The sequence below is a fragment of the Massilia sp. Root418 genome, from assembly GCF_001425265.1.
GTDB lineage: Bacteria > Pseudomonadota > Gammaproteobacteria > Burkholderiales > Burkholderiaceae_D > Rugamonas.
Genome location: NZ_LMEC01000026.1, coordinates 505,007 through 620,063 on the forward strand (window position 1 = coordinate 505,007; position 115,057 = coordinate 620,063).

Here is a 115,057-nt window from a genome sequence, read left to right on the forward strand (position 1 = left end):
GCGGCGGGTGCCATCCTGGACGAATTCAAAGTCCGGCGCGCAGAGGAATAGGTGGTTGTACTGGCGCTCCGCCAGCCGCTCCAGCGCCGGCTCTGCGCGGCCGAACATGGCGTGCGAATAAAACAAAGTGGTGAGCGCCGACGTGTCGCAGAACAGGTAGCGGCGCGCCAGCTGGCGCTGGCGGTCCTCGCGCCGGTGCTGCACTTCGGCGATGCGCACCATGTCGCGGTAGGCAAGCCCGCCGCCCTGCTCCACCCACAGTTCGCGTCCGTACTCGGCCGCCCACGCAGTTTCCAGCCGCGCGGCCATGGTTTCGGCCATGGTGGTCTTGCCGCTCGATTCGCCGCCCAGGAAGCATACTGTCTGCACGAAGCTGGCGTACACCTCGGGCGACAGCAAGGCACGGTGGGCGTGCGGGTCGCTACGAACCAGCGTGCCGGACACCGGAACGGCCTTGCGTGCCTGATCCACGCTCACATGCCGTACCTCGGTGTGTTTGCCAGTGCTGCGCGTGAAATAGCGCGCCAGCTCGGCGGCAAAGCCGTCGCCGTATTCTTCGCTGGTGAACACGGCGTCGACGGTGGTTTCCAGCACGTCCTGGCAAAGCTGGCCGACGAATTCGCGGTGCACAAGCGCGTCCGCATCGTTGTGCGGCAGTGCATGGCGGGCGGCGTCCAGCACCAGCACGCGGGCCTGCGGAAAGCGCGCGCGCAGCCACTGTTCGCGCTTCCATGGTTCGCATCCCGGCAGGTCGGGCAGCGCGTAGCTGATGACAATGACTTCCGCGCAGTCGGCCATTGCCCGGCGTATCAGCAGTTCGTGGCCCAAGTGCAGGGGACTGAATTTGCCGACCACGAGACCGGTCTCGAAGGCGTTCATGCGTGCGCGCCTTCCAGGCCGGACGAGTACTGCACGGTCTTGTCGTCGGCCGCCAATAGCTCCACAGTCACCGTGCCGGGGCCGAAAAGCGCCTCCAGCGCGGCCCGCGCTTCATCGCCCAACGGCGTGAAGGCCTGCCTCATGCGCAGCACCACGGCGCCATCGGCGTGCTGGTGAAAGCTGAAGTGGGGGATCGGCAGGTTCTGCAAAGCGTGCGTGACGTCGATGTTGTTGATCCATTTGCCGGACGCGAAATAGCGTACCGGCGAGCGGCCGGAAAGGCCCACCAGGACCGGCGCATCCTTCCCGAACGATAGCGAAGCGAAGTCGCCCGTGCGGTAGCGCAGCAGCGGCAGGCAGAAGTTGAAGCCGCCCGTAACGGTAATCTCGCCGCGCTCGCCGGGGGGCACGGGCCGGCCCTCGCGGTCCAGGATCTCGACGTAGAGATGCGGCTGCAGCAGCACGTGGCCGCCCGCACAGGCGTCGTACACGGCCACCGGACCGACTTCGTTGAGCGAGTAGATGTCCAGCACCGGGCAGCCGAAGCGCTGCTCCAGCCGCGCGCGCAGGGCGGGCAGCAATAGCATGGACACCGACAGCAGCGCACGCGGCTTGGTGCTGAGCGGGAGCTTCAGCAGCTCCGTGAACGAGATCGGGTCGCCGGCGATGACTTCGGGCGCCAGCGCGTCCAGGTACACGGCCCGGTCGTCCGGCGTGCGCCATTCGTCCGGGTACAGGTTGATCTTGGCCAGGCCGGATTCACCCATCGTCGGCGTCACCGACACATAGGTGAAGCAGCGCTTCTGGTGGCCCAGCAGTACCACGCCCACTTGCCCGCCGCCGTGCGCCAGCTCCACGCCGAAGCGCCGCAGCGCGCGCTTGTGGAAGGCCAGGTAGCGCGCCGCCACTACCGGATGCGACGCGATCACCAGCGGATGGCCGGTGGTGCCGGTGGTGCGGAAATTGATCATGCGCGCCACGTCCGCCGTGTCGGGCACGAAGGCGGCGATATCGGCGGCGAAGTCGGCGCGGCAGGTTGTGGGCAGCGCGCTGAATTCCCTGGGCGGGGAGCCGAGCTGGCGGTAGTGCGGCACGGTCTCGAACGCGGCGCGCAGGAATCCGTCCACCCAGTCGGGGGCGCTGCCTGGCGGCCAGCCTACGCTAGCGCTTGCCACCTCCTGCTCGAAGGCGCGCACCTGCTCCACTTCGTGCGCCAGCAGCTTGTTACCGCTCTCGTTGCGGAATACCGGCGCGGACGGGTGCTCGCGCAAAAAGGCCAGCATGGCGCGGCCGGCCGGCGTCAGCGTGGGGAAGCGTTCAATGTCCTCGTTCATCGGCATGCTGGTCATCCGCATATTGCTCATCGGGCCCTCGTGCGTCTGCCAGTTATTCGCGCGACCATTTGTCGGCCGATTCCTCGGCGGCCTTGCGCGCCAGGGCCGCGCGGATGTCGGCGGCGCGCTGCTCGGCGGCGCGGCTGGCTTCCAGCAGCCGGCGGCGCTCCACGCCGCTGATGCCGGACAGGCGGTCGGTGGCCTGCGCCACGGTCTCGCCGGCAGGCCGATGGTCCAGGCGGGCCAGCACAACGCGCGCCAGTTCCTCGCGGCGGTCCGGGTCGCTCACGAACTTGTGGGCGGGGGTCGCTTCGGCCAGCTCCTGCATGGCTGTCTGCAGCAAGGCCAGCACCTTGGCTTGCGGCAGGCCGGCAGCCACGAACCAGTGATCGGCCAGCAGCCAGGCGGCGATCATCACCAGCGCCAGGCGGTTGCGGTCGCGCCGCGCGTCTGTGCTGGTGAAGCGCTCCAGCGCGGCAAAGGATGCACGCTCGCCATGCAGCGCCAGCACGTCGTTCACCAGCGCGGCGACGTGCACGCTGCCGGAGCTGCCGATGCGCGGTTCGGCCAGGAACTCGGCGGGCGTTTCGGCCAGCCGGTGCGTGAGGGTTTCGATAGGTGGTCCGGGGTGTTGCATCATGCTTTCCTGCGCGGCGCGTTTTTGGCAGCATTCTTCGGCGCGTAATGGCGGCGGCTGAAGGCGCGCGCGAATTCCACCAAGTCTTCGAAGCGCTCGATGGCGTGGATTTCCCAGCCCTGGCTGTCACGCGCGCGCCGCAAGTCGTCGTAGGCTTTCTGGTTCCAGCGCGAAGGCTGGCCCTGGTCCCAGCCGGCCGGGATGTTCAGCGCCATGGTACCGCCGGCATCCCCCACCGCCAGCGCGCGGGCGGAAACATCCCAGCCGCTGTTGCCCTTCTCGTCCTTGTCGAACATGGTGGTGATGCCATCGTCCGAAATCATCAGGATGTGGGTGCGGCGCTGGCGCGGCTGCCTGAAGGTCTCGCGCAACTGGTGGATGGGGAAGCAGGTGGCGCCGCCGTAAAAACCGGTGAGGATGCCGAGCACCGCGCGGTCGTCGCGCACGAAGCCGTCCGTGGCCATGGCTTCGCCCTTGCCGCTCCACAGCGTCGCCTGCACGCTGGAACCTGCCCGCAGCGCGGACAGGGCAATGATGGCGCCAGCCAGCGTGAGGTAGGAGGTCTGGTTGCGCGGGTTGGGCATGGAACCGGAGCTGTCCACGTACAGGTCCAGGTCGATCAGCGCTGGCTTCTCGGGACGCGCGGCTTCCACGCCGTAGCTGCGCTGCACGGTGGTCAGGCCGGGGATAATGCGCGGACTCTGGATCACGCTTTGCAGCCAATCCACGCTGTCCAGCGGGTCGCCGGTCTGCCAGAGCTCGAGGCCTTCCAGCTGCGGTTCAGTGGATGCGGGGGCGGGCAACTTGGGGAAGGAGATCAGGTGCGGCAAGGCGCGCTCGCGGTAGTAGCGTACGGCGATGTCCTCGTCGCTCAGCTTTACGCCTGCGGCTTTCAGGATTTCGCCGTATTCGTAGGGTTCGCGGGTCTGCCCTGCTTCGCTGGCGATGGGGGCGGCGGCGGGCGGCTGGTCCGGTGCGTCGTCGAGGCCGGAGATGCGGGCGTCGTGTACGGGGTGAACGGCGTCCTCCAGCTCTCCGGGCTCGATCTGCTGGCCGCCGGCCGGCTCGCAGCCTTCGGCGGCGTCGCGCGTGTCGAACATGCGGCGGAATTCCTGCTCGTCCTCGATGCTCTCGACCAGGTAGGGCAGCAGCAAGGTAGCGAACTTGCCGGCGCCGTCCATCCAGTCCTTGGCGTAGACCCGGATCAGGCGCGCGCCGAGCCAAGCGTCCGTGTCCATGCCGGTGGTGCATTCTGCGCCGCCCAGGTCGCCCTTCGGCAGCTGCCACAGGTTTTCGTAGATGCGCACATACAGCGACCAGACCTTGCCGCGCGCGGCGTCTCCCCTGCCCGCGTCCAGGCGGCGGTAGATGTGGTCGATGCGCAGGAGGGCCTGCCGTTGCAGGCGGTCGTTGATGTACAGGTCCGTGTAGAGATTGGCCACCATGGCGGCGTGCCGCTCCAGCGTGGGCAGCGCACGGCGGATGCGGGCCAGCAGGCGGAACTGGTCGGTGGCGCTGCCGGGTGCGAGCACGTGGTGGCCGATTTCGTGGGCGAGGATTTCGACGGCATAGTCCTGCAGGCCGAGCTGCTGCACGCTTTGCATGTCCACCACCACGCTCTGGTCAAGCAGGCGGATCATGGCGAAACTGCCGCCCAGGCCCTCCTTTGCGGCTTCCACGGTGGTGGCGCACAGGCGTGCGTCGCGCAGGCGGGTGAACTTGCTCCACGCTTCCAGCGCCGGCGGCCAGGCAGCGCGCCATTGCGCGAGCAGGTCTGCAGGCACCGGTGCAGCAGCGTTTTCAGGACCGTTTCCAGGCATGTTCGCGGCACCCGTGCTCATGGCAGCGGCAGCACGCGCACGGCGTGGCTGTATGGGGAGGTGATGGCCACCGTGTGCTCGTTGCAGGCGATGCGCAGCGCGTCGGCCGGCAGGTCCACCGTGAATTCGCGGCCGTTGACGGTGAGGCGCTGGCCGGACTGGCTGACCTTGGCGCGCGTGACGGGCAGCTGGGGATGTTCGTATTCGTCCTGCGTGGCGGCGTGCAGGGCGGCGCCGCAGGCGTCCGCCACCAGCAGCGCATAGCGGTCGCCGCTGCGGACCCAGAAGCCATCGCTTGCGGGGCGCACGTCGGGCGGCTCGGGGAAGGCGCCGCCTAGGCCGGTGAAGCTGCCGACTTCCGTGCCGTGCGCGGCGCGCCGGCGCGCAGCGTCGTCCGGCATCCACCAGGGGTCGCGCAGCAAGCGCTCGCGGAGTTCGGGCCACCCGCCGCCAACCGTGTCGCCAGCCGTGCCGCGCGCCGTGCCGCCAGCCGTACCGGCTGGCGCGCCGAAGGCGGCGAGGGCCAGCGGTGCGGGCAACCTGTCTGCGGCCGCGATGGCGCCCTGGCGGAAGTGCGCCATGCCGGCGCGCCAGGCGCAGACCTGGCCGATGGCGCGTAGCTGCTGCAGGTCCGCGACTTGCGGGGCAAGTTCGGCCATCAGTGCCAGCCACTGCGCAGGGCGTGCGTGGCCGGACTTCTCCAGATGCAGCGTGGCGTTGGTGAGCATGCCGAGCACCTGCGCGGGCTGGGCGCACAGCAGCGCGGCGTAGCGCGGGACCAGCTCGCACCAGACCTGCACCGCGATGCCGCTGCCCTGCCCGTGCGCGACCAGCTCCAGCGCCACGTCGAACGCCGCCATGGCGACGGCAGGCAGGCGCTCAGCGGCGCTGGCCGCCGGGGCGGCGCTGACGGCTGGGGAGGCGCTGGCTGCGGGCGCGGCGCTGACGGCTGGGGCGGCGCTGACGGCTGGGGCGGCGCTGACGGCTGGGGTCGCGCAGGCTGCAGGGGCCCCGCAGACCGCGCGGATAACCTGGTCGGCGGGGCCTTGCAGGAAGCTGCTGAAAGCCTCCGTGTCGAACGACGGATAGCGGCGGCGTGCGTCGGCCACGCGCCGGTTGAACTCGGCGCGCCCGGACGCGAGCAGGCTGGCGAACTGCGGCGACATCATGCTGGTTCCGTCTCCTCTATTGCGACCGCAGCCAGACCAGGTAGTTGGTGTAGCGCTGGTGCAGGTACTTCAGCTTGAGCAGGTCGTCATACAGGTGCCCGTACAGCTTGCGCCCCTTGGTCTGCTCAGCCACTTGACGCTCGATCTTGCTCAGCCGCGCCAGCACGTCGCGCTCGCTCAACCCATCCAGTCCCTGCGCGAACTGCGCGGCGAAGTCGCCCACCGGATCGTTGCGGTCCAGGTCCAGCCGGTCGTAATCCGCGTTGGACGCATCGAACAGGCGGCGCAGCCAGCTCAGGCGGTCGGTCCGGTAGGCCGCGTTCTCGGGCAGGCCGAAGAACGGCGCGTCCAGGTCCGGCTGCAGCTTGTCATGCAGGACGAAAGGCAGCACCTGGCGCACGTCGTCCAGCTCCACTTCGGCGTTGCCCCGGAAGTAGGCCAGCGCCTTGGCGTAGATAAGCAGCGTCATCAGGTTGCGCACCGAGATGCCGTTCCGGGTCTGGCAGCCCAGGTCCTTCAGGCGGTCGCGCCCATTGTCCGCTGCGGTGACCTGGCTCCAGTCGAAGCCGGACAGGCGCGCCGTGTCCTTGGTCATGTACTCGAACTGGCCGCCCGCCGTCTCCAGCAGTTCGAACTGGCTGGTGAAGAACTCCAGCCGCCGCCGCACCGGTTCCGGCACCAGCACGGCGCGGATCTCCCCGCCGATGCGGTCCACCTGCTCCGGTGTGAAGATGATCTCGGCCGGCACCAGCTCTTCCGGCTTCAGGTTCTCTTCGATACGCACCAGCAGCTCGCCGAGGAAGCGCGGATTAAAGGACAGTGCCTGCACGATCACGTCGATGCGGTCGCGCAGCGCCTCGACCACCTCGTAAGTGCCGCCGCCCTGGTCGTCGTTCGCGGTCAGATACCAGGCCGATTCGGGGCACTCGTAAATGTGGTTCAGCACTTCCGCATAATTGTCGCCCATGAGCGTGAGCAGCGCGCTCTGCGTGCGGGTGGGAATGCGGTTGTATTCGTCGATGATCTTCACGCGCATGCCCAGCCAGCTGCGCCACGCGATGCGGATCTCGTCCATGCTCTGCGCGTTCACCAGGTCCGCCGGCAGCGGATTGCCCAGCAGGTCGGCGATGGTCATTTGCGGGTGGCCATGCTGCATGGCGCGCCTGACCTCCTTCACCGAGGCGCCCGACAGCACCCCCATCAGGATGGCGCTGGCGGTCTTGCCGCGCCCCGGCCCGCCCACGAACAGGCATTTGCGGCGCGTGGCGAAGGTGAGCAGCGGCAGCAGCACGAAGCTGGAATAGCTCTGCGCCGAGGGCAGGCTCAGGGTGCGCTTGCTGTCGCCCACCGAGTAGGATTGCGCGGGGCCGCTGTTGTACTCGATGTCGTAGTGCGGACTGATGATGGCGTTGTTGACGATCCAGAAGTAGGCCTGGCGCAGCTTCTCGTCCAGCGGCTGGGCGGCGCCGCCCTCCTCCGTGCCCAGCTTCACCGGGCCCTGGTACAAGTCGGCCACGTCGAACTGGCGCGGCTTGGGCGCTGCCTTCGGGTTGGTGGGGGCCTTGGAGACGCGCTGGAACAGATTGAACGGGGACATGGACGCAAGCCGTTAAGGAATTGGCAATGCGCAAAGTATAGCCGAGGCGGCCGATCGCCGGCGGCGGGCTGAGGGGTTCAGTCCGGGAAAAACGCCTGCGACTGCACTTGCCCGATGGTCCACGGCCAGGTTTCGGGTATGGCGTCATAGTCCAAGCCGGCTTCGTGCACCGCTTTTCCAGCGCATCACCCCATATGTCGGCCAGCCATTCGGCATCGTCCATCACGTGCTTGAGGCTGGGAGTGCGGCTCAGCAAGCGGGCAATGCGCGTTCGCTGGTCACGCAAGGTTTTGCGCCAGCTTGAACAGCGGCGATCCGGCTGGAACCGCCACTTCAGCAGATGGCTCAGCAAAAGGGTGTAGCGGTGCGCCAGCTCGTGGCGCTCGCGCAGGTTCAGCTCGGCGATCTCTTCGGCGATATGCTCCAGGTCGAGCTGCTCCCACTGCCTGTCGCGGAGCAGCGCGGCCTGTTCGCGCGCCCACGCGGCGATATCTTCATCGTACAGAGTTCCCATGGCGGCCTCCCGCGAATTAGACCATCGTGTACGTCTAAAGTTCCCTGGAAAATGTAAGATGGTCCCGTTGAACAACGGGGACATGACAATGAGACACTTGTGGATCGGTAGCCTGCTGATGCTGGTGGCAGCGCAGGCGATGGCGGACTGCCCCGGCAAGGACGACGTATGGGCAGACCAGTGCTTCGAGGCCGCAGGCACCAGCGAACGGCTCAGGAAAGCGCACCTGAAGAAGGTGAAGTTCGACAAATCCGGCCACGCAGTCATCACGCGCGAACCGCTGGAACTGCTGGCGATCGACCGGCAAGGCATCATCAAGGTGCCGGGCATCTACTTCGCCGGCGATTTCGATTACAAAGACGCGGAAGACGGCATCGGCCGCTTCGGCGAGCAGCGCTGCGGCTACTTCAACGTGAAGACCTTCCAGATCGTCATCCCCGCGACCTACGACCAGTGCCAGCCATTTCACGCGGGCCAGGCCGTGGTCTGCAACGATTGCACCCGCTACTGCACCGAGCCGGAGTGCCAGGACAGCGTGCTGGCCGGCGAACGCATCCTGGCGCTGGACGCGAACAACCGCGAATTAAGGCCAGCATGGCGCCGCACCGTGGAGGACATCTGCAAGCAGCAAGGCGTACTCGAAGAAACCCGCATCAACCGCAACAGCCTCTATGTGCGCTGCAAGCCCGACCCCGCCGACCCGTTCCGCAAGCTGCAATAAGGGAACTGCAGGCCGGCCGATGAGCACTCAGCCCCTGAGAAGACCGAGGCGCTGCTCTATCCGGGTGTGTTCCAGCAAGGCCTGCTCGCTTGCCTGGGTGTTGCCTTTTTCACGCTCGATTTCAGCCAACTGCTTCAGCGCGACACTCAAGTCGCGTAGTGTCGCAGGCGTATCGCCCACCCGCGCGGCAAGGCTGCGGCGGATCTCCAGGCTTTCCAGGCAGGCTGCACTGGCTGCGTCCACCCGCCCCTGCTGCCGTGCCACGTTCGCCAGCCGCCCCAGCATCACCGCCAGATCGCGCAGCGACTCCGGCAACGGGCCCAGCTCGTCGACCATCCGCCGCCGGATAGCCAGGCTTTCATCATAGGCAGCCTGCGCGGCGTCCCACTGCTGGTGCTCGCAAGCCAGGTCGCCGATCTTCCCCAGCGCGATGCCCAGGTCACGCATGGGCATGGGCTGCTCGCCCAGCGTGGCGGCCAGGCGGCGCCGGATGTCCAGGCTTTCCTGATACGCCTCGCGCGCGGCATCCAGTTTTCCTTGCCTGCGCGCCGCATCGCCAACCTTGTTCAACGACACGCTCAAGTCCCGCAAGCTCTGCGGCGCTTCCGCTTCGTGCGCGGCAATACGGCGGTCGAGCTGCAGGCTTTCGCCGTAGGCGGCGCCGGCCGCATCCCATTGCCCCAGCTTGCCGTGAATGTCGCCAACTTTACTGAGCGACCCGCTCAACCCGCGCAAGCCAGGCAAGGATTCGTCTGCCTGCCGGACCAGCGTACGCCAAATATCCGTGCTTTCAGAATAGGCGCCGCGCGCCGCTTCCAGCTGTCCAAGCTCGGCGGCGATATTCCCCACCTTGACCAGCGACGTGCTGAGGCTGGCCATGCTGGACCAGGACGAGTCCATCAGCACAAGCAGGCGGCGGCGGAGCTCCAGGCTCTCCAGGTAAGCGGTGCGCGCCACCTCCAGTTGCTGCAAGTCATACGCGATATCGCCGAAGTCATTGAGACCGATACCAAGGTTCTGCAAATTGTGGGGCGACGCATCCATGGCGGCTATGCGGCGGTCTATCTCCAGGCATTCCCGGAACACCACTGCCGCTTCATCCAACTGTTTCAAGGTGCGCAGCACCCGCCCCATGCCACTGAGCGACACGCTCAGATCGTGCAAGCTTTGCAGCGATTCATTCGACTCCTTCACCAGGCGGCGGCTGATATCCAAACTTTCCTGAAAAGCCTTGCGCGCAGCGTCCAGGCGCTGCAAATCCCGCGCCGCGCGCCCCAGGGTGACCAGCGCCAGGCTTAGCGCACGCAGGCTTTGCGGCGTGCCCCCGTCCAGCGCCGCCTCCCGCCGGCATATTTCCAGCACCTGTTCAGCGATCGGCAGCGCCTGCGCAGGCAGGCGCACTTCCAATAATTGCTCGGCCAGCTGCCCCCCAAGCGCCGGCGACAGGCGCCGGCTGGGGGCCGACCGCCACCCCTGCCATTGACGTTCCCAGCGTGTCAGCAATCCCTCGCTGGGCGCGGCACCGAGGCCGCGTGGGCTGGCAGCGGCCGGAACGCTGGCGTGTGCGGGCAGCTCATCGCCGGCGTCCCACGCCGGCACCACGTGCACGGCACTGCGGACCGACCACAGGTCGGGGGCGACCTCCGCTGTCCGCGCGGCGTAACGCGCCGGCAGCAACAGAAAAACGAAGGCCTGCTCGCGCTCCAGCACGGCGCGGTTTTCGTTCAGGCGGGCCAGGAGACGGTCCCGGTACGCATCCCACAGCGGAGCGGGATCGCTCAGTTTGAGCCAGCAAGGCATGACTGGCAAGCCGGATGCCGGGGCGAGCAGCGGCCCAAGCAGATCGGCCGGCGGCGCATCGGGCGCGATGGGCTGCAACTGCAGCAGGCGGCGCGCGTGCGCCCGTAAGTGCGCGTCCAGTTCCGCCGCCAGCCATTGGTTGGCGAGCGCATAGTCGCTGAACAGGTACACCACGCCGGCCCCTCCGTGGTAGCGAAGCTGCTGGCGGAGGCGCCGCAACAGTGAACGGTGCTCTTTCCCGGGGCTCACGATCGGGGCGCGGCGGGGCGCGGCTGAATCAATGCGCCGCCGGCTGCGCCGGCTGGGCCTCTGGCCGCGCCATCACCCAATCGCGCAGCAAAGGATGGATCGCGTACCATGCATCCCCGTTCAGGTAGGCCAGAACGTGCTTGGTGGCCAGGTAGCGCTGGAAGGCCAGGCTGTTTACCTTGTCGTCCAGTTCCGGATCATGGCTGCGCTCCAGACGGGCCATCCACGCGATGTCCGCTGTCGGCACCAGCTTCGGCGGGCTGATCTGGCTGTGCACAACGCTCAGCAGTTCGTCCTCGCCCGCATCCGGCTCCGCTTCCATCTCCAGCAGCACCACCTTGATGGCGCGCAGGTAGTCGCGCAAATCCCCGCCGCTGTCATGGATCAGGCGCTCGAGAAATGCGGGCGTGAAGAACTTCGCCCATGCGGCATAACGCAGCGCCAGCAAGTTGGTCATTTGCTGCACGCCCTCCGGGTCGAGCGCCGCGCTGCGCTTCTTGAACACGTGCACCGACGGCATGTTCACCACCACCCCTTGCCCCAGGATACCGGGCAAATGGGGGTTTTGCGCCAGCAGAAACGGCGACACCGAATACACCACGTGCACACTCGGCAAACGCAAGGCCGCGCCCTCGCTCAAGAACAGGCGCTCCACGCTCTCATAGACTTTCTCCGATTCCGCGCCGTAGCCGCGTATCTTCTCCAGCGAGTCGGCGATTAACACGCATTTCTCGCCATGCGGGCAAATATCGGCAACCAATTCGGCCACGAAGCGGTGGGCCTGGCTGACAAAACCCGCCACATTGTTTTTCAGGGTCTGTTCAAGCCCGGCACGGAACGCCTCGTCGGTTTTCAGGGCCAGCTGGATCTGCGTCTTGGCCACGCCGATATCCGCGCCAAGGTTGATTTTATCCAGGTTGATATTGGTGCGGGTCAGGAAGTCGGTCAGCCGCTCGATAGGCGTGCGCCTGGTGCGCCCCACCACGCCCACCGCCTCAATCCACGAGGAAACCAGGCCCAGCAACATGCTGACCAGATCGATAGGCGCGCTCAGGTTCAGCCAGTCGCCCAGATCGCAGTAATACACTTTGCATTGTGGCCCCTCCAGCTCCTTCTTCAGGCGCAGCAGCTCGGTACTCTTGCCGCTGCCGATCTGGCCCGTGAACAGATATACGCCATCGCCGTCCTGGTGCGTAATCTCACTTTTCAGCCGCCCCAGCGCATTACGGGGCCCCTGCAGATGCGCAACGTAACGGGCCGCGTCTGCCGGATCAGCGATATTCAGCGGCTTGGTGTCCTGAACCGCTTTGATGAATTCGGACAGCGCTTCAGATGTGTAGTTGGGCATGGGGAGTGGCATGTGGCAGCTGGAATGCGTTTGATTGTACAGATTATCATGCAGTATGGTAGCCGGTGCAAACCGCCGCCGATTCTGACGCGGCAATAAAAAAACCGCCAGGCTTGCGCGCTGGCGGTTTCAGATGAAGCTAGGCCCCGATTACTGCGCGGCTGGCGCTGCGCCTTCTTCGGCGGCTGCTTTCATGGACAGCTTCAGGCGGCCGCGGTCGTCGGTTTCCAGGACCTTGACGCGCACTTGCTGGCCTTCTTTCAGGTAGTCGGCAACGGCGTTCACGCGCTCGTTGGCGATCTGCGAGATGTGCAGCAGGCCGTCTTTGCCCGGCATGACCTGGACGATGGCGCCGAAGTCCAGCAGCTTCAGCACGGTGCCGTCGTAGGTCTTGCCCACTTCGACCGATGCGGTCAGCTCTTCGATGCGGCGCTTGGCTTCCTGGCCGGCGGCAGCGTCAACGGAAGCGATGGTGACCACGCCTTCGTCGCTGATGTCGATCTGGGTGCCGGTTTCTTCGGTCAGCGCGCGGATCACGGCGCCGCCCTTGCCGATCACGTCACGGATCTTCTCAGGATTGATCTTGATGGTGATCAGGCGCGGTGCGAAGTCCGACAGTTCGGTCTTCACGTGCGGCATGGCCTTCTGCATTTCGCCCAGGATGTGCTCGCGGCCTTCCTTGGCTTGCGCCAGCGCCACTTGCATGATTTCCTTGGTGATGCCCTGGATCTTGATGTCCATCTGCAGCGCGGTGATGCCATTGGCGGTACCGGCTACCTTGAAGTCCATGTCGCCCAGGTGGTCTTCGTCGCCCAGGATGTCGGACAGCACGGCGAAACGGCCGCCTTCCTTGATCAGGCCCATGGCGATACCGGCCACGTGCGCCTTCATCGGCACGCCGGCGTCCATCAGTGCCAGGCAGCCACCGCAGACGGAGGCCATCGACGAGGAACCGTTCGATTCGGTGATCTCGGACACCAGGCGCACCGAGTAGCTGAACTCGTCAGCTGCCGGCAGCGCGGCGATCAGCGCGCGCTTGGCCAGGCGGCCGTGGCCCACTTCGCGGCGCTTCGGCGTACCGACGCGGCCGGTTTCGCCGGTGGCGAACGGAGGCATGTTGTAGTGCAGCATGAAGTCGTCGGTGTACTCGCCCATCAGCGCGTCGATCTTCTGCGAATCGCGGGCGGTGCCCAGGGTCGCTACCACCAGTGCCTGGGTTTCGCCGCGGGTGAACAGGGCCGAACCGTGGGTGCGCGGCAGCACGGAGGTGCGGATCGCGATCGGACGCACGGTGCGGGTGTCGCGGCCGTCGATGCGTGGCTCGCCTTCCAGGATCTGCGAACGCACGACCTTGGCTTCCATGTCGAACAGGATGTTGCCTACTTCCACGCCGTCCGGCGCGTCGGTGCCGTTGGCCGCTGCGTCGGCAGCCAGGTCGGCCACCACTTCGGCGGACATGGCGCGCAGCTTGTCGGTGCGGGCTTGCTTGTCTTTGGTCTGGTAGGCTTCGCGGATTTTCGACTCGGCGAACTGCGCCACTTTGGCGATCAGCGCTTCGTTCTTCGGCGCCGGCGCCCACTGCACTTCAGGCTTGCCGCCGTCGCGCACCAGTTCGTGGATCGCGTCGATGACTGCTTTCATTTCGGTGTGGCCATAGACCACGGCGCCCAGCATGATTTCTTCGGACAGCTGCTGCGCTTCCGATTCCACCATCAGCACGGCGGTTTCGGTACCGGCCACAACCAGGTCCATCTGCGAGGTCTTCAGCTGGGTGGTGGTCGGGTTCAGGATGTACTGGCCATTGGCGTAACCCACGCGGGCGGCGCCGATCGGGCCGTTGAACGGTACGCCGGCTACGCACAGGGCAGCGGAGGCGCCGATCATCGAGGCGATGTCTGGATCGATTTCAGGGTTGACCGACAGCACGTGAATGATCACTTGCACTTCGTTCATGTAGCCTTCCGGGAACAGAGGGCGGATAGGACGGTCGATCAGGCGGGAAGTCAGCGTTTCTTTTTCGGAAGGACGGCCTTCGCGCTTGAAGAAACCGCCCGGGATTTTACCGGCAGCGTAGGTCTTTTCCAGGTAGTCGACGGTCAGCGGGAAGAAGTCCTGGCCAGGCTTGGCTTCTTTGCGCGCCACGACGGTTGCCAGCACAACGGTGTCTTCAATCGACACCATCACCGCGCCGGATGCCTGGCGAGCGATCTCGCCGGTTTCCAGGGTCACGGTGTGTTGGCCGTACTGGAAGGTTTTCGTAACTTTGTTAAACATGGGTAATCCCTTTCTATTTGCCGACAGATTTTCAGGAGCTGTCGTTCACCTCACCACAGACGACGGCCGGGGCCGCCGCCTTTACTGCTGATTTTCTGCTGATTTACTGCTGATTTACTGCTTATTACTGATTTGCTACAGGTATTGCCGGATTGCCCTATTTTCCCGGCTCAGAATGACAAAATGCCCGCGGCAGAGAACTGACGCAGGCATTTCGGCTCAAGCCGGGACGTACAAAGATTACTTACGCAGACCCAGTTTAGCGATCAGGTCGCGGTAACGGGTTGCATCTTTGTTCTTCAGGTAGGACAGCAGCGATTTACGACGGTTAACCATCATGATCAGGCCACGACGGCTGTGGTGATCTTTGCTGTGGGCTTTGAAGTGACCGTTCAGTTCGTTGATGCGTGCGGTCAGCAGCGCAACTTGAACTTCTGGGGAGCCGGTGTCGTTCTGGCCACGTGCGTTGTCCGCGATGATCGCGGCTTTGTTGATGTTTTCTACGGTCATGATATTACCTTTCACATGCGGTATGCGGAGTCTGAACCCTGCGCACCGTGAGTACGATTAAAATAGACTGGCCCAAAGACCAGACCCGCGAGTATAACGGAATCCGCCACGTAAGGCTAGAATTACCCGTCGACGGGTATTGCGAAGGTTGCGATCATGAGAAAACTAGTCATAACAGCAATATTGCCGCTGCTGCTGGCGGCTTGCGCCGGCCTGGGCGGCCCGCCGCCCGCCATCGGCGAGCGCATGGACGCCGTGCAAGCCAGGCTGGGCAAGCCCACCGCCGTCTATGCAATGGAAAGCGGCACGGTGCTGGAATACACCACCCAGCCCTTCGGCCAATACGCCTGGATGGCGCGCTTCGGGCCAGACGGCGGGCTGGTGTCTTACGAACAGGTGCTGACGGACGAAAAATTCGCCACCCTCAAGGTCGGCCTCGCCACCCGCGACGAGGTGCTGCGCACCATCGGCCACCCGGCCGAGACCAGCTATCTATCGCTGCGCGACCTCACGGTCTGGTCCTACCGCTACAAACAGTCCGGCGTGTGGAACTCCATGATGCACGTGCATTTCGACCAGGCCGGCATCGTGCGCGAAATGATGGCCGGCCCCGACCCGGCCTATGACGAAAAGCCGCGCTTCTTCCGCTAGCCCTGGGCCGCCTGCGGGTTGACGCGCTCGGTCTTCGAGTGCAGCTTGTTCAGGCCGGACAGGTAGGCCTTGGCGGAGGCGACCACGATGTCCGGATCGGCGCCGACACCGTTGACGATGCGCCCGGCGTGCGAGAGCCGCATCGTCACCTCGCCCTGCGACTGGGTGCCGGTGCTGATGGCGTTGATCGAGAACAGCACCAGCTCGGCGCCTGATTTGGCCTGGCTTTCAATCGCATTGACCATGGCGTCCACCGGCCCGTCGCCCTGCCCGTCGCAGCTGTATTCCTTGCCGTCCATGGAAAACACCACCTTGGCGGTGGGCGTTTCGCCGGTCTCCGAGCGCTGCGCCAGCGACACGAAACGGTAGTACTCGTTGTCCTGCGCCACTTGCTCATCCGCCACCAGCGCCATGATGTCCTCGTCGAAGATTTCGGACTTGCGGTCGGCCAGCTCCTTGAACCGGCCGAAGGCGGCGTTCACTTCCGCTTCCGAATCCATCTCGATGCCCAGCTCCTGCAAGCGCTGCTTGAAGGCGTTGCGGCCGGACAGCTTGCCCAGCACGATCTTGTTGGCGGTCCAGCCCACGTCTTCGGCGCGCATGATCTCGTAGGTCTCGCGCGCTTTCAAAATGCCGTCCTGGTGGATGCCGGAGGCGTGCGCGAAGGCGTTGGCGCCCACCACGGCCTTGTTCGGCTGCACCGCGAAGCCGGTGATCTGCGACACCATCTTGGAGGCGGCCACGATCTGCGAAGTGTCGATGCCCACGGTCAGGTTGTAATAGGCCTGCCGCGTGCGCAGCGCCATCACCACCTCTTCCAGCGCGGTGTTGCCGGCCCGCTCGCCCAGGCCGTTGATGGTGCATTCGATCTGGCGCGCGCCGCCTATCATCACGCCGGCCAGCGAGTTGGCCACGGCCAGCCCGAGGTCGTTGTGGCAGTGCACCGACCACACGGCCTTGTCCGAATTGGGGATGCGCTCGCGCAGGCGCTTGATGGTCGCGCCGAACATCTCCGGCACGGCGTAGCCCACCGTGTCCGGGAAGTTGATGGTGGTGGCGCCCTCGGCGATCACCCCTTCCAGCACGCGGCACAGGAAATCCTCTTCCGAGCGGCTGCCGTCTTCCGGGCTGAATTCAATGTCGTCGGTGTGGTTGCGGGCGTAGCGCACGGCCAGCCTGGCCTGCTCCAGCACCTGCTCGGGCTCCATGCGCAGCTTCATCTGCATGTGCAGCGGCGAGGTGGCGATGAAGGTGTGGATGCGCTTGCGTTCGGCGGGCGCCAGCGCTTCGGCAGCGCGCGCGATGTCGCGGTCGTTGGCGCGCGAGAGCGAGCAGATGGTCGATTCGCGCACGTGCGAGGCAATCGCCTTGATGGACTCGAAGTCGCCCTGCGAAGCCGCCGCAAAGCCTGCTTCGATCACGTCCACTTTCAGCCGTTCGAGCTGCTTGGCAATGCGCAGCTTTTCTTCGCGCGTCATGGAGGCGCCCGGCGATTGTTCGCCGTCGCGCAGGGTGGTGTCGAAAATGATGAGGCGGTTGCTAAGGCTCATAACGAAATCTCCTTATGGCTGGGGTGGAACCGCCTGCGTCACGTCTGCGCTAGCTAGCGGCGTTCGCTCTCGTCGACGGGTTCTTCGTCGGTCTGGATGATGCTCACCGGCTTGCCCTTGGCCAGGCGCCAGAAGGACACCAGGTAGCCCGACAGGCCGTACGCGATAAACAGCGGGAACAGCACTTTCGGCGGATCGATCGACACCAGCGCGAAGAACAGCGCAATCAGGAATACGGCGATGAAGGGCACGGACTTGCGGAAGTTCACGTCCTTGAAGCTGTAGAACGGCACGTTGGTGACCATGGTCAGGCCGGCGAACAGGGCAATGGCGAAGGAGATCCATGCCAGCTGCAGGCCCGGCATCTCCAGGTCCACCATCAGCAGCACGAAGCCGCCCACGATGGCCGCGGCGGCCGGGCTGGGCAGGCCCTGGAAGAAGCGCTTGTCCACCACTTCGATATTGGTATTGAAGCGCGCCAGGCGCAGCGCGGCGCCGGCGCAGTAGACGAAGGCGGCGATCCAGCCCAGCTTGCCCATGCCGCGCAGCGACCATTCATAGATCACCAGCGCCGGAGCGGCGCCGAAGGACACCATGTCCGACAGCGAGTCGTACTGGGCGCCGAATTCGCTCTGGGTATTGGTCAGCCGCGCGATGCGGCCGTCCAGGCCGTCAAGCACCATGGCAATGAAGATGGCCCAGGCGGCATGCTCGAAACGCTGGTTCATGGCCATGACGATGGCGTAGAAACCGCAGAACAGCGCTCCCGTCGTGAAGGCATTGGGCAGCAGGTAGATGCCGCGCGAACGCGGCCGGTCGCTGCCCTCGCCCCGGGCCTTGCGCGCGAACCGGGCAAAACGCGAGTTCTTGGGCTTGGCCGGTGCTATGCCGTTTTTAGGTCTGCGACGGGGGAAATTTGCCATTGGGTTCCATTTCTAGTGCTGCGGTGAGTACATTATTCCACCCTATTATATAAGGGACACCGCAGCAAAAGAAATGAAGTGACAACGAGGTGCGAAACGAGGTACGGCTTACTTGAATTTCACTTTGCCAACCACGCGCATCTCCAGCGTGGTTTCGCCGGGTTCGAAACTCGGCTCTGACACTTCCGCGCTGTCCATATTCTTGGCGCGCATCATCATCATGGGGGCGGCTGCGGACACGCCTTCGCGGGCGTAGGCGCCGGAGCCCTCGAAGTCCACCGTATCGAGCGTGGCGTCGCTCACCTTGCGGCCCATGGCGTTGGCGATGGCGGCGATGCGCTCGTTCAGGTTCTGGTAGGTGGCGGCGATGCGCTGCTCGTCGAGCTTCTTGGTGGCGGCGGGCGACAGGCCGAAGTTCAGGTTATTCAAGGTCAGCACTTTTTGCGCGGCGGCCACGGTTTTCGGCAGCTTTTCCAGGTTGGTGGTGGTCACTTGCAGATACTGGCCGACGCGCCAGGCGGTCGGCACGCGCGGCTTGGGCGCGGCACCCGGCGCGACCGGACGGTCTTCCGGATACACGGGATAGGTGTAGTAGCCCTGGGTTTTCAGGCTGGCCTGGGGGTCTTCCTTCTTCACGATGTCCAGGCCCTGCTTCATCTTCTGGTTCACGCGCGAGGCGGCGGCGGCCTTGTCCTTGTCCTGCTCTTCGATGGCCAGCGTGGCCACGGCCTGGTCGTTATTGGCGCGCACTTCGCCCTGGGCCGGCACGATGACCAGGGTGCCGCTGGTTGGGGTCTGCTGGGCTTGGGCGGCGGCGCCCAGGATCAGCATGGCGGCGGCGAGGATGGTCTTCTTGGCGGTCATTTTGTTGCTCCTTGGTTAAATCGTGGAGCAACTTTACCCGAAATCAGCGATGCCGCCAGCACAACAAAGTGAGCGTTTGTAACAGCGCGGACGCAGTGGACACGACATCGCGCGTGATAATATGAACAACTCCCGATCGGGAGCCAACCGCAGCATCTACCGGGAGAATGATATGGGATTGCTCGACCAACTCGCAGGACAAGTGCTCGGTTCGCTGGGCTCGCAACAGCAGGACCCGGCGGCGCAAGGCGGCCTGATGGGCGTCGTCATCGGCCTCATCAACCAGGCCGGCGGATTGCAGGGCCTGCTGCAAAAGTTGCAGGCCAGCGGGCTGGGCGACCAGGTGGCGTCCTGGATCAGCACCGGTGAAAACCAGCCCGTGTCCGGCAACCAGATCGCCGACGCGCTGGGCGGCGACCAGCTGGCGCAGGCCGCCCAGCAGGCCGGCGTGCCGCCGGAACAGGCCAGCGCCGGCCTGGCCCAGTTCCTGCCGCAAATTATCGACCAGCTGACGCCGGGCGGCGTGGTGCCGCAGGACGACCTGGTGGCGCAGGGCCTCGGCCTGCTCAAGGGCAAGCTGTTCGGCTAAATCCGCCTCTCAGGCCAGCGCGCGCAGCAGGCGCCGGCCGGCTTGCGCTTCGGCGCTGCCGCCGCCGCACCAGGACAGGAAGCTGGCCGCTTCCAGCGGGCGCGCGAACAGATAGCCCTGCGCCTCGTCGCAGCCGGCCACCTGCAGGAAGGCGTGCACGGCGCTGCACTCCACGCCCTCGGCCACCACCCGGTGGCCCAGGTCCCGCGTCAGCGTAATCATGGTGCTCACCAGGGACTGCTTGCGCACGTCGTCCTCCAGGCCAATGATGAAGGACTGGTCGATCTTCACCACGTCGGCCGGCATGCTCTGCAAATACGACAGGCTGCTGTAGCCGGTGCCGAAATCGTCGATCGCCAGGTGCACGCCGATGTCGCCGATGGCCGCCAGCGTGGCCTGGGCCCGCTCCGGGTGTTCCATGATGGCGCTTTCGGTGATCTCCAGCTCCAGGCAGGAAGGCGGCAGGTCGTACATGTTCAGGCAGTGCTCGACCTGGGCCACGAAATCGGGCTCGATCAGGTTGGCGGCCGACACGTTGACCGCCATCTGCACCTGCAGGCCGGCGTTGCGCCAGGCCCGCTGCTGGCGCAGCGCCGCGTTCAGCACCCAGGCCGTGGTGGGCTGGGCCAGGCCCGAACACTCGATGACGGGAATAAACTCGCCCGGCGAGATGTTACCCAGTTCCGGATGGGTCCAGCGCAGCAGGGCTTCGGCGCCCACGCAGGCGCCGGTCTTCATGTCCACGCGCGGCTGGAACACCAGGCGCAGCTGGCCGCCGCCCTCCAGCGCGCTGCCGAATTCATTGAGCAGGCGGAAGCGGCGCTGGCAGGCGGCGTCCTCGGCGCGGCTATAGATGGCGATCCGGCAAGGCTGGCTGGCCGCGCCATGGGCCGCGCTTTGCGCCGTGCGCAGCACGTCCAGGCAGTTGGCCCCGCCCAGCACGAAGGGCGCCACGCCGATCGAGGGGGTGGCGATATGGCGCGAATGGGCCAGGCCGATGGCACGGCGCAGCTTTTCCTTCAGGCGCGGAACGTAGTCCTCCAGGGTGGCGCACGGCGGCGCGAACATGGCGAACTGGGCGTCGCCCACGTGGTAAATCTGGCGGCCCGGCTCGATCTGGGCGCGCATCCACTGGGTCGCTTCGGACACCAGCTGGTCGAGGTAGGACGAGCTCTTGACCCGCGCCGCGCTACCCAGCTGTTCCAGCGTGGCCAGGTTGACCACCACTGCCAGGCGCTGCTCGTCCGGCGGACCGTCGCGCTGCATGTCCTGGAAGTCCTCGATGAACTGGTTGCGGTTGGGCAGGCCGCTGAGCGGATCGACGCGGCCCATGGCATGCTGCAGCTCGATCTGCGCCATCACCATGGCGGCCAGGTCGGACAGGTGGCCGAGCTCTTCGGGCGTGGTGTGGCGCGGTTCCGGGCCCAGCACGCACATGGCGCCCAGGCAGTGGCCGTCCGCCGTGGTGAGCGGCGCGCCAGCGTAGTAGCGCACGCCGCTGGCGGCCAGGATGCTGTCGCAGAAGTAATCGTCGGCCAGCAGATCGGGAATCACCAGCACGCCGCCGGTGTCGGCCACGGTGCCGCACGGCGCTTTCACGCGCGGGATGGAGGTATGCTCCACGCCCACGCGGGACTTGAACCACTGGCGGTCGGCGTCAGTGAGCGACACGGCGGCAATCGGCAGGCCGAACACGCGCGCGGCCATCCGGGTGATGCGGTCGAAGGCTTCGCTGGGCGGCGTGTCGAGCAGCCTCAGGCGATGAAGGGCTTCGAGGCGGCTGGTTTCGGTTTGCTGGCAAGTAAAAGTCATGGCTGGTCCGTTCAAGTGTCGATGTGGCGCGCGCGGCAGCGGCAGCTAAGCGGAAGCAGCAGCGGGCGGGTAATCAATGCGGGACGGGGCACTGGCACGTGCCGGAGGCGGCACGAGAATTCGATTGCTTGAGCGGGAATGGGGCTCGGGAGAACTAATTGTTGCTGAGTAGCAGGATAGCATGCTGCTACGGAAAGTGCACGCGCGGCTTGTACGTACACGGCGTTAACGCACGCCGGTGTGCGCACGATACACCAAATGTCACAATCTTAATAAATAAAAAATGTGAGCAACAAGGCAATTGTGCGCGCGATGCGGGGTCTACCATATGGCTCCATCCCCCACTCAGGAATCAACATGGCAAATCGCAAGCTTCTGTCGGCATTGTTGCTGGCTACCCCGCTCATGGCTGCCCCGCTGTTGGCGCACAGCGCACCTTACAACATCAAGCAACTGGGCGTTTCCGCCGGCACCGACAGCCGCGCCACCAGCATCAACAATGCCGGCACCGTGGTCGGCGTGCACCATCCCGGCGAGGACGGCCAGCCGGCAGCCTTCCTGGCCGGCGGCGGCAAGGTCAGCTACCCCGGCTTCTTCAGTATCGGCGGCATCAACGACCAGGGCGTCGTGTCCGGCAATAGCAGCGATCCCTGGGTCGAGACCTGGCAACACGGCCAGGCAACCCGCTACAACGACTTCGGCATCGGCGGCGAAGGTGGCCGCATCAACAACGCAGGCGCGGTAGCGGGCGTGGCCTGGACCAGCACCGGCTACCGCGCGGCCGTCTTCGCCAACGGCACGACGCAGAACCTGGGCACGCTGTACGGTGGCGACAGCTACGCCTACGACATCAACGACAGCGGCGTGGTGGTCGGCTCGTCCAGTACTGCGCCAGGAGCCCTGGCCAGCCACGCCTTCGTCTACGCGAACGGCGTGATGACCGATATCGGCACCCTGGCCGGCGACAGCAGCAGTAACGCCTGGGCCATCAATGCCGGCGGCGCTGTGGCCGGGTACTCGGCGAACGCCAACGGCTACCGCGCGTTCGTCTACCAGGGCGGCACGATGCTCGACCTGGGCGCGCTGACCGGCCATACCTACTCCATAGCCAGCGGCATCAATGATGCCGGCCAGGTTGTGGGCTGGGGCATGACAGGCAACAGCTGGGGCGCCTTCCTGTACTCGGACGGCGCCATGACCGACCTGAACACGCTGGTGGACCCGGCGCTGGGCTGGACGGTGCAGAAAGCGTTCGACATCAACGAGAACGGCGACATCGCGGCCAAGGCATGCAAGGCCGGCTTGGGCTGCGAAATCGTGGTGCTGACCATGGCGCCGGTGCCGGAACCTGAAACCTACGCCATGCTGCTGGCCGGCTTCGGCCTGCTCGGCTTCGTGGCGCGGCGCCAGCGCCAAGCCATAAATAACGCGCAAAAGAAAAAGCCCGCCGGCTTGCGCGGGCGGGCTGGAAGCGCGCGGGCTTGCGCCCGCGTTGGCTTTAGTTTTTCGACTGGTCGACCAGCTTGTTTTTCGCGATCCAAGGCATCATGGCGCGCAGCTTGGCGCCCACTTCTTCGATTGGGTGCTCGGCGGTCAGGCGGCGGCGGGAAATCAGGGTCGGCGCGCCGGCCTTGTTTTCCAGGATGAAGCTCTTTGCGTATTCGCCGGTCTGGATGTCCTTCAGGCACTGGCGCATCGCTTCCTTGGTGGCCGAGGTCACCACTTTCGGGCCGGTCACGTACTCGCCGTATTCGGCGTTGTTCGAGATCGAGTAGTTCATGTTGGCGATACCGCCTTCGTAGATCAGGTCGACGATCAGCTTCAGTTCGTGCAGGCACTCGAAGTAAGCCATTTCCGGCGCGTAGCCCGCTTCGGTCAGGGTTTCGAAGCCGGCCTTGATCAGCTCGACCGCGCCGCCGCACAGAACAGCCTGCTCACCGAACAGGTCGGTTTCGGTTTCTTCGCGGAAGTTGGTTTCAATGATGCCGGCCTTGCCGCCGCCGTTCGCCGACGCGTAGGACAGGGCGATGTCGCGGGCGTTGCCGGACTTGTCCTGGTACACGGCGATCAGGTGCGGCACGCCGCCACCCTGGCGGTAGGTGCCGCGCACGGTGTGGCCTGGCGCTTTCGGCGCAACCATGATCACGTCCAGGTCGGCGCGCGGCACGACTTGGCCGTAGTGCACGTTGAAGCCGTGCGCGAAGGCCAGCACGGCGCCCTGCTTGGCGTGCGGTGCCACGTTTTCGTTGTAGACCTGGGCGATGTTCTCGTCCGGCAGCAGGATCATGATGACGTCGGCCGCTTTGACGGCGTCGTTGACTTCAGCAACCTTGATGCCGGCCGCTTCCACTTTCTGCCACGACGCGCCGCCCTTGCGCAGGCCAACGGTCACGTTCACGCCGGAGTCGGTCAGGTTTTGCGCGTGTGCGTGGCCCTGCGAGCCGTAGCCGATGATGGCTACGTTTTTGCCCTTGATCAGGGAGATGTCGGCGTCTTTGTCGTAGAAAACTTTCATGGTCATTCCTTGGTGAGATATTCGGTAAATTCTAAAAATTAAACTTTGAGGATGCGCTCGCCGCGTCCGATGCCCGAGCCGCCGGTACGGACGGTTTCCAGGATCGAGGTGCGGTCGATGGCATCGATGAAGGCGTCCAGCTTGCTCTTGGCGCCCGTCAGCTCAATGGTGTAGGTCTTTTCGGTGACATCGATGATGCGGCCACGGAAAATATCGGCGGTGCGCTTCATTTCCTCGCGCTCCTTGCCCACCGCCCTCACCTTGATCAGCATCAGCTCGCGCTCGATGTGCTGGCCTTCGGTCAGGTCGACCACCTTGACCACTTCGATCAGGCGATTGAGGTGCTTGGTGATCTGCTCGATGATGTCGTCCGAGCCGGTGGTGACGATGGTCATGCGCGACAGGGTCGCGTCCTCGGTCGGCGCCACGGTCAGGGTTTCGATGTTGTAGCCGCGGGCCGAGAACAGGCCCACCACGCGCGACAGCGCGCCGGCTTCGTTTTCCAGCAATACAGAAATAATATGTCGCATTACAGATCCTCCGAACCCAGCAGCATTTCGGAGAGGCCTTTGCCTGCCTTCACCATCGGCCACACATTCTCGCTCTGGTCGGTAATGAAATTCATGAAGACCAGCTTGTCCTTCATCCGGAAGGCATCCTTGAGCGCGTTCTCGACGTCGCCCGGCTTTTCAATGCGCATGCCGACGTGGCCATAGGCCTCAGCCAGCTTCTCGAAGTCCGGCAGCGAATCCATGTAGGACTCGGAGTAGCGCGAACCGTAGTCGATCTGCTGCCACTGGCGCACCATGCCCAGGAAGCGGTTGTTCAACAGGATGATTTTCGGCGTCAGGTGGTACTGCTTGCAGGTCGCCAGTTCCTGGATGTTCATCTGGATCGAGCCTTCGCCGGTGATGCAGGCGACAGTCGCGTCCGGATTGGCCATCTGCACGCCCATGGCGTACGGCAGGCCCACACCCATGGTGCCCAGGCCGCCGGAATTGATCCAGCGGCGCGGCTTGTCGAACTTGTAGTACTGCGCAGCCCACATCTGGTGCTGGCCGACGTCGGAGGTGACATAGGCGTCGCCGCCGGTGACCTGCCACAGCTTCTCGACCACGTCCTGCGGCTTGATGACCAGGTCCGAACTGCTGTACTTCAGGCAGTCCTTGCCGCGCCATTCATTGATCTGCTTCCACCAGTTGCTCACGGCAGGCAGGTTCGGCTTCTGGTCGGTGGCGTCCAGCTGGGCCAGGAACTCAACCAGCACGTCCTTGACGTTGCCGACGATGGGAATATCGACCTTGACGCGCTTGGAGATCGACGAGGGATCGATGTCCACGTGGATGATCTTGCGCGGGTTGGTGGCGAAGTGTTTCGGGTTGCCGATCACGCGGTCGTCGAAGCGGGCGCCGATGGCAATCAGGACGTCGCAGTTCTGCATCGCCATGTTCGCTTCGTAGGTGCCGTGCATGCCGGGCATGCCGACGAATTTCTCGTCGGAGGCGCGGTAGGCGCCCAGGCCCATCAGCGTGTTGGTGACCGGGAAGCCCAGCTTGTCGACCAGGCGGTTCAGCTCCGGTGCGGCATTGGCCAGGATCACGCCGCCGCCGGTGTAGATCATCGGGCGTTCGGCTTGCAGCAGCAGTTGCACGGCCTTGCGGATCTGGCCGGAGTGGCCCTTGTCCACCGGCTTGTACGAGCGCATTTCGATCTCCTTGGGATAGGAGTACGGCGCCTTGTGCATGCTGATGTCTTTCGGGATATCGACCAGCACGGGGCCGGGACGGCCGGTGCGGGCGATAAAGAATGCTTTCTTGACGGTTTCCGCCAGGTCTTTCACATCCTTGACCAGGAAGTTGTGCTTGACCACGGGGCGGGTGATGCCCACGGTGTCGCATTCCTGGAAGGCGTCCTGGCCGATGGCGTGGCTGGGCACCTGGCCCGAGATCACGACCATGGGAATGGAATCCATGTAGGCGGTGGACAAGCCGGTGACGGCATTGGTCACACCTGGGCCGGAAGTTACCAGTGCCACGCCGACTTTTTGGGAGCAACGCGAATACGCGTCGGCGGCATGGATAGCGGCCTGCTCGTGACGGACGAGGATGTGCTGGAATTTGTCCTGCTTGAAGATGGCGTCGTAGATGTAGAGCACTGCGCCGCCCGGGTAGCCAAAGACGTGTTCCACACCTTCTTCAGCTAAACAGCGTACGAGTATCTCTGCGCCCGTGATGGGTGCATTTGCTTCGGTGTTCATGAAACATTCCTTTCAAGGTCCATAGGAGATTGATCGGATGCTCTTTCCTGGCGAAGCTATGCAATGCGGGGCAGTTCTCCTGGCGTCCCTTCTTTCTGCGGTCACGGCACTTCTTCCCGTACCCATAGATACGGTGCAAAGTGGCGCTAAACGCAACTCGTTTGGCCGGAGTGTCTGCCGCGGTTGTGCATACCTCTCGCGCTTGTGGCGCGGGTTAGAGCAAACTGCTGACAAATGAAAGCGGGCGATGTCGGTGACAGCGTTGTGTGCTGCCGGACAAAACCAAGGGCTTCGTGGTGTTCGAAGCGATCTATACGTTACTGCGCCGCACCAAATTGGTCAAGTAAAATTGTGAGCAACATTCAATTTGATTGCCATTCTGGTGCATTTTCATGTTGGCAAGCGGTAAAAACATGCGGAAAGGCCCGTTTTTTGCTAGGATGCAGCCTGTTCATCTCCCCCGCAGCACGCTCCCCGACGCATGGCAACAGACAAAGAATTATCGGATTTTCTCGAAAACGTCGAGCGGCGCGCCTTCAAACAAGCCGTCTACGCGGTCCGCAAGGATGAAAGCGCCCTGGACATCGTGCAGGACGCGATGATCAAGCTGGCAGAGAAATATGGCGACAAGCCGGCCGCCGAACTGCCGATGCTATTCCAGCGCATCCTGCAAACGACCATCCTCGACTACTTCCGCCGTGAGAAGGTGCGCAACACCTGGGTCAGCCTGTTTTCCGGCATGAGCTCCTCGGCCGACGAGCATGAGGACTTTGATATACTGGAATCCTACGAAGCCGAGCAAGGTTCCCAGGCAGCCGAGTCCAGCGCGGACAAGGTGGAACGCATGCAGACCCTCAGCGCCATCGATGACGAAGTACAAAAGCTTCCAGCGCGTCAACGGGAAGCCTTCCTTATGCGTTACTTACATGATCTGGACGTGGCCGAGACGGCCGAAGCGATGGGATGTTCCGAAGGGAGCGTGAAGACACATTGCTCTAGGGCAACTCACACTCTCGCCGAAGCGCTCAAAGCCAAGGGAATTAAATTATGAATACCGACGATCTGAACTTTGCCTATCGGGTGCGCCACGCACTCAACGAGAAGCTGGACGACCTGCCGGCTTCGACCACCGACCGCCTGGCTGCCGCCCGCAAGGCCGCCATGGCGCGCAAGAAACCGCACGTGCCGGTGCGCGTGACGCAATCCGAGCTGGCCACGGCCGGTGCCGGCGGCTTCTTCAGCAACCCGTTCGGCTGGCTGGGCCGCATGCGCGTGGCCGTGCCCATGCTGATCCTGGTGGCCGGCATGGTTGGCGTGTACCAGTACGAAGAGCAGCAGCGCATCGCCGAACTGGCCGAGCTGGACGCGGCCGTGCTGTCGGACGAGTTGCCGCTGTCGGCCTACCTGGACCACGGCTTCAACGCCTATCTTGAAAATCGCGAGCAATAAGGATGGCGCGTAAGATCGTTTCCGCCCTCCTGCTAGGCTGGACCGCGCTGGCCGCCGCGCAAGGCGGCGCGCCCGCTGCCGCGCCCGGCGCTGCGACCGCCGCCGCGCCCGGCAAACATGCCGTTGCCCCCATCGCCCTCGAAAAACCGCTGTGGAAAGACCTCTCGCCGGCGCAGCAGCGCGCGCTGGAGCCGCTGTCGGCAGAGTGGAACAAGCTGGAAGGGCTGCGCAAGCAGAAATGGCTGGAAATCGCCAACCGGTTCGCTTCCATGAAACCGGACGAGCAGCAGCGCGTCCACGAGCGCATGCGCGACTGGCTGCGCCTGACACCGGACCAGCGCCGCCAGGTGCGCGAGAATTTCGCCCGCTCGCAGAAGATCACTCCCGGCCAGAAATCGGCCCAGTGGGAGCAATACCAGCAGCTGCCGGAAGAGAAAAAGAAACAGCTGGCCGACAAGGCGCCGAAAAAGCAGGTCGCCAACCCGCCCACGCCGACGCAGAGCAAAGTGCCGACCGTGGCGCCGATCAAATCCAAGCCGCCGGGTGCCGCACTGGTGCCGGGCGCAGCCCCTGCCGCCGGCACGCCGGGTGCTGTCCCCGCTGCGCCAGCTGGCACGGCCGCAGTGGCGGGCGTTCCCGCTGGCGCGACCAATGTGGCGCCGGGCACTGTGCCTGCAGCCGCCTCGTCGGCCGCCCCCGCCTCCGGTACTCCTGCCGGGCAGCCCTCCCCCGCCAATGTCAAATAACGCAATGAGCAAGAATGCGGCACGCGCGAACGCGGCGAACCAGCCGGCCGCCGCCATCCTGCCTGCCCAGCCGACGCCGACCGTCAAGCGCCGCCTGATCTCCATGGTGTACGAACTGCTGCTGGCGTTCGCCGTGCTGTTCCTGCCCTTCCTGATCTTTGAAATCGTCTCCGGCGCATCGCACACGCCAGTGGCCGAGCACATGCGCCAGATGCTGGCCTTCCTGGTGCTGGGTGTCTACTTCATCCACCAATGGGTGCGCGAAGGCCAGACCCTGGCCATGCGCACCTGGCGCATCAAAGTGGTCCTGCCGGGCCACGCCCACGTGCCGCCCAAGATCGCCGCGCTGCGCTACTTGCTGAGCTGGGGCTGGGTGCTGCCTGCCCTGGTGGTGGACTACGCCTTCGGCCTGAGCCGCTGGCAAGCGCTGAACGCCATCGGCGCCGGCATCCTGGTCTGGTCGCTGACGGCTTTCCTCGGCAAGGACCGCCAGTTCCTGCACGACCGCCTGGCCGGCACCCGCCTGGTGCAGCTGCCCAAGCCTGAGAAAAAAGCCAAGGCCGCCAAGGCGGCTTAAAAGCGCTCGAAGCCCTGCAGGTAGCGCCATTCGCCCACCGGAAGGCTGGACATGGCGATGCGGCCGATGCGGATGCGCTTCATGGCCACCACCTTCAAGCCCACCAGCTTGCACATGTGCTGGATCTGGCCCGGCTTGGGCGACTTCAGCGCGAAGCGCAGGCGCTTCTCGTTTTGCCAGCTGACCTTGATCGGCGGCAGCGGCTTGCCGTTGTAGGGCAGGCCGTGGTTCAGCAGCGCCAAACCATTGTCGGCAATGCTGCCCTCCACTTCCACGATGATTTCCTGCTCCAGCCCTTCGCCCAGCTTGCGCGTGATGCGGAAGTCCTGCGTCAGCACCACCAGGCCGCTGGCCATGGTTTCCAGCGGCGATTCCAGCGACAGGTTAGCCAGGTGGCGCTTGAGGAAGCGCTCGCCGCGCGCGGACTCGGCGCGCGTCGCTTCGCTCAGCAGGCTGAATACGGGCTGGCCTTCCTTGTCGATGCCGGCGCTGATGCCCGCCGGCTTGTTCAGCAGGATGGTGACCGGCGCGATCTCAAGCAAGGTGGCGTCCTTGGCCAGCTCCACGGTCTGCTCCGGGGCGACACGCGCGCCCGGCTCTTCCACCAGTTCGCCGTCCACGCGCACGAAGGCGCCTTCGATGTACAGCTCGGCCTCGCGGCGCGAGCATGGGAGCATGTCCGCGACGCGCTTGGCGAGGCGGACGGTGTTGTCTTGTTCTGTCATAGTTTGCTGAAATAGGCCGCAAAGACGGCGGCCGTGCGTTCGAGGCCGGCGCGCGGCGCGTCGAGATGGGTGACGAGGCGCAGGCGCGGCGCCATGGAAACGCGGATGTGCGCAGCCTGCAGGGCTGCCTGCAGGCCGGCCGTGTGCTGCGGCGGCACGTCCACGTAGAAGATGTTGGTTTGCGGCGTGCTGACCTTCAGGCCGGGGATTTTCGCCAGTTCGGCGGCCAGGAAGGCGGCGTTGGCGTGGTCCTCGGCCAGCCGGGCCACGTTGTGCTGCAGCGCGTACAGGCCGGCCGCGGCGATGACGCCGGCCTGGCGCATGCCGCCGCCCAGCATCTTGCGCCAGCGCTTGCCCTCTTCCACCAGCGCGCGCGAACCGCACAGCACCGAGCCGACCGGGGCACCCAGCCCTTTGGACAGGCAGACGGAGACGCTGTCGAAACCCTGCACCGCGTCGCGCAGGCTTACCCCCTGCTGCACGGCGGCGTTGCAGATGCGGGCGCCGTCCAGGTGGGTGGCCAGGCCGCGCTGGTGCGCGTAGGCGGTGGCTTGCGCCACGTAGGCCGCTGGCAGCACGCGGCCGCCGATGGTGTTTTCCAGCGCCAGCAGGCGCGAACGGGCGAAGTGCACGTCGTCCGGCTTGATGTTGGCTTCGATGTCGGCAAGGGCGATGCTGCCGTCGGCCTGGTTGGGCAGCGGCTGCGGCTGGATGCTGCCGAGGACCGCCGCGCCGCCGCCTTCGTAGCGGTAGGTGTGCGCTTCCTGGCCGACCAGGTATTCGTCGCCGCGGCCGCAGTGGGCCAGCAGCGCGATCAGGTTGGACTGGGTGCCGGAAGGCGCGTACAGGGCCGCTTCGAAGCCGAACAGTTCGGCGGCGGTGTCCTGCAGCAGGTTGACCGTGGGGTCATCGCCGTAGACGTCGTCGCCGGTGTCGGCGGCGCGCATCGCGTCCAGCATGGCTGGGCTGGGGCGGGTTACGGTGTCACTGCGAAGGTCTGTCCAGGGCTGGTTCATGTTTGCTCCGGTGGGCATTGCGGCGGATACGGCGGGTTACGCGCTACGCGCTAACCCGCCCTACGGATTGTAGCGGTGCAGGTGCGGCATCTCGTAGGGCGGGTTAGCAGCGCAGCTGCGTAACCCGCCGCGCGTGCATCACACGGCGGCGTCGGCGCGCGCCACCTGCTCGGCAAAGAAGCGGTTGCCCATTTCTTCCAGTCCCAGCGTCTCCAGCACTTCCTGCAAGCGCTCCGTCGGGCGGCGGCGCGGCAGGTTTTTGTAGCTGGCGATGATGAGTTCATTTTTCATCGAGTGCTCCCAGCCCACCAGCTCCGTCACGTTCACATGGTAGCCGTGCGCTTCCAGTTGCAGACAGCGCAGCACGTTGGTGACCTGGCTGCCAAATTCGCGCGTGTGGATGGGGTGGCGCCAGATTTCGGTCAGCGGGCTTTTCAGCTGCTTGGCCTTGTTCTTCTTCAGCACCGTGGCCACCTCGGCCTGGCAGCACGGCACCAGCACCATGAACCTGGCCTTCTTCTTCAGCGCGAAGGCGATGGCGTCGTCAGTGGCGGTGTTGCAAGCGTGCAGCGCGGTGACGATGTCGATTTGTTCCGGCAGGTCTTTCGACTCGGTCGATTCGGCCACGGACAGCGGCAGGAAGGACATGCCCTTGAAACCGAATCTGGCCGCCAGCTCCTGCGAGCGCGCCACCAGCTCGGCACGCGTTTCGATGCCGTAGATGTGCGAACCGTCTTCCAGGTGCTTGAAGAACAGATCGTAGATGATGAAGCCGAGGTAGGACTTGCCTGCGCCATGGTCGACCAGCGATACCCCGGGGTGCTCTGCCTGGACTTCCTTCAGCAGCGGCTCGATGAACTGGTACAGGTGATAGACCTGCTTGAGCTTGCGGCGGCTGTCCTGATTGAGCTTGCCGTCGCGCGTGAGGATGTGCAGTTCCTGCAGCAAGGCCACGGACTGGCCTTCGCGGACTTCGGGCATGTTGGCCGCAGCCGTGACGGTGTCGCCCAGCGCTGAGGTCTTCGCTGGTTTTGCGGTCTTAGGCTGCTTCATCGATCCACGCCTGCTGGATCGCTTCCAGGACCTTCTCGCCGCCACGGGTGTGGTCGTCGTCGAAACCGTCCAGGTCCACCACCTTGTTATGCAGGTCGGTGAAACGGATCATGGCCGGATCGGTGTCCGGGAATTTGTCGTACAGCGCTTCGGCGATGGCCGTGATGTCACTCCATTTCATGCTGCGCTCCTCAGTGCCCGCCTTCGCTGGCGTGATTGATGGTGTACTTCGGAATTTCGACCACCAGGTCTTCGTCCGCCACCACCGCCTGGCACGACAGGCGCGATACCGCTTCCAGGCCCCAGGCTTTGTCCAGCAGGTCTTCTTCGGTTTCGCTGGCTTCGCTCAGCGAATTGAAGCCTTCGCGCACCAGTACGTGGCACGTGGTGCAGGCGCAGCTCTTCTCGCAGGCGTGTTCGATGTGGATGTCATTTTCCAGCATGACGTCGCACAGGGTTTTGCCGGCGGGAGCTTCGACAACGGCGCCTTCAGGGCACAGCTTGGCGTGGGGGAGGAATACGATTTGGGGCATTGCGATCCTTAACTTTAAACTACCTGGTCCAGCGACTTGCCGGCCAGTGCGCTGCGCACGCTGCGGTCCATGCGGCGCGATGCGAATTCTTCGGTGCCGCGCGCCAGGGCTTCCACGGCCAGCTTGACAGCCTGGTGGTCTACCTCGCCGGCAGAGGACTGCGCCAGCACGGCGCGCGTCTGCGCCATCAGCGCGTCCACGTCGGCGCGCTCGGCGGCGTCCAGCAGCGTGGCGTCCTCGTCCAGCGCGGACTGGGTGGCCAGCAGGATGCGTTCGGCTTCCACCTGCTCTTCGCGCAGGGCGCGCGCCTTCATGTCCACGTCGGCGGACTTGTAGGAGTCCTGCAGCATGCGCGCCACGTCGTCGTCGCCCAGGCCGTAGGACGGCTTGACCGAGATCGACGCTTCCACGCCGGAGCGCAGTTCACGCGCCGACACGGACAGCAGGCCGTCCGCATCGACCTGGTAGGTGATGCGGATGCGCGCAGCTCCGGCCGCCATCGGCGGAATGCCGCGCAGCTCGAAGCGCGCCAGCGAACGGCAGTCGGTCACCAGTTCGCGCTCGCCCTGCAGCACGTGCACGGCCAGGGCGGTCTGGCCGTCCTTGAAGGTGGTGAACTCCTGCGCGCGGGCGCAAGGAATGGTGGAGTTGCGCGGGATGATCTTTTCGACCAGGCCACCCATGGTTTCTATGCCCAGCGACAGCGGGATCACGTCCAGCAGCAGCCAGTCGTCGCCCGGCGCGCGGTTGCCGGCCAGCAGATTGGCCTGGATGGCGGCGCCCAGCGCCACCACTTTGTCCGGATCGATGTTGGCATGCGGGATGGTGTGAAAATACTCGCTCACGGCGCGCTGCACGTGCGGCATGCGCGTGGCGCCGCCCACCATCACCACGCCGTCCACGTCGTCCGCGTCCACGTTGGCGTCGCGCAGTGCTTTGCGGATGGCGTTCATGGTCTTGCCGACCAGGTGCTTGGTGATCTCGGCGAAGGTTTCGGCCGTCACTTTCAGGTGCACTTCCTCGCCCGAGCCCAGCACGGCGTCCACCGTCACTTCGGACTTGGTGGACAGCAGTTCCTTCGCTTCGCGCGCTTTCACCATCAGCACGGCGGTGTCCTCGTCGGACAGCGGGGCCAGCTTTTCCTGCTCGTGGATCCAGCAGAACAGGCGGTGGTCGAAGTCGTCGCCGCCCAGTGCGGAGTCGCCGCCGGTGGAGAGCACTTCGAACACGCCCTTGGACAATTTCAGGATCGAGATGTCGAAGGTGCCGCCGCCCAGGTCGTACACGGCGAAGATGCCTTCGGAAGCGTTGTCCAAACCATAGGCGATGGCGGCGGCGGTCGGCTCGCTCAGCAGGCGCAGCACGTTCAGGCCGGCCAGCTGGGCCGCGTCCTTGGTGGCCTGGCGCTGCGCGTCGTCGAAGTAGGCCGGCACGGTGATCACGGCCCCCACCAGGTCGTCGCCCAGCGAGTCTTCAGCGCGCTGGCGCAGGGTGGCCAGGATTTGCGCGGAGGTTTCCACCGGCGACTTCACGCCGGCCACGGTCTTCAGCTGCACCATGCCGGGCGCATCGACAAAATCGTAAGGCAGGTTCTCGGCGTAGGCGATATCCTTCAGGCCACGGCCCATGAAGCGCTTGACGGACACGATGGTGTTCTTCGGGTCCGTGGTCTGCGCCGCTTGCGCCTTGTAGCCGATGTTGGCGTGGCCGTTCGGCAGGTAGCGCACCACGGACGGCAGCAGCGGGCGGCCCTCTTCGTCGTTGAGCACTTCAGGAATGCTGTTGCGCACGGTGGCGACCAGCGAATTGGTGGTGCCCAGGTCGATACCCACCGCCAGCCGGTGCTGGTGCGGCGCGGTCGACATGCCGGGTTCGGAAATCTGCAGTAAGGCCATTTTTTTTTAGGATTCCAGGGCGTCGAAGGTGAAGCGCACTTCTTCGCCGAATTTTTCAAGGAACATCAGGGCGCGCACGCCTTGCGCGGCGGCGTGGAAGTCGCCTGCCGTGATGCGGGCTTCGATGTCCTGCAATTGCTGCTTGCGCGCCGCGCGCAGCTGGCTGTCCAGCTTCTCCAGCAGTTCCAGGTCCTTGCCGCTGCGCGCCTCGTCCAGCTCTTCGCGCCATTCCATCTGCTGCATGAGGAAGGCCGCCGGCATGGCGGTGTTGGACTCGGTCTGCAGGTCCACGCCATTGAGCTCGCACAGGTACTGGGCGCGCTTTTGCGGGTTTTTCAGGGTCTGGTAGGCTTCGTTGGCCCGCGTGGCCCATTGCATGGCGACGCGCTTTTCGGCGTCGGTGGCGTTGACGAAACGGTCGGGATGGACGCGGCCCTGGACGTCGCGGTAGGCGCTGTCAAGCGCCCCCGTATCGACGGCGAATTGCTGCGGCAGGTGGAAAAGTTCGAAGTGGTTTTGCACGGCGCATTACGAAGAAACTGCGGATTTAAATACGGAAGCTTTCGCCGCAGCCGCAGGCGTCTTTTTCGTTCGGGTTGTTGAACTTGAAGCCCTCGTTCAGGCCTTCGCGGGCGAAGTCCAGCTCGGTGCCATCGATGTACGGCAGGCTTTTCGGGTCGACGAACACCTTCACGCCGTGCGACTCGAACACGCTGTCCTCGTCCGTCACTTCGTCCACGTACTCCAGCTTGTAGGCCAGACCGGAGCAGCCCGTGGTGCGCACGCCGAAGCGCAGGCCGATACCTTTGCCGCGGCGTTCGATGTAACGGTTGATGTGCTTTGCCGCTTTTTCGGTCAGGGTAATTGCCATGCTGTCCTCCGGCGATTAAGCCGCTGCTGCCACTGGTGCCGCGTGCTTGGCCTTGTAGTCTTCAACCGCCGCCTTGATGGCGTCTTCGGCCAGGATGGAGCAGTGGATCTTCACCGGCGGCAGCGCCAGTTCTTCGGCGATCGCGGTGTTCTTGATGGCCAGCGCCTGGTCGAGCGTCTTGCCCTTGACCCATTCGGTCACCAGCGAGGACGAGGCGATCGCCGAGCCGCAGCCATAGGTCTTGAATTTCGCATCTTCGATCAGGCCATCGGCGCCGACCTTGATTTGCAGCTTCATCACGTCGCCGCAGGCGGGCGCGCCCACCATGCCGGTGCCGACCGATTCGTCGCCCTTTTCAAAGGCGCCGACGTTGCGTGGATTTTCGTAGTGGTCCAACACTTTTTCCGAGTATGCCATTTTGATGCTCCTGTAATCTTTAAATTAGTGCGCTGCCCATTGGATCGAATTGATGTCGATCCCTTCCTTGAACATGTCCCACAGCGGCGACAGTTCGCGCAGCTTGCCGACCTTGGACTTCATCAGTTCCACCGCGAAGTCGATATCCTTCTCGGTGGTGAAACGGCCGATGGTAAAGCGGATGGAGCTGTGCGCCAGTTCGTCGCTGCGGCCCAGGGCGCGCAGCACGTAGGACGGTTCCAGCGACGCCGAGGTGCAGGCCGAACCGGACGATACGGCCAGGTCTTTCACGGCCATGATCAGCGATTCGCCTTCCACGTAGTTGAAGCTCACATTCAGGTTGTGCGGGACACGGTGTTCCATGTCGCCGTTGATGTAGGTTTCTTCGATGTCCTGCAGGCCGGCGGCCAGGCGGTCGCGCAGCGCCTTGATGCGCGCGATCTCGCTGTCCATTTCCACTTTGGCCAGGCGGAACGCTTCGCCCATGCCCACGATCTGGTGGGTAGGCAGGGTGCCGGAGCGCAGGCCGCGCTCGTGGCCGCCGCCGTGCATTTGCGCCTCGATGCGCACGCGCGGCTTGCGGCAGACGTACAGCGCGCCGATGCCTTTCGGGCCGTAGGTCTTGTGGGCGGTGAAGGTCATCAGGTCGACCTTGGTCTTTTGCAGGTCGATCACCACCTTGCCGGTCGCTTGCGCGGCGTCGCAGTGGAAAATGATGCCTTTCGAGCGGCACAGGGCGCCGATCTCGTCGATCGGCTGGATCACGCCGATCTCGTTATTGACCAGCATGACCGAGATCAGGATGGTGTCCGGGCGGATCGCCGCTTCCAGCTGGGCGATGGTGATCAGGCCGTTGTCCTGCGGTTCCAGGTAGGTGGCTTCGAAGCCCACGCGTTCCAGTTCGCGCACCGTGTCCAGCACGGCCTTGTGCTCGGTCTTCACGGTGATGATGTGCTTGCCCTTGGTCTTGTAGAACTGCGCCGCGCCCTTGATGGCCAGGTTGTTCGACTCGGTGGCGCCGGAGGTCCAGATGATTTCGCGCGGATCGGCGTTCACCAGGGCCGCCACGTGGCCGCGCGCCTCTTCCACCGCTTTCTCGGCGGTCCAGCCGTACATATGGCTGCGCGAGGCCGGATTGCCGAACTGCTCGCGCAGGTAAGGGATCATCATGTCGGCCACACGCGGGTCGATCGGCGTGGTGGCCGAGTAGTCCATATAGATCGGGAAGTGCGGCGCGGTCTTGAACTCAACCGGTGCTACCTGGGCGACGTTTTTTTCTGGGGCGTTCATCTATTACTCCAATCAGCGTATCTGCGTACTGCGAATCTATTAACCGACAGCGGCGTTGCGGTGCATTACCACCACGGCCTGCTCGGCGTGCTTTTGCCTTTGTTGATCGACCAGATCCTGCAGCGATACGGAGTCCAGGTAATCGACCATCTTTTCATTCAATGTGGCCCACAGCTCGTGGGTCATGCACCGCGCGCCGGTGGCGGCGTCCGCCCCGTGGCAGTTTTCCTTGCCGCCGCACTGGGTGGCGTCCAGCGGCTCGTCGACGGCGATGATGATGTCGGCCACCGTCACTTTGTCGGCGCGGCGGGCCAGGCTGTAGCCGCCGCCCGGGCCGCGGATCGACTCGACGATCTCGTGGCGGCGCAGCTTGCCGAACAGCTGCTCCAGGTAAGACAGCGAAATGGCCTGGCGCTGCGAAATGCCCGACAGCGTGACGGGGCCTTTGCCTTGGCGCAAAGCCAGATCGATCATCGCAGTCACTGCAAAACGGCCTTTGGTGGTCAGACGCATCACAACCTCGGTTCGGTTAAAATATCGTTCCTTTCAGCCAATCAAAACACCGATTAGTTGAACGATTTAGTCAAGTATACCAAACTTGACCAATTTTGTCAGGCACCCCTGGCAAGCGCCTTGCTTCCCCTCTGTTCCTCTCTGTTCCCCTCAAGCACGCAGCAGGCGAAGCGGCCCGAACAGGGCGTGCATGTCGCGGTTGCCGATGAAGGACAGGTTATATGGGTGCTCGGCCACGATCTGCGGCAGCGCCTGCACCACGGGCAAGCGGTTCAGCTGCTCGGCGATTTTCCCCCACAGCACCAGCGTCGGCTGCCCATCTTTCAAAGCTGCAATCACCGTCTCGAAAAACGGCAGCCAGGCCTTGGCATCTTTTGCCGGCGCCACGTGGGGGCGGAACACCAGCGAGGCGTTCAGCAGCAAAAAGCCGTGGCCCGTAAGCTTGTGCTGGATCTCGGCCAGGGTCTGGGTGGCGCCGGGCGCGCTGCGCGCCTGGGCGGCGACGGCGGCCAGCGCCGTGCCGGCGGTGTTGTCGGCCGACAGCTGGCCGTCCGCCACCAGCAGCATTTTCATGAAGTTGCGCAGCGAAGTGGCCTTGTTGACCGGCTTGGACAGGCCGCCGCCCTGCTCGTCCGACCACAAGCCCTTGACGGCACCGTCCATGAAGCAGACGCCGGTGGCGCTTTCCGCGCGCGGATACGGGCCCTCGCCCACCAGCACGTAGCGCACCCGGTCCAGCGGCAGCTGGAAGGCGGCGAACAGGCGCAGTTCGGTGGGCAGGTACTGGTCGGTGGCCAGCGCCGGCAAATAGGCCGGATCGGCCGCCGCCATCGCTTCCAGGCCGCGCAGCAGGACCGGACGCCAGGAGGCGTCGGCACGGTCCAGCGCTTGCAAGATGGCGGCTGGGAGGGGCGTTGTATTAGGCATGGGGCAAGATTTTACCTTAGCCCCGCATTCCCCGCTTGCGGCCGCCGCGCCGGCGGCCCGCCTCAGATCAGTACGGAGGTGGTGCTGGCGCCGATCAGCTCGATACCGTCGGCGTGAGCCACGGCGCCTTCACTGCAGCACCAGGCCGGCCGCCAGCGCCAGCATGATGCAGCCGGTCAGCGCTTCGATGCCCTTCCACACCAGGGGGCGCTGGAAAGCGCTGGACAGGCGGCTGGCGCCGAAGCCCAGCGCGGTGAACCACAGCAGCGAGGCCGTCATGGCGCCCACCGCAAAGCTGGCGCGCTGGTGCTCGGGGTAGTTGCCGCCCAGGGTGCCCAGCAGCACCAGCGTGTCCAGGTAGACGTGGGGATTGAGCAGGGACAGCGCCAGCACGCTGACCAGCGCGCGCTGCAGGCTGGGCGGCACGGCGCCGGCCTGCACCTGCAGCGCGTCCGCGCGCAGCATGGAGGCCCAGCTGCGCAGGCCGTACCAGACCAGGAAGGCCGCCCCGCCCCAGCGCGCCAAGCCCATCAACAGCGGCGAGTCCTGGATCAGCGCGCCCATGCCGGCCACCCCGGCGCCAATCAGCAGCACGTCGACCAGGATGCAGGTGGCCACCGTGACCGCCACGTGCTGGCGGCGCACGCCGACGCGCAGCACATGGGCGTTCTGGGCGCCGATCGCCATGATGAGGCTGGCACCGAGGCCCATGCCGTTGAGGAAGACGTGCGGAGTGAACATGGCAAGCTCGCTGTTAAGTGGAGATGCGCCATTTTCCGGGGCTTGCCGCGCAAGATGAAGCTGGATTAATATTCTTCAGGATACTTAAGAATTGCTAATCTGGAGACTGCCATGCTGCCCGACACCCGCCAGGCCGACGCCCTGCTCGCCATCATCGACACCGGCAGCTTCGAGCAGGCCGCCGCGCTGCTGCACGTGACCGCCTCGGCCGTGTCGCAACGGGTCAGCGCCATGGAAGCGGCGCTGGGGACGCCGCTGGTGATCCGCAGCCGGCCCTGCCGCCCCACCAGCGCCGGCCAGCGCCTGGCGCAATACCTACGCCGCAGCAAGTTGTTGGAGGATGAATTCCTGTCCGCCATGCAGGAAGAGGACGCGCGCCCGCTCAGCGTGCCGCTGGCCGTCAACAACGACACCTTGGGCACCTGGCTGCTGCCCGGCCTGGCGCCTTTCCTGATCAGGGAAAACATCCTGCTCGACCTGTCGCTGGACGACCAGGACCACACTTACACGCTGATGGAGCGCGGCCAGGCGCTGGCGGCCATCTCCACCGAGGCGCAGCCGATGCGCGGCTGCGTGGCCCAGCCGCTGGGCGTGATGCGCTACCGCATGATGGCCACGCCCGCCTTCGCCGCGCGCTGGTTCCCGGATGGCCTGAGCCGCCAGGCTGCGCTGGCGGCGCCGATGATGGTGTTCGACCGCAAGGACTTGCTGCAATCGAACTTCATGCAGCGCGAATTCGGCCTGCTGCCGGGCAGCCATCCCTGCCACTACATCCCGGCCAACGAAAGCTTCCTGCGCTGCATCGATCTGAGCCTGGGCTACGGCATGGTGGCCGAGCAGCAATTCGGCGACCGCCTGGCCAGCGGCGCCCTGCTCGATTTGGCACCCGGCAAATTCACCGACGTAGCGCTGCACTGGCACACCTGGCGCGTGCAGTCGCCCAAGCTGGAGCGCCTGAGCGCGGCGATCCTGGAGGCGGGACGGCGCAGCCTGCTACCGTTGCCGGCGGCGGCCGAGCACGCCCACCATAGCCAGCCCCGCGCCTAGCATCAGCCAGCTGCCCGGCTCGGGCACCGGCGACAGCAAGACCGGCGCGCAGCCGTTGAGCGGGCCGCAGGCCTGGCCCGCGATCTGGCCCTGGTCATTGATCGCGTTCGCCACGGTAATGGTCAGGCCATACGCCGGATCGATCAGGCTGTTCAGGGTATGCACCTGGCCGCTCATGTAGAGGTAGGCGGCGCCGTCCAGCCCCAGGCTGTTGCCCACCACCATGCCGAGATTGTTGACATCCAAGGCTATCATCCCCGTCGGATGGGAAAAACCGATGTCGGTCATGACGCCGTCCTGGAACAGGAAACTGCGCGAGGCCTGCTCGCCGTCCCGCTCGGCCACGCCGACCACGGCGCCCGCGTCGTTGATGCCGAAGGGGGTGATGTTGTGCCAGCCGGCCGGATTGATGGCCACCGTTTGCGTGCCATCGGTCAGGATGGCGCCGCTGGGGCCGACGCCGGTCGCCATGCCGTTGTTGTTGATGGCCATGAGCGTGGCGTCGGCAAGGTTCGGCGGTAAAGCCAGCCCGTTGCCGACCACTGTTCCGGCATTGTTGATGGCATAGCCAAAGCTGCTGAGCCCGCCGGCCTGTTCCGGCAGCGCCGTGACCACGCCGCCGGCGTAGGTATAAGCATGGTAGTAGCTGCCCGGACCATCGTAGGCCGAGAACACGACGGTGCCGCTGTTGTTGACGCCCTGGACAAAAACGCCGTTGTGCGGCGGCGCCTCGAACGTGCTCAGCACGCCGTCGCGCCAGGTGTAGCCGTAGCGGCGCCCGGTGCCATCGTCCCAGTAGCTGCCGGCGACGATACCGTTCTCACTGATGGAATGGTGTCCGAAATGGCCCCCGCCCGTGCCCAGCAAGGTGACTTTGTACTGCGGCGCGGCCTGGGCCGCAAGCGGCGCCAGCAGCGCGGGCGCCAGCAACAGCGCGCGCAACAATATAAGGACAGGCATGGCAATCCCCTTCCCGTGATGGTCAGGCTACTTATCATATTGAAAACTGACGAGTCCACGCGCACGGCAGCACGCGGCGCCGCCAACTGGCTATACTGGCAACAATTCGACCCACGAGGCTAGCAATGTCCACTCCGTCCGACCTGTCCAGACTGAAGATAGAGCGTGGCGCCACGGCGCAGGTGCCGGGGCAGCGCGCACGCCGCCGCAAGTGGCTCGGGATCGTCGTGGCGGTGCTGGCGCTGGCGGCGGCCGGCTTACTCATCAGCCGCCAGGCGGGCGGCAAGGCGGACGTGGAAACCGTGACCGTGTCGCAGGCCTATCCGTCGCAGAACTACACGCTGCTCAACGCCACCGGCTACGTGGTGGCGCAACGCAAGGCGGCGCTGTCGTCCAAGGCCACCGGACGCCTGGAGTGGCTGGGCGTGCTGGAAGGCTCGCGCGTGAAGAAGGACGAGATCATCGCGCGGCTGGAGAACCGCGACGTGAGCGCCACGCTGGGCCAGGCGCAGGCCAACATCAAGGTGGCGCAGGCCAACCTGGAACAGGGCCAGGCCGAACTGCAGGACGCGCAGCACGCCTACCAGCGCGCCGGCGAGCTGCTGGCACAGAAGTTCATCGCAGCGGCCAGCTACGATACGGCGCAGGCGCGCTACAACAAGGCCAAGGCCGCCATCGCGGCGCAGCGCGCGGCCATCGCTGCGGCGCAGGCCAACGCGCAGTCGGCCCAGGTGGCGCTGGACCAGACAGTAATCCGCGCCCCCTTCGACGGCGTGATCCTGACCAAGAGCGCCAACGTGGGCGACAACATCACGCCCTTCTCGTCCGCCGCCGACAGCAAGGGCGCGGTGGTAACCATCGCCGACATGGACACGCTGGAGGTGGAGGCCGACGTGTCCGAATCCAGCCTGTCCAAGATCAGTGTGGACCAACCGGCCGAAATCCAGCTCGACGCCTTCCCGGAGCTGCGCCTGGCCGGCGTGGTGTCGCGCACGGTGCCGACCGTGGACCGCAGCAAGGCGACCTTGCTGGTGAAGGTGCGCTTCATCGACCGCGACGCGCGCGTGCTGCCGGACATGAGCGCCAAGGTGGCCTTTCTCTCCAAGCCGGTGCCGGCCGGGGACAAGGCGCCCGTGACGGCGGTGCAGCCGGCAGCCATCGCCACGCGCGACGGCAAGCCGGTGGTGTTCGTGGTGGCGGACGGCAAAGTGCGCCAAGTGCCCGTGAGCAGCGGCCGCAAGGTGGGCGAGCTGGTGGAGGTGAAAGGCGTGAAGCCGGGCGACAAAGTGGTGTCCAATCCGGACGCCAGGCTGCACGACGGCCAGCCCGTCGCGGTGGCGAACAAATGACGGCCGCCGGCAAGGAAGGGCTGGTGCACATCGAGCACCTGGTCAAGTCCTACCAGCGCGGCGGACAGCACGTGCCGGTGCTGACCGACATCACCCTCGACATCCAGGCCGGCGACTTCACCGCGCTGATGGGGCCCTCCGGTTCCGGCAAAAGCACCCTGCTGAACCTGATCGCCGGCATCGACAAGCCGGATTCCGGCGTGCTGCGGGTGGACGGCCTGGACATCGCCGCCATGTCCGAGACCGACCTGGCGCACTGGCGCGCGGCCAACGTGGGCTTCATCTTCCAGTTCTACAATCTGATGCCGGTCCTGAACGCGTTCGAAAACGTGGAACTGCCGCTGCTGCTCACGCCCCTTTCCCGCCGCGAACGGCGCGAGCGCGTGGAGCTGACCCTGTCCATGGTGGGCCTGTCGGACCGCATGGACCACACGCCCAACGAGTTGTCCGGCGGCCAGCAGCAGCGCGTGGCGATCGCGCGCGCCATCGTCACCGACCCGACGCTGATCGTGGCCGACGAACCCACCGGGGACCTGGACCGCCAGTCCGCCGGCGACGTGCTGGCGCTGATGCAGCAGCTGAACCGCGAGCTGGGCAAGACCATCATCATGGTCACCCACGACGCCAGCGCGGCGCAGCAGGCGCGCACCCTGATCCACCTGGAAAAAGGCGAACTGATCGCCGACGCGGCCTAGGCGGCGCGCCATGTACCTGCTCAAGCTGATCGTCAAGAACGCCCTGCGCCACAAGCTGCGCACCGCGCTTACGGTGCTCGGGCTGGTGGTGGCCACGCTCTCCTTCGGCCTGCTGCAAACCGTGGTGGACGCGTGGTACGCGGGAGCCGAGGGCGCGTCCAACACCACGCTGGTCACGCGCAACGCCACCTCGCTGGTATTCCCGCTGCCGCTGGCCTACCAGGCCCGCATCCGCGCCGTGGACGGCGTGACCGGCGTGGGCTACGCCAACTGGTTCGGCGGCGTGTACAAGGACCCAAAGAACTTCTTCGCGCAATTCGCCATCTCCGGCCAGAGCTACCTGGACATCTACCCCGACTACCTGCTGCCCGAGGAGCAGCGCGCCGCCTTCCTGCGCGACCGCAAGGGCGCCATCGTCGGCCGCAAGCTGGCCAGGCAGTACGGCTTCAAGGTGGGCGACACCATCCCCATCAAGGGCACCATTTATCCCGGCCAGTGGGAATTCGTCATCCGCGGCATCTACGACGGCAGGCAGGAATCGACCAACACCGCCACCATGTTCTTCCACTGGGACTACGTGAACGAGGGCCTGAAGAAAATTTACCCGCGCCGCGCCAACCAGGTGGGCGTGTACGTGGTGCGCATCGCCCGCGCCGAGGACGCCGCCGCCGTCTCGAACATGATCGACAGCCAGTTCCGCAACTCCCTGGCCGAAACGCTGACCGAAACCGAGAAAGCCTTCCAGCTCGGCTTCGTCTCGATGTCCGAAGCCATCGTGGTGGCGGTGCGGGTGGTGTCCTTCGTGGTGATCATCATCATCATGGCGGTGATGGCCAACACCATGGCCATGAGCGCGCGCGAGCGGCTGGGCGAGTACGCTACTTTGAAGGTGCTGGGCTTCGGCCCAGGCTACCTGGCGGCGCTGATCTTCGGCGAGTCGCTGCTGCTGTCCGTGTTCGGGGCGGCGCTCGGCATCGCCCTGCTATTCCCGCTGGCGTCCATCATCGGTTCGGCCATGGGCACCATGTTCCCGGTGTTCCAGGTGGCGCCCCTTACCCTGCTGCTGCAGGCCGTGGCGGCACTGCTGATCGGCGCGGTGGCGGGCGTGGCGCCCACCCTGCGCGCGGTGCACGTGAACATCGTGGACGGGCTGAGGAGCATAGGCTGATGCGCATCCCGCTCTCCTACATCGCGCGCAACCTGTGGGCGCGGCGCCTGACCACCGTGCTCACTGCCGGCGGGCTGGCGCTGGTGGTATTCGTGTTCGCCACCGTGCTGATGCTGGACGAAGGCTTGCGCACCACCCTGGTCACCACCGGCGAGTACGACAACGTGATCCTGATACGCCGCTCCTCCGAAAGCGAAGTGCAGAGCGGCGTGGACCGGGCGCAAGCCAACATCGCCACCAGCCACGCCGCCATTGCGCTCGGCGCGGACGGCCAGCCCATGATCTCGAAGGAGACCGTGGTGCTCATTTCGCTGCTCAAGCGCGGCTCGGACAAGCCTTCCAACGTGGTGATACGCGGCATAGACCAGCGCGGGCTGGTATTGCGGCCGCAGGTGAAGCTGAGCGCCGGCCGCATGTTCCGGCCGGGCGCGTCGGAGATCGTGGCCGGAGCAAGCATCGCCAAGCGTTTTGCCGGCGCCGGTATCGGCGAGATGCTGCGCTTCGGCCAGCGCGAATGGACCGTGGTGGGCCTGTTCGATGCCGGCAACAGCGGCTTCGATTCCGAAATCTGGGGCGACGCAGACCAGCTGATGCAGGCCTTCCGCCGCAACGGCTATTCGTCCATCGTGCTGCGGCTGGCCGGCAGCGCGCTGTTCGAGCGCTTCAAGCAGGACATCGAATCGGACCAGCGCCTGACGCTGGAAGCCAAGCGCGAGCAGACCTTCTATTCGGACCAGTCGCGCGCCCTGTCCACCTTCATCAGCATCCTGGGGTTGACGCTGTCCATCATCTTTTCCATCGGGGCGATGATAGGCGCGGCCATCACCATGTACGCCTCGGTGGCCAACCGCACCGGCGAAATCGGCACGCTGCGCGCGCTGGGCTACCAGCGGCGCAACATCCTGGCCGCCTTCCTCACCGAGTCCATGCTGCTGGCGCTGGCGGGCGGCGCCGTGGGACTGGTGTTCGCGTCGTTCATGCAGTTCCTGTCCTTCTCCACCACCAATTTCCAGTCCTTCTCGGAGCTGGCGTTCGGTTTCAAGCTGGACGGCGCCATCATCATCAAGACCTTACTGTTCTCTCTGGTGATGGGCTTGATCGGCGGTTTTCTCCCCGCAGTGCGTGCGGCGCGCATGCGGATCGTGGACGCGCTGCGCGCGGCTTAGGCTTCCTTCCGCCCTTCCTGCAGACGTTTCGCCATGGCCTGCGCGCTGGCGCCCAGCATGATGCTGTGGTGGTTGCCGGGCAGCTCGATCTGCTCCAGCCCATCCGCCAGCAGCGCGCCCCAACCGAGGTCCGGTTCGCCGAACTGCCCGGCAAAGCCTTCCGCACCGCTGAACAGCACCACCGGCAAGCGGCCGGGCTGCTGCTGGCGCGGCGGGACGTAGCTGCGCAGCGCCTCGTCGTTGGCGCTGGTCACGGCGAGCATATGGCGCACCTGCTCCTGCCCGGCCCCTGGCGGCAGCAGGCCTTGCTGCTTGGCCGCCTGCAGCACGTGCAGCCACTGCTGGTCCGCCGCCACGCCGCGCAGGCTGTCCCAGTCCATGCTGATGGCGGGCAGCAGGATGCCGAGCAACACGGCGTCGTCGGTCAGCCAGTCCTTGCTGGCCATCTGGCCGTAGGCGCCGTTGCGGTACAAAGGCTGCGCGCTGGCGTTCTGCGCGCGCGAGTCGATCAGCGCCAGCATGGCGACGTCCTCCCCGGCGCCGCGCAACTGGTGCGCCATTTCGTAGGCGATGCAGCCGCCCATGGAGTGGCCGACCAAGGTGTAGGGACCGGTCGGCTGGCGCGCCTTGACCAGGGCGATGTACTCGGCAGCCATCTCTTCGATGCGGCGCAGCGGCGCGGCCTCGCCCTGCAGGCCGCGCGCCTGCACGCCATACACCGGCTGGCCGGGGCCCAGGGCGCGCGTCAGTTCCACGTAGCCCATGGTATGGCCGCCGTAGGGGTGGATGCAGAACACCGGCGGCAGGCTGCCGGTGCTGCGCATGCCGATCAGCTGCGAGGCGCGCGAGGCCTGGCCGGTGCGCAAGGCTTGCGCCAGCGCTTCCACGGTCGGGTTCTCCATCAGCACAGCGTTGGCCAGGCTGCAATCGAACGCCTGTTCCAGGCGAATGATGACGCTTAACGACGACAGCGAGCTGCCGCCCAGGTCGAAGAAATTATCGCCCGCTTGCACCGAGCCGACGCCCAGGATCTCTTCGAACACCTTGGCCACTTCGAGCTCATAGGCGTCGCGCGGCGCGCCGGGGCGCGGCAGGCCGGCCCCATGCGCCGGCTCGGCGCGCGACACCGGCTCGAAGCGGGTTGCAGCGCGCGGCGACGCCTGCGCCCCGCCGTTGCCGGCCTCGGGCCAATAACGGTAGCGGTCGAACGGATACGGCGGCAAGGCGACCCGGCGGCGGGATGCGGCACCATGCAGCTTGCGCCAGTCGGGCGTTACACCGTTCATCCACAAGCGCGCCAGGCTCTGCATCGCGGCGGCGCAGTCCGAACCGCCGGCGGCGGCCAGCGTTGGCGTGGCCAGGCGTGCGCCGTGCTTCTTCGGATGGCGCTGGATGATGGAACTGAAGCCCTGGCCCGGGCCGACTTCGAGGTAGACCCCACCCGGCGTGTCCAGCAGCAGCTCCAGCCCATCCGCGAAGCGCACCGTGTGGCGCATATGGCGCACCCAGTGGACCGGGTCCGTGGCCTGCTCCGCCGTCACCCAATCGCCGGTCACGTTGGTGACGTAGGGGATTTGCGGTGCGTGCAGCGCAATGCCCGCGAACAGTGCCTCGAACCGGGACAGTATCGGGCCCAGCATGGCGGAGTGGAAGGCGTGCGAAGCCGGTATACGCTTGCTGCGCAGGCCGGCTTCAGCCAGCGGCGCCGCCAGCGCGGCAATGCCTTCCATGGTGCCGGCCAGCACGCAGGCGCGCGGACCGTTGACAACGGCGAGGTCCACGCCATTGCCCAGGAAGACCTGCACTTCGGCGGCGCTGGCTTCAACCGCCAGCATGGCGCCGGCGGGCAGTTGCTGCACCAGCTGGCCGCGCGCGGCAACCAGCTTGAGCGCATCCGGCAACGACATCACACCGGCCAGGCAGGCCGCCACGTATTCGCCGAGGCTGTGGCCCATCATCGCCTGCGGCTGCACGCCCCAGTGCATCAGCTGGCGCGCCAGCGCGTATTCCACCACGAACATGGCGGGCTGGGTGATGGCGGTCTGCGCCAGCTGGCGCGCCGCCTGCTCCTGCACTTCCGGCTCGGGATAGAGCAAGGCGCGCAGGTCCAGGCCCAGCATGGGCAGCAGCAGTTCGGCGCACTTGTCCACGCACGTGCGGAATTCCGGCACGGTTTCGTAGAGCTCGCGGCCCATGTTCACCTGCTGCAGGCCCTGGCCCGGGAACAGGAAGGTGAGCGGGCCGGGGGCGGCGGTCGCTGCAGCCGCTGCGCCGGACAGCGCGAGTTCCGCGCCGGACGGTGCGCCGGACGGTGCGCCGGCCATCGCATCCAGCGCCGCCAGCGCGCCGGCGGCGTCGGTGCACACGACGGCGCGGCGGTGCGCCAGTTGCGCGCGGCCCGTTTGCAGTGTGTAGGCGACGTCGGCCAGGTTGGCGCCGGGTTGCGCGCGCAGGTAGTCTGCGAGCCGTGCGCTCATGGCGTCCAGCGCGGTGGCTGACTTGGCCGACAGCGCCAGTACGTGCTGCGCCAGGCCGTCCGCCGCGCCGCCGGCCGCCGGCGCAGCGGCCTGGGGCGCCTGCTCCAGGATCACGTGCGCGTTGGTGCCGCCGATGCCGAACGAGCTCACCGCCGCGCGGCGCGGCATGTCCACCTCGTGCCATGGCGCCAGCGCCTTGTTGACAAAGAAGGGACTGCTCTCCAGCGCCAGCTTCGGATTGGGCGACTGGAAGTGCGGCATGGCCGGGACCACGCCGTGGTGCACCGCCAGCGCCGCCTTGATCAGCCCCGTCACGCCGGCCGCCGTGTCCAGGTGGCCGATGTGCGCCTTGGCCGAACCCAGCATGCAGTATTCGCGGTCCGCCGTGTATTTGCGGTAGGCCTGCGTCAGCGCCGCCACCTCGATCGGATCGCCCAGCGGCGTCGCGGTGCCATGCGCCTCCACCAGGCCGATGGTGCGCGGATCCACACCCGCGCGCTGGAGCGCCTGTTCGATCACTTCGGCCTGGCCGTTCACGCTGGGTGCGGTGAACCCGACCTTCAGGCTGCCGTCGTTGTTGATGGCCGAGCCTTTGATGACGGCCCAGACGGTGTCGCCGTCGCGCTGCGCGTCGCTCAGGCGCTTGAGCACCACCAGCGCGCCGCCGCTGCCGCGCACCGTGCCGCTGGCGCCCGCGTCGAAGGCGCGGCAATGGCCGTCCGGCGACAGGATGTGGCCTTCCTGGTAGAGATAGCCGGTGCCGTGCGGGACCTCAAGCGATACGCCGCCCGCCAGCGCCATGTCGCAATCGCCCATCTGCAGCTGCTGGCTAGCCATGTGCACCGCCACCAGCGAGGTGGAACACGCGGTCTGCACCGTGAGCGCGGGTCCGCGCAGGTTCAGCTTGTGCGCCAGGCGTGTGGACAGGAAGTCCTTCTCGTTGAGGATGGTGGTCTGGAACAGTTCCGCCGCCGACTCGGGATTCGTATTGAGGAAGTGCTGCAGATACGCCGCGCGCCCGGTGCCGCCGTACACGCCGATGCGGCCCGCATAGCCTTCGCTGCTGTAGCCTGCATGTTCCAGCGCCTGCCAGCCCAGCTCCAGGAACAGGCGCTGCTGCGGGTCCATCAGCTGCGCTTCGCGCGGCGGGTAGCCGAAGAACGGCGCGTCGAAGCAGGCCACGTCGTCCAGCACCCCCTTGCGCTTCACGTAGCGCGGATCGTCCAGCAGGTGGCGGGGCACGCCGGCGTCCAGCAGTTGCTGGTCGCTCAGGTCGGAGATGGCGTCCACGCCGTCGCGCAGGTTCACCCACAGCTCGTCGACGCTGGCGGCGCCGGGGAAACGGCCCGCCATGCCGACAATGGCGATGTCCGTGCCCGCCGCTGCCGCCGGCACGCTGCGCAGCGGGCCGTGGTTGCGTTCGCGGAACTGGGCGTCCAGGTCCTGGCCGTCGCTCAAGGCGGTGCGCAAGTGGTTGGCCAGCGAGCGGATGGTGGGGAAACGGAACAAGTCCATGGTCGGCACGGTCAGGTTCAGCTTTTCATCGAGCTGCACTTCCACTTCCACCAGGCTCAGGGAGTGGCCGCCGACGTCGAAGAAGCTGTCGTCGATGCCGACTGCGGGCAGGTTCAGCACCTCCTGCCAGATGGCGGCAATCTGCTGCTCCAGGCGGTCGCGCGGCGGTGCAGTGGCGGCGTCCGCCGCCATGCCGGGCGGCGCGGGCAGCGCACGGCGGTCGATCTTGCCGTTCGGCGTCATCGGCCATGCGTCCAGCAGCACGAAGGCGGCAGGCACCATGAACTCCGGCAGCTTGCCCTGCATGTGGGCACGGATGGCGGCCGTGGTGACGGCGGCGCCTTCGTGCGGAATCGCGTACGCCACCAGGCGCTGGTCCTGGCCGGCGTCGCGGCTGGCCAGGACCAGCGACTCGCGGATGGCCTCGTGCTCCATGATGACCGCTTCCAGCTCGCCCAGTTCGATGCGGAAGCCGCGCAGCTTTACCTGATGGTCCAGGCGGCCCAGGAACTCCAGGCTGCCGTCCTGCAGGTAGCGCGCCAGGTCGCCGGTCTTGTACATGCGCTCGCCCGGCGCGCCGAAGGGATTGGGCACGAAGCGTTCTTCGGTCAGGTCCGGGCGGCCCAGGTAGCCGCGCGCCAGGCCCACGCCGGCGATATACAGCTCGCCCGCCACGCCGCGCGGCACCGGTTGCAGCAGCGGGTCCAGCACGTACAGGCGGGTGTTGGGCAGCGGATGGCCGATGCTCACGCATGCGGCGTCCGGCGCCAGCACAGTCATGGTGGCGCAGACCGTGGTTTCGGTCGGGCCGTAGGCATTGATGAAGCGGCGGCCTGCGCTCCAGCGCTTCACCAGCTCCAGGTTGCATGGCTCGCCGGCGGTGATCACGGAACGCAGTGTCGGCAGGTCCGCCGGAGACAGCAGCGCCAGCACGGACGGGGGCAAGGTCACCACCGTGACGGCGTGGCGGTTGATGGTGTTGACCAGCGCGGATCCCGGCATCAGGTCCATTTTCGGCGCCAGGCACAGGCTGGCGCCGACGCACAGCGCTGTGAAGATTTCGCTCACCGACGCGTCGAAGCTGAAGGACGCGAACTGCAGCACGCGGCTGTCCTGGCTGACATGGAAGCCGGCCGCCATCGCGTGCACCATGTTGGACAGGCCCTGGTGCTCCAGCATCACGCCTTTCGGCCGCCCGGTGGAGCCGGAGGTGTAGATTACGTAGACCAGGTCGTCCGGTCCCGACATCAGTGGCGGGTTGGCGGCGGATTCCTTGGCGACGTACTCCCAGTCCGTATCCAGGCAGAGCACGCGCGCGTCGCCCGCCGGCAGGCGCTCGCGCAGCGATTGCTGCGTCAGCAGCAGGCCGACCGATGCATCCTTGAGCATGTAGGCCAGGCGGTCCTGCGGGTAGTCCGGGTCCAGCGGCAGATAGGCGCCGCCCGCCTTCAGGATGGCGATCAGGCCGACCACCAGCTCGGGACGGCCGCGCTCCATGCTCAACCCCACCAGCTCTCCCTGCTTCAGCCCCTGCGCGAGCAGGTGGCGTGCCAGGCGGTTGGCGCGCTGGTTCAGCTCACCGTAGCTCAGTTCTTCGTAGCCCAGCGCTGCGCTGCCGAAGCGCAGTGCGACGGCGGACGGCGCGCGCTCGGCCTGCTGCTCGAACTGGCGCTGCACGCAGGCCATGGGGAACGGCGCGTCGGTGGCGTTGCGCACGGCGCCCAGTTCGTGCTCGCGTGGCGTGAGCATGGGTAGGCGCTCCAGCGCCGTCTGCGGTGCCCGCGTGGCGGCCAGCAGCAAGGTCTGGTAGTGCTCCACCAGGTAGGCGATACTGTCCCGGTCCCACAGGTCGGTGTTGTACCAGCAGACGCCGCGCAGCGCGCCGTCCACCTCCTCCACCACGAAGTCCACGTCGAACTTCACGCTGTGCAGCTCCAGCGGATAGGATTCCAGCTGCAGGCCGGACAGGTCCAGCCTGGCGCCGGCCAGGCCCATGCGCGCGGCCGCCAGGCCCTGCATGTGGGCCAGCTGCGCCTTCTGGTAAGTGAAGGCCACCTGGAACACCGGACTGCGGCTCATGTCGCGCGGCAGGCCGAGTTTTTCCACCAGCAGCGGGAACGGGAAATCCTGGTGGTCCTTGGCGCCCACCAGCACTTCGCGCACCTGGTGCAGGAATTGCGAGAACGGCGTGTCGCCCGCCAATTGCATGCGCAGCGCGCACGGGCTGGCGAAGTAGCCCACGGTACGCTCGTAGCCTTCCGGCGGGCGGCCGAAGCGCGGCGAGCCAACCGCCAGGTCGTCCTGCCCGGTATAGCGGTACAGCAGCGCGTAGAAGGCGGCCAGCAGCACGGTGTAGAAGGTCACGCCTTCCTGCCTGGCCAGCGCGCGCACCTGGCGCGTGACGTCGGCGTTCAGCTCGAAGGCGTGACCGGCGCCGGCGTGGCTCTGGATCGGCGGACGCGGGCGGTCGGTCGGCAGGTCCAGGCTGGCCGGTGCGGCCAGCTGCTTTTTCCAGTAGGCCCAGTGGTCGTCGCCGCGCGGCGATGCCAGCAGCTCGTCCTGCCAGCCCACGTAGTCAATGTAGGAGAGGCTGTGCGGCGGCAGCTCAGGCGTTTTCCCGGCCACGCGCGCCTGGTACAGCATGCCCAGTTCTTCCATCATGACGATCAGCGACCAGGTATCGGTGGCGATGTGATGGCTGTTCAGCAGCAGCACATGCTCGCCGGGCGCGGTGGAAAACAGGTGGCTGCGGAACACCGGGCCGTGCTTCAGGTCGAACGGCAGGTGGGCGGCCTCGGTGAGGCTGGCATGCAGGCGCTGCGGATCCCAGCCGGCGGCGTCCACCTGCTGCAGGCCGGAGCGGCCCTGCGGGTGCACCAGCTGTACCAGTTCGCCGTGCGGTGCCGCGTAGGTGGTGCGCAGCACGGGATGGCGCTGCACCAGGTCCAGCATGGCGCCCTGCAAGGCGTCCACGTCGAGGTCGGCGCGGATGGACCATGCCATGGGCAGGTTGTATTCGGCGCCGTCCGGATTGAGGTTCCACAGGAACCACATGGCGCGCTGGCCACGGGAGAGGGACGCGGTTTGGCCTTCCTGGCCTGGGAGACTGGTTTGCATGATGTGGCTTTCGGCTTAGTTGGGGGCTGCGTCAGGTGCGGCGGCAGGTACGGCGTCAGGTGCGGCGTTGGGGTCGGCGTCTGGAAGACGGTGTGCGAGCAGCATGGCTAGCGCGCCGGCGGCGGCGGCGCACATCAGGCTGGCCGGCACGCTGCTCAGCGCGGCGAGCTGGCCCCACAAGGCGGCGCCTGCCGCGCTGGCGCCCATGATGGCCATCTGGTACATCGACATGCCGCGCGCCCTTACCCAGTCGGGCAAGGCCATCTGCACCGACAGGATCAGCGCATTGGCGGTGGAAATCCACGCCATGCCGGCCACGAACATCACCGGCGCGGCAAAATAGACGCTGGGCGACAGCGCCACCGCCAGCATGGTGGCCGATTGCAGCAGCGCGCTGCCGGTGACCAGCACGCCGCGCGGGAGCGCCTGGCGCAAGGACGGCAGCAGCAGCGCCGCCGCCACGGTGCCGGCACCCATGCACGCCAGCAGCACGGTAAAGGTGCCGGCCGCGCCGCCGTGCAAGCCGCGCGCCAGCAGCGGCAGCAAGGCCAGCAAGGCGGTCGAATGGAAGAAAAACAGGAAGATGCGCGCCAGCGCCGCCTTCATCCGCGTGGAACCTGCCACGAAGCGCAGGCCCTCGCCCATGGAGCGCAACAGGCCCCGCCGGGTCGCGTGCATCGCCTCGCTCGCCTGCGCAGGGTCGGCAGCCCGGCGCCAGCGCATGATGAGAAAGCCGGACACCACCGACAGCACGGCATTCAGCACGAACACCGAGGCGCTGCCCGCGCCTGCGATCAGGGCGCCGGCCAGCAGCGGCCCGACGATGCGCGATGCGTTCATGGACACGCCGTTAAGCGCGAGCGCCGCCGGCAGCTGCGCGCGCGGCACCAGCTCCGGCACGATGGCGGCAAACACAGGCCAGCGCATGGCCAGGCCGATGCCGTTGGCGAAAGTCAGTACCAGCAGCAGCGTGGGCGTGATGGCGCCGGACAGCACCACCGCGCACAGCACCACGGCCACGGCCGCGACCCAGAACTGGGTGGCGATGAAGTAGCGGCGGCGGTCAAGGATGTCGGCCAGGGCGCCGCTGGGCAGGCCAAGCAGGAATACCGGGAGCGTAGACGCGGTCTGCACCAGCGCCACCCAGACCGGGGACGTGGTCATGGCCGTCATCATCCACGCCACCGCGACGTCGTTCATCCACATGCAGACGTTGGCGATCAGCCAGGTGCACCACAACATGCGGAAGGTTGGTTGGTGCAGGGGCGCGAGCGCGGAAGATGGGGGCGGCATGGGAGGGCGATATTTTCGGGACCGGGCATTGTACTGGAACGGCGGTCATAAATCTTAAATATGTGCAACAATAGTTTTCTCTTTGATAACTTATGAGGCGAATACAGACACAAGTGTAGATACTTTGTGTCACACTATGATGACCGTTAGACAAACTCCTCCACACTCCGCCGCCTCCCCCCATGCCTTTGCCGACACTCCGACGCTTGCTGCTGCTGGCACTGCTCCTGGCACCGCTGCTGGTGCTGACGGGTGCGCGCCACGCGCAGGCTGCGGAAACGCGCAAGGTGCTGGTGCTGTATTCGCTGGGCTCCGATTCCGCGTCGGCATGGCAGCAGCTGGTGCGCAAGGGCCTGTACGACGAACTGGCCGGCAAGCGCTGGGGCGATGGACCCAACATATTCGAAGAGCACTTCGACGCCGTGCGCGTGGGCGAACAGGCCGCGCTGGACAGCATGGCGCCCTATTTGCGCGTCAAGTACGCCAACGTGAAGCTGGACGCCATCGTGACTGAAAACCACCTCGCGGCCGGCTTCCTCAACAGCCACCCCGAATTATTCCCCGGCGTGCCCCGCTTCTACGTGAACCATGGCCGGCGCAACTGGCGCCCGGGCGACGGCGAAGCGCTGGAACTGGCGCCGGACTACGGCCGCATGCTGGGCGTGATCCCGCTGGTGGCGCCCGGCGTCAAGCGCGTGGTGGTGGTGGGCGACCAGTCGCCGCGCGTACAGGAATGGATTGCCGGCGTGCGCGCCGCATCGCGCCCTTACAGCAAGCAGATCGCCTTCGATTACTGGGACCGGCAGAGCTTTGCTGAACTGTACCGGCGCGCCGGCATGCTGGGCGGGGACACCGCCATCCTGATGTTCGCCACCTACCGCGACAGCGCCGGCGAGATCGGCCAGCCGTCGGAAGTGATGCACAAGCTTGCGGCGGTATCGCCGGTACCGGTATTCACGCACGTGGAGTCGCTGGTGACGCCGGGCGTGGTGGGCGGCTATGTGCTGAGCGGCGAAGCGATCGGCCGCGTGATCGCCCGCATCCTGCACGGCCAGCCGGCCGACTTGAGCGGCGTGCAGCGCTACATCTTCGACCACCCCACCGCCGAGCGCCACCAGCTGCGCAACCTGCCGCCGGAAGCGCTGCTGCGCAACCGCCCGGTGGGCTTATGGGAGCTGTACCGCTGGCAGATCATGCTGGGCGGGACGCTGATCCTGCTGGAGGGCGTGCTGATTACGGTGCTGGTGCGGGTGCTGCGCTCGCGCCGCACCGCGCTGGCGGCGCTGAACGACGAACGCAACAACCTGGAGGACCGGGTGCTGCAGCGCACGCTGGAGCTGCTGACGGTGAACTCCAAGCTGGAACAGCTGGCCACTACCGACCCGCTGACCGGCATTGCGAACCGGCGCAGGATGACGGAACAGATTTCCAAGGAACTGGACCGCGCGCGCCGCTACAAGCATCCGCTGGCGCTGCTGATGGTGGATATCGACCATTTCAAGCGCATCAACGATACGTACGGCCACGAGGTGGGCGACCAGGCCATCGTGGCAGTGGCGGGCGCGCTGTCGGCCGCCATGCGCAGCATCGACCTGGTGGCGCGCTTCGGCGGGGAGGAGTTCGTGCTGCTGATGCCGGAGGCGTCGCTGGAGACGGCTGGCGGGGCGGCCGAGCGGCTGCGGGAGACGGTGTCGCAGCTGTGCATTGATGTGGAGGGAGGGCTGTCGATTTCGCTCACGATCAGCGTGGGCGTGGCGGCGTCCTATCCGCAAGAGGCGCCGGATTCGCCGTCCGCGCTGCTGGTGCGGGCTGATAAGGCGCTGTACCAGGCCAAAAAGGATGGGCGGGACCGGGTGGTGTTGAATGCTGCGTGAATGGCGGCGCTGCGGCGGGTTACGCGCTACGCGCTAACCCGCCCTACGGCCACGGGTCCCGTTGTCCCGTTGTCCCGTTGTCCCGTTGTCCCGTTGTCCCGTTGTCCCGTTGTCCCGTGATCCCGTGGCCACGTGGTCCCGTGATCCCGTGGTCTCGTATGGCGGGTTAGGCGGAACGCCGTAACCCGCCGAACTACTCGGCGTCGGGCTGCTGCGCGGGGTGCGCGGCCTGGAACGCAGGCAGCTCGGCGCAGTTGGCGGCGATGCGCGCGATGTTGGGATACGGCGCCAGGTCCACTTCGAAGCGCTCCGCATTGAACACCTGCGGCACCAAACAGCAATCAGCCAGGGTCGGCGTGTCGCCGTGGCAGAAGCGGCCAGTGGCGCCGTCGCGCGCAAGGTGCGCCTCGAACGTGGCCAGGCCCAGGCGCATCCAGTGGCGTATCCATTCCAGCTTGGCCTGCTCGTCCAGCTTGAGCGTGTGCACCAGGTAGCGCAGCACGCGCAGGTTGCTGAGCGGGTGCGTGTCGCAAGCGATGGTCATGGCCAGCGCGCGCACGCGCGCGCGGCCCGCCGCGTCGGCCGGCAGCAGCGGCGCCAGCGGATGCTGCTCCTCCAGGTACTCCATGATGGCCAGCGACTGGGTCAGCAGCGTGCCTTCGTCGTCCAGCGCCGGCAGCAGCGCGCCGGGATTGACTTCGCGGTAAGCCTCCCCCAGCTGCTCGCCCCCGCCGCGCAGCAGGTGCACCGGCACCGCCTCGTAGGGCAGCGCCTTCAGGTTGAGCGCAATCCGGACGCGGTAGGCGGCCGAACTGCGGAAGTAGGTGTAGAGCTTCATGCGCCGCGCTCCTGGCGCTCCCGGTAATGCGCCACGGTCTGGTCGATGGCGCCGAAGATGCTGGCGCCCTGCGGATCGAACATCTCGATGCGCACGCTGTCGCCGAACTTGAGGAAGCCGGTGGCAGGCTTGCCGCCTTCAATGGTTTCGTACATGCGCACTTCGGCCAGGCAGCAGTAACCCACGCCGCCGTTGGCGATGCTGGAACCGTGCAGGCTGCCCTGCTTGTTGGACACGGTGCCCGAACCGATAATGGTGCCGGCCGCCAGCTCGCGCGTCTTGGCGGCGTGCGCCACCAGCTGGGCGAAGCTGAAGGTCATGTCTTCACCGGCGTTCGGCTTGCCGAAGGGCTGGGCGTTCAGGTGCACGGTGAGCGGCAGGCGCAGCTTGCTGTCCGCCCAGTGCGCGCCCAGTTCGTCCGGCGTGACCGCGACCGGCGAGAAGGCGCTGGCCGGCTTGGAGTTGAAGAAGCCGAAGCCCTTGGCCAGTTCGTTCGGAATCAGGTTGCGCAGCGATACGTCGTTCACCAGCATCACCAGGCGGATGGCGCTGGCTGCGTCGGCGTCGCTGGCGCCCATGCGCACGTCGCCGGTGATTACCGCCACTTCGGCTTCCAGGTCGATGCCCCACTCTTCGGTCAGCGCGTAGATGTGGTCGCGCGGGCCGACGAAGCTGTCCGAACCGCCCTGGTACATCAGCGGGTCGGTGTAGAAGGAGGCCGGCACCTCGGCATTGCGCGCCTTGCGCACCAGTTCCACGTGGTTGATGTAGGCCGAGCCGTCGGCCCACTGGTAGGCGCGCGGCAGCGGCGAATGGCAGGCGCTTTCATCGAAGGGCTGCGCATCGGCGGCGCGGCCTTCGTTCAGGGCGGCGTACAGTGCGGCCAGCTGCGGGGCGCTGAAGTCCCAGTTGTCCAGCGCGGCTTGCAGCGTGGGCGCGATGTCCGCGGCGTTCACGCATTGCTGGAGGTTGCGGCTGACGACAACCAGGGTGCCGTCGCGGCTGCCGTTTTTCAGGGTGGCTAATTTCATCTTTTATTCTCCGGTGGCGGGGGCGTGCATCCAGGCGGCGTGCTTGGGCGCCTTCTTGGTCTTCGACCACTCCTCCAGCATGTCCCATTTCACCTCGTCCAGCTTGCGCATCATCTCGGGTGTGCCGGTGTTCACCGACAGCTCCAGGCGGTGGCCGTTCGGGTCGAAGAAGTAGATCGACTTGAAGATGGTGTGGTTGACGGGGCCGATCACGTCGATGCCGGCGGCGGTCAGGCGCTGCTTGGCTTCCAGCAGTTCGTCCATGCTGTCCACTTCCATGGCCAGGTGCTGCACCCAGGCCGGGGTGTTGTGGTCGCGGTCCATGGCCGGCTGGGTGGGCAGTTCGAAGAAGGCCAGCACGTTGCCGTGGCCGGCGTCCAGGAACACGTGCATGTACGGGTCCGGCGCCTTGGTGGACGGCACCTCGTCTTCGGCGATGGCCAGCACGAAGTCCATGTTCAGGTGCTTGACGTACCATTCGACGGTTTCCTTGGCGTCCTTGCAGCGGTAGGCGACGTGGTGGATCTGCTTGATTTTCATGGTGCTCTCCCGGGTATGCCGATTTATTCCCGTTATTAGACTCCCGATTGAGATATCATACAAACGGTATTTTTCAATCGATTTATCGGAATTCCCAATGAGTCCCACGCTGCGCCAGATGCGCGCCCTCGTCGCCATCGCCAGGACCGGCAGCTTCACGCTGGCGGCCGAGTACCTGAACCTGACGCAGTCGTCGCTGAGCGGCCAGATCAAGGAGCTGGAACAGCTGCTGGGCGTGAAGGTGGTCGAGCGCAACACGCGCCGCGCGCAGCTGTCCGAGGTGGGGCGCGAGCTGTATCCGCTGTTCGACAAGATGCTGCAGGACCTGGACGGCGCCATGGCCGACATTGCCAACCGCAAGGCGCTCAAAAAGGGCATGGTGCGCGTGGCCGCGCCGCAGATGATGGCCTGCACCCTGCTGCCGGAAGTGATTGCCGCCTACCGCGCCGCTTACCCCGCAGTGCAGGTGATGCTGGTGGACTGCCCGGTGGAAAACGTTTCCGGCCGCGTGTTCAGCGGCGAGGTGGATTTCGGCATCGGCCCGGAGCGCGATCCGGCGGCGGAAATCGCGGCGCAACTGCTGTTCGAGATGCCGTTTGTACTGGTATTCCCGGTGGCGCACCCGCTGGCCGGCAAGGAAAGCGTGACGTGGAGCGACGTGAACCAGCATCCGCTGATTGCGCTGCAGGGCCAGTTCACGGAACGCCTGCTGCGCGACGTGGCGCTGAATCCCTACAACGAGGTCACCTTCATGACCACCGCGCTGGCCATGGTGAACGCCGGCCTGGGCGTGACGGCCTGCCTGCCCTATGCGGAACCGATGGTGAAGCTGTACGGCCTGCAGATGCGCCTGCTGCGCGAGCCGGAGCTGACGCGGCGCTTCTTTGTCTACACCAAGAGCGCCCGCTCGCTGTCGCCGGCGGCGCAGAGCTTCGCGGACTTCCTGTTCCAGTTCGTGGCGGCGCACGAGTGGAACATTCCGCAGTCGTAGCCGGCCGCCAGCTGCATGCGCTCAACCAGGCAGCAACTAAACCAAGCAGCAGCGAAGCGGCAGCTAAGCAGCAGCTAAGCCAGGCTGCAGCTAGGCCAGGCAGCAATTGCTCTGGTAGCCCAGCACCAGCTCATCCAGCAGGCCGCGCACGGCGGGCACCAGGCCACGCCGCGAGGGGAATACCGCGTGCACCAGGCGGAAAGGGAAATTCAGCTGCGGCAGCACGCGCTCCAGCAAGCCGCTGTCCAGGTCCGCCTGCACTTGCGCCTGCGGCAGCTGGGCCACGCCCAGGCCATCGATAGCGGCCAGCTTGAGGGTGGGCATGTCGTCCGTCACCATGCGCGGCGTGTGCGTCACGCTGACGCCGGCGCCGGCCACGTTGACGAAGTTCCACACGAATTTGTCGCCCGGGCGCGCCATGGCCAGGGTGGGGATAGCGGCCAGGCCGGCCGCGTCCACCGGGCGCGGCAGCTGCTCGAACAGGCGCGGGCTGGCCACCAGGATGGGTTCGGAGCGCGCCAGCACGCGCACGGCGAGGTCGCTATCGTCCAGCGGCGGGGTGCGAACGCGCAGCGCAATGTCGATGCCCTCCTCGATCACGTCGACGCGGCGGTTGGTGGCGTCAATGGCGATGCGCACCAGCGGATTGGCGGCGAGATAGTTGGCAACAATGCAGCCGACCCCGTTTTGCAGCAGGGCCAGCGGCACGCTCAGGCGCACCAGGCCCTGGGGCGTGGAACGGGTGCGTTCGATGGCGTCACGCGCGGCTTGCGCCTCGGCCACGATGGCGGCGCAATGGCGGTAAAAGGTCTGCCCCGCCTCTGTGACGGAAATACGACGCGTGGTGCGGTTCAGCAGGCGCACGCCAAGATCTTTTTCCAGGGCAACTATATGCCTGCTGAGCCTGGACACCTGCATGCCAAGCGCGGCAGCCGCCGCGCTGTAACCGCCATGTTCGACAACTTTAGCGAAAAGATACATGTCGTTGAGGTTATCCGCTGCCATTTCATCATCCAATTATTCTAAATCTGCAAAAGTGATTTGCATTATCCCCTCTTCCGCGATGATTGTTGCAGGTATACCCTGCCGGCATCCGTTTATTTATTGCGACCATCATGAATATCTTGCACATCGATTCAGCTTGCCTCGGCGATAACTCGGCGTCGCGCCAGCTGAGCGCGGCCGCGGTCGAGGCCCTGTGCGCGGACAGCGCGCAGGCCCGCGTGGTCTACCGCGACTTGTCAGCCGCGCCGCTGTCGCACGTGAACGGGCCGCTGATGCAAGTGATGCGCTCGGAATGGGACGCGGCGCTGCCGATGAATGCCGAGCTGAGCGCCGAAGCGCTGCTGACCGAGTCGCTGCTGGCCGAGTTCATGGCGGCCGACGTGCTGGTGCTGGGTGCGCCCATGTTCAACCTGTCCGTGCCATCGACACTGAAAGCCTGGCTGGACCGCGTGCTGCTGCAGGGCCGCACCTTCACTTTGGGGCCGGACGGCAATACCGTGGGGCTGGCCGCCGGCAAGCGCGTGGTGCTGGTATCCACCCGCGGCGGCCAGCCGCACGAGATGCTGGCCGATCACCAGGAGTCCTACCTGAAGGCGGTGTTTGCCATCATGGGCGTGGAACAGGTGGACGTGGTGCGGGCCGAAGGCATCGCGCTGGGCGCGGAACTGCGCGCACAAGCCATCCAGGGCGCGCTGCGGCAGGCGGCAGGCCTGCGCGCAACACGCTGAGCCCTGATTGCGCTGCGGGGCTGTGGCGGGCCCCGCCGTTCGCTATAATTTGCCCATGCCAGCCAACACTATCGAAATCAACCGGCAGATGGACAAGTTCGCCGGGCACCACAGCGTGTGGGTGTTCGGCTATGGCTCGCTGATCTACAAGGCGGATTTTCCCTATCTGCAACGGCGGCCCGCCAATATCGCGGGCTGGTCGCGCCGCTTCTGGCAGGGCTCGCACGACCATCGCGGCACGCCCGCCGCGCCGGGCAGGGTGGTCACCATCATCCCCGACCCGAATGCCGTCTGCCACGGCATGGCCTACCTGATCACGCCGGCCGTGTTCGAGCACCTGGACTACCGCGAAAAGAACGGCTACCTGCGGGTGGCCGTGAACATGGCGTTCGACGACCTGGCCGCAGAGACTGCCGAAGGCGTGGTGTACGTGGCGCGCGAGGACAACGAGGCCTTCCTGGGCGAGGCCAGCGAGGAGGAAATCGCCCGCCATATCGCGCGCTCCGCCGGCCCCAGCGGTCCCAACAGCGACTACCTGACCCACCTTGCCATCGCCCTGCGCGAACTCGGCAAGCACGATGACCACGTGTTCGCCATCGAGCAATATCTGCTGGAACTGATCGCCAGCGGCAAATAAGCACGCCGTCCACGCGGGCAGCGTGAGAATGTGCGTATTTTTTGATGTGGACAAACTGCTATTCTCACGCTACCGGCCGTGCGCGGTCACTTGAGGGCGCAGAGATGAGACTACCTCCCCCCACCTGCCACATTCCGCAACTCCGCGTCCACGAGCTGGTCGAAGCAATGCAGTGCATGCCCGTGGGCGTGACCATCATCGACAGCGCCCTGACCATGCGTTTCTGGAACGACGCCTTCTGCCAGCTGCTGAGTTTCACGGCGGACATCATGCGTCCCGGCGTCACGCTGCCGGAGCTGTTCTACTTCAACGCCCGGCGCGGCGAGTTCGGCCCCGGCGATCCGGAGGTGCAGGTGGAGGAACGCATCCAGCTCAGCAAGCAGTTCCAGCCCCATCACTTCGTCCGTATCCGCCCGGATGGCACGGTGCTCGACATTACCGGCCGCGTGATCCAGGGCGAGGACGGCGAAGCCCAGGGCTTCATCACCATCTACCAGGACGTGACGCTGGAACACCGGCACGAGCAGCGCCTGCTGGCCGCCAACCGCGAGCTGCAGCTCGCCTACGATGAACTGAAGCGGGCGCAAATCGGGTACGCGGAGATGGAAGAGGACAGGCGGCGCTACTACCAGCTGGCCGCGCGCGATTCCCTGACCGGCCTGTTCACCCGCTATTACATGGAAGACGCGGCAGCGCGCATGATAGAACTGCACGAGCGCGAAGCCTCGGAACGCCTGGCCTTGCTCATTTTCGACGTGGACCATTTCAAATCCATCAACGACGCCTGTGGCCATCTTAGCGGCGATACCGTGCTGCGCCGCGTGGGCCACCTGCTGGGCCAGCTGTCGCGCCGGGCCGACGTCGCGGTGCGCTACGGCGGCGACGAATTCGCCATCTTCCAGTCCGGCGTCAGCGACGACGACTGCCTGGCGTTCGCGGACCGCTTCCGCATTGCCGTGCGCGAGCTGCGCTTCGATGGCAAGCTGGCCGGCCGCCAGCTCACCATCAGCGCCGGGGTTGCCGAGCACCGCGTCGGCGAAACCATGAACGACCTGATTGCGCGGGCCGACGCGGCACTGTACGTAGCCAAGCGCGCCGGCCGCGACTGCGTGCGCAAAGCGCAGTAGCCGTCCCCTTTCAGAACAAATCCATCTGCCCCGCTGCCGCAGCAGCCCTGGCCTTGGCGCCTTGCGCGGGCACACTCAACGGACGCTTGAACTGGCTGGCGTCGAGCTGGCTGAAGCGGCTGCCGCGCTTTTCCATGCCGAAGCGGCGGATGGCTTTCTCCGCCCGCTGGCGTATCAGGTCGGCCCATACGCCCTCGCCCTTCATGCGCTTGCCGAAGTCGCTGTCGTAATCCTTGCCGCCGCGCATATCGCGCACCCGGTTCATCACGCGCTGGGCACGGTCCGGAAAGTGCGCCTCCAGCCATTGCTGGAACAAGGGACTCACTTCCCATGGCAGGCGCAGCACGATGTAGTTGGCGTGCATGGCGCCAGCCTCGAAGGCAGCCTCCATCACACGCTCCAGGTCCGGCTCGGTAACGAAGGGAATCACGGGCGCGATGCTCACGCCCACCGGGATGCCGGCCTCCGCCAGCATGCGGATGGTGCGCAGGCGCCGCGCCGGGGCCGCCGCGCGCGGCTCCAGGGTGCGCGCGATGGCCGGGTCCAGCGTGGTGATGGTGACGGCGGCCGAGGCCTGGCCCTTGGCCGCCATGGCGGCCAGCAGGTCGATGTCGCGCTCGATCAGGGCGGACTTGGTGATCAGCCCCACCGGGTGCTCGCATTCGTGCAGCACTTCCAGCACCCGCCGCGTGATGCGCAGGCTGCGTTCGCAGGGCTGGTAGGCGTCCGTGTTCACGCCCAGCGCGATCGGCTCCGGCACATAGGACGGCCGCGCCAGCTCCTGCCGCAGCAGCTCGGGCGCGTTGACCTTGGCAAATATCCTGCTCTCGAAATCCATGCCGGGCGACAGGCCCAGATAGCTGTGCGAAGGCCGCGCGAAGCAGTAGATGCAGCCGTGCTCGCAGCCCCGGTAGGGGTTGAGCGACACATTGAATGGGATGTCCGGCGAACTGTTGCGCGTGAGGATGGACTTGGCCACCTCGTCCGCGACGTGGGTCTTCCAGACGCGCGCGCCATCTTCTCCGTCCTCGTCCTCCCGTTCCCAGCCGTCATCGAACTGGTCGCGTCCGTGCACCTCGTAGCGCCCTTGCAGGTTGCTGACCGCGCCGCGCCCCTTCTGCGCGCGCAGCGGGACCGGCGGCAACATCACCTGCCCTTCAAAATCGTCCTCGTCCATAGCCACCCCATTACTGTACGCATATACAGTATTCTATGCCGCGTGGCGCGTCTTAGCAACAGTGATTATTGGAGAGATTTGGCCGCGAAGCGACAGCGCATAATCACCGAGGTCACTCGATAATCCGCCAGGGAATTCTCATGCTGAAAAACCTGAAGATCGCTACCCGCCTGGGTCTAGGCTTTGGCAGCGTCGTATTGCTGCTGCTCATTTTGTCCGTCATCAGTGTCCAGCGCCTGGGCACCATCAACGAAAGCACACGCGTCATTTACGAGGAGCACTACCAGAAGGTTGTACTGATCAACGAAGTGATCAAAAACAGCATGGACAATGCGCGCCAGATGCGCAACATCCTGCTCGCCACCAGCGACACCGAGGCCGAGAAATACCGGCGCATGATCGATGCCAACCGCAACGAAATGACCGAGGGCCTGGGCAAGGTGCAGAAACTGCTGAGCACGGAGGCCGGCCGGCAGATGTACAAGAACATCGTCGACAAGCGCGAACTGGTGGTGGTCAAGTACGAGCCCTTTTACGCGCTGGTGAAGTCGGACCGCAAGGCGGCGGTGGAATTCCTGAAGAACGATTTCGTGCCCGCCAACGACCAGTTCTGGGCCGCGCTGGAAGCGCTGGCCAAATCGCAGGGCGACCTGATGGACAAGGCCGCCGGCGATGCCGCCGCCACCTACGAGTCCACCCGCATGCTGGTGATCGGCATGGCGGCAGTCGCCATCGTGCTGGCGGTAGGCATTGCCGCCTGGATCACGCTCAGCATTGTGCGGCCGATCCGGCAAGCGGTGCAGGTGGCCGAACGGCTGGAAGCGGGCGACTTGTCGATTGAAATCAACGACACCTCCAGGGACGAGACCGGCCAGCTGCTGCGCGCCATGCGCAACCTGGTGGCCAAGCTGAACCAGGTGATCTCGGGCCAGAAGCGCGCCGTGGAAGCGGCCAACCGGGGCAATTTCGACAGCCGCATCGACCTGAACGGCCTGCAAGGCTTCCAGAAAGACCTGGGCGAAGGCTTGAACCAGCTCATGACCACCACCGGCGCCAGCATTGACGACGTGGTGCGCGTGATGGGCGCGCTGTCCGAAGGCGACCTGAGCAAGACCATCACCAAGCCCTACGAGGGCGCGTTCGACGAACTGAAGCGCTACGCCAACAACACGGTGGAAAAGCTGAGCCTGGTGATCGAAGGCCAGCAGCGCGTGGTGGCTGCCGCCAACCGGGGCGACTTCCAGGCCCGCGTGGAACTGGCAGGGCTGCAAGGCTTCCAGAAGGAACTGGGCGAAGGCTTGAACCGGCTGATGGTGACTACCGGCGCCAGCATCGCGGACGTGGTGCGCGTGATGGGGGCGCTGGCCGACGGCGACCTGAGCAAGACCATCGACAAGCAGTACGAGGGCAGCTTCGCCGAGCTGAAGGAGTACGCCAACAACACCATGGCCAAGCTGCTGCAGGTGGTCACGGAAGTCAATTCCGGCGCCCAGTCGCTGGCCAGCGCGTCCGAGGAAGTGAGCGCCACGGCGCAGGCACTGTCGCAGGCGTCCAGCGAGCAGGCCGCCAGCGTGGAGGAAACCAGCGCCTCGATCGAGCAGATGACCTCCTCCATTGCGCAGAACACCGACAACGCCAAGGCCACCGACGGCATGGCCGCCAAGGCCTCGCAGGAGGCCACCGAAGGCGGCGCAGCGGTGGACGCCACGGTGGCGGCCATGAAGCAGATCGCACGCAAGATCGGCATCATTGACGACATTGCTTACCAGACCAATCTGCTGGCGCTGAACGCGGCCATCGAGGCGGCGCGGGCCGGCGAGCACGGCAAGGGCTTTGCCGTGGTGGCGGCCGAGGTGCGCAAGCTGGCCGAACGCAGCCAGGTGGCGGCGCAGGAGATCGGCGAGGTGGCCACCAGCAGCGTGGAGCTGGCCGAGCGGGCCGGCATCCTGCTGGAGCAGATGGTGCCCAACATCAAGAAAACCTCGGGACTGGTGCAGGAGATTGCCGCCGCGTCCGAAGAGCAGTCGGCCGGGGTGGCGCAGATCAACTCGGCAGTCAACCAGCTCAGCCAGACCACCCAGCAGAACGCCTCCAGCTCGGAAGAGCTGGCCGCCACCGCCGAGGAGATGAGCAGCCAGGCCGAGCAGCTGCAGCAGACCATGGGCTTCTTCAAGGTGAACGCCGCGCCGCAGCGGCGCCAGGGGCAGCCGGTGCCGCTGCGCAAGGTGGCCGCCGCCAAGGTGATGCGCAACCGCGACGTGTACGCGGCCCCGGCCCACGCCGCCGAGGAAATGGACGAATCGGAGTTCGTCCGCTTCTGAGCCTTCCGGGGCGGGCCGAACGCGGGGGCTGCGCCAGGGCGCCGCAGCGGTCCGGCACCAGCCTGCCGCGCACCGCCGCAACGCAACCGCCCCCTGGCAAGCCGGCCGGGCTCGGAGCAGCCGGCCGAGTCCAGGGCAACCGGCCGAGCCCAGGGCAAGCGGCGAAGACTAGCGCGGCCGGCCGAGACTGGGCAGCTGGCCGCGCACAAGGCAGCCGGTCGGGCCGCTGCCCTGCCCGGCCGGACACTCCCGCGGACCGGATCGGGGTTTGCCTGGTGCCGCCCTGCCGCCTCCCAGCGGGGCGGAACTTCGCTGCCGGGCCGCTAGCTGGTATCATGCGCACTGTCCCAGGTGCCGTGCGCCCGGCGCCGACGCGCCGCGCACGCTCACCGATGTCACCAACACCGCCAGCCCTTGGCCGCGCTCCCTGCCGCGGCGGGCTGCTTTTTGACCCGAATCGACCACATCATGACCAATACGAACAACAACCTGCCTTCGCTCGGGGCCCGCATCGCGCTGGCCTTCGGCACGTTCTTCCGCACGCTGTCGGACCCGCAATTCGCCGCGCGCCTGCAGCGCATCAACCAGCGCGTGGCGGGCGCCAGCGCCGGCGCACCGGCCGCTGCCCCCACGGCAGCGCCAACCGCGGCACCTACTCAAGCACCTACGCAGGCCCCGACCGCCGCACCAACCGCCCCGCCCGCCCCCGTGATACTGCGCGAAGCCACGCCGGACGCGGCCCTGCAGCTGCTTAGCCTACTGCAGCGCGAAGCGCGCCTGATCGACTTCACCCAGGAAAACCTGAGCGCCTATGCCGACGCCGACATCGGCGCCGCCGCGCGCGTGGTGCACGAAGGCTGCGCCAAGGTGCTGCGCGAGCACTTCACCATCGAACCTGTGCGCGCAGAAGCGGAAGGCACGCGCATCACGCTGGACGAAGGCTTCGACGCGGCCGCCGTACGCCTGACCGGCAATGTGGTGGGCAAAGCCCCGTTCAAAGGCAGCCTTAGCCACCGCGGCTGGCGCGCCACCAGCGTGCGGCTGCCGAAACTGGCCGAAGCGCACGACGCCGAGGTACTGGCCCCTGCGGAGGTGGAACTGTGAGCGCAGACCTGAACACCCCTGTGAACGAGCCGCGCTACGCCATCGGCATCGACCTTGGCACCACCCACAGCGCGCTGTCCTATGTGGATCTGCAAGCGAGCGACGGCGAGAAGACCGCGCAATCCGTGCTCGGCGTGCCGCAGCTGACCGCGCCCGGCACCGTGGAAGAACTGCCGCTGCTGCCGTCCTTCCTGTACCTGCCGCATCCGGACGAAATGGCCCCGGGCCAGCTGTCGCTGCCATGGCAGGCCGACGGCGCCGGCGACGTGCCCACCGCCGTGGCGGGCGAGATGGCGCGCAGCCGCGGCGCCACCACGCCTATCCGCCTGGTGTCCAGCGCCAAGAGCTGGCTGTGCCACGCCGGCGTGGACCGCCGCGCCGCCATCCTGCCGAACGACGCGCCGGAAGAAGTGACGCGCGTCTCGCCGCTGGAAGCCTCCACCCGCTACCTGTCGCACCTGCGCCAGGCGTGGGACGCGGCGCACCCGGACGCGCCGTTTACGCAGCAAGCCGTCACCGTCACCATTCCCGCCTCGTTCGACCCGGGCGCGCGCGAACTGACCGCCGATGCCGCCAGGGCCGCAGGCTATGAAACCCTGACCCTGCTGGAAGAGCCGCAAGCGGCGCTGTACAGCTGGATCCAGGGCAGCGAAGGCCGGTGGCGCAAGGAAGTCAAGCCCGGCGACATCATCCTGGTGGTGGACGTGGGCGGCGGCACCAGCGACTTTTCGCTGATCGCCGTGCTGGAGCGCGACGGCGTGCTGGAACCGCACCGCGTGGCGGTGGGCGACCACATCCTGCTGGGCGGCGACAATATGGACCTGGCCCTGGCGCACCTGGTGGCGCGCAAGCTGGCCGCCAATGGCACGCAGCTGGATGCATGGCAGCTGCGCGCGCTCACCTACGGCTGCCGCGCCGCCAAGGAAGCCCTGCTGGCCGACGCCAGCGTGGAGAGCTGGCCCATCGTAGTGCCGAGCCGCGGCTCGAAACTGATCGGCGGCTCGATCCGCACCGAACTGACACGCGCCGAAGTAACCACCTTCATCCTGGACGGCTTCTTCCCGCAAGTGGAAGCGTCGGCCCGCCCTGCCGTGCGTCCCCGCGCCGGCCTGACGCAGCTTGGCTTGCCGTATGCGCAGGACGCGGCCGTCACGCGCCACCTGGCGTCCTTCCTGGCGCGCCAGCTGGGCGCCACCAGCGAGCTGCAAGGCTATGAGGGCAAGCAGAACGCCGATGCCACCTTCCTGCATCCGACCGCCGTGCTGTTCAACGGCGGCGTGTTCAAGTCCGAACTGCTGGCCAAGCGCGTGATGGACACCATCAACGACTGGCTGTACCTGGAAGGCGCGGAAGCTGCGCGCATGCTGGGCGGCGCGGACCTGGACCTGGCGGTGGCGCGCGGCGCCGCCTACTACAGCTACGTGCGGCGCGGCAGCGGCGTGCGCATTCGCGGCGGCACCGCGCGTTCCTACTACGTGGCGGTGGAATCGTCGATGCCGGCCATCCCCGGGATGGAACCGCCGATCCAGGCGCTGTGCGTGGCGCCGTTCGGCATGGAGGAAGGCAGCGAGATGGAACTGCCGGGCCAGGAGTTCGGCCTGGTGGTCGGCGAGCCGGTGGACTTCCGCTTCTTCGGCTCGTCCACCCGCCGCCAGGACCAGATCGGCGACATGCTGGACTTCTGGGGCCCGGAGGAACTGCAGGAGCTGAACGCGATCCAGATGACGCTGTCGCCGGAAGGCCGCCAGCCTGGCGACGTGGTGCAGGTGCGCCTGCACGCGCAGGCCACCGAATCGGGCACGCTGGAACTGCTGGCTGTCGCCAACGACAACCACCAGCGCTGGAAGGTGGAGTTCGACGTCCGCGCAGCCGGCGCCGAGTAACGCCAGCGCATGAAGCAATACCTCGTCAGCATCGACCTTGGCACCACCAACACGGTGCTGGCTTACTGCGAGCCCGACTCGGACGACGTTAAGCTGTTCGACATCGACCAGCTGGTGGCGCCGGGCGAAGTGGGCACGGCGGCCTTGCTGCCGTCGCTGCGCTACCATCCGGCCGAGGGTGAACTGGCGGCGGGCGAACTGCAGCTGCCGTGGCGCGAGCCGGACGTGGCGGGTGTACCCGAAGTGGCCGGCGGACGCCTGGCGCGCCAGCTCGGCGCGCAGGTGCCGGGACGGCTGGTGGCCAGCGCCAAGAGCTGGCTGTCGCATCCCAATGTGGACCGCATGGCCGCGATACTGCCGTGGGGCGCGGAGGCCGACGTGGCCAAAGTGTCTCCGGTGGCGGCCAGCGCCGGCTACCTTGCGCACTTGCGCGCCGCGTGGAACCAGCGCTTCCCCAAGCATCCACTGGAACAGCAGCAGATCGTGCTGACGATACCGGCTTCCTTCGACGAGGGTGCCCGCGCGCTCACGCTGGAGGCGGCGCGCATGGCGGGCCTGCCCAAGCTACGGCTGCTGGAGGAACCGCAAGCGGCGTTCTACGACTGGCTGTACCGCCACCGCGCCACCCTGGCGCAGGACCTGTCGCAAACGCGGCTGGTGCTGGTGTGCGACGTGGGCGGCGGCACCACGGACTTCAGCCTGATCAAGGTGGAACTGCCGGCAGGCGGCGGCGATCCGCTGCTCACGCGCATCGGCGTGGGCAACCACCTGATCCTCGGCGGCGACAATATGGACCTGGCGCTGGCGCGGCTGGTGGAAGCCCGCCTGGCGGGCGGCGACACCGGCGGCGGCAGCGGCGGCACGCCTGCTGTGCGCCTGTCCGCAGCGCGCATGGCGCAGCTCACGGAGCGCTGCCGCGCCGCCAAGGAACAGCTTCTGGCGGCCGATGCGCCGGACAGCGTGGCCGTCACCATGCTGGGGGCTGGCTCAAAGCTGATCGGCGGCTCGCGTTCGGTGGAGCTCACGCGCGAAGAAGTTGAACGCATGGTGGTGGACGGCTTCTTCCCCATGGGCGAGGCGCACGAGGAAGCCAGGCGCACGCGCGGCGGCATCGTGGAGTTCGGCCTGCCGTATGCGAGCGACGCCGCTATCACGCGCCACTTGTCGAGCTTCCTGCACCAGCACGCGGCCGCCGCGCTCGATGCGCTGGGCGCGGGCGCCGGGCAGGACGCGCTGCCGGTGCCGGACACGCTGTTGCTGAACGGCGGCGTGTTCCGCGCCGACGCGCTGGCCAGGCGCCTGGCGGACACGCTGTCCGCCTGGCGCGGCGTGCCGGTGCAAGTGCTGCACAACGAAAATCCCGACGTGGCGGTGGCGCGCGGCGGTGTGGCTTACGCCATCGGCAAACAAGGCCGCGCGCCCACCATCGGCGGCGGCTCCCCGCGCTCCTACTTCCTGCTGCTTGACGGCGACAGCGGCGAACGCGGCGAAGGCCGGGAAAGTGGGCGCCGCGCCGTCTGCATCCTGCCGCGCGGCGCCGAAACGGGCAGCGAGATCCGCCTTGCGGAACGCACCTTCGCACTGCGCCTGGGCCGCCCCGTGCGCTTCCACATCGTCTCCTCCACCGCCGATGCGGGCGCCCCGCCGCGCGCGGGCGAACTGGTGGACCTCGCCCCCTCATCCTTCGTGCGCCTGCCGCCCGTCGCCACCGTGCTGCGCGACAGCGGCGACGCGGCCGCCCTCAAGGAAATCCCGGTGCAGCTGGCGGCCTCGCTGAGCGAAGTGGGCACGCTGGAAGTGCACTGCGTGGCCAACGAGAGCGGCAAGCCGCAGCGCTGGCTGCTCGAATTCCAGCTACGCGGCCAGGGTGCGCCCGCCTCCGGCGACAGCGCCGACGACATCGCGCTGCCGCCCCGCTACAAGGACGCGCTGGACAAAATCGACCGCATTTTCGGCAGCCGCGCGCAGCAGGTGGACAGCAAGGAAGTGCGCCAGCTCGGCCGACAGCTGGACCATCTGCTCGGCGCGCGCGAGTCCTGGCCGACGCCGCTGCTGCGCCACCTGTTCGACGCCCTGCTGCAGCGCGCCAAGGGCCGCCGCCGCTCGGCCGAACACGAACGCGCCTGGCTCAACCTGGCCGGCTACTGCCTGCGCCCCGGCTTCAGCCACGCACTGGACGAATGGCGCATCGAACAACTGTGGGCCATGTTCGACAGCGGCCTGCAGTACCACAAGGACAGCCAGGCCTGCTCGGAGTGGTGGACCTTGTGGCGCCGCGTGTCCGGCGGCCTGGACGCCACGCAGCAGCTGCGCCTGCTGGACGATTTCGCCTTCAACCTGCAGGCCGACGAGCAGGAACGCGGCCGCCGTCCCGTCACATTGGTGAACGGCAGCGAGGAAGACATGCTGCGCGTTGGCGCGTCGCTGGAACGGATACCGTCGGCCTACAAGGGCGAGATCGGCGAATGGCTGCTGGGCCAGGTGCAGGAACTCGCCGGCGCCGCCACGGCCAAGGCGGACAAGGCCGAGGCAGCGCTGGGCCGCTTCCTGTGGGCGCTGGGGCGCGTCGGTTCGCGCCAGCCCTTCCACGGCAGCGCGCACGACGTGGCGCCGGTGGCGGCGGTGGAACAGTGGCTAGCGGTGCTGCTCACGCTGGACTGGAAAAAAGTGGAACCGGCGGGCTTCGCCGCCGCCCACCTGGCGCGCATGACCGGCGACCGCACGCGCGACATCAATGAAGACCTGCGCGCGCAAGTCCTGCAGCGCATGGAAGCGTCCCGCGCGCCCGCTGCCTGGAGCGCCATGGTGCGCGACGTGGTGCAGCTCGATCAGGCGATGGAAAAACGCATGCTGGGCGAGGCGCTGCCGCCGGGGCTCAAGCTGCTCAGCTAAGACTGCTCAGCTAAGACTACTCCGCTAAGACTGCTCAGCCAGGGCTGCCCAGCCATGGCTGATCTTGTGTGTCGCCAGGGCTTCCCAGGTCCGCCGCCAGCGCGGCGCGTCTCGCGTGGGCCTGGCCCTGCTGCTGCGCCACGAAGCCGTCGAAGGCCGTGATCAGCGGCGCAAACTTCTTCTCATCGTCTTCCAGCTGGGCCAGCGCATACGCGGTGGCTTCCAGCGTGGACAGCTGGTCCGGCGCATGTGCCTTGCGGATCAGGTAGTGCGAGGCCGGCATGCTGCGCAGCGGCAGGCGTGGCAGGCGCTGCAAGGCCGGGTTCAGGTAGAGCATCTTGCGGCTCTTGCGCCAGGTGGCGTCCAGCACCACCAGCCGCAGCGCGGACGGGTCGCCGGCCCAGGCGGGATCGAACGGCGGTGCGGGCGCGGTGCCCATGGAGGCGTCGCCCGGCGTGTCCGGGTACAGCAGCAGCGAACGGCGGGGCCCGGCCAGCAAGGCGTCCAGCCGCGCCGGGTCGAAGCACTCCCCGGATTCCAGGCGGCTGCCCGGCAGGCACAGATGCAGCAGGCGCGCACTATTCTTGGCGTTGGCTACTTCCATGGGATGCTGGAGTATCAGCACTTCGGCCACGGCGGAAACCGGCGCGGCCCAGCGGCAGATGCAGGTCGACTGCGGCCGCAGGCAGGCGGCGCACATGGGGCGTTTGTTTGGTGGAGACATGCGAGATTGTAGCCGCAGCGGAGGCCAGCGCGCCAGCCGCCGGGCCAGGCGTGCCAGGGCACCGCCAGGTGAGGAGGGCCGCTAGGTGAGGCGCGCCAGCTCGCGTGCCGCCACCGGGCGGCGCCCGGGCCGGCCCGCCGGCGCCGCGCCGGGCAAGTCCCGCATCTGCAGTTCCGACAGCTTGAACACGCTGACCGACTGCGCCAGTTGCGCCGACTGTTCCTGCATGGCCGCTGCCGCAGCGGCGGCCTGCTCCACCAGGGCCGCGTTCTGCTGCGTCACCTGGTCCATTTGCGTGATGGCGAAGTTCACCTGTTCGATGCCGATGCGCTGCTCTTCGCTCGCATCCGCGATCTCGGTCATGATGCCTGACACTTTGGCAATGCTGGCCACGATGTCGCCCATGGTGCGGCCGGCCTTGTCCACCAGGCCGGTGCCCGCCTCCACCTGGTGCACGGACGTATCGATCAGCTGCTTGATCTCCTTGGCCGCCGAGGCGGAACGCTGCGCCAGCGTGCGTACTTCAGACGCCACCACTGCGAAGCCCCTGCCCTGCTCTCCCGCCCGCGCGGCTTCCACGGCGGCGTTCAGCGCCAGGATATTGGTCTGGAAAGCGATGCCGTCGATGACGCTGATGATGTCCACGATCTTGCGCGAGGAGTCGTTGATCGACCCCATGGTCGCTACCACCTCCGACACCACCACGCCGCCATGGCTGGCGATCTCGGACGCGTTCACCGCCAGCTGGCAAGCCTGGCGCGCATTCTCCGCATTGACCTTGACTGTGGCCGTCAGCTGCTCCATCGACGACGCGGTTTCCTCCAGCGAGCTGGCCTGCTCCTCGGTGCGCGCCGACAGGTCCATATTGCCGGCGGCGATCTCGCTGGATGCCTCGGCCATGTTGTCGGTGCCGCCCCGCACCTGGCCGACGATGTTGACCAGGTTGGAGTTCATGTTCTTCAACGCGTGCATCAGCTGCCCGGTCTCGTCCTGGGAATTGACGACGATCTCGCTGGTCAGGTCGCCCGAGGACACCGACTCGGCCACCTTCACCGCCTCGCTGATGGGCCGCGTGATGGTGTGCGTGATGTACCAGGCGAAGCCCACGCCCAGCGCCACGGCGGCCACGCCCAGCATGATGAGCATGTTGCGGCCGCTCTCGTAGCCCTGCTGGATTTTCGCGGCCATCTCGTCAAGCTGGCGCTTCTGGGTGTCGGCCAGCGTTTGCAGCGCGGCCAGGTAGACGACGCGGTTGCCTTCCATGTCTTTTTCGAAGATGCGCTTGCCGGTCTCCAGGTCGCCGTCCGCCTTGGCCTTGAACACCGTCTTGCGCGCGTCCACGTAGGCCTTGCGCGCCGCGAGGATGGCCGCGTGCTGGGCCTTGCCTTCCGGGTCCTGCAGGATGGTGCCGAGGGCGTCCTGCAGTTCGGTGGCGCGGCCCGAAGCCTGCGCCATCTGCTGCTCGAAGCCTTTCTGGTCGGCCGCGTCCTGCACCTTCCAGGCGGCCGTGGTGCGGGCGGCGTTCACCTCCACCACCTTCTGCCACTCGGCCACCATGCGCTCCACCCGCACGTGGTCGCGCAGCAGCGCGTCGGTCATGGCGCTGGCCTGCTGCATGCGCACGATGCCCACCAGGGTCAAGGCCGTCAGCAGCAACAGCACCACGGTGAAAGCCAAACCCAGTCTGACCCCAATCTTCAGATTCTTCATCCCAGTCTCCTCGTGCCGAGTTTTTTCATGCATTTTTTACCAGTCTGAGCGCATTTCCGTTGAAACGCAACAATTGTCTGGAGGAAATTTCGAGGCATTGCCCAGGACGAATATAGCAACAATCGGCAAATCAGGGCGCAGGGGGAACCATGCCCAGTAGTTCATCCATCTGGGCGATGGCGCCGGGCTCCTTCAGCACGGCGCGCAGCCACAGGTGCAGCGGCAGTTCGCCCCAGCCGGCCGCCTTCTCGGCCAGGTAGGCGACCGGGCTGTGGGGTTCGGTCCGGCGGAAGAATTCCGCCACCTGCCGCAGCTGGGTCAGTGCCTGCGCGCGGTTCTGCGGCGCGCCGCCCGCGACCCGGCGCGCGGCCCCGCCGCCCGGAACGGCCTCCCCGTCCTGCGCGGCATCGCCGGCGCTGGCCTCATAGTCGGCGTCCGCGTCGGCGCCCTGCGTCGCCAGCGGCTCGATGAAATCGATGGCATTGAGCAGCGCCTCGCGCGCCGCGCCGAAAGCCGGCCCGTCCGCGCCCAGTTGCGCGTCCACTGCGCGCTCGAACTCCTGCAGGGAAGCGAGGCAGTAGCGTGCGTCCGCCAGCAGGCCGTCGTTGAATTGCGGCGAGTTGCGGCGGCGCTCCGCGTCCAGTTCCGCCAGCCCCGGCCCCTCCGGCGCCACCGGCGCCTGCGTGCCCCAGCCTGCGTTCTCCGCAGCGGCGGCGCTGGCCGCGTTCAGGCGCTGACGCGCCGCGTCGAAACTGGCCATGGACACGGCACCGGTTTCAGTCACCGCGATCTCCTTCACCAGCTGCGGCGCGCGGCTCAGCAGCCAGTACAGATTGCCCACCCGCTGCTCGGTGTCGCCATCCTCGATGGCGGGGTGAAGGCTGTCCCAGTAGCGCGCGCACAGGCCGGCCAGCAGCGCGTAGCCGTCGCCCAGGCCGCGGAAACCGCGCGTGCGCGCGTGCGCCTCCGCCAGCCAGACGGCCAGCCGCAAGTCCTTGCTGCGCGATCCGATCAGCGCCGCGCAGCGCGCCGCGACGAATGGCCAGTCGGCCTCCTTCAGCGCCGTCACCCACGCGCCCTGGTCCAGGGTGGGGTCGTCCGCCAGCCGCGCGCGGACGATTTCGTCCACTTCGCTGCTGAAGGAAATGTCTTCGCCGCAGGCTTGTGCGGCGCTGATCGGCTGCAGCAGCTGCGCCAGGTTGAACACAGGCATGGTCATGGCTGGTCTCCTCTACTTAACGGTGTACTTGAACTGGCCCTGGCGGCTGACGCCGGCCTTGATGGCGGAAATGGCCACGCCGTCGGCCATGCGCGCCAGCACCGCCTCCGCGATCGCCGGCAGCAAGGTGCCGTTCAGGATGTGGTCCACATTGCGCGCGCCGGAATCGACCTCGGTGCAGCGCGCCAATACCGCCGCCACCACCGCGTCGTCGTAGCTGAATTCAGCCCGGTGGCTGGCGCGGATGCGCAGGCCGATGCGATCCAGCTTGAGCGCAATAATGCGCGCCAGCACCTCGTCGGCGATGGGGTAGAACGGGACCAGCTGCATGCGCCCGAGGAGGGCCGGCTTGAAGTGCTTCATCAGCTGCGGCCTGGCCAGCAGCTCCAGCTGCGCCGGCGCGGGCCTGTCGGCGGCGGGCTTGTTGAGGCAAGCCTGCATGATGGCAGCCGAGGCCACGTTGGAGGTGGCAATGATGATGGTGTTGCGGAAGTCGATCTCGCGCCCTTCGGCGTCGTCCAGCACGCCCTTGTCGAACACCTGGAAGAACAGCTCGGCCACGTCCGGGTGGGCCTTTTCTATTTCATCGAGCAGCACCACGCTGTAAGGCGCGCGCCGCACCGCCTCGGTCAGCACGCCGCCTTCGCCGTAGCCCACATAACCGGGCGGCGAGCCTTTCAGGCCCGAGACGCTGTGCGCCTCCTGGTATTCGCTCATGTTGATGGTAATGAGCTTGCGCTCGCCGCCGTACAGCAGGTCCGCCAGCGCCAGCGCCATTTCGGTTTTGCCCACGCCGGATGGACCGGCAAACAGGAACACGCCTTTGGGTTTGTCCGGGTCGTCCAGGTTGGCGCGCGCGGTGCGCACGCGCTGCGCCACCGCTGCTACGGCGTGCTGCTGGCCGAGGATGCGCGCCTGCAGCGCATCCTCCAGCTTGCGCACGGCGCGGATCTCGTCGCGCACCATTTTTCCGAGCGGGATCCCGGTCCAGCCGGAGACGATGCCGGCCACCGTGTTGGCATCCACCTGCTGCGGCACCATGGGCTCGCTGCCCTGCAGGGCCGCCAGCTCTTCCTCCAGCGCCGCCATGCTGACGCCGCCGCCCACCGGCGGGTAGCTGTTGCGCTGCACCGCCATGGCCGCGTGCAGGGCCTTCTCGCGCTCCCAGCGCTCACTGTGCTTGCGGTATTCCTGCTGCAGCGTTTCGCGCGCCATCCGCAGTTCGCGCAGGCGGGCGCCATGCCTGCCGTCCTTGCAGCCCTCGGCATCCTCGCGCTCCAGCGCGGCGATTTCATAGCCGATGCGTTCCACCCGCTTCTGCGCCTGCTCCACCAGCTGTGGCGCCGCGCTCTGGCCCAGCGCCACCCGCGCGCAGGCGGTATCGAGCACGCTGACCGCCTTGTCGGGCAGCTGGCGCCCGCTGATGTAGCGGTGCGACAGGCTCACCGCCGTCACCACCGCGTCGTCGCTGATGCGGATGCCGAAGTGCTTTTCCATCAGCGGCGCCATGGCGCGCAGCATGGCGCAGGCGATTTCCTCGCTCGGCTCTTCCACCTTCACCACCTGGAAACGGCGCGCCAGCGCGGCGTCCTTCTCGAAGTACTTCTTGTACTCGCTCCAGGTGGTGGCGGCAATGGTGCGCAGCTCGCCGCGCGCCAGCGCGGGCTTGAGCAGGTTGGCCGCGTCGTTCTGCCCGGCCTGGCCGCCGGCGCCTATCATGGTGTGGGCCTCGTCGATGAACAGCACGATGGCGTGCGCGCTCTTGCGCACCTCGTCGATGACGTTCTTGAGGCGGTTTTCGAACTCGCCCTTGACGCTGGCGCCGGCCTGCAGCAGGCCCATGTCCAGCGCGCGGATCTCAACCTCCCGCAGCACCGGCGGCACATCGCCCGCAACAATGCGCAGCGCCAGCCCCTCCACCACGGCAGTCTTGCCCACGCCGGCCTCGCCAGTCAGGATGGGGTTGTTCTGGCGCCGCCGCATCAGGATATCCATCGCCTGGCGGATCTCGGCTTCGCGTCCGATCACCGGATCGAGCCTGCCTTCGCGGGCCTGCTGCGTGAGGCTGGTGGTGTACTGGTCCAGCGCCGGGGTCTTCACGCCGAGCTGCTGCACCCGGTCGCCGCCGGCCTGTTCCGGCTGCGTGCCGCCGGCGCGGCGCTCCTCCTGCGAGCCGCGCGTGTACTTGTCCATGTTGTGCTTGAGCTCATCGACGGGGAAGCGCGCGAACAGCCTGGAGCCGCGCGCGGCCAGCTGCGACAGGTCCGGTTCGGTCAGCAATGCCAACAGCAGATGGCCGCTGCGTATCAGGTCCGGCTGCGGCAGCGACAGCGAGGCAATCAGCCAGGCGTGCTCCAGCAGCAGCGGCAGATGCCTGGAAAACACCGGCGTGCGCGCGCTGCCGGTCTTGAAGCGTGCGATCTCGCCGCGCAGGTCGCCGTCCAGCGTCTCCAGGCTGATGCCGCACTTGCGCGCGATCAGCACGAAGTCGCTCTGCTCCTGCTCCAGCAGCGCCAGGAACAGGTGTTCGACATCGACTTCATATTGGCCCAGGCCGACGCAGATGCTGGCGGCGCGGGTGGCCGCCAGGCGCGTGGTGTCGTTCAGTTTTGCAATCAGGGTTTTCAGGTTGATGCTCATGCCTGTGCTCCGCTGTGGTGGATGGCGTAGTGCAGCGTGGAAGGCTGCAGCACGGCGTCGAAATTGACGGGTTCAAATGCGGGAAAGACCGCCAGCACGCCGCTGATGACGAAGTTGACCCGGTTGATGCTGCCAGCCTGCTGTTCAATGCGGGCCTGCACCTGCCGCAGGCGCGGCTCGTGACGCTCGATGGCCGCCTTCAGGCTGGCGCAGATGCGGGCCCGGTCTTCGCTGCTGCTCAGGCACATGCCCGCGAAGTCCACCAGGCCGTAGTTGATGATGGAGGCCGCGCACTCCGGGTAGGCCGCCAGCAGCGCCTCGGGCAGCGCGGCGCGCGTGTTCAGCAGATCTTCCAGGTCGCGCGCGACGGCGTCCTTCAATTGCGCCGTGGTGAAGCCCGCGGCTGCCTGGCTGCGCGCGCCGAGCAGGCGGTCCATCAATCCGGGAACAAAACCGCTCATGGCTGCTCCTCTCAAAAAAATACCGCAGTGGCCTCCACTGCGGCATGCTGCGTACTAAGGGATCAGGCGATGCGGTTGGCGGACAGGTCCCAGCCGCCCGAGGTGTTGCCGCCGGCGCCGCCGGAGATCTTCTGCTGCGTGTACTTCCAGCGCACCTTGGAGAACTTGAATCCCACCTCCTCGGTCAGGATGTCGCCTTCCTCCACCGCTGGCGCCACCGCGCCGATCAGTACATTCTCGATCTCGATCTCGAAGTACTTCACGCGCTCGCCTTGCGCGTCGGCCCGCATGAATTCGAACTTGGCCTTGGGGATGGTGCGGCCGGCCGCGCAGGTTTGCAGCAGGATGGGCGAGGCCAGGTCGGCCAGCTTGGAGATGACGATGTCGCGGTGCTCGCAGCGTTCCGCCGTGTGGCCGCCGCCGGTGGAGGCGGTGGCGGACTTGGGCTGTTCGACGCCGAAGTTGACCGATTTGCACTCGATCCAGTCTTTGTGGCGGTCATCCGCCGATTCGCCCTTGATGCCATCAATGTACAGGTAGACGTCGATTGCCATTGCATGCTCCTAGGTTAGGGTTAGTAGTTGGTCGGTTGAGGCAACTCCGCGACCAGTCGGAGTGAAACGGAGAGTTCGTCGAGCTGGAAATGCGGACGCAGGAAGGACACGGCGCGGTACACGCCGGGCCGTCCCAGCACCTCGTGCACCTGCACCGACGCTTCGCGCAGCGGGAAGCGCGCCTTCTGGTCCTGGCTGGCGTTATCGTCCAGCAGCACGTACTTCATCAGCCAGCGGTTCAGGAAATCCTCCACGCCGGAGGCCGCGGCGAAGCTGCCAACCTTGTCGCGCATCATGGCCTTCATGTAGTGGGCGATGCGCGAGACGGCAAAGATGTATTGCAGCTGCGATGACAGCACCGCGTTGGCGTTGGCCGCATCGGAGCTGTACTTGCGTGCCTTCTGCGCCGACTGCGCGCCGAAGAAGGCGGCGTAAGCGGTGTTCTTGCAGTGCACCAGCGAGATGAAACCGAGATCGCTCAATTCCTTCTCGCGGCGGTCGGTGATGGCCACTTCGGTGGGACATTTGAGCGCCACCTCGCCTTCGTCGGTCTTGAAGGTGTGGGTGGGCAGGTCGTCGACCAGGCCGCCACCTTCCACGCCGCGGATGGCAGCGCACCAGCCGTACTCGCCGAAGGCCTTGGTCAGCTTGGCGCCGAAAGCGTAGGCGGCGTTGCACCACAGGTATTTGTGGTGGTCGGTTCCATCTACCTCTTCCACGAAATTGAAGCCTTCCACGGTATTGCCGTCCACCGGGTTGAACGGCAGGCGGCCCAGGAAGCGCGGCAGCGTCAGGCCCACGTAGCGCGCGTCTTCGGATTCGCGGAAGGCTTTCCACTTGGCGTATTCCACCGTGTCGAAGACCTTGGCCAGGTCGCGCGGCTTGCCCAGTTCCCCGTAGCTCTCCAGCCCGAACAATTCGGGCGAGGCCGCGCTGATGAAGGGCGCGTGCGCGGCGGCGCCCACGTGCGACATCTGCTCGATGAAGTACATGTCTTCCGGCTGCCGCGAGATCTCGAAATCCCCGAGCAGGGCTGCGTAAGGCGCGCCGCCGAAGGTGCCGAATTCCTCCTCGTAGACTTTCTTGAACATGGTGCTCTGGTCGAACTCCAGCGCGCTCTGAAAGTCTTTCACCAGTTCGCGCTTGGTCGCATTGAGCATGCGGATCTTCAGGTTCTGGCCGGTGGCGGAGTTCTTCACCAGGTAATGCAGGCCGGTCCAGCTTTGTTCCAGCTTCTGGAAGGCCGGGGCGTGCATGATGGCGCTGAGCTGCCTGGAGATCATTGCATCCAGTTCGGCCACGCGCGCGTCGAGCGTGCCGCTCAGGTTGTGCGACACCGGCATGCTGCCTTCCAGGACCTGGTTCACCAGTTCGGCGATGATGTCCTTGGCGCGTTCATGTTCCACGCTGGACTTGGCCACCTTGCTTTGCTCCACGATCTCGTCGAGCAGGCTGGTGGAGGGGCCGGCGCCGGCGGGCACCGGCGGCAGTGGCTCCAGTTGCTGCGCTTGTTCCAGTCGTTCCAGTTGTGCCGACATGTCACTCCCCCTTTTCCGCAGGCGCGGCCAGGCTGTTGAGCTGGTCCGTGTTGTTCAGCACATTGGTCAGGATATCTTCCAGCTTGTCGTTGCCGGCCAGCTTGTTGCGCAGGTCGGCCAGCTTGCTGCGCGCATCGAGCAGGCGGCTCAACGGCGCCACCTGGCGCACCACGGACTCGGGACGGAAGTCGGCCATGGCACGGAACTGCAGCTCGACCGGGAACTCGCCGCCGGCCGGTCCCAATTCGTTGGCCACCTGGAAGCGCGCCACCGGCGCCACGCCTGCCAGTACTTCGTCGAAATTGTCACCGTCGACGTTGACGAACTTGCGGTCCTTCAGGCGCTTCTGCCCGGCCGCCGCGTTGCCGCCGAAATCGCCTACCACGCCCACCACGAAGGGCAGTTCCTTGTTCTCCATCGCGTCGCCGATCTCGACGTCGTAACTCATTTGCACGCGCGGTGCGCGCACCTTGCCCAGCCGTTTCTGGACGCTGTCGCCACTGGCCATCTTGGTCTCCTTCAGGGTTGTTTGAGCGAGCCGAATGGATCGGCGGACGAGGACGAGGATGAAGCCGTGCCGGCCCTGGCGGCCGGCGCCGTGCGTGCACGCGGCGGCTTGGGCGTGGCGGCCACCGGCACCAGCACTTCTTCGCCGATGCTGGTGCGCAGCACGCGCGCCAGCTCCCTGGCCTCGGTGCGCAGCGAGCCGCTCAGGTTGTTCTGCTGGCTCAGGTCCGCCAGTGCCTTGGTGGACAGGCGCAAGCCGCTCACGGCGATGATACTGTTGCCCACCTGGTCGGTGGGGTCGCGCTGCAAGGCTTCCTGCGCATGGAGGATCGCTTCGCCGTAGCTGGCGCGGTCGAACTTCATCTGCGCCATCGAGAGCCACGGCGCCTTCTCGGCGGGATAGCTGCCGGCCGCGGCGCGCAACAGGCCCAGCGCCTTGTCCTGCTGGCCGGACGCGGCCACCCGGCTCGCTTCGGCCATGGCGCTGTCCAGCGTGGCGGCATTGGATTTTTCGGGCCGCACGAGCGGTCCGTCGGTCGCGCAGGCAGACAGCAGCAGCGCGCAGGCAAGGCTGGGGAAAAGTGTTCCGGGCTTCATGGGGTCTCCTTCGGTGCGGTGGAGGCCATTATTGAGGCAAGAATTGCCACGTCGATTGCGATACCGCAAAGGCCCCGTTCGCCCGGACGGAACCCCGCCGCGCGGCTTGCGCCGCCTCAAACACAGGCATGCGGCGCTTGGCTTTAATGGACGAACTCCACGCCAGCCACCCTTCAAGGACGCCGCCATGAAGCACACCGCAGCAGCAGCAGCAGCAGCAAGCGTCACCCTGGCAGCCGCCGTCCTCTCCGGCTGCGCCGCCGGCGGCATCGCCAGCGCAGCCCTGGAACTGGCTGGGCTGCGCAAGCCACCGGAACTGCCGGAGCTGCAGAAGCCACCACGCCAGGTTGCGATCCGGCTGCACGCCAGCGGCAACCTGAACGCGGGCGCGGACGGCCAGCCACTGGCGCTCTCCGCGCGCATCTACAAGCTGCGCCAGCGCGCGGCCTTCGAGCGTGCCAGCTACACCGGATTTCTCAATGCGCAGACCGAACGCGAACTGCTGGGCGCCGACCTGGTGGAGGTGAAGGAGGTGCAACTGATACCGGGCCAGCGCTACGAGGCCGTGGAAAGCGTCAGCCGGGAAGCAGCACACATCGGCGTGGTGGCGCTGTTCCGCAAGCCGGCGCCGCAGCGCTGGCGCGCCGCGTTCTCCGCCGCCGACGCAGAGAAAAGCGGCATAACCATTGGCCTGCATGCCTGCGCACTCAGCGTGCAGGGCCAGCCCCTGGCAGGCACGCGCTGCCAGCCCTGACAACACACCGGGAGAATGTATGAGCACAGCGGCAAAGGTACTTTGGGGCGAGGGCTTGTTCCTGCGCCCGCAGCACTTCCAGCAGCAGGACCGCTACCATGAAACGCGCCTGCAGCTGACCGCGCGGGCATTGCAGCCCTACCTGTGGGGCGTTTTGGCGGTGGAGTGGGACATGCCGGCGCTGCAGGCGAACGTGCTGCGCCTGCACGCGCTGTCGGCGATCTTCCGCGACGGAGAGTTGAGCGATGCGCCGGCCGGCGACCCGCTGCCGCCGGCGGTGGACCTGGGCGCGCTGCCCGCCAGCGTGCAGGAAGTGACCTATTACGCCGCCCTGCCCACGCTGGCGCCGGACAGCAGCAACTGCGCGCCGCCCGGCGCACAGCACCATGCAGCGCGCTACGCCCAGGCCGAGCGCACCACGGCGGACATTTACACGCAGGCTGCGCCGGCCGAATTGAGCTATCTGCGCAAGGCGGTGCGGCTGGTATCGGACCAGGAGCCGCGCGGCGGCTACGAATGCTTCCCGCTGATACGGCTGCGCCGCATCGTCTCGGGCGGCTTCGAGCCCGACCCCGCGTTCATTCCGCCCAGCCTGTCCGTGGCGAGCGCGCCGCGCCTGCGGATCCAGCTTGAACAGCTGATGGACGCGCTGCAGGCCAAGGTCAACGCGCTGCAAGGCCACATGCGCGAACCGAGCCGCAACGTGATTGAGTTCCGTTCCGGCGACGTGTCCGCGTTCTGGCTGCTGCATACCGTCAGCACCGCCAGCGCCACGCTGATGCACTACCTGCGCCATCCGGCACTGCACCCCGAGCGCCTGTTTGAGGCCATGCTGGGACTGGCCGGCGCGCTGATGACCTATTCCAAGGCCTACTCGCTGGCCAGCCTGCCGTCCTACCACCATGAGCAGCCCGGCCACTGCTTCGCGCAGCTCGACGCCATCGTGCGCGAGCTGCTGGATACGGTGATTTCGGCGCGCTACTTCGCCATTGCGCTCAGCGAGGAAAAGCCTTGCTACCACCGCGGCAAACTGGACTCCGGCAAGATCGACCACAAGACCACCCTCTACCTCGCCATCGGCGCGGCCATGCCGGCGCTGGAATTGGTGGAAGTGGCGCCGCTGCGCATCAAGGCCGGCGCCCCGGACGACGTGGACCAATGCGTGCTGTCGGCCATGCCGGGCGTGAAGCTGTCCCACGCGCCGCAAGTGCCGGCCGCCATCCCGGTGCGGCCCGACACCTGTTACTTCGTGCTGGAAAACAAAGGCGTGCTGTACGAGCAGATGCTGAAAGCGCAGTCGATCTCCATCTATGTCCCGGCCGGCATCCGCGAGCTGCGCCTGGAACTGATTGCGGTGACGGCATGAATGCCGGCCGCTCCGCCGCGCGAACCTCAGCTGCGCCTGAGCTGGGCCGCGAACAGGGTCATCTCTTCCTGCATCCAGGCGCGGAAGGCGCGCACCTGCGGCTTGGCCGCCGCGCTGGGCGGGCTGACGAAATAATAGTCGCTCAGGCTGGGCGCGCCGATATCGAACAGCCGTACCAGCTTGCCGTCGGCGATCTTCTGCGTCGCCACCACATGCCGCACCAGGGCTACGCCCTCGCCGTCCATGGCCGCGCGCATCAGCATGGACAAGTCCTCGAACATCACACCACCTGCAGGCTCGGGCAAATTCAGTCCGGCAGCACGGAACCACGGCTGCCACGGCTCGTTCGAGCGCAGCAAGGTAGCGTGTGCCAGATCGGCCGGCGTGGCCGGCAGCGCACCACCGCGGTAATTCGGGCTGGCGGCGGGAAAATACATATCGCCCATCATGCGGTCCACCACCATCCCAGGATACTGGCCGCGCCCGAAGCGGATACCCACGTCAATCGCTTCCCGCTCCAGGTCCTGCAGCTGTCCGCTGGCCAGCAGCTGCACCTCCACGTCCGGATGGCGTTCGATGAAGCGCCCCAGCCGGGGAGCCAGCCAGTGGGCGGCGAAGGACGGGATGGACGATACCGTCAGCCGCAAGGAGCCCCGGTCAGGCCGCAGCGCTTCCGCGCCGGCGGCGATATCGTTAAAAGCACGCGCCAGCACCTGCGCGAACTTCAGGCCGTCCGGCGTCACTTTCACGTTGCGGCCGTGGCGCACGAACAGCGGGGCGCCCAGCTCTTGCTCAAGCGCCCGCACCTGGTGGCTGATGGCGCCGTGGGTCAAGTGCAGTTCATCGGCCGCGCGCGAAAAATTCTCGTGCCTGGCGGCCGCCTCGAAGGCGCGCAGTTGCTGAAAGGAGGGCAGACGCATGTCGCTTGTGAATGAAATTAGCAAGAAAAGCCAAAATATATCGTTATGTACACTATTGGGCAAGTCTTACCATGTGCGAAATTTTCACAACGCCGGAGCGCACCATGAGTAAGCCGTACATCGATAGCCTGTCCCACCGCGCCATGCGTCTGCAACTCACCGCGCAAACGCTGCAGCCGTATTTATGGGGTGTGCAGGCGGTGCAGTGGGACGCGGCGGCGCTGCAGGCCGGAAGGCTGCGCCTGCAAGGGCTGTGCGCCATCTTCCGCGATGGCAGCCTGTGCGACGCCCCTGGCTACGATACACTACCGCCGCCGGTGGACCTCGACACGCTGCCTTCCGGCCTGAGCGAAGTGACCTACTACGCCGCCCTGCCCCTGCAGGCACAAGAGAACAGCGCCGATGCGCCGGACCAGGCCGGCGGTACGCGCAAGGCTGTGCGGCTGCTGTCGAACCTGGAAACGCACAGCGGCTACGAATGCTTCCCGCTGTTGCGGCTGCGCCGCAGCGCAGCCGGCGTCTTCGAGCCCGAGCCCTCGTTTGTGCCACCCAGCCTGTCGGTTGCAGGCGCGCCGCGCCTGAAGGCGCAGCTCGAGCGCCTGGTGATTGCGCTGCAGGCGAAGGCGGGGGCGCTGCAAGCCCGCATGCGCGACCCTGGCAGCGGCACGGGCGGCGATGCCCCGGCCTTCTCCCTGCTGCAGACCATGAGCGCCGCCGGCGCGACGCTGACGCACTACCTGAAGCACCCTGCCCTGCATCCCGAGCGCCTGTTCGAGACGCTGCTGGCGCTGGCGGGAACGCTGATGCCTTACTCCAGGGGCGGCGTAACGCCCAGCCTGCCGTCCTACCAGCACGAGCAGCCCGGCACCTGCCTGGAACAGCTGGGCGGCATCGTCCGCAAGCAGCTGGACGCAGCCATCGCGCCGCGCTGCCTGCCGGTGGCCCTGACGGAAGAAAGGCCCGGCTACTACAGGGCAGCGCTGGACCCGGCGCGGATCGGCCACGGGGCCACGCTCTACCTGGCCGTCGGCGCGGCCATGCCGCAGCCGGAGCTTGCGGCGATAGCGCCGCTGCGCGTCAAGGCCGGGGCACCGGAGGACGTGGAACGCTGCGTGCAGTTCGCCATGGCGGGCGTGAAACTGGCGCTTGTGCCCCAGGCGCCGGCCGGCGCGCCCACGCCGGCCGGCGCCGGCTGCACCTGCTATTTCATACTGGAGCAAACCGGCGCGCTGTATGAGCAGATGCTCAGTGCCGGATCGATCTCCATCTACGTCCCCGCCGGCATGCCCGACCTGCGACTTGAACTCATGGCGGTGGCGCCATGAGCGAGCAGATCGAACGGCGTGCCGCGCCTAGCCTGTTCGGCAACCGCGCGGCGGGTCCCTCGGCCGGTCCGCGCATCGAATCCCTGGTGGACCTGATGCACGAGGGCTTCCACGTGCTGTTCATGCTGAAGAACGGCTCCGCCCCGCCAGGCGAACACGAATTTGCGGAAAAGGTGTCGCAGTTCCTGGCCGGGTTCGAAAGCGAAGCGCGACGCTTGCGCGCCCACGGCGACGATATCGAAGCGGCCAAGTACGCCTTCTGCGCTGCGCTGGACGAGATCATCCTGGCCTCGGACTTCCCGATCCGAGAGCCGTGGGAGCGGCGCCCGCTGCAGCTTACCGTGTTCGGCGACCAGCTGGCCGGCGAGCACTTCTTCGACCGGCTGGAGGAACTGCGCGGCAAAGGTGGCGCGCGGTTGCAGGCGCTGCAGGTATTCCATCTGTGCCTGCTGCTCGGCTTCAAGGGCAAGTATGCGCTCGACAGCAGCGACAAGCTGGCCTGCCTGACCACGCGCCTGGGCGACGAGATCGCGCACATCAAGGGCAGGAGCCGCGGCTTCGCGCCGCGCGCGGAACGGCCGGACCAGGTGGCGCACAAGCTGCGCAGCGGCGTGCCGCTATGGATGCTTTCGGCAGTGTTCGCGCTGGCGGCGCTGTGCGTCTACATCGGCATGAAGTCGTCGCTGGACAGCGCCACCCGGCAAGGCATGGCCGCCTATGCGGACCTGGTGAAGCTGGCGCCGCGCCCGGCCAGCCTGACCATCACGTTGCCGTGACGGCGCGCTACTGCGCAATGCGGAATTCGATGCGGCGGTTGCGCGCGCGGCCGTCGCTGGCCGCATTGTCCGCCACCGGCCGGTCCGGGCCCTGGCCTGACACCGAGATCATGTCCGGGCTGATGCCTTTCTGCGCCAGGTAGGTTCGCACCGCTTCCGCGCGCGCCAGGCTGAGCGCCACATTGCTCTCGCGCAGGCCGACGTTGTCCGTGTGCCCGATCACTTCCACCTTCTTGCCCCTCACCTTCTGCAGCGCGCCGGCCATCTCGTCCAGGATGTCCTTGCCGGACTGCCTAATCGCCGCTTGCCCGCTCTCGAATTCGATGATGCGCCTGGCCAGCGTGGCGTCCAGCAGTTCCTGCTCGGCCGCGCTCACGCGCAGGCCGTTGTTGACCGTGTAGGTGGGATTGAGACTGGTGGCGGCATCGCTGGCGATCTGCTGGCGCAGCGCTTCGTTGGCCACCTCGCCGCGCAGCGTGACGTTGTTGCCGTCCACTTTCAGTTCGCCCTTGCTGATCAGCTTGAGGTTAGGACCGATCAGCTTTTGCACGTAGCCGCTCCAGTTGGGTGGCAGCGCCACCGCGCCGATGGCGATCTGGTCCACCACGCGCTCCGCGCCGTACAGCTCGCGCAGGCGCTGCAGCATGGCTGCCTTGCTAGCTTCGTCGGGAACGGTGCCGGTGACAACCACCTGCCCGGGCCTGGGCGAGGCCGGCAGCGGAATCTGCGCGCGCGCCACAACGGCGGCGCCACACAGCAATGCAGCACAGAGATTACGCATGGCTTGCTCCTCAGACGAAGGTTTCGTGAAACAGCGTGCAGGCCGATTGCAGCGTGAGCCGCTCCTGTTCCAGGCAGGCCGACAGGCGCAGCACCTTATGCTCGCCGGCGATCATGTCGTCCACCCAGCCGGTGCTGTCGAAGGTGATCTGCTGCCCGCCCGCGTACTGGGGGTCGATCACGCCGCGCAAGGTGGCCGGCGAGGCACCGGCAAAACCAAGCACCAGCGTGGGCCTGCCGGCCTGCTCGCACACCAGCAGCGCCAGCTCGATGTCGGCCTGGCGCAGAAAGGGCTCGGCCAGCGATAGCCACAACGCTGCAGCAGCGGGCCGGTGCCGGGGATCACGCGGCAACGGCAGTGCCAGGCTGCGGTCCAGCCGCGTGCTACCGCTCCAGCCGAAAGGCTGCAGCAGCAGGCCAAGCGCCAGTATCAGCCGGCGCGCCGACACGCGGCAGCCCTCCTGCGCCAGCATGGCTTCGAGTCCGCCCAGCGTGGTACTGCCGAGGAAGCCGTCCAGCGCGGCGGCGTGCGCCGCAGCGTGCGGTTCGGCCTCCAGCGCCATGCTGGACAGGGCATGCAGATGGGGCGCCGGATGCATGGACTGTGCCGCCGCAGCCGCGCCGCCGGCCAGCGCGGCCCAGAGCGGCGCCAGCACAATAGGGCAGTGCCGCAGGAAGCTGCCGGGATCATCGATCTCCAGCATGCCCATGGCCAGGAAGGGAAAACGCCGCTGCGACTGGTCGCTGCTGGCCAGCAGGTGGCCGGCCACTGCGTGCCGGCTGCGCGTACCGACGAAGGCGAAGTGCAAGGGGCGCATGGCGTCGTAGTGCTGCTTCCAGCGCGGCTCCGCCGTGAGCCCGGTCATGGTGTCGGCCAGCCAGCCGTCCAGCAGCTCGGTCAGCGCGTGGTTGTCGCCGGCCTTGATAAAGTCGCTGCGCGCGGGGATTTTACCGAAGTAGCCCACTTTGGCCAGCTGGGGCATGGCGCCCATCCCTGCGCGGCTCATCGCGCCACTCCCGGCGGCAGCGCGGCCAAGGCGGCCGGTGCGGCCGGTGCGGCAGGCGCCGCGCCGCCGACTATGGCTTCCGGCAGTTTCATGCCACGGAATCCCGCATCCTGCGGCGCGCCTTCGCCGCCGCTGGCCTCGGGACTGCTGGTGATCTTCAGCTCCAGCGCCACGCTGATGCCGCCGCTGGTCCAGCGCAGTTCATGCACCCCCTCCTCCTTGCGCTTGCGCGCGGCCGCGTCAATCATGCGCTTCAGGCCGAACTGCCCCGGCTCGTTGAACAGTTCCACGCTGCGGCCGTCGAAGGCCACCGCGGTAATACGCGCCCCCGGCACGCCTTGCGGGCTGGGATGGACCATGCTGGTCCATTGCGCCGGCGCGTTCCGGTAGCGCAGCTGCTGGCCATCTATCTCCACCGTGTATTCCAATGTCCCCGGCGCGGGCAGCGGCTGGATCTGGAATACGGTCTGCGCGGCGGCGGACGCGGTGGCGATGCCGCCTGCGCCCAACGGCGCGACCCAGCCGGGGAAGCGCGCCACCGCCTGCGGGGACAGGGCAATGCCCATGTCGGCCCAGGTGCGCGGCGCCAGCACGTCGCCGCGCCGCACCACCAGCGGCCCCATGGACGTGGTGACAAATTTGGCCACCAGCCCTTCCGGGCCGAAGAACTGGCCGATCTCCACGCTGCTCGCCTCTATCTTCGCGGCCGGCGAGAACGGGTATTTCGCCGCCAGCGTGCGCTGGAACGGCTCGTACACCTGCGCCAGCCAGGTCTTGTTGATCTCCGCCTCGGCCGGGCCGATGATGACCGCAAAGGTCTGCATCAGCGGACGCACCAGGATGGGCCGGATCGCGCGCTTCTGGCTGTCGCTCATCCCGGTCAGCATCTGCTCGTCCACGAAGCGCAGCGCGTCCGCCAGTTCGGAGCCGCTCCCTTCCAGCGTCTGCTGCATGAACTGGCGCGCGCCGGGGCCGGGGTCGCCCTGGTTCTTCAGCATGTTCAGGCGGGTGCGCAGGCGCGACAGCGTATCCATATAGCCGCGCAGCAGGGTCGCGTCCTTGTCCTTGGCGGCGACCAGCTTGGCCACGGCCGCGAACTCGCGCCCCACCGCCCCCATGGGCCGCTCGAAGCGCGCGGCATCCAGTTGCACGGTAACCGGCGCCGGCGAACGGCGCAGCAGGGTGTGCTTGATCCAGTCTGTAAAGCCGCGCTGCGCCTTCTGGGCTTCGGCGTTGGCCAGTGTGGGGTTGTCCCAGGAAGTCTGGTCGTTGATGGTGTCGAGCAGTTTGATGATGGGCGAGGACTGCGGATCGCCCAGGCGGTTCATGGCCGCTACTGCGCCATTGAAGCCGCCCAGGTCCGTCACCGCCACGCCCTGCACGAACTTCTGCCATTCTTTTGCATAGTCGGCCTTGTACATCTCCACCAGGTTCTTCTGGATCTGCTCGGGGCTGCCTTCCAGCGTCAGGTCGTCCTTGCTGGCTGTTTTCAGTACCCAGTCCGTGCTTTGCAGCTCGCGGCTGGCGGCATCGCGGAAGGCGCCCTGGATGTACTTTTCCCATGCCTCGCGCGTGAACGCGCCGGGGATGGCGTAGCTGCCCGCCATCAGCGCCTGGTCCTGCTCGCCGACGATGCGCACCACCGTCATGGCCGCGAAGCGCGTGCCGGCGCGCGCCTTGATGTCGGCGTACACCCGGTCGCGCGCAGGCATGCCGCGCACCACGCGGCGCAGGTTTTCGCGCGCCTGATCCACCATGGCGAGCTTCTGCTCGATGCGCGGCCACGACGGATCGCCAGACTGTGCCAGGTAGTAGGTCAGCAGGCGCTCCGCGCTGCGTATCATCTGCTCGCGCGGCATGGCGCCCCGGTTCGTGTCCAGCCAGCCGCGCCAGTAGCGCGTGAGCTGGTCGTTCAGGTGGCCCGTCTCAGCGCGCGAGGTGTCGGCCAGCATCAGGTAGGTCTTGAGCGCGTTGTAGGCGTCTTCCACGTTGAGCGGGTTGGCGTCGGCGTATTGACGCGCCGCAGCGGGTGCGGCGCCGGGTGCCGGACCGGACGCGGCGCCGGGCGCCGCGAGCTGCTCCGCATTGGCGTTCATCCCGAACAGCAGCGCCTCCAGGCTGGCCGCTACCGGCTTGACCATCACCTCTTTGACGCCTGCATAGTATTCCTCGCGCAGCTTACGCTCCAGCAGGGCGCCCTGGTACAAACCCATGCCGAGCGACCAGGGACGGTCGCGCCCGAACTTCTCCAGCTGCTCGATGCGGTCCTGCAGAATCTCCAGCGCTTCGAGGCGCGATTGCAAGTCCAGCCGCTTGTCCTGCAGCTTCACAACCTTGTCCAGGTCCGCCTGCACATTGGCCGCCAGCTGGCGGTTGCCCATGTACGACCAGGTCCAGCCGGCCAGCACCCCGCCCAGCAGCAGCACGGCGCCAAGGAAGGCCGCATACCGCAGCCGCGCGCTGGCGCGGCTGGAATATTGCGACACCAGCGCCTTGTCGGCGAAAATCACGTCGCGGAACAATTTGAGCAGGAAGTAGCCGCCGGCCGTCCCATACGGCATGGGCTGCGCTTCCTGTTCAGGCTTGAGCGCCAGTTCGAAGCGCTCCGCGATGCGCTGCGATTGGGCGCTGACCGGCTGCCCCTCCTGCAGGGCGCTGGTGAAGTAAAAGCCCCGGAACACCGGCTTGAACTGGAAGGGGTTCTCTTCAAACAGTGTGGCCAGAAAGGCCCGCAGTGGCGCGCGCATGGAAGCGAACTCCATCGGAAAGGTGAACACGCCGGGCGCCATGCGCGTGCGGCGCGGCTGCGCCATGTTGGCCATGCTCATTTCCACCAGGCCGGCGTGCAGCTCGTCGAAGCCCTGGTCGAAAAAGGCCAGCAGTTCCTCGCTGCCGGCCTTGCGCTTGTACGGCATGGTGGCGCCCCACACGCGTTCGCGCTCGCTGCGCTCGCACTGGCAGAAGAAGTCGCCGAAGCCCGCTATCAGGTCGGCCTTGGTGAACACCACATAGACCGGCGCAAACACTTCCAGGCGTTCGATCAGGTCCTGCACGCGCTTGCGCAGGCTGCGCGCCAGCTTGAGCGCGCCGTCCGGATCGCTGCGCAACTCGGCGATGCTGACGGCGACGATGATGCCGTTCACCGGGGCGCGCTTGCGGTACTTCTTCAGCAAGGCCAGGAAACCGCGCCATTCGTCCAGGTGTTCGTCCTCCACGGAATAGCGGCCTGCGGTATCCAGCACGATGCCGTCGGCCGTGAAAAACCAGTCGCAGTTGCGGGTGCCGCCCACGCCGTGCACCACGCGCGCATCCGCAAATGGAAATTGCAGTCCGGAGTTGCTGATGGCGCTGCTCTTCCCCGCAGACGGATTCCCGATGATCATGTACCAGGGCAGCTCGTACAGCGCGCGCGAACCCGGCATACGGCCCAGCTTCGAGCCTTTGATGGTGGCGATGGCCTTCATCATGCCGCTGCGGATCGCCTCCACCTCGTGCTGGCTGGCGCCGCCTGTTGCCGCCGGGGCCTCGGTGGGCGCCATGGCAGCCGCCAAGCCGGCGGCGGCGCGCGCCGCATGGCGGCGCCTGAGCCAGCGCACCAGCAGCCAGGCGGCGCAGGCCACCGCCATCGCAGCCACCGCCCAGATCAATGCCAGCTCCAGCAATTCAGCGCCGAGGTAGAACAGCGCCGCCACGGCGAGGAAGCCCGCAATGGTGAGATTGCGGGAGTCGGTCAGGAACAGCCAGGTACGTCGCATCATGATAGCTCCGTGGCGCCAGTCGGCAGACCCGAGCTATGGTGCCACCGGCCCCGAGATGGATTCTTGAGGCAGCACAAGCCTCAGCGTTTGCGCTGCATCGCGCCGGGAAGGCGCAGCTCCGTGTGGCCGAAGTCCATCATGGTCCAGCGCCCGCCCCAGGTCAGGCCTGCGGCTTCGGCGGCCTCGCCGTACAGCCGGTAGCCGCGCATGGCCCAGGGATCCCTCTCGGAGATCACCAGCTTGCCGTCGCGCAGAAAGGCGCAGTCCGCGGCAAGGCCGAACTGGTGGTAGCTCTGGAAGGCGCGCGCATTGGTGACGCTGGCGCCAGCGCTGGCCAGCAGTTCCTGGCGCTCCGGGCTGCGGTAGCCCTCAAGCAGCGCCATGTCGTAGCCGTGGCGCTCCTTCATGATGCGGAACACCAGCAGCAGGCGCTGCTCGAACTCGGGGTTGAACAGTTGCCAGCTGCGGCTGGCGCCCGCGAGCAATGGCCGGACGCGCACCACCTCGGACGTCGTGAAGGCCAGCGGCGGCAGGGACGGCGGCGGCACCAGTTGCTCTCCCTGGAGCAGCGCGGCCACCTGCCCGTTCACGGCGCGCCCGTCGCTGTCATAGCCGGGCAGCGCCATCCGGCGGCCTGCCACGATTGCCAGGAGGGGCGGCAACAGCAGCAAGAGCGCAGCGCCGGCCAGCAGCCATGCCTGCCGGCGCCGCAGCAATTCCCTGCAACGCGGCCAAGCCAGGGCAAGCAGCGCATCGCGCCCGGCCGGGAACAGCAAGAGCCATCCCCCGGCGCAGGCGAAGAAAAACAACAACAGCAAGGAAACGACAAGCATAGTGCGCTCCGTCAAAGCGTGGCCGGGCGGCTGGCCGCACACTGGCGGCAGCACCGGAATCGCCCCATCGTATGCCGTCCTTGGGCATGCCGTTCCGAAGCAGATCAAACCTTGGGAGGATAGCTTGGACAAATCCACACCGCCACAAAGGCCGGACTTGTTTTCCGCCGCGCTGCCGGGTGACGGCAGCCGGCGCATCCTGGCGAGCCTGGAAAACAGCGGCAAGACCAACACGCCGGTAGCCCGCCTTGGCCGGCTGCGGCCCATTCAACTCGTGACTGTGCTAACACTGCTGGCGGTTGTCACTGCGGCCATTGCGGCCATCAGCTATTGGGGCCTGGCGCCGGCGCCATACAGCCAGCCCTTCGCGCCGGCCGTCCCGCAGGCGCCGCCGGTGAGCACGCCGGATGAGGTGCAGCGGCGCGCGGCCGCCATTGTGAACGAACCGCTGCCGGCCATGGCGCCGGCCCGGCAGAAGCTGGCCGCAGCAATGCAGGCGAAGGCCGCGCCGCCCCTTCGGGAGGCTCCGGCACTTGCTGCGATTGCGGCGCCGGCTCCCACTGCGGCACCGCCATCGGCCCACCCCGCACTGCACACCGAACGCGGCACGCACACGCGCCAGCGCCATCAGCCACGCCATGCGCGGGCAGCCGGCCCGGCGCGACTGGCCGCCGCCGCACAGCATACGGACAGTGACGTGGCCCTGCTGGCCGCGCTGGTGGCGCACACGGACGGCCAGCCGTCCGCCATGGTACACACGCGCGACGTGGTCGAACGCAGGGACGGCGACAGCACGGACGCGCTGCTGCGCCGTTGCGGGCGGCTGGGCGGGCCGGAGGCAGGCCTGTGCCGTGCACGCATCTGCGATGGCCAGTGGCTGCACGAAGCCGCGTGCCGCACGCCGCTCAGCGATTGACTGCCCGATCAGCTCAAGCCCGTTCCGATATTTCGATCAGGTTCCGGTCCGGGTCCCGCAGGTAGATCGAGCGGATTGGCCAGTTGGCGCCCGTGCGCGCCACCGGCCCCTCCTCGATCGGCACCGCCAGCTGCGCGAGCCGTGCGATCACCTCGTCCAGGGGAATGGACGCGATAAAGCACAGGTCCAGCGAACCGGGCGTGGGCTGCGCCGCTTTCGGCAGGAACTCCTTGCCGTATTCATGCAGGTTGATCTTCTGCACACCGTACTTGAACGCTACGCGGCCGGCGCCGAACGCCTCAAGCTGCATGCCCAGCACCCGCGTATAAAAATCAATGCAGCGCTCGCGGTCGCGCGTGGTCAGCACCAGGTGATCCAGGCGGTCTATCATTTTTCCTCCAGCTCCTTCAAGAATGCCGCCACGGCACGCAGCACCGCCTCCGGCTGCTCCAGGTGCGGCGTGTGGCCGCAGTCCGGCAGCATGGCCGTGCGCGCGCGCGGCGCCTGCGCCGCAATGGCGTCGAGCTGCGCCACCGTGCCATACTGGTCCCCGCTGCCTTGCAGCGCCAGTACAGGGCGCGTTACCGATGGCAGCAGGTACTCAATATTCCAGCGGCCGAATGCCGGGCGCAGCCAGGTATCGGCCCAGGCGCCGAAAATCTGGTCCGTCTTGGCACCGTGGTAGCGAGACAGGCCGCGCAGCTTGCCCGCATCATACGCGGCGCGTGCCTCGCGGATGCCCGCCAGGGTCACATCCTCCACGAACACATGCGCCGCCTCGGTCACCACGCCGGCCAGGCCTGGCGGCTGGTCCGCAGCATGAATCAGCGCGATGCTGCCGCCGTCCGAGTGGCCCAGCACCACGTAGGGCCGGCCGCCAAGCAGCGCCAGCACCTGGGGCAACTCTTCCAGCGCGTAACGGTGCAGGTAGTGCACACTGCGGCCGGCGGCCAGCGGGACCGACTGGCCATAGCCGCGCCGATCGTAGACCAGTCCTTCGCAGCCCGCCTGCGCGCACAGGCGCGCTGAAAAGTCCTTCCACATCGCAGCACAGCCCAGCCCCTCATGCAGGAACACCAGTACAGGCTTGCCCGCCGCGCCGCCGTGCCCCCCGATCCATTCGTAATACAGCTGGCCGCCCTCGGCCAGTTCCAGCAGTGCCATCTTGTTCTCCCGTACCGTTCCAGCCTACAGATTACACTGCTGTTGCGTGCGCCGGCGCAGCAGCGGCAGCGCGTACAGCAGCAGGCAGCCGCCGGCCAGCATCATCGCGCGCGGCACCCCGGCCAGTTCAGCCATCCCACCCCACAACAGGCTGCCACCGGTCTGACCGAGCGCCATCGCCATCAGATACACCGACAGCGTTCGCGCCCGCAGCTCGCTGGGAAAGGAGAGCTGCGCCGTACTGTTCAGCGTTGTCACCATGGTGGACCAGGCCACCCCGCCCATGGCGGACATGGCCATCAGCAGCGCCCAGGCCTTCACGTGGGGCAGCGCCAGCAACATGGCCCCGAAGACGGCCACCGCACCCGCCAGCAGATGGCGGCGTTCGCACCGTGCACGCAGCTCCGGCAGCACAAAGGCAGCCAGCACCGCACCAACGCCGACGCACGCCATCAGCGTGCCGAACGCCCCCGCCTCGCGGTGCAGCACGTCGCGCACGAACAGCGGCAGCAGCGCGGTATAGGCAATGGCGGCGCTAAATATGCACACCGTGTGGCGCAGCAGCCGTCGATACGCGGCCGAACCGAAGGCCGCCTGCAGTCCCGCGCGGAAGCCCTGCCAGCTGACGCCGCCGGCGGGCGCCGGCCCTGGTGCCCGTCCGCCCTGCGGTCGCCCTGCGCCATCCCCGCTGCGCATCCAGTTCAGGTACACCAGCAGCAGCCCGCCAAAGGACAGCGCGTTAAACAGAAACAGCGGCGCGGCCCCCACCCACAGGAACAGCACGCCGCCCAGCGCAGGGCCGGCGGTGGCGGCGACATTGAAACTCAGGTTATTCAGCGAAGCGGCCGCTTCAACTTCGTCAGGCTGCACCAGCCCGGACATGGCGGCCTGCCACGCCGGCCACATGAAGGCGGAGCCGGTTCCCATCATGAAAGTCAGCGCCAGCACGGCGGCGGGCGATGCCGTGCCGATGCCCGCCAGTGCCGCCATGCCTGCCGCAGCCAGCGCCATGAAGACGTTCACGCAGAACAGCAGCCTGGGTCGCGGCACCGCATCCGCCACCACGCCGGCCAGCAGGCCGAAGGCCAGCATGGGCGCATAGCTCGCCGCAGGCACCAGCGCCGAGGTGTGCGCCGCCGGTGAAATGGACGCCACCAGCCAGGCAGAGGCGAAAGTCTGGGTCCAGGTCCCAAGGTTGGACAGCAGGTTGGCCAACCAGAGCTGGCGGTAGCGCCGGTGGCGCAGCGGCTGCAGCATGGGGACCTTGCGGCGCGCCGGCGGCGCGGACGGCATTGCGAGCGGTGTGTTCTTATGCATACAATGAGTGTAGGTGGCGCGCGAAAACGGCGTCAATCTTGACTCCGGCAATCAACATAAATAAAGCTGCGCATGAAAAAAGAGCTCTCGTCCAGGGAAGCGGCGGCCATACTGGGCGTATCGCCTGCCACCTTGTACGCCTATGTCAGCCGGGGCCTGCTCAGCTCCATCGCCGATGGCAAGACGCGCAGCAAGCGGTATGCGCACGAGGAGGTGCTGCGCCTTGCCGCGCGCAAGGCCGACGGCAAGCGCGCCGGCCATGCGGTCGCCGCCGCCATGAGCTGGGGCGTGCCGGTGCTGGAGTCGCGCATTTCACTGATCGCCGATGGCAAGCTGTTTTACCGTGGCCACGACAGCGCCGGGCTGGCGGCCTGCGCCACGCTGGAGCAGACCGCCGCCATCCTGTGGGAGCAGGCAGGCGCCCCCGCTACGCTGCCACCGCTGCCGGTGCTCCCGCCTGCCGCCGCCGCGCTGGCGCGCGCCATGCCGCCGCTGGAACGCGCGATGGCATTCCTGCCTGTGCTGGCGGCGCAATCGGCGCAATCGGTGCAATCGCTGCAATCGGGACAACCCGTGCAAGCGGAGCAGCCTGCACAGCTGATGCGCATGCTGGCCGGCCTGCTGCTCGGCGCGGACATCACACAGGCGCCATTGCACGAACAGGTGGCGCGGGCATGGAAGTTGGGCGGCGCGGGCAAGGACCTGCTGCGTGCCGCGCTGGTGCTGATGGCGGACCATGAGCTAAACACATCGGCGTTCACGGTGCGCTGCGTGGCCTCCACCGGGGCGGCGCTGCCGGCCGTGCTGTGCGCGGGCCTGGCAGCGCTGTCCGGCCGCGAACATGGGGGCCATTATCTGATGGCGAAAGAGGTGATCCTGGCACAAATGGAAGGCACGGCGGCGGGCGGCTTGCAGCCCATGCGCCCGGGCTTCGGCCATCCGCTCTATCCCAACGGCGACCCGCGCGCCAAGGTGCTGCTGGACATGATACGGCCTTTGCCGCAAGCCGCAGGCGTGCTCGCGGTGGCGGCCAGGGCAGCCCGCACCGCTGGCGCCGAACCGAATTCGGACTTCGCACTGGCGGCGCTGGAATTGGCGCTGGACCTGCCGCAGCACAGCGGCATCGTCATCTTCGCGCTGGCGCGTTCCGCCGGCTGGCTCGCGCACGCTGCAGAACAGGTGGCAGATGGCGGCATGATACGGCCGCGCGCCCGCTACGTCGGCGAGTTCCGCGCACCTTAGCGGTCAGCCGCGCTTGCGTTCCCCGGCCTGGTTCCGCTGCGCGAACTCCAGCTCCTCGTACAGCGCCAGGAATTCCTGCGACAGCTTGTGACGGCTGTCCAGGTGGATCATCGGCAGGCAGCGCTCGTGCGACTCGCGCACCTTGATGGAGCTCGACAGCTTGTTCTGCAGCACCGGCAAGCCCTCCGCCAGCAGCTCGTCGACCATGCGCTGCGGCAGGTTGGCGCGCGGCTGGAACTGGTTCACGATAATGCCCTCGATCTCCAGCGCGGGATTGTGGTCCGCCTTGATCTCGCGGACGTTGTTCATCAAGGTGTACAAGGCCTGGCGCGAAAAATCGTCGCAGTCGAACGGGATCAGACAGGTGTCCGCCGCGATCAGCGCCGACTGCGTGAAGAAGTTGTAGGCCGGAGGCGTGTCGATGATGATCTCGTCAAACTCCTTGGACAGCTCGTTGAGCGCGTCGCGCAGCTTGTAGATTTTGTGGCGCGACTCCAGCTTCGACTGCAGTTCGCCGATCTCCGGATGCGAGGGCATCAGCCACAAGTTCTCGAAGCTCGTCTCATGCACGTAGCCGCGCGCAGACAGCGAGAACACCATGAAGTTCAGGGTCTGCTCGAAATACCCCGCCACCGTCGGTTCGATTTCCTTGGCCGCGTCACCCAGCAGATAGCGGCTCGAATTGCACTGCGGGTCGATATCGATCAGCAGCGTCTTCTTGCCATGGTAGGCCGCAATCGCGGCGAGATTCACGGCGATGGTCGATTTCCCGACGCCGCCCTTCTGGTTGAATATCACACGTTTCATGCCTGCTCCGTACGTTGGGTATGCGAGGGGATGAAACAATTTTAGCAGATTGCCAACTCGAACCTGTAGCCTACGCCATACACCGACTGCAAACAGTCGGCTGCGGCCGGCCGCGCGGCCAGCTTGCGGCGGATATTCTTGATGTGGGAGTCGACGGTGCGGTCGCTGATGTCGCGCTGGTCCTCGTGTGCCACGTCCAGCAGCTGCTGGCGCGAATACACCCGCTCCGGATGCTCAATAAGCTCGGCCAGCAGGCGGAACTCCACCGGCGTGAGCGCCAGCGGTACGCCGGCCAGCAGCACGCGCATGCAGGTCCGGTCCACCGCGAACAGCGGCGCCGCCTGTACCATCGCCCCGGACGCGCGCCGCAGCTGGGCGCGCACCCGCGCCACCACCTCGCGCGGGCTGAAGGGCTTGCAGACGTAATCGTCCGCCCCGGCCTCCAGGCCCAGGAGCCGGTCCACCTCGTCCACCCGCGCGGTCAGCATGATGATGGGCACTTGCAGAAAGCGCCGCGCCGCCTGGCACAGCGCCAGGCCGTCCATCCCCGGCAGCATCAAGTCCAGCAGCACCAGGTCCACCGGCGTGGCGCGCAGGAACGCCAGCGCCTGCGCTCCGTCCGCGATGCACGTGGCGCGGCAGCCGCTGGCGTGCAGGTAGTCCGCCAGCAGCGCCGCAATCTTGACGTCGTCCTCCACCACCAGCACGTGGGCGTTTTCCATGCTCATTGATGCTCCTTGCCTGCCAGCGGCAAGCGCAGGCGGATGCGCAAGCCGCCCAGGGCGGACGGTTGCGCCACGATCTCGCCGCCGTGCGCGGCCACCAGCGCCTTGCAGATCGACAGCCCCAGTCCGCTGCCCCCGCGTTCCCGCGTGCGCGCGCGGTCCACGCGATACAGCCGCTCGAACAGGCGCGCATACGCGCCGGGCGGCACGCCGGGCGCACTGTCATCCAAGGCCAGTTCGGCGTGGCCGTCGCGTGCCGACAGCGCCAGGGCGATGCGGCCGCCGGCGTCCGTATAGCGCACGCTGTTCTCCAGCAGATTGATCATCACTTGTTCCAGGCGGCCCGCGTCGGCCCGTACCGGCACCGGCTGGTGGCCCAGCGTCCAGGCCAGTTCCAGTCCCGCAGCGGCCGCGCGCGGGCGGTAGCGCTCCAGCAGCGGCGCCAGCAAGCCGCGCCAATCCAGTTCGCGCAGTTCGCAGTGCAGGTCGCCCGCGTCGGCCAGCGCCAGCTGGTGCAGGTCGTCCACCAGCTTGGTCAGGCGCAGCACTTCACCGTGCAGGGATTCCAGCGCGCCGGGATCGGCTTTGCGGATGCCGTCCAGCAGTGCTTCAATTTCGCCGCGTATCACCGTCAGCGGCGTGCGCAGTTCATGCGACACGTCGGCCATGACCTGGCGGCGCTGCTGCTCGTTGCGTTCCAGTTCCTGCGCCATGGCGTTCACGTGCAGCGCCAGTTCGCCCAGCTCGTCGCGGCTCAGCACTGGGGCGCGCGCCGAAAACTCGCCCAGCGCCAGCCGCGCCGTCACGCCGTGCACGGCCACCACAGGCCGCAGCAGATGGCGCGCCAGGGCCGCCGCCAGCGCCACGGCAACCAACAGCAAGGCGCCGGCCAGCAGCAGGATGTCGCGCACCTGCGTGCGCAAGAAGCCGGCCGCGCTGGTGTTGGCGCCGCTGGCCTGGCGCAGCTGCAGCAAATGCACCCGGCCCACTTCGCGCCCGTCCACCATGATGGGGCGCTGGATGCCGGGCGGCGGATCGCGCGGACCAATCACGGAACGGCCTTCCTCATCCAGCACGGACAGTCGGCGCGCGAACGCCATCGGATCGCGCATCGGGCCTTCGCGCGGCGGCGGATCTCCCGGGCGCGGCGGGCCGTATCCATCGCGGCGCGGCGGCGGGCGGTGCTGGGGCGGCGCATCCGGTTCCATCATCAATTGCGGGGACATCTGGTCCAGCACATCTTTCATGGCGCGCGGCCGCCCGCGCAGCCAGTCGAAACTGCCCTCGCGCTTGTAGCGCTCCGCCAGCAGGCCGCTGACCTGCTCCAGGTCCTGCGCCTGCATTTCGTTCAGATAGGCGATAAAGCCGCGCTGCAGGTTGGCGCTGGTCAGCCACGCCATGGTGCCGATGCACAGGATGACGATGGCGCTGACCGCGAGCGCGATCTTGCGAGCGATGGTCAGCCGCATGCGCGATACCTGGACGGAAGGTGGAGTGGGTTCATCCCGCCATCATACCCGCCGAATGTGCAGCAATTGTGGATGTGGCGGTTTTCCCACGGCGGCCCATTGCGCAGCACCGCCTCCATTTTTCCTCCACATTGCGGCGCCACGATGGGGCCATCAGAACAAGACAAGGAGTACACCATGCGTGCAACCATCCGCTTCGCCGCCACCGCACTGGCCGCATCGCTCGCCGCCTGCGGCGGCAGCGGAGAACAAGCCGCCGGCACCGCCGCACCGCAGTTGCTGGCGGCCGGCGGCGCCAGTTCCGCAGCAACAGCAGCAGCAGCCCCCCCTGCCGCCGACGCTGCCGCCGGCACGCCCGCCACCGCCACCGCCACCGCCATCAACGGCACCACCGGCACCGCCGGCACCGGCGCCATCACCACTGTCTCATCAGCCACCGTCTCGCGCGCCGCGCTGGGCGTTCCTGCGCCGGCCGCGCCTGTCCCGCAGGCCAACCCGGACGGCGCCTCGCTTACCGTCAGCCGGGCAGGCTTCATCGACATGGCCAATCCCTTCTTTACGCCCATGGGCAACGGCCGCAGCTGCGCCAGCTGCCACAGCGAGAACGCCGGATGGAGCGTAACGCCGCGCGGCCTGGCCCAGCGCTTCGAGCAAAGCCAGGGCGCGGATCCGGTATTCCGCCTGGTGGACGGCGCCAACGCCCCCACCGCCGCCGTGGCCACGCTGGACCAGAAGCGCCTTGCCTACAGCATGCTGCTGACCAAGGGCTTGATCCGCGTCGGCATGGCTATGCCAGCGAACGCCGAGTTCACGCTGCTGCGTGCGGAAGATCCCTACAACTTCGCCAGCGCGCGCGAACTGTCGCTGTTCCGCCGCCCGCTGCCCTCCGCCAACCTGGCCTTCCTCAGCAGTGTGATGTGGGACGCGCGCGAAAGCCAGCCGGGCGCCAGCATCGACAGCGGCCTGCTGGCGCAAGCCGGCGACGCCGTGCGCGGCCACGCCGAAGCCGTCCAGCAGCTGAGCGCCGCCAGCCAGCGCGCCATCGTCGATTTCGAAAGCGGCCTGTTTGCCACACAGTCCACCAGCACGGTGGCGGGCAGCCTGCTGGAGAACGGCGCCAGCGGCGGCCCGCAAGCGTTGGCCGCCACCCAGTTCTACCCTGGCATTAACGACCTGGCTGGCGACTCGCGCACGCAAGCGCCCTTCAACCGCAATGTGATGACGATGTTCGGCGCCTGGCGCAACCTCGCAGCCCCGCCACCGCCGCCACGGCCCGGCCAGCGCAATCCGGCGCCTGCGCCCACCGCCGCCAGCCTGGCGCGTGCCTCCATCGCGCGCGGCGAGGCCCTGTTCAACAACCGGCCTTTCAATATCACGCAAGTGGCTGGCTTTCCGCAGACCGGCACCCAGCCGCAGCGCGGCAGCTGCGCCAGCTGCCACAACGCCCCCAACGCCGGCAGCCATTCATCGCCGCTGCTGCTCGACATCGGCGTGGCCGACGGCCGCTTCCGCACGCCGGATATGCCGCTCTACACGCTGCGCAATAACGCCACCGGCGCCATCACGGCCACCACCGATCCCGGCCTGGCGATGCTGACCGGCCGCTGGCGCGATGTGGGCAGGATGAAAGTGCCGGTGCTGCGCAACCTCAGCGCCCGCGCGCCTTACTTCCATAACGGCTCGCAGGCCGACCTGCAAGGCGTGGTGCGCTTCTACGACCGCCGCTTCCAGATCGGCCTGACGCCGCAGGAAGTGGCCGACCTCACGGCATTCCTGAAGGCGCTATAGCGGCGCACGCGCTGCGGCGCGCTCAGGGCCGTCCGACGTCCTTTTGAGCATAGTCGCACACGCCTTGCGGGAAGATGCGGCGCAGCCAGGCCGCCTGTTCGGCCGAGAACTGCACGCCGGACGGATAGGTGCCATCCGCCAGCGCCGCATCCAGCGGCTTGAGCGCACACTTGAAGACGTCGCCCTTGATCGAGCCGCCCGCCACCATGCGCGGGCTGCTGTAAATCGGGTAGGCCCTGGTGCAGGCGCCGGCCGGCTTGCGGTCCAGGATGCCGTCCCATACCGAAGGACCGGCGGCGATCAGCGTGCTGCCGCTGTCGAAACACTTGTCCGTGAACTCCGCCGATGCTGTACCGCCGGCGAGGTAGCGCTCCAGCACCGGCAAGGCTTCCATCACGCGCATGCTCAAGTCCTCATCCCTGCGCGTGAACCAGATCACCTGGCGCCCGGCCTCGGCCGGGTTGGCGTCCAGCAGTCGCTGGCGCACCGAGAAGGACTGGCGCGCGTTGTGCATGTCCAGCTTGGGCTCCAGGTAGGGCCGCAGGTCGATCACCGGGATGCCCAGGCGCTGGCCGGTGAACACATGGCCGGAGGAATAGGCCTTCTGCATCGCGCCTACGTCGCCCGCGCGGCGCGGCGACGGCGTGCCGGCCGGATCGCGGCAGCTGGCGCTGCGCTTCATGTTGCGGCTGTCGAACGGGTCGGCATCCTTGTCGAAATCGACGAATTCCGCCTGCTCCTTCCAGCCGCCCACGCAGGCATTGATGCGCAAGAATTCCTCCACGCCGATGCTGCCCTGCGCCAGGGCCGCCAGGCCGTACTGCACGCCCACATTGTCCACCGGGATGGGCGCGTAGCCGCGGGCATCCGTGCCGTACACGTCGGCCAGGTCGTTCCAGTGCGTCCATTTCACGTTTGCGAACACATTCGCAGGATAGCCGTACTGCTTTGCCCCGGCGTCGAATTTCGGGTCCTTGAAGACCGGATTGAGCACGGTCGGCATCGCCAGCCGCCAGCCGGTGATGCACTCGGTCGACGCGTCGCTGGCGTTCATGCCCTGGATCAGCGCGTGGTTGCGCCACTTGGCCCACGGCGACGCCGGGTTGCGCTCCGCCTCCTCCTTGAAGTACAGGCCCAGCAGCGGGCAATCGGAAATCGGAATCGTCTGCGTCACCATGTCCGGATAGGACTGGATGGCGATGCCGGCATCGAGCAGGCCGGGCTGGTTTTGCGCGAACATATACTGCTGCACCGCGCCGCCCGATCCGCCTATGCCTATCGTGGCCTGCGGCTTGCCGTAGGCCTCAATGAAGCGCGCCTTGGTCTGCAAGGCTGTCTGCGCCGCCAGCGCCATGTTGTAGTGCACGCCCGTCTCGTTGCCGGAAGAACTTGCCACCGCATAGCCCTGCTCCAGCAGCTTGGGCATCAGCACCCGCTCGGAACTGTTCAGGCGCTCGTTCACCCACATGGGGATGCCTTGCTGATGGCCGATCCCGACGCCGCCGCGCATCCAATACACCAGCTTGCGGTTCCATGCCGCCGGCTCCAGCATGGCAATGGTGTACAGGAAGCGGTTGATGGTGCCCACTTCCACCCGCACCACGAACGGCACGTTGGCGCCGTTGACGGCCACGGTGCGCATATCCGAAGGCGGGTCGTTCGCGTCGTAGGTCTTGAAGCGGCTGCCGTTGTAATAGAAACGCAGCACGCGGGTGTGGACGTTGCAGTACTGGCTGTGGCCCAGCAGCTTGCGGTCCGCGTCGAACACCGGGTGGCCTATGCCCTGCTGGTTGTCCACCAGCGGCTGGCCCAGTCCCGCCTCCTCGGTACGGCAAATGAAGGGCTGCTGCAGCGGCTGCGCCCATGCTTGAGCGCACGCCGCCAGTGCGATCGGCGCCGCAACGCGGGCGACCCAGAGTCTCCAGTCTGTCATGACGTGCCTCCTTGTGATTGCCTGATCTGCCACGCCAGCATAGCATATAGTATATTGACAATCTTTCACCCGGCCTTGCCATGAACAGGGATGCTTGACGATGAAGAAAAACACCAACCCAAAAGTAGACGCCTACGTGGAAGAGTCCACGTCCTGGAAGGAGGCGCTGCGCAAGCTGCGCGCCATCGCGCTGGACTGCCAGCTCGATGAAGCGCTGAAGTGGGGCGTGCCCTGCTACTCCTTCAATGACAGCAATATCGTGCTGCTGCACACCTTCAAGGAGTACTGCGCCATCCTGTTTTTCAAGGGCGCGTTGCTCAAGGACGAGGAAGGCATCCTGGTCCAGCAGACCAAGAATGTGCAGGCGGCGCGCCAGATCCGCTTCACCAGCGCCGGCGAAGTCGATGCGCACAAGGCCGCCATCAAGGCCTACATCGCGGAAGCCATCGCCGTCGACAAGGCCGGCCTGAAAGTGGAATTCAAGGATACGGCGGATTTCGACATGGCGCCCGAGTTCCAGGCAAGGCTGGACGATTCGCCGCAGCTGCAGGAAGCCTTCGAGGCCCTCACGCCGGGACGCCAGCGTGCCTACCTGCTGTATTTTGCCGAAGCCAAGCAGTCCGCCACGCGCACCGCCAGGGTGGACAAGTGCGCCCCGCGCATCCTGGCCGGCAAGGGCCTGAAAGACTAGCTGATGTGGCGGCGCGTATCCGGCACCTGGATGCGCTCGCCCTGCGGCGCCACGATCCAGCCGTCCAGCTTCCCCCGCAGGGCGGACAGCTCCTCCGGCGCCACATCGGCCAGGATATTGTCGCCGCTGCGGTGGATCACGCGCCCGCCGAGCAAGGCGTGCGCCTCCTCGGCGGTCACCGCCGCAGCACTCGTCCTTCGTAAGATCACCTGGCCCATGGCTTCAATATAGCACGCATGCCGCGCACCGCCAGCGTCAAGCCAACGAAGGCAGCGTCAAGGCAGCAGGCCCAGGCCCTCCAGATCCTTGGGGAAGCCCAGCGGCTTGGCGGCCGCGTTAATCACGGCCAGCATGGCCGTGGCACGCTTGCCGTCGCGCGGCAAGGCCAGCACTTTGGGCTGTGCAGCCAGCAGCACGGCAGCGGCGCCGACTGCGGCGGGGCAAGCCATCGAGGTGCCGCTCATCACGCCGTAGCCCTTGCCCGGCAGCGTGGATACGATGCCGACGCCAGGCCCGGTCAGGTCGATCTGCGGCCCGATATTGGAAAACTGCGCAATGAACACGTCCTTGCTGCTGGTGGCGGCGGGCGGGGCGATGTCCAGCTGTTCGGACGAATTGGCGGGGAACGTGCCCTGCCTGCCAGCGGCCGACACCGCCACGGACTCGCCCCAGGCGGCCGGATAGGACACCGGCTGGCGGCCGTCGTTCCCCGCCGCCACGATGCACAGCGTGCCCTGGTCGAAGGCCGACTTGATGGCGTCCCGCACCGCTTCGTCCGGCGTGTCGCCGCCCAGGCTCAGGTTCAGCAGATCGCACCCGTCCTTCACGCCCTGCTCGATGGCGCGCAGGATATCGTAGTTGCTGGCACCACCGCCGGCGTTTGGAAACACACGGTAGCTGAACAGCGTCGCACCCGGCGCCACGCCCTGCTTGCCCTTGGGCCGCGCGCCGCGGGCGCCGACGATCCCGGCCACGTGCGTGCCATGCTCGCCGTCCTGCTTGGCCGGCCCCCAGCCGCCGGCATCCTTCTCGTCGGCCACAAAGGCGGCGCCGCCCGCCACCTCCAAGTCGGGATGCGCGCCATCGACACCGGTGTCGATGACGCCCACGCGCACGCCGGCGCCCGCGTCGCGCGGATGGCTGCCGTACAGCGTGTCCAGGTAATCCGGCACGGCCAGGTCGACCCTCGCGATATTCTTCGCCTGGCCGGTCTTGATCGTCACGGCGCGTTCGCACAAGCCCCAGTAACCGGCAGGCCCGTAGATCAGGAGCAGTTCCAGCTTCTTGCTGGTGGTAGTGAATTTCAGGGCCACCTGGCCTTTGGCGTTGCTGGTGCCCTGCTGCCCTACTCTGCCGGCCAGGTCCGTGAACGCCACCACCGTGGCGCCCTTCACCGGCTTGCCGCTGGCCGCATCCGCCACGGTGAGGGTGATGCCTGCCACCGCCCCGGCCTGCGCCTTGCGGCTGGACTGCTTGAGGATTTGCCACCTGGGGCTGCGCGCGGGATAGTAGAGCACCTCCGGCACCAGCTTGATGCCGGCATTGCTGGCCTTCAGCGCAGTCGCTTCCGCGTCGCTCAGCTCCACCAGCTTGGGGCCCGTCTCGGCGAACGAGTGGACAACCTTCACCGCCTTCGGCTTGGCGGCTTTGGCCTTGCCGGACAGGCCGGTGCGCACAAACAGCGCATTGGCGAACTTCTCTTCGCTGGACGCGGTCAGCTTAAGCGCGGCCGAATACAGGCCGCGTTTCGGCATCAGCACATAACGTTGGACGTTGGACGGTTTGACAGCCATAGAGATATACCCCTTGAAGTGGAATCAGTGGACACGAGCCCACCAATATTACCGCCCCTGGTGTATAGTTGATAACACAATAGCCGACTTTGATCACGGAACCGGAAACCATGAAGCACGCACTGCGCCTCCTGCCCCTGCTGGCAGTCCTGCTGACCTCCCCATCGTATGCGCTCGGCGACAGTAACAGCAGCTCCGTCAGCATTACGGACGGCCAGGCTGTCGGCACCCTGCGCGGCAGCTCCGCCATCGCCACCGTCCTGGACGACAAAGTGGAACTGAGGGATGGCGCGGTGTATGTGAACGGCCAGTCCTACGGCCCCGTCCCACGCAACGCCGAAGTCAAATACGTCATCAGGGGCGGCAACCGCACGCTGCTCGTGGACGGCAAGCCCCGCAAGCCGGCAGCACCTGCCAGGTGAGGCCAGGCGGGCGCTGCCCGCCTGGCGCAGGCCGCCGTCAGGCCGCAGCGGCCTTGGCGCGCGCCGCGTGCAGCTTCTTGTAGCTGTCGATCAGGCGCGCATGCCTGTCCAGCCCTTCCAGCTTCATGCTGGTGGGCGTCAAGCCGAAGAAGCGCACGCTGCCATCCACCGATCCCAATGCCGCGTCCATGCGCGGGTCGCCGTACATGCGGCGGAAATTGGCGACGTAGTCGTCCAGTTCCAGGTCATCGTCCAGTTCCACTTCCAGCACCACATTCACGGCCTGGTAGAACAGGCGGCGCTCGACCGTGTTGTCGTTGTACTGCAGGAAGGCACCCACCAGTTCATGCGCCTCCTCGAACTGCTGCAGCGCGAGATTGATCAGCAGCTTCAGTTCCAGCACCGTCAGCTGGCCCCACTCGGTGTTCTCGTCGAACTCCACGCCGATCAGGGTGGCGATGTCGCCATAGTCATCCAGCTCGTTGTTCTCCAGGCGATCCAGCAGCGCTTCCAGGGCGGCGTCGTCCAGGCGGTGCAGGTTCAGGATATCTGCACGGAACAGCAACGCCTTGTTGGTGTTATCCCAGACCAGGTCCTCCACCGGATACACTTCCGAATAGCCCGGCACCAGGATCCGGCACGCGGTGGCGCCCAGCTGGTCGTACACGGCCATGTAGGCTTCCTTGCCCATGGCCGCGAGGATGCCGAACAATGCCGCCGCTTCCTCGGCATTGGAATTTTCGCCCTGGCCGGAGAAATCCCACTCCACGAACTCGTAGTCGGCCTTGGCGCTGAAAAAGCGCCAAGACACGATGCCGCTGGAATCGATGAAGTGCTCCACGAAGTTGTTCGGCTCCGTCACCGCGTTGCTGGCAAAGGTAGGCTGCGGCAAATCGTTCAGGCCTTCGAAGCTGCGGCCCTGCAGCAGTTCGGTCAGGCTGCGCTCCAGCGCCACCTCAAAGCTCGGGTGCGCGCCGAAAGAGGCGAACACGCCGCCGGTACGCGGGTTCATCAAGGTAACGCACATCACCGGGTACTCGCCGCCCAGCGACGCGTCCTTCACCAGCACCGGGAAGCCCTGCTCTTCCAGCGCCACGATGCCGGCCACGATGCCGGGATATTTCGCCAGCACTTCCTGCGGCACGTCCGGCAGGGCGATCTCGCCTTCCAGGATTTCGCGCTTGACTGCCCGCTCGAAAATCTCCGACAGGCACTGCACCTGCGCTTCGGCCAGCGTGTTCCCGGCACTCATGCCGTTGCTGACAAAAAGGTTCTCCACCAGGTTGGACGGGAAATACACGGTTTCGCCGTCCGACAGGCGCACGTACGGCAGCGAACAGATGCCGCGCTCCGTGTTGCCGGAGTTGGTGTCGTACAGGTGCGAGCCGCGCAGCTCACCGTCCGGGTTGTAGATCTCCAGGCAGTACGCATCCAGGATTTCCGCCGGCAGCGCATCCTTGCGGCCTGGCTTGAACCAGCGCTCATCCGGGTAGTGCACAAACGCCGCGTTGGCGATGTCCTCGCCCCAGTAGGCGCCAGCGTAGAAGTGGTTGTTGTTCAGGCGCTCGATGTATTCGCCCAGCGCCGACGCCAGCGCGCTTTCCTTGGTCGAGCCCTTGCCGTTGGTGAAACACATCGGCGAGTGCGCGTCGCGGATGTGCAGCGACCACACGTTCGGGACGATATTGCGCCACGACGCGATTTCAATCTTGATGCCCAGCGCGGCCAGCACCGACGACATATTGGCGATGGTCTGCTCCAGCGGCAGATCCTTGCCCACGATGTAAGTGCTCGCTTCCGCAGACGGATTCACCATCAGCAGCGCCTGTGCGTCGGCGTCCAGGTTGGCCACTTCTTCAATCACGAACTCCGGTCCGGCCTGCACCACCTTTTTCACCGTGCAGCGGTCGATGGAGCGCAGGATGCCCTGGCGGTCCTTCTCGGAGATATCCTCCGGCAGCTCGACCTGGATCTTGAAAATCTGCTGGTAGCGGTTTTCAGGGTCGACGATATTGTTCTGCGACAGGCGGATATTTTCGGTCGGAATATTGCGAGTATTGCAATACAGCTTGACGAAATAGGCCGCGCACAGGGCCGACGAGGCCAGGAAGTAGTCGAAAGGACCGGGCGCAGAACCGTCGCCCTTGTAGCGGATCGGCTGGTCGGCAATCACCGTGAAGTCGTCGAACTTGGCTTCGAGGCGCAGCTTGTCTAGGAAGTTGACTTTGATTTCCATGGGAGGGTTCCAATACAGGGGGCCGCATGGACTAACCATGCAAAAAAGGCCTTGTGATTGCGCACAAGGCCTTTGCATTCTGGCTCCCCGACCTGGACTCGAACCAGGGACCTGCGGATTAACAGTCCGTCGCTCTACCGACTGAGCTATCAGGGAAAAGAGGCCACATTATAGTGAGCCTTGGTCACGCTGTCCAGCGCCGGGTGAAAATAATCGCCCGGCCCCGGACTGCCGGGCGACCGCTTACGGCTAGCCCTTAGAAGCTGCCCTTGAACTGCACGCCCCACTGGCGCGGCTCGTTGATGAAGCCGGTCAGGTTGTTGAAGTCGATGGCGCCAGTGATGCGCTGGGTGTCGGTGATGTTGCGGCCGAAGGCAGCCACTTCATATTTGCCGCCCGCCCAGTTGTAACCGACGCGCACGCCGCCTTCGGTCAGCGGTTTGCCGGTGAACTCTTTGGCTTCGTACAGGAAGAAGTTCACCTTGCTGCGGTAGGACCAGTCGGTCAGCACGAACAGGTTGCCTTCGGCCAGCGGCCAGTTGTAGCGCGCGCTGGCATTGAAGATCCACTTCGGCGCCTGCGGCAGCGCATTGCCGTCGATGACCACGCGGCCGGCGCCGTTGATCGGATCGGTCACCGTGCATTGAGCGCACTTGTTCACCGACAGCGACGCATCGTTGATCTCGGTGAAGTTGTACGAACCGCTCAGCGCAACCTTGAACTGGTTGGTGATGAAGCCTTCGATCTCGCCTTCCAGGCCGTGGCCCTTGGTCTTGGCCGCGTTGATCAGCTTATTGACGTTGGAGTTCCCGCCAACGACGGTCAGCTGCTGGTTCTTCACGTCGTACTGGTACACGCTCAGCGACGCGCGCGCGCGGCGGTTCAGCAGGTCAGCCTTCACGCCGGCTTCCACCGAGGTGATGGTTTCGGCATCGGCCACGGTGATCGGCACCGAGGTCGAAGCGGCGGCGATACTCGGGGCGCGGAAGCCGGTGGCCACGCGGCCGTAGACGCTCACGTCCTTGTTCAGCGCGTAGGTGCCGCTCAGGTCCCAGTTGATCTTGTCCTTGCTGGCTTCCACCGAGCGTGGGCCGACCAGCGTGGTGTTGATCGCCTCCAGGGTGTTGAAGTCCTTCTTGTCCTTGGTGTAGCGCAGGCCGCCGCGCACGGTGAACTGGTCGTTCACGGCGTAGTTCACGGAACCGAATGCCGCCCAGGCAGTGTTCTTCTGCTGGCTGGTGACGCGGGTGGTGCGCACGCCGGCGGTGTTGAAGTTGTCGGTGCCGCCGGTGGCATCTTCGTTGAAGTAATACACGCCTGCCTGCCAGTTCAGCGGGCCCGCGTTCTTGGACTCCACGCGGAACTCCTGCGAGTACTGCTTCAGGTCGGGGATGCTGCCTGCGGTCTCCACCTGGAACGGCACGGCCGGCGCGTTGCCCGGGTTGCCGCCGTCGATGTCGCCACGGCTCAGGTACTGGTTGATGGCTTCATAGCCGGTGATGGAGTACAGCTTGACGGCGCCCAGGTCCCAGCTCAGGCGCACATTGCCGCCGGTGGTTTTCAGGTTCTGGAAGTTCTGGCCGTTGGTGTAGATCTTGTCGGCGTCGAAGCCGTCCACCAGGTCGTTGGTGCCCTTCTTGATGATGTTGGCGCGGAACAGGCGCGAGCTGCCGGTGGTCACGCGCTGGTGCACATTGAACAGCGCGTTGAAGTCGGCGTTCGGCTTGTACAGCACTTGCACGCGCTCGGCGTGCTCGTTGTAGCCTTCCATCGAATCGTTCTCGCCGGTGAAGGCGTTCGACACGTAGTCGTCGCGGTGCTGGCGCAGCGTGGACACACGCGCCGCCCATTCGTTCGACAGCGGAATGTTGACCGCGCCTTCCACGTTGGTGGTGCCGTGGGTGGCGTAGGACAGGTTGTAATAGCCTTCCATGCCCTTCAGGCTAGGCTTGGCGGATTCGAACTTGACCACGCCGGCCGGGGTGTTACGGCCGAACAGCGTGCCTTGCGGGCCGCGCAGCACTTCGACGTTGGCCAGGTCGAACATCGGGAAACCCTTGAGGATAGGGTTCTCTTGCACCACGTCGTCATAGATCAGCGACACAGGCTGGGATGCGAAGGTGCTGAAGTCGGCATTGCCGTAGCCGCGGATGTAGAAGCGCGGGAACACGCGGCCGGTCGACGATTCCACGTTCAGGCTGGGCACCTTGCCGGCCAGGACGCGGATGTCTTGGCCGCCGGACAGGATCACGTCCAGTTTTTCATCCTTCAGCGAGGATACCGATACCGGCACGTCGCGGATGTTTTCGGTACGGCGCTGCGCGGTCACGGTGACCGTCTCCAGCTGGCCGGCTTGCGGGGCCTGCGCGTCAGCCGATTGGGCCATGGCGGCGCCGGCTGGCACCAGTGCGCTCAGCGCCAGTACGGCACCGCCGGTGCGGGAAAAACGCTTCTGCATCTTGGACATCTTAATCATTCACATTCCTGTCTGGGTCGTGCTTGGTTAGAGAGAGTGTCTCCGCCCCTCCCTCTTAGGGAGTGTTATGTTGCGCAAAATGCAAAAGGCCGCGCTAGTGGCGCGGCCCAAACACCTTGCATCAAAGTGCGCGAATTATATATGTCTTATATTGATGCGAACAACATATTTTTCACGATATGTGTTATACAAGCAGGATTTTCACTCTTAGCGCAGCGCAAAATCCACGCCGCAGAATGACGGCGACGCCTTGGCGGTGACGATGAAAATGCGCTCCGCCGGCACCGCGCCGGTGGTGGTGAGCCACTCCTTGGCCGCTTGCGCGCGCCGCGCCCCCAGGGCCAGCACGTCACCGTCGGACACGGTGGAATTGGCCAGCATCAGCTTCTCCATCTCTTCCGCAGCGAGCGTCTTTTGCAGGCCGATGGCATTTTTCGGCTTGGCGAACGTCTCGTCCTTGTACACCCGCGCCAGCAGGGCCGGGTACTCGTCCTTGCCAACCACCACGCCGCCTTCGGGCACCGCGCCGCGCGCCTGCAGGTCGCGCGTTTTCAGCTGGCGCACCTTGCGCTCGATGGCAACGCGCTTGAGCGCTTCCAGGTCGGCCGCGGGATCGACGCGGCCGGTGATGTCGAGCTTCAGGCCGGGGCGCTCGGCCAGCGCCTTGGACAGGGAGCGCAGCCGCGTCTCGCTGGCGGGCAGCAGGCTGGCATGGCCGGCATCGAAGTCCAACTTGGAGAGCTCTTCGCCGCCGCCGAACAGGGAGCCGATCAGCGCGAACGGCGAAGTCACCGTTTTCACGATGGCGTTGCCGATGATCTTGAGGATGATGCCGCCCACCGAGAACTCCGGGTCGTCCAGCGAGCCGCCAATCGGCACGTTGATGTCGATGACGCCGTTGCGGTCGCTCAGCAGCGCCACCGCCAGGCCCACAGGCAGCTTGGTCGCTGCGGGGTTGCTGCTTTCGCTGCCGAAAGTGAGCTGGTCCAGCACCAGGCGGTTTTCAGCCTTGAGCGCGCGGTTCTCCAATTGGTAGGCCACTTCGAAAGTCAGCTTGCCTTTCTCGATGCCGTAGCCAACGTATTTGTCGGCATAGGTGGACAGCTGCGCCAGCTCCATGCCGCGCACTTCGGCCTTCAGGTCCAGCGACAGGTCGCGCTTGAGCGGGTTGATGCGGCCAGAGATCAGCAAGGGCGCGCTGTTCACTTCACCGCGCAGGGCCACGTTGGCGCTGCTGTTCGCGTCCGACGACAAACCGGTGACGGTGCCGCCTATGCCCTTCAGGTTGGCGGTGTAGTTCGGCTTGATGAAGTTGTCCGTAAAGCGCACGCGCCCGCCGGACAGCGTCAGCTGGCCGATACGGATGGGCGGCAGCGGCGCGGCATCCGGCACTGGCGCGGGCGCAGCGGGGACCGCCACCGGCTGGCTTGCCTGCGCGGTGTTGACTGCCTTGCCGGCCTTGTCAGCTTTGTCAGCCTGGTCGGCCTTGGCGAGCTTCGCTGCCTTGGCCTGCGCTATCGCATCCTTGGCGCGCGAGCCCGCCTCGGTCAGGCTGCGGTCTTCATTGGCCGCGCTGCGCTTGATGTCCTGCACATTGAGCCGGCCGGTCGGGTCGATAATCACGCGCGCGAAGAAGTCGCTCAGCGCCACCTTGTCCACACTCATGGCGAAAGGCTGCAGCTTCACATCCATGCCGCCGAACGAGAGCGCCTTCCAGCTCAGGAAGTCGTTGGCACTGGACTTGTCGACCGTGGCCAGGTTATTCAGGCTGGCATCGCCTTTGAAGCCGCCCTGCAGCGCGCCGTTCGCGCCTGTCTCCAGCAGCAGCTTGCCCTTGGTGCTGACGGCCGCTTGTGTGAAGCGCAGGTTCACATAGTCGGTGGCGTATGGCTGCAGCGGCAGCATCCCGATATTCTTCAGGTCCAGCGCCAGGTCGGCATTGAACGGCGCCAGGCCCAGCGTGCCGGAGATGCCCAGCTGGCCAGTCTTGTTCACTGCCGCTTTCAGATCCAATTTGCTACGGCTGGCAGGCGCAGTGGAGTAGTCCCGCACCTCCAGGCTCACCGGCGACAGCGCAAAGATGGAGGGCTCCGCATGGCTGCGGTCTTCCACCCGCACCGACCACTCCTGCATGGCGATGCGGCCTATCGTCACCAGATAAGGCGCGTCGTCCGCAGCATTGGCCGCAGGCTTGGCGGCGGGCCTATCTGCGACCGGAGCACTGGCGGATTCGGCGCGCTTGCCTTGTGTGTAGGCCACGATTGCGCCGGGCGACACCAGCTCGCCGATCGCCACTGTCTTCCTGCCCGTATCCACCGCGATGCCGCGCACGGTCAACGCAAACTTTTCCGCGCCGGCCTTGTTGGCTGCTTGCGGCGTATCGTCCGCGTAGCGCAGCGACGTATTGGTGAACGCAAGCTCCTTCAACGACACTTGCGTGCCCGGCGACGGCTGCGCGGGCTTGGACGCGGGCACCGCCGGGGCAGCGACAGGAGCAGATGCAGGTGCAGGCGCAGGTGCAAGTGCAGGAGCAGGAGCAGGAGCAGCAGCGGAGGCGGGGGCTGCAGCGGGCAGCATCAATTGGCCGAAATTAAGCTGGCCCTTGCGGTCCCGCGCCACATCCACATCCAGCCCATCGAAGGCCACGCGCGCCAGATCGTAGCGGCCAGCGAAAATATCCAGGCTGGCCAGCTTCGCGTCGAGCGTGGCCAGCTTCAGCAGGGACTTGCCGTCCGGCTGCGTCAGCGCCACGTTTTTCAGGCTGGCGTCGCCGTGTATCACCAGTGCCGCAGCCTTGCCCTTCGGCTGCGCGAAGGTCGCCGTCAAGCGCGTGCTGAGCGAAGCGCTGGGCAGCTTGAAATTCGGCCTGCCGGGCAGGTACTCCAGGTAGCGCGGCAGCGCCACCTCG

The 115,057-nt window shown here is 66.5% G+C and carries 93 protein-coding genes, 1 tRNA gene and 3 pseudogenes (2 of these 97 cut by a window edge); 31 read left to right on the top strand and 66 right to left on the bottom strand.

Features of this window, described 5'->3' with window-relative positions:
- The 7 genes and pseudogenes from ASC94_RS30815 to ASC94_RS32185 all read right to left on the bottom strand — a co-directional run.
- Positions 1-879: the 5' portion of an AAA family ATPase gene (locus ASC94_RS30815; RefSeq protein ID WP_056405159.1), read on the bottom strand. It extends 129 nt beyond the left edge of the window; only the first 879 of its 1,008 coding nucleotides appear in the window; the start codon lies at positions 877-879; the stop codon falls past the left edge of the window.
- Positions 876-2,243, bottom strand: coding sequence for an AMP-binding protein (locus ASC94_RS30820; protein WP_229417460.1), 1,368 nt, complete (start codon positions 2,241-2,243; stop codon positions 876-878). Before ASC94_RS30820 ends, ASC94_RS30815 begins: the two co-directional genes overlap by 4 nt.
- 22 nt (positions 2,244-2,265) lie before the next feature.
- A complete protein-coding gene (locus ASC94_RS30825; RefSeq protein ID WP_056405162.1) occupies positions 2,266-2,853 on the bottom strand; it encodes a hypothetical protein in 588 nt (195 codons plus the stop codon).
- Positions 2,850-4,691, bottom strand: a complete 1,842-nt coding sequence (locus tag ASC94_RS30830; protein WP_229417461.1) for a VWA domain-containing protein — start codon at positions 4,689-4,691, stop codon at positions 2,850-2,852. Before ASC94_RS30830 ends, ASC94_RS30825 begins: the two co-directional genes overlap by 4 nt.
- On the bottom strand, positions 4,688-5,839 hold the full coding sequence (locus ASC94_RS30835; RefSeq protein WP_056405166.1) for a hypothetical protein: 1,152 nt from the start codon (positions 5,837-5,839) through the stop codon (positions 4,688-4,690). The genes ASC94_RS30830 and ASC94_RS30835 overlap by 4 nt, the downstream gene beginning before the upstream one ends.
- 16 nt (positions 5,840-5,855) lie before the next feature.
- On the bottom strand, positions 5,856-7,436 hold the full coding sequence (locus ASC94_RS30840; protein WP_056405168.1) for an AAA family ATPase: 1,581 nt from the start codon (positions 7,434-7,436) through the stop codon (positions 5,856-5,858).
- Positions 7,437-7,647: 211 nt separating this feature from the next.
- Positions 7,648-8,034, bottom strand: a pseudogene (locus tag ASC94_RS32185) (DUF29 domain-containing protein); the annotation flags it as partial.
- A gap of 4 nt (positions 8,035-8,038) precedes the next feature.
- On the opposite strand from ASC94_RS32185, the gene ASC94_RS30850 reads away from it, so the two are divergent.
- Entirely contained in the window at positions 8,039-8,671 is a 633-nt protein-coding gene (locus tag ASC94_RS30850) for a WG repeat-containing protein (RefSeq protein ID WP_157201660.1), read from the top strand.
- A 27-nt stretch (positions 8,672-8,698) separates the two neighbouring features.
- On the opposite strand, the gene ASC94_RS30855 is transcribed toward ASC94_RS30850, so the two are convergent.
- From ASC94_RS30855 to rpsO, 4 genes are all read right to left on the bottom strand, one after another.
- The gene (locus ASC94_RS30855; RefSeq protein WP_157201661.1) at positions 8,699-10,645 is read right to left on the bottom strand and encodes a tetratricopeptide repeat protein; all 1,947 of its coding nucleotides are present in this window, start codon (positions 10,643-10,645) and stop codon (positions 8,699-8,701) included.
- A gap of 103 nt (positions 10,646-10,748) precedes the next feature.
- Complete coding sequence (locus ASC94_RS30860; RefSeq protein ID WP_157201662.1) at positions 10,749-12,164, bottom strand: hypothetical protein; 1,416 nt, start codon at positions 12,162-12,164, stop codon at positions 10,749-10,751.
- A 54-nt stretch (positions 12,165-12,218) separates the two neighbouring features.
- Positions 12,219-14,342 carry a polyribonucleotide nucleotidyltransferase gene (gene pnp / locus ASC94_RS30865; RefSeq protein ID WP_056405181.1) on the bottom strand — a complete coding sequence of 708 codons (2,124 nt, stop codon included), beginning with the start codon at positions 14,340-14,342 and terminating at the stop codon, positions 12,219-12,221.
- A 240-nt stretch (positions 14,343-14,582) separates the two neighbouring features.
- Positions 14,583-14,852, bottom strand: coding sequence for a 30S ribosomal protein S15 (gene rpsO / locus ASC94_RS30870; RefSeq protein ID WP_056405183.1), 270 nt, complete (start codon positions 14,850-14,852; stop codon positions 14,583-14,585).
- A 156-nt stretch (positions 14,853-15,008) separates the two neighbouring features.
- Between rpsO and bamE the strand changes: the two genes are divergently transcribed.
- Entirely contained in the window at positions 15,009-15,503 is a 495-nt protein-coding gene (gene bamE, locus ASC94_RS30875; RefSeq protein WP_056405185.1) for an outer membrane protein assembly factor BamE, read from the top strand.
- Here bamE and ASC94_RS30880 read toward each other — a convergent pair.
- The 3 genes from ASC94_RS30880 to ASC94_RS30890 form a co-directional block, all read right to left on the bottom strand.
- Positions 15,500-17,053 (bottom strand): 2-isopropylmalate synthase, encoded by a 1,554-nt coding sequence (locus tag ASC94_RS30880; protein ID WP_056405187.1) that lies wholly within the window; start codon positions 17,051-17,053, stop codon positions 15,500-15,502. The two genes, bamE and ASC94_RS30880, sit on opposite strands and share 4 nt — an antisense overlap.
- 53 nt (positions 17,054-17,106) lie before the next feature.
- Positions 17,107-17,976 (bottom strand): CDP-diacylglycerol--serine O-phosphatidyltransferase, encoded by an 870-nt coding sequence (gene pssA, locus ASC94_RS30885; RefSeq protein WP_056405188.1) that lies wholly within the window; start codon positions 17,974-17,976, stop codon positions 17,107-17,109.
- 108 nt (positions 17,977-18,084) lie between these two features.
- Positions 18,085-18,840: an SIMPL domain-containing protein gene (locus ASC94_RS30890; RefSeq protein ID WP_056405190.1), complete on the bottom strand. Its 756-nt coding sequence runs from the start codon at positions 18,838-18,840 to the stop codon at positions 18,085-18,087.
- A 172-nt stretch (positions 18,841-19,012) separates the two neighbouring features.
- Between ASC94_RS30890 and ASC94_RS30895 the strand changes: the two genes are divergently transcribed.
- The gene (locus ASC94_RS30895) at positions 19,013-19,429 is read left to right on the top strand and encodes a YidB family protein (RefSeq protein ID WP_056405192.1); all 417 of its coding nucleotides are present in this window, start codon (positions 19,013-19,015) and stop codon (positions 19,427-19,429) included.
- Positions 19,430-19,438: 9 nt separating this feature from the next.
- On the opposite strand, the gene ASC94_RS30900 is transcribed toward ASC94_RS30895, so the two are convergent.
- Entirely contained in the window at positions 19,439-21,241 is a 1,803-nt protein-coding gene (locus ASC94_RS30900) for a GGDEF and EAL domain-containing protein (RefSeq protein ID WP_056405194.1), read from the bottom strand.
- Positions 21,242-21,646: 405 nt separating this feature from the next.
- Between ASC94_RS30900 and ASC94_RS33965 the strand changes: the two are divergent.
- Positions 21,647-22,648: pseudogene (locus ASC94_RS33965) on the top strand (PEP-CTERM sorting domain-containing protein); the annotation flags it as partial.
- A gap of 91 nt (positions 22,649-22,739) precedes the next feature.
- On the opposite strand, the gene ilvC reads toward ASC94_RS33965, so the two are convergent.
- From ilvC to ASC94_RS30915, 3 genes are read right to left on the bottom strand one after another with little or no spacing between them, the layout of a single operon-like run.
- Positions 22,740-23,756, bottom strand: coding sequence for a ketol-acid reductoisomerase (ilvC, locus tag ASC94_RS30905; RefSeq protein ID WP_056405196.1), 1,017 nt, complete (start codon positions 23,754-23,756; stop codon positions 22,740-22,742).
- A 38-nt stretch (positions 23,757-23,794) separates the two neighbouring features.
- Entirely contained in the window at positions 23,795-24,286 is a 492-nt protein-coding gene (gene ilvN, locus ASC94_RS30910) for an acetolactate synthase small subunit (RefSeq protein WP_055935546.1), read from the bottom strand.
- The gene (locus ASC94_RS30915; protein WP_056405198.1) at positions 24,286-26,013 is read right to left on the bottom strand and encodes an acetolactate synthase 3 catalytic subunit; all 1,728 of its coding nucleotides are present in this window, start codon (positions 26,011-26,013) and stop codon (positions 24,286-24,288) included. Before ASC94_RS30915 ends, ilvN begins: the two co-directional genes overlap by 1 nt.
- 481 nt (positions 26,014-26,494) lie before the next feature.
- Between ASC94_RS30915 and ASC94_RS30920 the strand changes: the two genes are divergently transcribed.
- The 4 genes from ASC94_RS30920 to ASC94_RS30935 are packed head-to-tail and all read left to right on the top strand — an operon-like array spanning position 26,495 to position 28,785.
- Positions 26,495-27,064: an RNA polymerase sigma factor gene (locus ASC94_RS30920; protein ID WP_056405201.1), complete on the top strand. Its 570-nt coding sequence runs from the start codon at positions 26,495-26,497 to the stop codon at positions 27,062-27,064.
- Positions 27,061-27,462: a DUF3619 family protein gene (locus tag ASC94_RS30925; RefSeq protein WP_056405202.1), complete on the top strand. Its 402-nt coding sequence runs from the start codon at positions 27,061-27,063 to the stop codon at positions 27,460-27,462. Before ASC94_RS30920 ends, ASC94_RS30925 begins: the two co-directional genes overlap by 4 nt.
- A 2-nt stretch (positions 27,463-27,464) precedes the next feature.
- Positions 27,465-28,208 (top strand): DUF3106 domain-containing protein, encoded by a 744-nt coding sequence (locus ASC94_RS30930; protein ID WP_056405204.1) that lies wholly within the window; start codon positions 27,465-27,467, stop codon positions 28,206-28,208.
- Positions 28,209-28,212: 4 nt separating this feature from the next.
- The gene (locus ASC94_RS30935; protein ID WP_082616947.1) at positions 28,213-28,785 is read left to right on the top strand and encodes an RDD family protein; all 573 of its coding nucleotides are present in this window, start codon (positions 28,213-28,215) and stop codon (positions 28,783-28,785) included.
- Here the strand turns inward: ASC94_RS30935 and ASC94_RS30940 are convergent.
- The 13 genes from ASC94_RS30940 to ASC94_RS31000 form a co-directional block, all read right to left on the bottom strand.
- The gene (locus ASC94_RS30940) at positions 28,782-29,510 is read right to left on the bottom strand and encodes an rRNA pseudouridine synthase (protein ID WP_056405206.1); all 729 of its coding nucleotides are present in this window, start codon (positions 29,508-29,510) and stop codon (positions 28,782-28,784) included. The two genes, ASC94_RS30935 and ASC94_RS30940, sit on opposite strands and share 4 nt — an antisense overlap.
- Complete coding sequence (ltaE, locus tag ASC94_RS30945) at positions 29,507-30,526, bottom strand: low-specificity L-threonine aldolase (protein WP_082616948.1); 1,020 nt, start codon at positions 30,524-30,526, stop codon at positions 29,507-29,509. The genes ASC94_RS30940 and ltaE overlap by 4 nt, the downstream gene beginning before the upstream one ends.
- A gap of 138 nt (positions 30,527-30,664) precedes the next feature.
- The gene (locus ASC94_RS30950) at positions 30,665-31,579 is read right to left on the bottom strand and encodes an SAM-dependent methyltransferase (RefSeq protein ID WP_082616949.1); all 915 of its coding nucleotides are present in this window, start codon (positions 31,577-31,579) and stop codon (positions 30,665-30,667) included.
- A complete protein-coding gene (gene iscX / locus ASC94_RS30955) occupies positions 31,566-31,760 on the bottom strand; it encodes a Fe-S cluster assembly protein IscX (RefSeq protein ID WP_056405211.1) in 195 nt (64 codons plus the stop codon). The genes ASC94_RS30950 and iscX overlap by 14 nt, the downstream gene beginning before the upstream one ends.
- A gap of 10 nt (positions 31,761-31,770) precedes the next feature.
- Complete coding sequence (fdx, locus tag ASC94_RS30960) at positions 31,771-32,112, bottom strand: ISC system 2Fe-2S type ferredoxin (RefSeq protein ID WP_056405212.1); 342 nt, start codon at positions 32,110-32,112, stop codon at positions 31,771-31,773.
- 14 nt (positions 32,113-32,126) lie between these two features.
- The gene (gene hscA, locus ASC94_RS30965) at positions 32,127-34,007 is read right to left on the bottom strand and encodes a Fe-S protein assembly chaperone HscA (RefSeq protein WP_056405214.1); all 1,881 of its coding nucleotides are present in this window, start codon (positions 34,005-34,007) and stop codon (positions 32,127-32,129) included.
- Positions 34,008-34,013: 6 nt separating this feature from the next.
- On the bottom strand, positions 34,014-34,529 hold the full coding sequence (gene hscB / locus ASC94_RS30970) for a Fe-S protein assembly co-chaperone HscB (RefSeq protein WP_056405217.1): 516 nt from the start codon (positions 34,527-34,529) through the stop codon (positions 34,014-34,016).
- Between the two features lie 25 nt (positions 34,530-34,554).
- Positions 34,555-34,878 (bottom strand): iron-sulfur cluster assembly protein IscA, encoded by a 324-nt coding sequence (gene iscA / locus ASC94_RS30975; RefSeq protein WP_056405219.1) that lies wholly within the window; start codon positions 34,876-34,878, stop codon positions 34,555-34,557.
- Between the two features lie 15 nt (positions 34,879-34,893).
- Positions 34,894-35,295, bottom strand: a complete 402-nt coding sequence (iscU, locus tag ASC94_RS30980) for a Fe-S cluster assembly scaffold IscU (protein WP_056405221.1) — start codon at positions 35,293-35,295, stop codon at positions 34,894-34,896.
- 24 nt (positions 35,296-35,319) lie between these two features.
- Positions 35,320-36,585 (bottom strand): IscS subfamily cysteine desulfurase, encoded by a 1,266-nt coding sequence (locus ASC94_RS30985; protein ID WP_056405223.1) that lies wholly within the window; start codon positions 36,583-36,585, stop codon positions 35,320-35,322.
- Positions 36,586-36,624: 39 nt separating this feature from the next.
- A complete protein-coding gene (gene iscR, locus ASC94_RS30990; protein ID WP_056405225.1) occupies positions 36,625-37,098 on the bottom strand; it encodes a Fe-S cluster assembly transcriptional regulator IscR in 474 nt (157 codons plus the stop codon).
- Between the two features lie 150 nt (positions 37,099-37,248).
- A complete protein-coding gene (locus ASC94_RS30995) occupies positions 37,249-38,025 on the bottom strand; it encodes a hypothetical protein (protein ID WP_056405228.1) in 777 nt (258 codons plus the stop codon).
- Between the two features lie 129 nt (positions 38,026-38,154).
- Positions 38,155-38,766 (bottom strand): LysE/ArgO family amino acid transporter, encoded by a 612-nt coding sequence (locus ASC94_RS31000; protein ID WP_056405230.1) that lies wholly within the window; start codon positions 38,764-38,766, stop codon positions 38,155-38,157.
- A 111-nt stretch (positions 38,767-38,877) separates the two neighbouring features.
- On the opposite strand from ASC94_RS31000, the gene argP reads away from it, so the two are divergent.
- Positions 38,878-39,813 (top strand): HTH-type transcriptional regulator ArgP, encoded by a 936-nt coding sequence (gene argP / locus ASC94_RS31005; protein ID WP_056405233.1) that lies wholly within the window; start codon positions 38,878-38,880, stop codon positions 39,811-39,813.
- Here the strand turns inward: argP and ASC94_RS31010 are convergent.
- A complete protein-coding gene (locus ASC94_RS31010) occupies positions 39,760-40,773 on the bottom strand; it encodes an HAF repeat-containing PEP-CTERM protein (protein WP_082616973.1) in 1,014 nt (337 codons plus the stop codon). The genes argP and ASC94_RS31010 overlap by 54 nt on opposite strands.
- Before the next feature lie 125 nt (positions 40,774-40,898).
- Between ASC94_RS31010 and ASC94_RS31015 the strand changes: the two genes are divergently transcribed.
- From ASC94_RS31015 to ASC94_RS31030, 4 genes are read left to right on the top strand one after another with little or no spacing between them, the layout of a single operon-like run.
- Positions 40,899-42,122, top strand: a complete 1,224-nt coding sequence (locus tag ASC94_RS31015) for an efflux RND transporter periplasmic adaptor subunit (RefSeq protein WP_056405236.1) — start codon at positions 40,899-40,901, stop codon at positions 42,120-42,122.
- Complete coding sequence (locus ASC94_RS31020) at positions 42,119-42,817, top strand: ABC transporter ATP-binding protein (protein ID WP_056405240.1); 699 nt, start codon at positions 42,119-42,121, stop codon at positions 42,815-42,817. Before ASC94_RS31015 ends, ASC94_RS31020 begins: the two co-directional genes overlap by 4 nt.
- 10 nt (positions 42,818-42,827) lie before the next feature.
- Entirely contained in the window at positions 42,828-43,985 is a 1,158-nt protein-coding gene (locus tag ASC94_RS31025) for an ABC transporter permease (protein ID WP_056405242.1), read from the top strand.
- A complete protein-coding gene (locus ASC94_RS31030; protein ID WP_056405244.1) occupies positions 43,985-45,151 on the top strand; it encodes an ABC transporter permease in 1,167 nt (388 codons plus the stop codon). The genes ASC94_RS31025 and ASC94_RS31030 overlap by 1 nt, the downstream gene beginning before the upstream one ends.
- On the opposite strand, the gene ASC94_RS31035 is transcribed toward ASC94_RS31030, so the two are convergent.
- Together ASC94_RS31035 and ASC94_RS31040 are read right to left on the bottom strand one after the other, a co-directional pair.
- On the bottom strand, positions 45,148-52,260 hold the full coding sequence (locus ASC94_RS31035; RefSeq protein WP_082616950.1) for a hybrid non-ribosomal peptide synthetase/type I polyketide synthase: 7,113 nt from the start codon (positions 52,258-52,260) through the stop codon (positions 45,148-45,150). The two genes, ASC94_RS31030 and ASC94_RS31035, sit on opposite strands and share 4 nt — an antisense overlap.
- Before the next feature lie 36 nt (positions 52,261-52,296).
- Positions 52,297-53,553, bottom strand: a pseudogene (locus ASC94_RS31040) (MFS transporter); the annotation flags it as partial.
- Between the two features lie 182 nt (positions 53,554-53,735).
- Between ASC94_RS31040 and ASC94_RS31045 the strand changes: the two are divergent.
- The gene (locus ASC94_RS31045; protein WP_082616952.1) at positions 53,736-55,427 is read left to right on the top strand and encodes a GGDEF domain-containing protein; all 1,692 of its coding nucleotides are present in this window, start codon (positions 53,736-53,738) and stop codon (positions 55,425-55,427) included.
- Positions 55,428-55,620: 193 nt separating this feature from the next.
- Here the strand turns inward: ASC94_RS31045 and maiA are convergent, their stop codons facing one another.
- From maiA to ASC94_RS31060, 3 genes are read right to left on the bottom strand one after another with little or no spacing between them, the layout of a single operon-like run.
- On the bottom strand, positions 55,621-56,265 hold the full coding sequence (maiA, locus tag ASC94_RS31050; RefSeq protein ID WP_056405250.1) for a maleylacetoacetate isomerase: 645 nt from the start codon (positions 56,263-56,265) through the stop codon (positions 55,621-55,623).
- A complete protein-coding gene (locus ASC94_RS31055; RefSeq protein ID WP_056405252.1) occupies positions 56,262-57,296 on the bottom strand; it encodes a fumarylacetoacetate hydrolase family protein in 1,035 nt (344 codons plus the stop codon). The genes maiA and ASC94_RS31055 overlap by 4 nt, the downstream gene beginning before the upstream one ends.
- 3 nt (positions 57,297-57,299) lie before the next feature.
- Positions 57,300-57,836 carry a VOC family protein gene (locus tag ASC94_RS31060; RefSeq protein ID WP_056405253.1) on the bottom strand — a complete coding sequence of 179 codons (537 nt, stop codon included), beginning with the start codon at positions 57,834-57,836 and terminating at the stop codon, positions 57,300-57,302.
- Positions 57,837-57,933: 97 nt separating this feature from the next.
- On the opposite strand from ASC94_RS31060, the gene ASC94_RS31065 reads away from it, so the two are divergent.
- Entirely contained in the window at positions 57,934-58,827 is an 894-nt protein-coding gene (locus tag ASC94_RS31065) for a LysR family transcriptional regulator (protein ID WP_056405256.1), read from the top strand.
- A 90-nt stretch (positions 58,828-58,917) separates the two neighbouring features.
- Here the strand turns inward: ASC94_RS31065 and ASC94_RS31070 are convergent, their stop codons facing one another.
- Positions 58,918-59,832, bottom strand: coding sequence for a LysR substrate-binding domain-containing protein (locus ASC94_RS31070; protein ID WP_056405258.1), 915 nt, complete (start codon positions 59,830-59,832; stop codon positions 58,918-58,920).
- 110 nt (positions 59,833-59,942) lie between these two features.
- On the opposite strand from ASC94_RS31070, the gene ASC94_RS31075 reads away from it, so the two are divergent.
- From ASC94_RS31075 to ASC94_RS31085, 3 genes are all read left to right on the top strand, one after another.
- The gene (locus ASC94_RS31075; protein ID WP_056405259.1) at positions 59,943-60,560 is read left to right on the top strand and encodes an FMN-dependent NADH-azoreductase; all 618 of its coding nucleotides are present in this window, start codon (positions 59,943-59,945) and stop codon (positions 60,558-60,560) included.
- A gap of 55 nt (positions 60,561-60,615) precedes the next feature.
- Complete coding sequence (locus ASC94_RS31080; protein WP_056405261.1) at positions 60,616-61,197, top strand: gamma-glutamylcyclotransferase; 582 nt, start codon at positions 60,616-60,618, stop codon at positions 61,195-61,197.
- Between the two features lie 104 nt (positions 61,198-61,301).
- Complete coding sequence (locus tag ASC94_RS31085; protein ID WP_229417462.1) at positions 61,302-62,324, top strand: diguanylate cyclase domain-containing protein; 1,023 nt, start codon at positions 61,302-61,304, stop codon at positions 62,322-62,324.
- Positions 62,325-62,334: 10 nt separating this feature from the next.
- Here ASC94_RS31085 and ASC94_RS31090 read toward each other — a convergent pair whose 3' ends face one another.
- The gene (locus ASC94_RS31090; protein WP_229417463.1) at positions 62,335-63,501 is read right to left on the bottom strand and encodes a PA0069 family radical SAM protein; all 1,167 of its coding nucleotides are present in this window, start codon (positions 63,499-63,501) and stop codon (positions 62,335-62,337) included.
- Between the two features lie 140 nt (positions 63,502-63,641).
- Between ASC94_RS31090 and ASC94_RS32195 the strand changes: the two genes are divergently transcribed.
- The 4 genes from ASC94_RS32195 to ASC94_RS31110 all read left to right on the top strand — a co-directional run bounded on the left by ASC94_RS32195 (position 63,642) and on the right by ASC94_RS31110 (position 71,701).
- Positions 63,642-65,822 carry a methyl-accepting chemotaxis protein gene (locus ASC94_RS32195; protein WP_082616953.1) on the top strand — a complete coding sequence of 727 codons (2,181 nt, stop codon included), beginning with the start codon at positions 63,642-63,644 and terminating at the stop codon, positions 65,820-65,822.
- A 468-nt stretch (positions 65,823-66,290) separates the two neighbouring features.
- A complete protein-coding gene (locus tag ASC94_RS31100; protein ID WP_056405264.1) occupies positions 66,291-66,926 on the top strand; it encodes a DUF2760 domain-containing protein in 636 nt (211 codons plus the stop codon).
- Between the two features lie 20 nt (positions 66,927-66,946).
- Complete coding sequence (locus ASC94_RS31105) at positions 66,947-68,809, top strand: Hsp70 family protein (RefSeq protein WP_056405477.1); 1,863 nt, start codon at positions 66,947-66,949, stop codon at positions 68,807-68,809.
- Between the two features lie 9 nt (positions 68,810-68,818).
- Entirely contained in the window at positions 68,819-71,701 is a 2,883-nt protein-coding gene (locus ASC94_RS31110; protein ID WP_056405266.1) for an Hsp70 family protein, read from the top strand.
- 34 nt (positions 71,702-71,735) lie between these two features.
- Here the strand turns inward: ASC94_RS31110 and ASC94_RS31115 are convergent, their stop codons facing one another.
- From ASC94_RS31115 to ASC94_RS31155, 9 genes are all read right to left on the bottom strand, one after another.
- On the bottom strand, positions 71,736-72,425 hold the full coding sequence (locus ASC94_RS31115; protein ID WP_082616954.1) for a tRNA-uridine aminocarboxypropyltransferase: 690 nt from the start codon (positions 72,423-72,425) through the stop codon (positions 71,736-71,738).
- An 81-nt stretch (positions 72,426-72,506) separates the two neighbouring features.
- Positions 72,507-74,135, bottom strand: a complete 1,629-nt coding sequence (locus ASC94_RS31120) for a methyl-accepting chemotaxis protein (protein ID WP_082616955.1) — start codon at positions 74,133-74,135, stop codon at positions 72,507-72,509.
- Positions 74,136-74,265: 130 nt separating this feature from the next.
- Positions 74,266-75,354, bottom strand: coding sequence for a type VI secretion system protein TssA (gene tssA / locus ASC94_RS31125; protein ID WP_229417464.1), 1,089 nt, complete (start codon positions 75,352-75,354; stop codon positions 74,266-74,268).
- A 12-nt stretch (positions 75,355-75,366) separates the two neighbouring features.
- Entirely contained in the window at positions 75,367-77,994 is a 2,628-nt protein-coding gene (tssH, locus tag ASC94_RS31130) for a type VI secretion system ATPase TssH (protein WP_056405269.1), read from the bottom strand.
- Entirely contained in the window at positions 77,991-78,455 is a 465-nt protein-coding gene (gene tssE, locus ASC94_RS31135; protein WP_056405270.1) for a type VI secretion system baseplate subunit TssE, read from the bottom strand. The genes tssH and tssE overlap by 4 nt, the downstream gene beginning before the upstream one ends.
- A gap of 62 nt (positions 78,456-78,517) precedes the next feature.
- Positions 78,518-79,009: a type VI secretion system tube protein Hcp gene (locus ASC94_RS31140; protein ID WP_056405272.1), complete on the bottom strand. Its 492-nt coding sequence runs from the start codon at positions 79,007-79,009 to the stop codon at positions 78,518-78,520.
- Between the two features lie 20 nt (positions 79,010-79,029).
- On the bottom strand, positions 79,030-80,547 hold the full coding sequence (gene tssC / locus ASC94_RS31145) for a type VI secretion system contractile sheath large subunit (protein ID WP_082616956.1): 1,518 nt from the start codon (positions 80,545-80,547) through the stop codon (positions 79,030-79,032).
- A gap of 1 nt (position 80,548) precedes the next feature.
- Entirely contained in the window at positions 80,549-81,055 is a 507-nt protein-coding gene (gene tssB / locus ASC94_RS31150; RefSeq protein ID WP_056405274.1) for a type VI secretion system contractile sheath small subunit, read from the bottom strand.
- A gap of 11 nt (positions 81,056-81,066) precedes the next feature.
- Positions 81,067-81,651 carry a hypothetical protein gene (locus tag ASC94_RS31155; RefSeq protein ID WP_056405277.1) on the bottom strand — a complete coding sequence of 195 codons (585 nt, stop codon included), beginning with the start codon at positions 81,649-81,651 and terminating at the stop codon, positions 81,067-81,069.
- Between the two features lie 187 nt (positions 81,652-81,838).
- On the opposite strand from ASC94_RS31155, the gene tssJ reads away from it, so the two are divergent.
- Positions 81,839-82,405, top strand: a complete 567-nt coding sequence (tssJ, locus tag ASC94_RS31160) for a type VI secretion system lipoprotein TssJ (RefSeq protein ID WP_056405279.1) — start codon at positions 81,839-81,841, stop codon at positions 82,403-82,405.
- A 19-nt stretch (positions 82,406-82,424) separates the two neighbouring features.
- The gene (tssK, locus tag ASC94_RS31165; protein ID WP_056405280.1) at positions 82,425-83,771 is read left to right on the top strand and encodes a type VI secretion system baseplate subunit TssK; all 1,347 of its coding nucleotides are present in this window, start codon (positions 82,425-82,427) and stop codon (positions 83,769-83,771) included.
- A gap of 26 nt (positions 83,772-83,797) precedes the next feature.
- Here tssK (ASC94_RS31165) and gcvA read toward each other — a convergent pair whose 3' ends face one another.
- Complete coding sequence (gene gcvA / locus ASC94_RS31170; RefSeq protein ID WP_056405282.1) at positions 83,798-84,691, bottom strand: transcriptional regulator GcvA; 894 nt, start codon at positions 84,689-84,691, stop codon at positions 83,798-83,800.
- A 104-nt stretch (positions 84,692-84,795) separates the two neighbouring features.
- Here gcvA and tssK (ASC94_RS31175) point away from each other — a divergent pair, with 104 nt between their 5' ends.
- A complete protein-coding gene (gene tssK / locus ASC94_RS31175; protein ID WP_162251466.1) occupies positions 84,796-86,016 on the top strand; it encodes a type VI secretion system baseplate subunit TssK in 1,221 nt (406 codons plus the stop codon).
- Positions 86,013-86,792, top strand: coding sequence for a type IVB secretion system protein IcmH/DotU (gene icmH / locus ASC94_RS31180; RefSeq protein ID WP_056405286.1), 780 nt, complete (start codon positions 86,013-86,015; stop codon positions 86,790-86,792). Before tssK (ASC94_RS31175) ends, icmH begins: the two co-directional genes overlap by 4 nt.
- Before the next feature lie 7 nt (positions 86,793-86,799).
- On the opposite strand, the gene ASC94_RS31185 is transcribed toward icmH, so the two are convergent.
- The 4 genes from ASC94_RS31185 to ASC94_RS31200 form a co-directional block, all read right to left on the bottom strand.
- Entirely contained in the window at positions 86,800-87,573 is a 774-nt protein-coding gene (locus tag ASC94_RS31185) for an OmpA family protein (RefSeq protein ID WP_056405288.1), read from the bottom strand.
- 10 nt (positions 87,574-87,583) lie between these two features.
- Positions 87,584-88,579, bottom strand: a complete 996-nt coding sequence (gene tagF, locus ASC94_RS31190; protein ID WP_229417465.1) for a type VI secretion system-associated protein TagF — start codon at positions 88,577-88,579, stop codon at positions 87,584-87,586.
- Positions 88,576-92,334 (bottom strand): type VI secretion system membrane subunit TssM, encoded by a 3,759-nt coding sequence (tssM, locus tag ASC94_RS31195; protein ID WP_056405483.1) that lies wholly within the window; start codon positions 92,332-92,334, stop codon positions 88,576-88,578. The genes tagF and tssM overlap by 4 nt, the downstream gene beginning before the upstream one ends.
- An 83-nt stretch (positions 92,335-92,417) precedes the next feature.
- On the bottom strand, positions 92,418-93,170 hold the full coding sequence (locus ASC94_RS31200; RefSeq protein WP_056405292.1) for a M15 family metallopeptidase: 753 nt from the start codon (positions 93,168-93,170) through the stop codon (positions 92,418-92,420).
- A 124-nt stretch (positions 93,171-93,294) separates the two neighbouring features.
- On the opposite strand from ASC94_RS31200, the gene ASC94_RS31205 reads away from it, so the two are divergent.
- The gene (locus ASC94_RS31205; protein WP_157201663.1) at positions 93,295-94,086 is read left to right on the top strand and encodes a hypothetical protein; all 792 of its coding nucleotides are present in this window, start codon (positions 93,295-93,297) and stop codon (positions 94,084-94,086) included.
- A 13-nt stretch (positions 94,087-94,099) separates the two neighbouring features.
- On the opposite strand, the gene ASC94_RS31210 is transcribed toward ASC94_RS31205, so the two are convergent.
- Genes ASC94_RS31210 through ASC94_RS31220 form a run of 3 tightly spaced genes read right to left on the bottom strand, consistent with a single transcriptional unit; the run spans position 94,100 to position 96,567 of the window.
- Complete coding sequence (locus ASC94_RS31210) at positions 94,100-94,477, bottom strand: VOC family protein (RefSeq protein WP_056405296.1); 378 nt, start codon at positions 94,475-94,477, stop codon at positions 94,100-94,102.
- On the bottom strand, positions 94,474-95,250 hold the full coding sequence (locus ASC94_RS31215) for an alpha/beta fold hydrolase (RefSeq protein WP_056405298.1): 777 nt from the start codon (positions 95,248-95,250) through the stop codon (positions 94,474-94,476). Before ASC94_RS31215 ends, ASC94_RS31210 begins: the two co-directional genes overlap by 4 nt.
- A gap of 24 nt (positions 95,251-95,274) precedes the next feature.
- The gene (locus ASC94_RS31220; protein ID WP_056405301.1) at positions 95,275-96,567 is read right to left on the bottom strand and encodes an MFS transporter; all 1,293 of its coding nucleotides are present in this window, start codon (positions 96,565-96,567) and stop codon (positions 95,275-95,277) included.
- A gap of 72 nt (positions 96,568-96,639) precedes the next feature.
- On the opposite strand from ASC94_RS31220, the gene ASC94_RS31225 reads away from it, so the two are divergent.
- Positions 96,640-97,809: a citrate synthase family protein gene (locus ASC94_RS31225; protein ID WP_056405303.1), complete on the top strand. Its 1,170-nt coding sequence runs from the start codon at positions 96,640-96,642 to the stop codon at positions 97,807-97,809.
- A gap of 3 nt (positions 97,810-97,812) precedes the next feature.
- Here the strand turns inward: ASC94_RS31225 and ASC94_RS31230 are convergent, their stop codons facing one another.
- Genes ASC94_RS31230 through ASC94_RS31240 form a run of 3 tightly spaced genes read right to left on the bottom strand, consistent with a single transcriptional unit; the run spans position 97,813 to position 100,810 of the window.
- On the bottom strand, positions 97,813-98,616 hold the full coding sequence (locus tag ASC94_RS31230) for a ParA family protein (RefSeq protein ID WP_056405305.1): 804 nt from the start codon (positions 98,614-98,616) through the stop codon (positions 97,813-97,815).
- Positions 98,617-98,657: 41 nt separating this feature from the next.
- Positions 98,658-99,344 carry a response regulator gene (locus ASC94_RS31235; RefSeq protein ID WP_056405307.1) on the bottom strand — a complete coding sequence of 229 codons (687 nt, stop codon included), beginning with the start codon at positions 99,342-99,344 and terminating at the stop codon, positions 98,658-98,660.
- Entirely contained in the window at positions 99,341-100,810 is a 1,470-nt protein-coding gene (locus ASC94_RS31240) for an ATP-binding protein (protein ID WP_056405308.1), read from the bottom strand. Before ASC94_RS31240 ends, ASC94_RS31235 begins: the two co-directional genes overlap by 4 nt.
- Positions 100,811-100,987: 177 nt before the next feature.
- On the opposite strand from ASC94_RS31240, the gene ASC94_RS31245 reads away from it, so the two are divergent.
- Positions 100,988-102,598 (top strand): cytochrome C, encoded by a 1,611-nt coding sequence (locus ASC94_RS31245; protein WP_157201664.1) that lies wholly within the window; start codon positions 100,988-100,990, stop codon positions 102,596-102,598.
- Positions 102,599-102,620: 22 nt separating this feature from the next.
- Here ASC94_RS31245 and ASC94_RS31250 read toward each other — a convergent pair whose 3' ends face one another.
- Positions 102,621-104,531, bottom strand: coding sequence for a DUF6351 family protein (locus ASC94_RS31250; RefSeq protein ID WP_056405310.1), 1,911 nt, complete (start codon positions 104,529-104,531; stop codon positions 102,621-102,623).
- 100 nt (positions 104,532-104,631) lie between these two features.
- Between ASC94_RS31250 and ASC94_RS31255 the strand changes: the two genes are divergently transcribed.
- Positions 104,632-105,222 (top strand): YdeI family protein, encoded by a 591-nt coding sequence (locus ASC94_RS31255; RefSeq protein WP_056405312.1) that lies wholly within the window; start codon positions 104,632-104,634, stop codon positions 105,220-105,222.
- Here ASC94_RS31255 and ASC94_RS31260 read toward each other — a convergent pair.
- Positions 105,219-105,440, bottom strand: coding sequence for a hypothetical protein (locus ASC94_RS31260; RefSeq protein ID WP_157201665.1), 222 nt, complete (start codon positions 105,438-105,440; stop codon positions 105,219-105,221). The two genes, ASC94_RS31255 and ASC94_RS31260, sit on opposite strands and share 4 nt — an antisense overlap.
- 57 nt (positions 105,441-105,497) lie before the next feature.
- The gene (locus ASC94_RS31265) at positions 105,498-107,015 is read right to left on the bottom strand and encodes a S8 family serine peptidase (protein WP_056405317.1); all 1,518 of its coding nucleotides are present in this window, start codon (positions 107,013-107,015) and stop codon (positions 105,498-105,500) included.
- Between the two features lie 110 nt (positions 107,016-107,125).
- Between ASC94_RS31265 and ASC94_RS31270 the strand changes: the two genes are divergently transcribed.
- Positions 107,126-107,437: a hypothetical protein gene (locus ASC94_RS31270; RefSeq protein ID WP_157201666.1), complete on the top strand. Its 312-nt coding sequence runs from the start codon at positions 107,126-107,128 to the stop codon at positions 107,435-107,437.
- Between the two features lie 37 nt (positions 107,438-107,474).
- On the opposite strand, the gene ASC94_RS31275 is transcribed toward ASC94_RS31270, so the two are convergent.
- The 4 genes from ASC94_RS31275 to ASC94_RS31290 all read right to left on the bottom strand — a co-directional run.
- Positions 107,475-109,673, bottom strand: a complete 2,199-nt coding sequence (locus ASC94_RS31275) for an OsmC domain/YcaO domain-containing protein (protein ID WP_056405321.1) — start codon at positions 109,671-109,673, stop codon at positions 107,475-107,477.
- Between the two features lie 80 nt (positions 109,674-109,753).
- Positions 109,754-109,829 (bottom strand) — tRNA-Asn (locus tag ASC94_RS31280).
- A gap of 100 nt (positions 109,830-109,929) precedes the next feature.
- Positions 109,930-112,149 (bottom strand): TonB-dependent receptor, encoded by a 2,220-nt coding sequence (locus ASC94_RS31285; RefSeq protein ID WP_056405323.1) that lies wholly within the window; start codon positions 112,147-112,149, stop codon positions 109,930-109,932.
- A gap of 207 nt (positions 112,150-112,356) precedes the next feature.
- Positions 112,357-115,057, bottom strand: the 3' portion of a protein-coding gene (locus ASC94_RS31290) for a DUF748 domain-containing protein (protein WP_082616959.1). The gene runs 668 nt beyond the window's last position; the window shows 2,701 of its 3,369 coding nt (coding positions 669-3,369); its start codon lies off the right edge, out of view — the gene reads right to left on this strand; its stop codon occupies positions 112,357-112,359.

Coding starts and splice junctions, on each gene's coding strand:
- ASC94_RS30820 (WP_229417460.1), bottom strand. CDS start 2,243: ATGAGCAATATGCGGATGACCAGCATGCCGATGAACGAGGACATTGAA.
- ASC94_RS30825 (WP_056405162.1), bottom strand. CDS start 2,853: ATGATGCAACACCCCGGACCACCTATCGAAACCCTCACGCACCGGCTG.
- ASC94_RS30830 (WP_229417461.1), bottom strand. CDS start 4,691: ATGAGCACGGGTGCCGCGAACATGCCTGGAAACGGTCCTGAAAACGCT.
- ASC94_RS30835 (WP_056405166.1), bottom strand. CDS start 5,839: ATGATGTCGCCGCAGTTCGCCAGCCTGCTCGCGTCCGGGCGCGCCGAG.
- ASC94_RS30840 (WP_056405168.1), bottom strand. CDS start 7,436: ATGTCCCCGTTCAATCTGTTCCAGCGCGTCTCCAAGGCCCCCACCAAC.
- ASC94_RS30850 (WP_157201660.1), top strand. CDS start 8,039: ATGAGACACTTGTGGATCGGTAGCCTGCTGATGCTGGTGGCAGCGCAG.
- pnp (WP_056405181.1), bottom strand. CDS start 14,342: ATGTTTAACAAAGTTACGAAAACCTTCCAGTACGGCCAACACACCGTG.
- rpsO (WP_056405183.1), bottom strand. CDS start 14,852: ATGACCGTAGAAAACATCAACAAAGCCGCGATCATCGCGGACAACGCA.
- bamE (WP_056405185.1), top strand. CDS start 15,009: ATGAGAAAACTAGTCATAACAGCAATATTGCCGCTGCTGCTGGCGGCT.
- ASC94_RS30880 (WP_056405187.1), bottom strand. CDS start 17,053: ATGAGCCTTAGCAACCGCCTCATCATTTTCGACACCACCCTGCGCGAC.
- pssA (WP_056405188.1), bottom strand. CDS start 17,976: ATGGCAAATTTCCCCCGTCGCAGACCTAAAAACGGCATAGCACCGGCC.
- ASC94_RS30890 (WP_056405190.1), bottom strand. CDS start 18,840: ATGACCGCCAAGAAGACCATCCTCGCCGCCGCCATGCTGATCCTGGGC.
- ASC94_RS30895 (WP_056405192.1), top strand. CDS start 19,013: ATGGGATTGCTCGACCAACTCGCAGGACAAGTGCTCGGTTCGCTGGGC.
- ASC94_RS30900 (WP_056405194.1), bottom strand. CDS start 21,241: ATGACTTTTACTTGCCAGCAAACCGAAACCAGCCGCCTCGAAGCCCTT.
- ilvC (WP_056405196.1), bottom strand. CDS start 23,756: ATGAAAGTTTTCTACGACAAAGACGCCGACATCTCCCTGATCAAGGGC.
- ilvN (WP_055935546.1), bottom strand. CDS start 24,286: ATGCGACATATTATTTCTGTATTGCTGGAAAACGAAGCCGGCGCGCTG.
- ASC94_RS30915 (WP_056405198.1), bottom strand. CDS start 26,013: ATGAACACCGAAGCAAATGCACCCATCACGGGCGCAGAGATACTCGTA.
- ASC94_RS30920 (WP_056405201.1), top strand. CDS start 26,495: ATGGCAACAGACAAAGAATTATCGGATTTTCTCGAAAACGTCGAGCGG.
- ASC94_RS30925 (WP_056405202.1), top strand. CDS start 27,061: ATGAATACCGACGATCTGAACTTTGCCTATCGGGTGCGCCACGCACTC.
- ASC94_RS30930 (WP_056405204.1), top strand. CDS start 27,465: ATGGCGCGTAAGATCGTTTCCGCCCTCCTGCTAGGCTGGACCGCGCTG.
- ASC94_RS30935 (WP_082616947.1), top strand. CDS start 28,213: ATGAGCAAGAATGCGGCACGCGCGAACGCGGCGAACCAGCCGGCCGCC.
- ASC94_RS30940 (WP_056405206.1), bottom strand. CDS start 29,510: ATGACAGAACAAGACAACACCGTCCGCCTCGCCAAGCGCGTCGCGGAC.
- ltaE (WP_082616948.1), bottom strand. CDS start 30,526: ATGAACCAGCCCTGGACAGACCTTCGCAGTGACACCGTAACCCGCCCC.
- ASC94_RS30950 (WP_082616949.1), bottom strand. CDS start 31,579: ATGAAGCAGCCTAAGACCGCAAAACCAGCGAAGACCTCAGCGCTGGGC.
- iscX (WP_056405211.1), bottom strand. CDS start 31,760: ATGAAATGGAGTGACATCACGGCCATCGCCGAAGCGCTGTACGACAAA.
- fdx (WP_056405212.1), bottom strand. CDS start 32,112: ATGCCCCAAATCGTATTCCTCCCCCACGCCAAGCTGTGCCCTGAAGGC.
- hscA (WP_056405214.1), bottom strand. CDS start 34,007: ATGGCCTTACTGCAGATTTCCGAACCCGGCATGTCGACCGCGCCGCAC.
- iscA (WP_056405219.1), bottom strand. CDS start 34,878: ATGGCAATTACCCTGACCGAAAAAGCGGCAAAGCACATCAACCGTTAC.
- iscU (WP_056405221.1), bottom strand. CDS start 35,295: ATGGCATACTCGGAAAAAGTGTTGGACCACTACGAAAATCCACGCAAC.
- ASC94_RS30985 (WP_056405223.1), bottom strand. CDS start 36,585: ATGAACGCCCCAGAAAAAAACGTCGCCCAGGTAGCACCGGTTGAGTTC.
- iscR (WP_056405225.1), bottom strand. CDS start 37,098: ATGCGTCTGACCACCAAAGGCCGTTTTGCAGTGACTGCGATGATCGAT.
- ASC94_RS30995 (WP_056405228.1), bottom strand. CDS start 38,025: ATGCCTAATACAACGCCCCTCCCAGCCGCCATCTTGCAAGCGCTGGAC.
- ASC94_RS31000 (WP_056405230.1), bottom strand. CDS start 38,766: ATGTTCACTCCGCACGTCTTCCTCAACGGCATGGGCCTCGGTGCCAGC.
- argP (WP_056405233.1), top strand. CDS start 38,878: ATGCTGCCCGACACCCGCCAGGCCGACGCCCTGCTCGCCATCATCGAC.
- ASC94_RS31010 (WP_082616973.1), bottom strand. CDS start 40,773: ATGCCTGTCCTTATATTGTTGCGCGCGCTGTTGCTGGCGCCCGCGCTG.
- ASC94_RS31015 (WP_056405236.1), top strand. CDS start 40,899: ATGTCCACTCCGTCCGACCTGTCCAGACTGAAGATAGAGCGTGGCGCC.
- ASC94_RS31020 (WP_056405240.1), top strand. CDS start 42,119: ATGACGGCCGCCGGCAAGGAAGGGCTGGTGCACATCGAGCACCTGGTC.
- ASC94_RS31025 (WP_056405242.1), top strand. CDS start 42,828: ATGTACCTGCTCAAGCTGATCGTCAAGAACGCCCTGCGCCACAAGCTG.
- ASC94_RS31030 (WP_056405244.1), top strand. CDS start 43,985: ATGCGCATCCCGCTCTCCTACATCGCGCGCAACCTGTGGGCGCGGCGC.
- ASC94_RS31035 (WP_082616950.1), bottom strand. CDS start 52,260: ATGCAAACCAGTCTCCCAGGCCAGGAAGGCCAAACCGCGTCCCTCTCC.
- ASC94_RS31045 (WP_082616952.1), top strand. CDS start 53,736: ATGCCTTTGCCGACACTCCGACGCTTGCTGCTGCTGGCACTGCTCCTG.
- maiA (WP_056405250.1), bottom strand. CDS start 56,265: ATGAAGCTCTACACCTACTTCCGCAGTTCGGCCGCCTACCGCGTCCGG.
- ASC94_RS31055 (WP_056405252.1), bottom strand. CDS start 57,296: ATGAAATTAGCCACCCTGAAAAACGGCAGCCGCGACGGCACCCTGGTT.
- ASC94_RS31060 (WP_056405253.1), bottom strand. CDS start 57,836: ATGAAAATCAAGCAGATCCACCACGTCGCCTACCGCTGCAAGGACGCC.
- ASC94_RS31065 (WP_056405256.1), top strand. CDS start 57,934: ATGAGTCCCACGCTGCGCCAGATGCGCGCCCTCGTCGCCATCGCCAGG.
- ASC94_RS31070 (WP_056405258.1), bottom strand. CDS start 59,832: ATGGCAGCGGATAACCTCAACGACATGTATCTTTTCGCTAAAGTTGTC.
- ASC94_RS31075 (WP_056405259.1), top strand. CDS start 59,943: ATGAATATCTTGCACATCGATTCAGCTTGCCTCGGCGATAACTCGGCG.
- ASC94_RS31080 (WP_056405261.1), top strand. CDS start 60,616: ATGCCAGCCAACACTATCGAAATCAACCGGCAGATGGACAAGTTCGCC.
- ASC94_RS31085 (WP_229417462.1), top strand. CDS start 61,302: ATGAGACTACCTCCCCCCACCTGCCACATTCCGCAACTCCGCGTCCAC.
- ASC94_RS31090 (WP_229417463.1), bottom strand. CDS start 63,501: ATGGACGAGGACGATTTTGAAGGGCAGGTGATGTTGCCGCCGGTCCCG.
- ASC94_RS32195 (WP_082616953.1), top strand. CDS start 63,642: ATGCTGAAAAACCTGAAGATCGCTACCCGCCTGGGTCTAGGCTTTGGC.
- ASC94_RS31100 (WP_056405264.1), top strand. CDS start 66,291: ATGACCAATACGAACAACAACCTGCCTTCGCTCGGGGCCCGCATCGCG.
- ASC94_RS31110 (WP_056405266.1), top strand. CDS start 68,819: ATGAAGCAATACCTCGTCAGCATCGACCTTGGCACCACCAACACGGTG.
- ASC94_RS31115 (WP_082616954.1), bottom strand. CDS start 72,425: ATGTCTCCACCAAACAAACGCCCCATGTGCGCCGCCTGCCTGCGGCCG.
- ASC94_RS31120 (WP_082616955.1), bottom strand. CDS start 74,135: ATGAAGAATCTGAAGATTGGGGTCAGACTGGGTTTGGCTTTCACCGTG.
- tssA (WP_229417464.1), bottom strand. CDS start 75,354: ATGACCATGCCTGTGTTCAACCTGGCGCAGCTGCTGCAGCCGATCAGC.
- tssH (WP_056405269.1), bottom strand. CDS start 77,994: ATGAGCATCAACCTGAAAACCCTGATTGCAAAACTGAACGACACCACG.
- tssE (WP_056405270.1), bottom strand. CDS start 78,455: ATGAGCGGTTTTGTTCCCGGATTGATGGACCGCCTGCTCGGCGCGCGC.
- ASC94_RS31140 (WP_056405272.1), bottom strand. CDS start 79,009: ATGGCAATCGACGTCTACCTGTACATTGATGGCATCAAGGGCGAATCG.
- tssC (WP_082616956.1), bottom strand. CDS start 80,547: ATGTCGGCACAACTGGAACGACTGGAACAAGCGCAGCAACTGGAGCCA.
- tssB (WP_056405274.1), bottom strand. CDS start 81,055: ATGGCCAGTGGCGACAGCGTCCAGAAACGGCTGGGCAAGGTGCGCGCA.
- ASC94_RS31155 (WP_056405277.1), bottom strand. CDS start 81,651: ATGAAGCCCGGAACACTTTTCCCCAGCCTTGCCTGCGCGCTGCTGCTG.
- tssJ (WP_056405279.1), top strand. CDS start 81,839: ATGAAGCACACCGCAGCAGCAGCAGCAGCAGCAAGCGTCACCCTGGCA.
- tssK (WP_056405280.1), top strand. CDS start 82,425: ATGAGCACAGCGGCAAAGGTACTTTGGGGCGAGGGCTTGTTCCTGCGC.
- gcvA (WP_056405282.1), bottom strand. CDS start 84,691: ATGCGTCTGCCCTCCTTTCAGCAACTGCGCGCCTTCGAGGCGGCCGCC.
- tssK (WP_162251466.1), top strand. CDS start 84,796: ATGAGTAAGCCGTACATCGATAGCCTGTCCCACCGCGCCATGCGTCTG.
- icmH (WP_056405286.1), top strand. CDS start 86,013: ATGAGCGAGCAGATCGAACGGCGTGCCGCGCCTAGCCTGTTCGGCAAC.
- ASC94_RS31185 (WP_056405288.1), bottom strand. CDS start 87,573: ATGCGTAATCTCTGTGCTGCATTGCTGTGTGGCGCCGCCGTTGTGGCG.
- tagF (WP_229417465.1), bottom strand. CDS start 88,579: ATGAGCCGCGCAGGGATGGGCGCCATGCCCCAGCTGGCCAAAGTGGGC.
- tssM (WP_056405483.1), bottom strand. CDS start 92,334: ATGCGACGTACCTGGCTGTTCCTGACCGACTCCCGCAATCTCACCATT.
- ASC94_RS31200 (WP_056405292.1), bottom strand. CDS start 93,170: ATGCTTGTCGTTTCCTTGCTGTTGTTGTTTTTCTTCGCCTGCGCCGGG.
- ASC94_RS31210 (WP_056405296.1), bottom strand. CDS start 94,477: ATGATAGACCGCCTGGATCACCTGGTGCTGACCACGCGCGACCGCGAG.
- ASC94_RS31215 (WP_056405298.1), bottom strand. CDS start 95,250: ATGGCACTGCTGGAACTGGCCGAGGGCGGCCAGCTGTATTACGAATGG.
- ASC94_RS31220 (WP_056405301.1), bottom strand. CDS start 96,567: ATGCATAAGAACACACCGCTCGCAATGCCGTCCGCGCCGCCGGCGCGC.
- ASC94_RS31225 (WP_056405303.1), top strand. CDS start 96,640: ATGAAAAAAGAGCTCTCGTCCAGGGAAGCGGCGGCCATACTGGGCGTA.
- ASC94_RS31230 (WP_056405305.1), bottom strand. CDS start 98,616: ATGAAACGTGTGATATTCAACCAGAAGGGCGGCGTCGGGAAATCGACC.
- ASC94_RS31235 (WP_056405307.1), bottom strand. CDS start 99,344: ATGAGCATGGAAAACGCCCACGTGCTGGTGGTGGAGGACGACGTCAAG.
- ASC94_RS31240 (WP_056405308.1), bottom strand. CDS start 100,810: ATGCGGCTGACCATCGCTCGCAAGATCGCGCTCGCGGTCAGCGCCATC.
- ASC94_RS31245 (WP_157201664.1), top strand. CDS start 100,988: ATGCGTGCAACCATCCGCTTCGCCGCCACCGCACTGGCCGCATCGCTC.
- ASC94_RS31250 (WP_056405310.1), bottom strand. CDS start 104,531: ATGACAGACTGGAGACTCTGGGTCGCCCGCGTTGCGGCGCCGATCGCA.
- ASC94_RS31255 (WP_056405312.1), top strand. CDS start 104,632: ATGAAGAAAAACACCAACCCAAAAGTAGACGCCTACGTGGAAGAGTCC.
- ASC94_RS31260 (WP_157201665.1), bottom strand. CDS start 105,440: ATGGGCCAGGTGATCTTACGAAGGACGAGTGCTGCGGCGGTGACCGCC.
- ASC94_RS31265 (WP_056405317.1), bottom strand. CDS start 107,015: ATGGCTGTCAAACCGTCCAACGTCCAACGTTATGTGCTGATGCCGAAA.
- ASC94_RS31270 (WP_157201666.1), top strand. CDS start 107,126: ATGAAGCACGCACTGCGCCTCCTGCCCCTGCTGGCAGTCCTGCTGACC.
- ASC94_RS31275 (WP_056405321.1), bottom strand. CDS start 109,673: ATGGAAATCAAAGTCAACTTCCTAGACAAGCTGCGCCTCGAAGCCAAG.
- ASC94_RS31285 (WP_056405323.1), bottom strand. CDS start 112,149: ATGATTAAGATGTCCAAGATGCAGAAGCGTTTTTCCCGCACCGGCGGT.